Origin of the sequence: Kitasatospora humi, assembly GCF_020907985.1 — a bacterium.
Taxonomy (GTDB): Bacteria; Actinomycetota; Actinomycetes; order Streptomycetales; family Streptomycetaceae; genus Kitasatospora; species Kitasatospora humi.
The window spans coordinates 171,162-266,627 of sequence record NZ_JAJJPA010000006.1 but is presented as its reverse complement, the minus strand read 5'-3'; the positions used below and the strand labels follow the sequence as shown (position 1 = coordinate 266,627).

Below are 95,466 nucleotides of genomic sequence, written 5' to 3'. Positions count from 1 at the left end.
CCGCGGTGGCGGCAGCCGCCGGAGCGACCGCGGCCGGCCGTGTTGAGCGCGGTAGCGGCGGGTGGGGCGCGGCCGGGATCCGGGGGGCCGCTGCCGCGGGCTGCGCGGCGGCGGGTTCGGGCGCCGGAGCCGGAGCTGCGGTGGCTGCTGCCGCCAGCCGGGCCTGGTAGGCCGCCGGTGCGGTGGCTGCTGCCGCCAGCCGGGCCTGGTAGGCCGCCGGTTGGTGCTCCAGCTCGGACTCCCGGTACCGGTCGACGCCGTGGTGCCACACATGGATGCCGCTCATCCAGTTGCGCAAGTCCTGCACGTAGGCCTCCATTTCGGCCCGCTGCTCGCTGGTCAGCCGGAAGTCCTCGTAGAGCTGCGGCAGTTCGTCGGCCGTCAGGTGGTTGAACTGCTCGAGCCGCGACTGCTGCAGGTCGCTGACCACCGCCAGGGCGTGCGGCAGATCGCAGTTGAGGAAGTTCTGCACCACCAGGACGGCGTTGTGGAGGTCGCCCTCGTACTGGATCTCCTTGCGGTGCGAGAAGAGGTCGTTGATCAGCCAGGCGTAGTCGGCGGCCGCGTGCTCCAGGGCCTGGACGGTGCCGGACTCGAAGACCTCGTCCGGCACGGTGCGCTGGTGGGCGAACCGGCTGAGGGCCATGGTGAGGTCGGTGCCGAAGGTGTCCCGGCGCATCTCGATGAAGTCGACCGGATCGGGGATCCGGTTCTCGGCCAGGTTGGCGACCTCCCAGACCCAGCTCCGCAGCATCGCCTCCACGGCCTGCCGGAAGGTGTCGCGGGCCTTCCGGTCCAGCGGACCCGTGGTCTTCGCCCACAGCTCGGCCAGACCGCGCTCGACGGCGGTGGCGGGCTCCGGGCCGGCCGCCGGATCGTCCAGCGGCATGAAGGCGGCCAGCCGCTCCACGCAGGCCCGGGCGCCCGCCACATCCCCGGTGTGGCCGAAGGCGAGCGGGAACCAGTCGTCCGCGTAGGTGCCCCAGACCAGCCACTGGGCGGAGAGCAGCAGCTCCTCCGGCGTGCCGTCCGGGTCGAGGCCGGCCGAGCACAGCGCCAGGTCGTAGTCGCGGATCTTCTTCTCGCTCCACACCCCGGAGTCGGGCACGCCGGGGACCACGTCGAGGTAGCCCATCTCGCGGGCCCAGTCGGTGGAGCGGCGCCGGGCCGACTCCAGGTGGGGGTTGCGGCCGGGGGTGAAGGGCAGTGGGATCTCGGGGCGCTCGTAGGGCGGCAGCACCTGGTAGCGCCGGTGGGTGAACTGCCGCAGCGCGGGCAGGTGGACCACCTTGCCCAGGTCGGCGGCGGCGGTGCCCAGGCCGGTCGGCAGCGCGGAGAAGCCCGGCAGGCCGCTGCGGCCGGCCGGACCCTTGTTCATGTAGCGGCTGGACCGCATGTGCCACTCGTGGCCGCCGGACTGCCAGTCCTGCAGGCCCTTGGCGTAGGCCAGCACCCGGCCCATCTCCGCCATGTCCAGCCGGTGCTCGGCGAAGAGCGGCGGCAGCTCGGTGAAGAAGGTGTTCTCGAACTGGTGCAGCCGGGAGCTGAGCAGCTCGTTGACCGCGTCGGCGGCCTGCTGGGTGCTGTAGTCGAGGAACCGCTCCAGCACCAGCACGCCGTTGCTCAGCTCGCCCTCGGAGCCGATCTCGCGCTCGTAGGAGAAGAGGTCGTTGCGCAGGTGGACGCCGTCGGAGAAGGTGTCGCGCAGCACTCGCAGCGGGCGGCTGTCGGCCACCCGGGCCGGCACCTCGGCCTTGGCCGCGAACTCCACCAGCCCGGCCGACCAGGGCGCGCCGCCGACCTTGCGGCGCATTTCGATGTACTCCACCGGGTTGGCGACCCGGCCCCGGTCGATGTTGGACAGCTCCCAGAGCGACTCGTTGAGCAGGTGCTCGGTGGACTCCCGGAACCGGGCCCGCCAGGCCGGCGACATGTGCGGCACGGTGCGCGCCCACAGGTCGGCCAGGCCGGCCTCCACCGGGTTGGTGGGTTCGGGGCCCCCTTGTCCGGCTTGTCCGGGACGGGTGGCCTCGGAGAGGTCCATCGGCATGAAGAGCGGCAGCCGGTCCAGGTAGGCCTTGCCGCCGGCTCGGTCCAGGGTGCGCTTGAAGGTCTCCAGGAAGTGGTCGTCGAAGAAGAACACCCAGACGTACCAGTCGGTGACCAGGTCGAGCGCCTCGGCGTCGCAGTCGGGGTGGGTGTAGGCGCAGAGCAGGGCGTAGTCGTGGTCCTCCAGGTCCTGGAGCTCCCAGATGCCGCTGCCCTCCAGCATGCCCATCCGGCGGGCCCAGGCCCTGGTGTGTTCCCGGGCGCCCTCCAGGTGCGGGTTGAGCCTGGCCGGGTGCGGCAGGTAGAAGTCGGGAAGCTGGAACGGCTGCGCCACGGGAGATCCCCCCACCGGGAAGTCGGAACGTCGACCCTCCCCATCTTCGGTGGAAGATCGACGTCCGTTAAGCCGCGTGCAGCAGCGCGGACCCGGCGTGCAGGGCTCGGCGCACGAGTTCTTTCGAGTGAATTTCCGTCAGGTCGGTATGACCGGCGAGGAGCCTCGTGCGGGCTACCGCCTGTCCGGTGAGCCCCTGCGGGCTACTGCTTGTACGTGGTCAGGAACCGGCCGATCCGGCTGATCGCGGTCTCCAGGTCGTCGGCCCGCGGCAGCGTGACGAACCGGAAGTGGTCCGGGCGCGGCCAGTTGAAGCCGGTGCCCTGGACGATGTGGATCTTCTCGCGGAGCAGCAGGTCGAGCACGAACTTCTCGTCGTCCTTGATCTTGTGCACCGCCGGGTCCAGCTTGGCGAAGGCGTACAGGGCGCCCTTGGGCTTGACGCAGCTCACCCCGGGCAGCTCGTTGAGCGCCCGCCAGGTGACGTCGCGCTGCTCGGTCAGCCGGCCGTTCGGCAGGGTCAGGTCGTGGATCGACTGGTGCCCGCCGAGCGCCGCCTGCACCGCGTACTGCGCCGGCACGTTGGGGCACAGGCGCATGCCGGCCAGCATGGTCAGCCCCTCCAGGTAGTTGGCGGCGTGCTGCTTGGGCCCGGAGACCATCAGCCAGCCGCTGCGGAAGCCGGCCACCCGGTAGGCCTTGGAGAGGCCGTTGAAGGTCAGCGTCACCACGTCGTCGGCGAGCGCGGCCAGGCAGTGGTGCTCGACGCCGTCGTAGAGGATCTTGTCGTAGATTTCGTCGGCCAGCACCATCAGGCCGTGCCGGCGGGCCAGTTCGAGGATGCCGGTGAGCAGCTCCCTGGGGTAGACCGCGCCGGTCGGGTTGTTGGGGTTGATCACCACGATCGCCTTGGTGCGCTGGGTGATCTTGGCGGCGATGTCGTCCAGGTCCGGGTACCAGTCGGCCTCCTCGTCGCACAGGTAGTGCACCGCCTTGCCGCCGGCCAGCCGGACCACGGCCGTCCAGAGCGGGAAGTCGGGGGCCGGGACCAGCACCTCGTCGCCGTCGTCGACCAGGGCCTGGACGGCCATCTGGATCAGCTCGGAGGCGCCGTTGCCCAGGAAGACGTCATTGACGTCGATGCCGGTCACACCGCGCTGCTGGTAGTACTGCACCACCGCGCGGCGGGCCGGCAGGATCCCGCGGGCGTCGCTGTAGCCGTGCGCCTTGGGGAGGTTGCGGATGATGTCCTGAAGGATCTCCTCGGGCGCCTCGAAGCCGAACGGCGCCGGGTTCCCGGTGTTCAGCCGCAGCACGCTGTGCCCGGCCTCCTCCAGGGCGTTGGCCTGGTCGACCACCGGGCCGCGGATCTCGTAGCACACGCCCGCGAGCTTGCTGGACTGCCGGAACTCCATGTCTGAGCCTCCACACCGCCGAACCTGGATGCTTTGTTCTACCAAGTGGGCACTTGGAAAGTCCAACCTCTTGGCTATGCTGATGGCATGTCACGCCGAAGCTACGACCAGTACTGCGCGATCGCCCGGGCCCTGGACGCGGTGGGGGAGCGCTGGAGCCTCCTGATCGTCCGTGAGCTGCTCGGCGGGCCGCGCCGCTACACCGACCTGCACGCCGACCTGCCCGGAGTGTCCACCGACATCCTGGCCGCCCGGCTCAAGCAGCTGGAGGCCGAGGGCCTGGTGGTCCGGCGCCGACTGGAGCGGCCGGCCAACGCCACGGTCTACGAGCTGACCGGGCGCGGCGCGGCGCTGCGCCCGGTGCTGGCCGCACTGGGCGACTGGGGGCTGGCACTGCTGGGCGAGCAGCGGCCGACCGACGCGGTGCGCGGGCACTGGGTGACGGCGGGCGCGCCGGTGGACCAGGCCGGTCCGGCAGCCGCGGTGCCGGACCGGAGGGTGACGGGAGCGGTCAGCTCGCCAGGCGCAGCGCCGCGCTGATCCAGTCGTGGGCGTCGCCCATGGTCGGGCCCGGGTGCAGGACGCGGACCAGCTGCCAGTAGCGGCTGATCACCGGGTGGGTCGGTTCGAAGGTCGCCAACTCGCGGCGGAAGGCGGCGTCGTCGACCCGTCCGGCGCCGCGGGCGAACGCCGCGACGTAGGCGTCCAGGGCCTCCCCGGGGCCGGGCTCGGCGCCCCGGGCCAGCTCGGCGAGGGCGAGCCGGTAGGCCTCGCTCGTGCCCTGGTAGGTGAGCGTCAGGCTGCGCGTGTCCTTCCCGGCCGGGGGCCGGGCGGCGGCGGCCAACTTCCGGTCACTGCCGAGCGCGTGCAACCGGGCGTAGGCGAGCGCCTGTCGGGGCGTCGGCTCGGCGGGCAGCTCGGGCAGCACGACGTCCACGATCGCGCTCTTCAGCCCGGTCGGCAGCCGCACCGGCAGCACCCGGCGCCAGAACGTCGCCAGGACGTCCAGCCCGGGCGCCGCGCGCAGCGCCTCGCCCAGCGTCAGCAACTCCTCGGGATGGTCCGCCAGTGCGGCCAACGCGGCCTCCCGCCAGCGCAGTTCGGTGAGCTGCCGGGCCAGCTCGGCCCGCTGGTCGGCCAGCGCCCGGTCCAGCGCGAGCTCCCCGGCCGCCACCTCCCCGGCCGTCGGCAGCGACAGCCCCAGCGCCCGCAGGCCGCGAAGCTGCCGCAACCGGGCCAGCGCCGCAGTACCGTAGCGCCGGTGGCCGCCCGCGCTGCGCTGCGCACCGGGCAGCAGCCCCTGGTCCGAGTAGTAGCGCACCGTCTTGACGCTGACCCCCGCCGCTTCGGCCAGCATCCCGATGCTCAGGCTGGTTTCTCCCCCTGGGGGAGTTCCTACGGTCACGCCCATGAGCATATTCGTACTGGTTCCCGGGGCCTGGCTGGACGGCTGGGCCTGGCAGCAGGTGGCGGCCGAACTGACCGCCGCAGGACACCGCGCCGTGCCGGTCACCCTCGGCACCGCGCCGACCGTCGGACTGACCGAGCACATCGCCCGGGTCCGCGAGGTGCTGGCCGAGCAGGACGGGCCGGTGGTGCTGGTCGGCCACAGCTACGGCGGCTTCCCGGTGCTGGGCGCGGCCGACGCCCAGCCGGAGCGGGTGGCCCGCACGGTGCTGATCGACGCGCCGGTGCCGGAGGACGGCGAGTCGCTGGTCGACCTGGTGCCGCCCGTCCACGCGGACACCGTGACGGGCGAGTTGGTGCCCTACCCCGCCCAGGCCTGGCTGGATGCCGGCGACTTGCCCGCCGACATCGCCGAACAGCTGCCACAGCGGGTGCCGTTCTGGCCTGCCCGCAGCATGACCGAGCCGATACGGCTCACGGGTGCCTTCAAGGACCTGCCGATGACCGGCGTCTTCTGCACGCTCAGCGGCGCCGACCTGGCCCTGGTGCGCGGCCTGCACGCCACCGGCGCACCCCGGTTCGCCTGGCTGGCCAACCCCGCCAACCGCTACGTCGAACTCCCCAGCGGCCACTGCCCGATGTTCTCGATGCCCGACCGCCTCGCGGAGGTCCTGGACGCGGCCACCCGCGGCGAGGGCGAACCGCTGCTCGCCGAATAGCCCGCGGCTGACGGGCCGGGCGAGGGGACGGCCCGTCAGCACCGGTCGGATCAGCCCGAGATGACGCAGCCACCGGCCCGGTTGCTCCACAGCGGCTGCATCGCGAAGGTGCCGGTGGGCAGGGTGACGTGCTGGAAGTTGCTCTCGCAGGTGTCACCGATCTCCTGGCCGAGGGCGTTGGTCCAGCCGCCGCCCGGCTGCGGATCGGAGATCGACTCGGCGTACTCGTGGCCCTCGACGATGCTGAACGCGTCCAGCTTGCCGCCGAGCGCGCTGTTGGGGCAGCGGCTGCCGGCCGGGGCGTCCAGCTGGTAGGGCATGTTGGTGTACGAGACGCTTCCGGTGTAGTCGTGCCAGGCGCAGAAACCGGAGTTGGGCCAGCCGTCGGGGGAGGTGCCGTGCGGGCTGAGCACCACGATCTGGGCGTTCTGGTTGCCGGTCACGCCGAAGTGGGCGGCCGCCTTGTTGGCTTCCCTGGCGATGCCGCTCTGCGAGGCGGCGGCCGGCGCGGCGGACGAGCCGTCCGTCCAGCTGCCGCCCAGCACCGGACCGTTGAAGGTCGACCCGGTGCCGGTGTAGTCGGTGTACTGGGAGGTGATGGTGGACCAGTGGTCCTGGCTGGTGCCCAGCCCGTTGAACAGGTTGGTCAGGTACTTCTGCACGCCGTTGGTGTCGCTCTGCCACTGGCTGCCCCAGAAGTCCAGGTAGACCACGGGGTGCTGTTGGACCGGGCCGCCGCCGTACTCCATCGGGTAGCCGGCTTGGACGTCGGGCTGCGGAGCGTAGGCGTGGGCGTGGACGGGGGACGCGCCGGCGCCGGGGGCAGCGGCCAGCAGGGCGGCGGGCAGTGCGGTGACGGCCAGGGCGGCCGTGACGGCTGCCAGGGCACGGCGGACGGAGGACTTCTGGCGAAGAGACATGGGGGCGCTCGCATTCACGGATCAGGAGGAACGTGTGGGGGGTGTGCTGCGGCGACTCGGTCCAGATACTGGTGGCCTGCCGCGCGGTACTCAAGCGCGCCGGCGAGACGTATACACGACAAGGCGGGAAACCGTCCCGAAGGAGTCGCCGTGACCAACGCCACCCCGACCGACCCCACCCCGACCGACCGCTACCGCGCCGCCCGGGACCTGTTGCTGCGTAAGGAGCCGTTCTCCTGGCCCGAGTTCGACGACCGCTTCAACTGGGCCGTCGACTGGTTCGACGCGATCGCCCGGGGCAACGACCGCACCGCGCTGTGGATCGTCGAGGAGGACGGCCGGGAGCAGCGCCGCAGCTTCGACGCGATGGCCCGCCGCTCCGACCAGGTCGCCCACCACCTGGCCGACCTGGGGGTGCGCAAGGGCGACCGGGTGCTGCTGATGCTCGGCAACCAGGTCGAGCTGTGGGAGGCGATGCTGGCGGTGATGAAGCTCGGTGCGGTGATCATGCCGACCACCACCGCACTGGGCCCCGCCGACCTGGCCGACCGGATCGAACGCGGCCGGGCCCGCCACGTGATCGCCAACGCGGCCGACACCGGGAAGTTCACCGGGGGCGGCTGCACCAGGATCGTGGTCGGCGGCCCGGTCGAGGGCTGGGCGCCCTTCGAGGACGCCTACCGGATCGCCGAGCCGGCGCCGCTGACCGCCGTCACCGCGCCGGACGACCCGCTGCTGGTCTACTTCACCAGCGGCACCACCAGCCGCCCCAAGCTGGTGCAGCACACCCAGGTCTCCTACCCCGTGGGCCACTTGACCACCATGGCCTGGGCCGGCCTGCGCCCCGGCGACGTGCACCTCAACATCAGCTCGCCCGGCTGGGCCAAGCACGCCTGGAGCTGCTTCTTCGCGCCGTGGATCGCCGAGGCCACCGTCTTCGTGCACAACTACACCCGGTTCGACCCGTCCCGGCTGCTCGGCGAGCTGCGCCGGGCCGAGGTGACCACCTTCTGCGCGCCGCCCACGGTCTGGCGGATGCTCATCCAGAGCGACCTGGGGATGCGTCCGGGCACGCTGCGCGAGCTGTTCGCGGCCGGGGAGCCGCTCAACCCCGAGGTGATCGCCCAGGTCGAGCGGCGGTGGGGGCTGACCATCCGGGACGGCTTCGGGCAGACCGAGACCACCCTGCTGATCGGCAACACCCCGGGCAGCACGGTCAGGCCCGGCTCGATGGGCCGGCCGCTGCCGGGCGTGCCGGTGGTGCTGGTCGACCCGGTCAGCGGCGAGCCCGCCGACGAGGGCGAGATCTGCCTCGACCTGGCGCGGCACCCGGTCAACCTGATGACCGGCTACCTGGACGACGAGGAGCGCAACGCCGCCGCCATGGCCGGTGGTTACTACCACACCGGCGATGTGGCCGGCCGGGACGCCGACGGCTACATCACCTACATCGGCCGCACCGACGACGTCTTCAAGGCCTCCGATTACAAGATCTCCCCGTTCGAGCTGGAGAGCGTGCTGATCGAGCACCCGGCGGTGGCTGAGGCGGCGGTCGTCCCGGCCCCCGACCCCACCCGTCTGGCGGTACCCAAGGCGTACGTCGCCCTGGCGCCCGGCTGGGAGCCGAACCGGGAGACCGCACTGCTGATCCTGCGGCACGCCCGCGAGAACCTGGCGCCCTACCTGCGGGTGCGCCGACTGGAGTTCTTCGAGCTGCCGAAGACCATCTCCGGCAAGATCCGCCGGGTCGAGCTGCGCACCCGCGAGGAGCAGGGCGGCGAGCGGCCGGCCGAGTGGCGCGACGACCAGTTCCCCGAACTGAAGGGCTGAGCCGAAGCGCGGGGCCCGTCCCGGCGCGCCAGGCGACCAGCATCTTGAAGTCGATCAACCGATGTCTCCGTCCACGCCCGGGGTCTGCAGGTCGGTGGTGATGGGCACCGACTTCAGGAGGATGTGGGTCAAGGGCCGGACGTGCTCCGCGGTACCGAAGTCGTAGCGCACCCGCCCGGGGGCCAGAGCAACCAGGGAGAGCGACACGGTGCCCCAGACGCGTCCGCCCGGTGGCTCCAGGCGGCGTATCAGGGCTGCCGGATCGTCTGGCGGCAGACCGTCGCCGCGTGCGATCGGCAGCCACTGGCCCCACGCGACATCCGGTGGGCCGAACGCCGGTTCGGGGCGGGCGACGGCTTGCAGCCGGGCGCGGAAGTGCGCGGTGCGGGCAGCCATCGTCGCGTGGATGTGGGGCGGGCAGCCGCTGGCGCCCGCCTGGCCGCCCAGGCCGTTGTTGAGCACGATGCTCAGGCCAGTTGGCAGCTCGCTGTCCTGGAGGGTGTTGCCGCTCCAGCTGAGCACCCGCGCTCCACCGGGGCGGGCCAGGATCAGGTGGAACGGGTCGTAGCGCTCCGGCCGGTCGATCCGTTGGCCGCTGGCGGCAACGAGTGGGATCTCGCCCCGGGAACGCCGCCGGTGACGGGGGACGCGCGGGCCGAAGCCATTCAGCAGACAGGCTGTCACCGGCTCCCGGCAGCCGGTGACAGCAAGCCACGTCCCGCCCGCATGCAGGTCCAGACCGCCGGTGATGGCGGGTCGGGACGGCCAGTGGCAGCCGGGCGGCAGCCACTGGCGGTCGGTGTACTCGTCCCGGACGGCGAGCAGGAGGACCGGCACGGCCGATCCCGGGTCGATGCTGACGAACGCCGTGCACACGGGCGGCCCCTTCTACTCGGTGCTCAGGTGGCGGGCGGCCACGAGGATGCCCAACGACGCTCCGGGCAGGGTCAGTCGGCCGTCGTACGCCGCCTGGACAGCTTCTGGCAGGTCCCACCACTCCATGCTCATACCGGTCTCCGAGGCGGTCAGCTGCTGTTCGCCGAGGATCAGGTCGCGCGCCAGGAAGAGATGCAGGCGGGCGGTGTTGCGGGTCATCGGAGGAACTTCTCTCGGGGAATCCAGGTCTGTGCCATCGCGGTGCCCCCGCCTCAGGCCACGGGCGCGAACAGCGCGCGCAAGTGGGCGGCGTCCGAGGTGCCGGGGATCGGCGCGACCTGCGGACCGAGGTCCAGCAGCCACTGCAGCGCCGCCACCGGGTCGGGCGCCAGCCCGGCGTTCAGCGGCCGGTACGGCACGTACGGAATGCCCTGGTCCAGGCAGTACGGCAGCGCTGGGTCGTCCGGCTCCTCGATGTTGAGGCAGTTCTGCACGGCGGCGACCGTCACCAGCTCGCGGGCCTCCTTGATCTGTTCCGGGCTCACCTTGGAGAGGCCGATGGCACCGATCTTGCCCTCGGTCCGCAGGCCCTCAAGCTCCCCGACCTGATCGGCCAGCGGCACCGTGGGGTCCACGCGGTGCAGATAGCACAGGTCGAGCCGGTCGGTGGCGAGGCGGCGCAGGGATGCCTCGACGGCGGCGCGCAGGTACTCGGGGCGCCCGAGCGGGCGCCACACGTTCGGCGCGGGCCTCACCATGCCGACCTTCGTGGCCAGTAGCAGTTGCTCCGGGTACGGCTGCAGCGCGCGGCGGAGCAGGTCTTCGACTGTGTGCGGGCCGTAGGCGTCGGCGGTGTCGATGTGGAGAATGCCGAGTTCGTTGACGGCCGTTCGCAGCAGCTCGACGGCGCCGACCAGGTCGCCCGGGTAGCCCCAAGTGCCGGGCCCGGTCAGGCGCATGGTGCCCAGGCCCAGGCGGGGGACGGTCTTGCCCGCGATGGTGATGTCGTTCACGCGGCACTCCGGGCAGTCCAGGCAGCGGTGATCGTCTCGACGGCCGCTTCGACCGCGGCGGCGTGCCCGTCCGCCGGCACCTGGAGGTGCGGGACGGTGTGGGCGTTGAGCCTCCGGTGCAGCTGCTCGTCCACGCCCTGGCGGAACGCGGTGTCGGTCCAGTCGGGGTCCTTGCCCGGGCGGACGGCCAGCGGCAGCTGCGGGTCCAGCACGGTGGCGAGGAACACCGCCGGGGCCGGAGCGGTGATTAGCTGCGCCAGCCCGGTCACGCGGGACAGCTCTTCGAGGTCCGGGCGCTCGTTGCGGTGCTGGAGGGCGGCCAGGTAGTAGGCCAGGGCGTCGTACGGGGTGCGGTCCACGATCACCACGTCGGCGACGAGTTCGGCCTCCAGGATGGCGGTGGCGGTCGCGCTGATGATCCAGGCGGTGGACTGGGCGGTGTGCCGGGTCATCTTCGGGAAGCCGAGTTCGGCGGCCCGCCTGGCGAAGCCGCCGGTGCGGGCGACCGTGATGCCGGTGGCGCGCAGCTCCATTTCGATGCGCCGGGCGAGGGTGGTCTTGCCGGTCGAGTGTGTTCCGGCGACGTAGAGGCGAAGGGGGGTCACCACAGGGTCTGTTCCTCCGAGTCGGGGGTGGCGAGCAGGGGGGCGCCGGGCATGCCGGGCGGGACGGCGGCGGCGGTCAGCGCGTCCCAGGTGTCGTAGTGCGCGGCGAGGTTGAGCAGGAGCAGGGCGGTGGCGTGGGCGTCGAAGCCCGCGCGGTGGCGCTGGCCGGGAACCGTCGTCAGGTCGATGCCGGTCAGCTCGACCAGCGCGTCCAGGCTGTACCCGGCGGCCTTCGGGTAGGTCGCGCGGGCGAGCCGCAGGGTGTCGATCACCCCGGCCGGTTGCCAGGTGGGCATGTGCCGCAGTAGCACCCCGTAGTCCACGTGGGCGGCGTGCGCCGCGATCCACACGCCCTCCAGCTCGGCGTGCACCTTCGGGCCGACCTGCTCCCAGGCCGGGGCAGAGGCCACGTCCTGGTTGGTGATGCGGTGCACGCGGGTGGCGAACGGCGTGATCGGGTGCGGGGGGCGCAGCAGCACGGAGCGGGCGGACGACGGCACTGGGCTCCCGTGTTCTACGGGGATCGCCGCGACCTCGACCAGGTCGGGTGGCTGGGAGCCGTTGCCCTCCACGTCCACGACGAAGAGACGGGGCCAGGTGCCGAAGTCCATTGGTGCTCCTCAGTGAGGGGCCGGCCAGCCGATATCGGCCCGGCCGTGCCTGCGGTAGCGATGCGGCTTGTCACGGTCGTGGACCTGGTATCCGAAGCCGTGCTGCAGGAAGTAGCGCGGCGGCTCGTTCAAGCCAGAGACGATGATGGCGCGTTCGTTCACCTCAACGCCCCCGGTCGCCCCGAGAGCACGGGCCTGCTCGGTCGCGTCCTGGAGAGGGGGCGCCTGCCAGGCGTTGCGGCACAGGCCCAGCTGCGCCACCGGGCAGATGTCGCACAGCTCCTGGATGCCGTAGTGCCCGTTGTAGTCGGGCACCTTGTGGGCGAAGGCGACCCCGCAGCTGGTCTTGCGGAACAGGGGCCCGTACGGCTCGCCCTGGTCGTCGGGGCGGCGGAAGGCGGCGAGGATGCGCTGCTCGGACTCCTCCGGCATGATCTTGCGCCGGGCGGTGTCCTCGTAGGGCATCGGCAGGCCGTGGTCGGCGTAGTACCTGGCGATCTCGTCGCGGAAGAACAGCCCGGTGAACACGGTCGCGTCGGCGTGCTTCGACAGCTCCAGGGCCCGTTGGATGTGCTCGTCGGAGTCGTTGAGGCCCGGGACGATCGGCCGCCAGTAGAGCACCGTGCAGTAGCGCTCGGCGTGGCGGTGGAGGGTCTGGAGGCTGGCTGCGGCGATGGTGGAGTCCACCGGCTCGATGCCCGGGTGGTCGATGCCGGAGTGGGTGACCAGCATCGTCAACCGAATGTTGCGGAAGGAGTTGAGGACCTGGCAGTCCTCCGGGGTGACCCTCCACCTGGTGATGATTAGGACGTGGTTGGTCAGGCCCTGCTCATCCAGCAGCCGCAGCGTGTTGAAGGTGTGCGGCTTGACGACGGGCAGCATCGGGTCGGTCGCCCGGTTGAAGATCTGGATCGGCGTGCGGTCGCGGCGGAAGTACTGGTGTCCGGTCAGCAGCGCCACGGCGGCCTCGTCGCTCATCAGCGCCCGGGGCGTCTTGAGCTCGAAGTTCCCGAACAGGTGCCGCACGCAGTAGCCGCAGTCCAGCGGGCAGCCGACGATGTGGTTCAGGGACAAGCCCGACTTGCGGTACTCGATCACCTCAGCCAGCTCGGGCTGGAGCTTGCCGATCTGCTCGGGGGTAAGGATCGGCAGCGGGCGCCGGGCCATGGGAACGGCGGTCGTCATCGGTGGTCCTCCTTGATGTCGAGTAACTGGTGCTGGTCGGCGCCGAACCACGTTCCGAAGTCCCGGCGGGCGGCGCGAGCGTGGTCGGACGTGTGGATCAGGTTCTCCACCAGGCGCTGCTGGGCGCGGGCAGCGGTGAGGCTGTCGGTGCCCAGGTCGGCGCGGACGGTGCCGGGGGCGGCCTGGGTTGGGTCGAAGTGGCCGAGGAGGTCGCGCAGCCGTTCCGGGGTGCCCGGCTCGCCGTGGGCGAGCGCCACCTCCACCTGCTGTCCCACGTACGTGCTGCGCAGGCAGGCGGGCACGTCCACCTCGAACAGATCCCGGTCAACGAGCAGGTCCCAGTAGTGGACGTGGATCTGCCAGTCCGCCACGACGACCCGGCGCCGGTGCACGATCTGCGCAGCGGGCTCCAGCCGGGCCAGCACCCGATCGGTCAGGCCCCGGCGAAGGCAGTCGGGCTTGAGGAGGACCACGCTCCACCGTGACCAGTCCACGCCATGCAGCGGATCTGGCCTCACGCGACCTCCCCGGTGGCGACGCGGGTGAGCCAGCGGCGCTCGAACTGCCAGCGCGCCCCGGGTTCCAGCGCTTCGAGGAGGTGCCGATCGACGAGGTCTTCCGGGCAGTTGACGATTTGGCGGTGCGCCTCGAACAGCAGCAGCACGCGCTGCCAGTACACGGGCAGGTCCAGGGCGGCGACATCGGCCGGGGTGTATTGGACCTGGTTGGTGCGCAGCAGCTCCTCGTGCTCCAGCACGGTGCGGATGTGCTTCCAGCTGGTGTTGATGGGCATCACTGGGGCCGCGAACGGCGGCGCGGTCTTCGGGCTGGCCACCGTCTCCTCCAGCACCCGGCCCGCGCGCTCCAGGTCCCGGACGCCGACGTGCAGCGACCCCACGTGGTGGGTATACGAGCCCAGGCGCAGGCCGAGCTGAGCGGCGGCGAACTCCTGGATCAGGGTGAAGGAGTAGACATCGCAGACCATGCCGCGGTTGGCGTCGTTGGCCCGCATGTAGGTGACCATGTGCAGGTAGCCGTCACGGGCCAGCAGTTGGAGGCCGACCAGACACGGCAGGTCGGGGTGGCCGATCTCCTCCAGGTCGCCGGCCTCGAACACCGGCAGGTAGGCCCGCTTGCTGTCCGTCTCGGCGCGCAGCAGCTCCAACGCGCGGTCGAAGGCGGAGGGGGCGCCGTCGGGGCGGGGTGCGAAAATCCTCGCCCCATAGGAGGAGCCCTCGATCGTCGTGCCGTCGCGCGAGTCCGCCCGGCGGCGGGAGGCGTAGTGCCCGATCAGGTCCAGGTTCCGCAGGCCGCCCAGGTACCAGAGTGCCTCCGCGTAGTGGTACACGGGGTTGACCGGCCGGCTCGTCAGGTACAGGGCCCGCTGGCGCGGGTCGGTGAGCCGGAAGCTCGCGCCGATGACCTCGTGACTGTCGTTGCCGCGAGCGGTGTTGACGTGCTCGTAGTTCTCGGTCACGTACCGCAGGACGGCGGCGTAGGCGTGCTGGAACGAGGGGAACGTGGCGGGTGCAATCACGCTGAACTCCACTTTTGCAGTGCGGCTTGGTAGGGATGGAGACGGGCGCGAGCGGTCCGGTGTCGTTACGAGTGCGGAATCGGTGTGCGCCTCGCGGTCGGGTTCGGTACCGCGATCACCGGTGCCGGTAGCGGTGGGGACAGCGGGTGCCAGGGCCCGCACTCGAACCACACCGTCTTCGTGCCCGCGTCCTCATCGGTGTCGACGCCCCAGGTGTCGGACAGAGCCATGACCAGCGAGATTCCTCGGCCGTGGGTCCGCTCCTCGTCGGGGTGCGCGTCAGGATCCTCGTCGGAGTGTCCGGGGACGACCGGCTGTTGGATGCTCTCGTCCGTGACCGCTACCCGGACGACCGCACCGTCCCAGGTCGCGGAGACGATCGCCGGCTTGCCGGTGTGGAGGACGGCGTTGTTGATCACCTCGCTGGCCAGCAGCCGCACGTCTTGCATCCGCTCCTGAGGCAGGGGCAGGCCCCAGCGGGCGATGCCGTCGAGCAGGCGGCGCCGCGTCTCGGCGGCATCCTCCAGGGTTGGGGCCACGTGCAGAACCAGCTGTAGCGACTGGCGTGGTGCCAATGGAGCGCCCGGGTGCAGGGCAGGGCACAGTGACTCATTCATGGGAAACCCCCGGTGAGCGCACAGCTTTTGATCACCAAGAGTGCTACTTCAGCCACTGTCGGTGCGTGCCCTGCTACGGTCCCGCACTCGAGGCGATAATGCAACTGTCGGCGGTCTGCAATTTTGCAATCCGCGGAGCTGACACTTTCTTGTAGGGTGCACCAGACTTGATGAAGAGTCAGTGAGACCTGATAGGGGTGGCCCATGCCAGCGAAGACCAAGAGCGCCACGGGCGTGCCGTTCCTCGCGCAGGTCCTCGGCCGGCGCCTGCGACGTCTCCGGGAGCAACACGGTTTCACCAGGGAGCAGGTGGCCGCCGAACTCGAGCTGTCAGCGTTCTCCGTGCTTCGCCACGAGACCGGCGAGACCAAGGTGAGCGTCGCCAACATCCTCGCGTACGCTTCCCTCTACAAGTTGTCGACCGAACAGGTCGAGCCTCTGAAGCAACTGGCGCGGCAGAGCAAGCAGCGCGGCTGGTGGACTGCGATCGGCGCGAACCTGCACCCGGCGTTCGCCTACCTGGTCGAGGCCGAGCTGATGGCGAAGTCAATCCGAAACTGGGAACCGTCGGTGATCCCCGGCCTGCTCCAGACCGAGGACTACACCAAGGCGCTGTTGGCCCGCGCCAAGTTCCTGTGGAAGGAGGACAATCCGCTGTCTCTGGCCGAGGCAGTGGAGAGCCGTGAGCGGCGCAAGCAACTACTGACGGCCACGAACGCCCCGAAGTTCTGGTTCATCATCGGCGCGAGTGCCTTGCGCATGATGGTCGGCGACGAGTCGGTGATGCGGGGCCAGATCCACCACCTTCTCAAGCTCTGCGAGCTCGCGAACGTCACCATCCAGGTCATGACCGAGGAAACCGGGTACCACGTCGGAACTGACGGGCCGTGCGTGCTGTTCCACCTCTCGGAAGAGCCAGGAGACGCTGTGGTCTACTACGAGAACTCGCTGTCGTTCACGGACGACGCCGGAACCCTCAAGCGTCACGCCCGACAGTTCGAACTCCTGGTGTCCCAGGCACTGGACCCGGCCGCCAGCCGGTCATACTTGCAGGCAATCCTGGCTGCGTAGGGCACCCAGGGACACCTGGAAGGACGATCATGCAATACGGCACGGCCCTCGACCAGGGTGGCTTCGACTGGCGCAAGTCCAGCTTCTCCGGCGGTCAGAACGGCAACTGCATCGAGGTCGGCCGTACCCCGGCCGGCACCATTCCGGTGCGCGACACCAAGCAGCACGGCTGCGGCCCGATCTTGGAGTTCGCCCCTGCGGTGTTCCGGGACTTCGTCAACGCCATCAAGGCGGGGGAGTTCCCGGTCCAGCGGTGACGGCTGAGTAGACGGGTGGGTGGACCCTGGCGAGAGAGCCGCCGGGGTCCACCCACCTCTTGCATACCACCCCGCCGCGACACTTCCCAAAGGCACTGAGGTACTCAGTCCTTCACAGTGATCCGCAGGCCGACCGTCCCCTGAGAGCCGCGCCGCAGCCGGCTGCCCAGCAGGCTCAACCGGCCGAGCAGTCCGTACTTGCGGGCCAGCAGGGGACGGTACGGGGCCGCGTCGACGATCTCGGCGGTGGCCGGCACCGACTCGCCGGTCGGATTGCCCCGCAGGTCGCACGGCCCGACCAGCACCTCGGGCCGGCGCCGGATCCGCTTGACCTTCCAGCTGTCGGCAACCGTCCAGACGCCCAGCGTCCGGCCGTCGCGGACCACCCACACCGGGGTGGCCACCGCCGTGCCGTCCTTCTTGTAGGAGGTGATCAGCAGGTACTTGCCGTTCCCCAGCCGGTCCAGCAGCGCGTCATCCATACGCGGACTGTACAGCTGACAGAATGCGTGCGTACGTGCAGAGACACTCTGGAGAAGGTGACCGGCTTCGTGACCACACCAGCCGAAGTAGCAGTCGGGCGGCGGATCGCCGAGGAGCTCGGGGTCCGGGAGGGGCAGGTGAGGGCGGCCGTCGAGCTGCTGGACGGCGGGGCGACCGTGCCGTTCATCGCCCGCTACCGCAAGGAGGTCACCGGCGAGCTGGACGACGCCCAGCTGCGCACCCTGGAGGAGCGGCTGCGCTACCTGCGGGAGCTGGAGGAGCGCCGGACCGCGGTGCTGGAGTCGATCGAGGCCCAGGGCAAGCTGGACGACGCGCTGCGCGCGCAGATCCTGGCCGCCGACTCCAAGGCCCGCCTGGAGGACATCTACCTGCCCTTCAAGCCCAAGCGGCGCACCAAGGCGCAGGCGGCCCGGGAGGCCGGCCTGGAGCCGCTGGCCGACACCCTGCTGGCCGACCCCACCCAGGACCCGGTGGCGCTGGCCGGGACCTTCACCAACGAGCAGGTCGCCGACGCCGCCGCCGCGCTGGACGGCGCCCGGTCGATCCTGGTCGAGCGGTTCGCCGAGGACGCCGACCTGATCGGCTCGCTGCGCGAGCGGATGTGGACCCGCGGCCGGCTGGTCGCCAGGGTCCGTGAGGGCAAGGAGCAGGAAGGCGCCAAGTTCGCCGACTACTTCGACTTCGCCGAGCCCTACACCAAGCTGCCCTCGCACCGGATCCTGGCGATGCTGCGCGGCGAGAAGGAGGAGGTGCTCGACCTCGACCTGTCGCCCTACGAGGGCGAGGAGGCCGACCTGCCGGACGAGCGCGACTACGAGCAGCGGATCGCCGCCCGGTTCGGGATCGCCGACCACGGCCGCCCGGCCGACAAGTGGCTGGGCGACACGGTCCGTTGGGCCTGGCGCACCCGGATCCTGGTGCGGCTCGGCCTGGACCTGCGCGGCCGGCTGCGCCAGGAGGCCGAGGACGAGGCGGTCAAGGTGTTCGCCGCCAACCTGCGCGACCTGCTGCTGGCCGCGCCCGCCGGCACCCGCGCCACCATGGGCCTGGACCCGGGCTTCCGCACCGGCGTCAAGGTCGCCGTGGTGGACGCCACCGGCAAGGTGGTCGCGCACGACACGGTCTACCCGCACCAGCCGGCCAACAAGTGGGACGCCGCGCTGAACACCCTGGCCAAGCTGGCCGGGGCGCACGGCGTGGAGCTGGTGGCGATCGGCAACGGCACCGCCTCCCGGGAGACCGACAAGCTCGCCGAGGAGCTGATCAAGCGCCACCCGGAGCTGAAGCTGACCAAGGCGATGGTCTCCGAGGCCGGCGCTTCGGTCTACTCCGCCTCGGCCTACGCCTCCCAGGAGCTGCCCGACCTCAACGTGTCGATCCGCGGCGCGGTGTCGATCGCCCGCCGGCTGCAGGACCCGCTGGCCGAGCTGGTGAAGATCGACCCCAAGTCGATCGGCGTCGGCCAGTACCAGCACGACCTCAGCGAGGTGAAGCTGTCCCGCTCGCTGGACGCCGTGGTCGAGGACTGCGTCAACGCGGTCGGGGTGGACGTCAACACCGCCTCCGCGCCGTTGCTCACCCGGGTCTCCGGGGTGACCGCCACGCTGGCCGACAACATCGTGGCGCACCGCGACGCCAACGGCCCGTTCCGCACCCGCAAGGCGCTCAAGGACGTGGCCCGGCTGGGCCCGAAGGCGTTCGAGCAGTGCGCGGGCTTCCTGCGGATCCCGGGCGGTGACGACCCGCTGGACGCCTCCGCGGTGCACCCGGAGGCCTACCCGGTGGTGCGGCGGATCCTGGCCAAGACCGGCGGCACCGTCAAGGAGCTGATCGGCAACGGGGCGGCGCTGCGGGCCCTGAAGCCGGCCGAGTTCGCCGACGAGACCTTCGGCATCCCGACCGTCACCGACATCCTGGGCGAGCTGGACAAGCCGGGCCGCGACCCGCGTCCCGCGTTCCGCACCGCGACCTTCAAGGAGGGCGTGGACACCATCGGCGACCTGGTGGTCGGCATGGTGCTGGAGGGGGTGGTGACCAACGTCGCCGCGTTCGGTGCCTTCGTCGACGTGGGCGTGCACCAGGACGGCCTGGTGCACGTCTCGGCGCTCTCCTCGAAGTTCGTCAAGGACCCGCGCGAGGTGGTCAAGCCCGGTGACGTGGTGACCTGCAAGGTGGTCTCGGTCGACGTGCCGCGCAAGCGGATCGGCCTGTCGCTGCGCCTCGACGACGAGGCGCAGCCGGCCCGCGGCGGCGGCCAGGGCGGCAGCGGACGGGAGCGCGGGCCGCGCCCGCCGCGCCAGGACCGGCGCGGCTCGGGCTCCTCCGCGCCGGCGCCGGTGAACAGCGCCATGGCCGACGCGCTGCGCCGGGCCGGGTTGGGCCGCTAGGCCCGGACGACGAAGGAGCGGGGGCGGGCCGGCGGCGCGCCCCCGCTGCGTCATGCCCGGCGCAGGTCGGCGGCGAGCCTGATCAGTTCGGCCCGCCAGGGTTCGGCGGCCATCAGCCCGGCGGCCTCGGCGACCGGCATGGCCCGGACCTGGACGACCTGCTCGCCGTCGTCCGGGTTGGTCGGCGGGCCGTCCAGCTCCACTTCGGCCCAGCCCCACAGCCAGGCCTTCTCCGGGTGCGGCTGCCACGGCCGGTAGGGGGCGGGCCGGTCGGTCACCGCGCGGTGCGCGCCGATCCAGACCGGCTCGCCGCACAGCCGGGCCCCGGCCTCCTCGCGCAGTTCGCGGACCAGGCAGTCGAGCACCGTCTCATCGGCCTCACGGGTGCCACCGGGCAGGAACCAGTGGCCGCGGCTGTCCTCGCAGAGCACCACCCGGTCGTCGACGAACCCGATCAGGTGAATGTTGGTGATCAGTCCATCGGGCGGCAGGGTGGCGGCGAACCGGGCGTCGATACCGCCCCACTCCCAGCGCTGGGGCGCGAACAGCGCCGGGTACCGGTCCTCGGGCGGGCTGATGAGCTCAGGGCTGTTGGTCACCGCTGGATCCTAGTGGCGGCTCTCCGTGTGGCGTGAGCGACTACGGACCGTATACGCATCGTATGGTTATGGTGACAGGTAGTTGCTGGAACGGTGCGGCGAGGCGGAAGACATGGCAGTGCTCTGCAGGCCGGCGACAGAAGTGCCGGAGCACATCATCACGATGGACGACACCCTGGCGATCGCCCGCGAGCGGCACCGCGACCATCGGGACCTGGACCTGGTGCTGCGGCTGATCAGCAACACCGGCGTGCGCAAGCGGCACATCGTCCAGCCGATCGAGCGGACCCTGGAGCACCCGGGCTTCGAGAGCCGCAACCTGCTGTTCCAGGCCGAGGCGCGCAAACGGGTCCCGCGGGTGGTGCAACGCGCCCTGGACCACGCCGAGCTGACGGTCGATCAGGTCGACCTCATCGTCTACGTCTCCTGCACCGGCTTCAGCATGCCGTCGCTGACCGCCTGGCTGATCAACGAGATGGGTTTCCGCTCGCAGACCAGGCAGCTGCCGATCGCCCAACTCGGCTGCGCGGCCGGCGGCGCGGCGATCAACCGGGCGCACGACTTCTGCACCGCCTACCCGCACTGCAACGCCCTGGTGGTGGCCTGCGAGTTCTGCTCGCTCTGCTACCAGCCGACCGACCTCGGAGTCGGCCAGCTGCTCTCCGACGGCCTGTTCGGGGACGCCGTCTCGGCCGCCGTGGTGCGCGGCGGCGACCAGGGCTGGGGCATGCGGCTGGAGCGCAACGGCTCCTACCTGATCCCCGGGACCGAGGAGTGGATCTCCTACGCGGTGCGCTCCACCGGCTTCCACTTCCAGCTGGACAAGCGGGTGCCCGGCACCATGGAGCCGCTGGCCCCGGCGCTGGAGGCGCTCGCCGAGGAGCACGCCTGGAAGGCCGCCGACCTGGACTTCTACATCATCCACGCGGGCGGCCCGCGGATCCTGGACGACCTCAGCCGGTTCCTTGAGGTGCCCGGCGAGGCCTTCCGGCACAGCCGGGCCACCCTCACCGAGTACGGCAACATCGCCAGCGCCGTGGTCCTGGACGCGCTGGGCCGGCTCTTCGACGAGGACACCGCGATCAGCGGGCACCGCGGCATCGTGGCCGGCTTCGGCCCTGGCATCACGGCCGAGATGTCGCTGGGCACCTGGATCGACCGCCGACGCGAGCGACTGAACTGAAAGGGCTTCGGATGTCGGACAACGAACCGGTCCTCTGGACCGTCGACGAACTGGACGAGTTGGACTTCGACCCGGTGCTGCACGACACTCTCACCCGGGAGGAGCTGGGCCGGATCCGACTGCCGCACGGCACCGGTGACGCCTGGCTGGCCGGCAAGTACGCCGACGTCACCAAGGTCACCTCGGACCCGCGGTTCAGCCGGACCAGGCTGCTGCAGCAGGACGTCACCAGGTTGGCGCCCAACCCGATCCCGCTGCAGGACGCGGTGGGCTTCGCCGACCCGCCCGAGCACACCAAGCTGCGCCGGGCCGCCTCCCGGGCCTTCACCGGCAAGCAGATCGAGGCCCGGCGGGCGCGTTCCGAGGCGCTGGCCGACCGGTTGCTGGACGCGATGGTCCACCACGGTCCGCCGGCCGACCTGATGGAGCACTACTACACCCCGTTCTCGCTGCACGGCATGAGCGAGCTGATGGGCATCCCGGAGGCCGGACGCGAGCAGGTCGCCGACTGGACGGTGCGGATCATCACCGCCTCGCGCAGCCCCGAGGAGAGCGAGCGGGCCAAGAAGGAGATCGGCGCCTACCTCGACGAGTTGGCCGAGCAGCGGCACACCGATCCGCAGGACGACCTGCTCAGCCACCTGGTCCAGGGCGAGCGGGACGGCGAGCTGACCCGCGAGCAACTGGTGGCCTTCGCGGTGCTGATGCAGATCAGCGGCATGAACTCGGTGCGCTTCAACAGCAGCACCATGGCCTACATCCTGCTCACCCGCCCGCACCTGTGGCGGCGGCTGCTCGACGAGCCGGAGCTGCTGCCGCAGGCGGTGGAGGAACTGCTGCGCTGGCTGCCGCACCGCAACGCCACCGGCCAGGCCCGGATCGCCACCGAGGACGTCGAACTGGGCGGAGTGATCGTCAAGGAGGGCGAGGCCGTGCACTCCTCCTACCTGGCGGCCAACCGCGACCCGGCGGTCTTCGAGCGCCCCGACGAGCTGGACTTCGAGCGGCAGCCCAATCCGCACCTGGCCTTCGGCCACGGCCCGCACTACTGCGTCGGCGCGGCCTTCGCCCGGATGGAGACCCAGACCATGCTGCGGGCCCTGCTGAACCGCCTGCCGGACCTGCGACTCGCCGTGCCGGCCGATCAGGTGCCGTGGCGCAAGGGCGAGTTGATCCGCGGACCGCGCGCCCTGCCGGTCACCTGGTGAGCCGCCCGTTGAGCGGCCTGGTCCTGCCGCCCGGTGGCGGACGGACGCTGCTCGGACCGGCCCAGCACGTCACCTTCAAGATCACGGGGGAGCGGAGCAGCGTCGGCTCGCTCTTCGAGGTGGTGGTCCCGGTCGGCTTCGACGTCGGTGCCCACCGGCACACCAAGAGCGAGGAGTTCTTCTACGTGCTGGAGGGCGAGGTGGACATGTTCGCCTTCGAACCCGAGGTGCGCACCGCCGGCGGCTGGCAGGACTGGCGCTCCGCGGACGGCGATAGGGTGCGCCGCGGCACCGCCGGCGCCTTGATCCACGTGCCGCCCGGCTGCCCGCACGGCTTCGCCAACGCCGGCCCCACCCCGGCCCGGATGCTCTTCCAGGCCGCCCCGCCACCCGACCACGAGCGCTACTTCGAGGAGCTGTTCGAGCTGCTCGCCGACGGTGCGCCCCCGGTCGGTGCCGTCGAGGAGCTGCGCCGCCGCTGGGACGTCGAGCAGCTGACCCCGCTGGTACCCGGGCAGCCGCTGCCGGTGGGGGCTCCCCAATCCGCGGACGATGAGGCACGCTGGGACTGACACTTACTCACGAGTAGGAGCAGGCCGTGCCGCACACCCACGAGGTCACCAACCAGGTTCCGCTGCCGTACGGGCACAACACCGCCGAGGATCCGGCCATGCTCGCCGCGCTGCACCGGGCCGGGGCCGACTGGGTGCTGCCCGAGCTGCACGAGCTGGGCCGGCTGGCCGGCACCGAGCAGGCCGCCGAGTGGGGGCGCCTCGCCAACGAGCACGAGCCGGTGCTGCACACCCACGACCGGTTCGGCCACCGCATCGACGAGGTCGAGTTCCACCCGGCCTGGCACGAGCTGATGACCGTCGCCGTCGAGCACGGCCTGCACGCCGCGCCCTGGCAGGACGCCCGCCCGGGGGCGCACACCGCCCGGGCCGCCAAGTTCTACCTGTGGAGCCAGGTGGAGGCCGGGCACGGCTGCCCCATCTCGATGACCTACGCCGCCGTCCCGGCCCTGCGCACCACCCCCGAGCTGGCCGCCTGGCTGGAGCCGCTGCTGGCCGCCCCGCACTACGACTTCGGCCTGCGCGAGCCGCACGGCAAGCGCGGCCTGATCGCCGGCATGTCGATGACCGAGAAGCAGGGCGGCTCGGACGTGCGGACCAACACCACGGTGGCGCTGCCGGCCGGCGACGGCACCTACCACCTCACCGGGCACAAGTGGTTCACCTCGGCGCCGATGTCCGACGTCTTCCTGACCCTGGCCCAGGCGCCGGGCGGGCTCAGCTGCTTCCTGCTGCCCCGGGTGCTGCCGGACGGCACCCGCAACGCCCTGCGGATCCAGCGGCTCAAGGACAAGCTCGGCAACCGCTCCAACGCCTCGTCCGAGCTGGAGTACGAGGAGGCGGTCGGCTGGCTGGTCGGCGAGGAGGGGCGCGGAGTGCGGACCATCATCGAGATGGTCAACATGACCCGGCTGGACTGCACCCTGGGCGCCGCCGCAGGCATGCGGGTGGCCGTCCAGCGGGCCGTGCAGCACGCCAGCCACCGCAAGGCCTTCGGCGCCGAACTGATCCACCAGCCGCTGATGCGCAACGTGCTGGCCGACCTGTCCCTGGAGTCGGAGGCGGCCAGCACCGTCGCGCTGCGCCTGGCCGAGGCCACCGACCGCTCGCTGGCCGGTGACGAGGACGAGGCCGACTTCCGCCGACTGGCGCTGGCCGTCACCAAGTACTGGACCTGCAAGCGCGGTCCGGCGCACGCCGCCGAGGCGCTGGAGTGCCTGGGTGGCAACGGCTACGCGGAGGAGTCCGGCATGCCCCGGATCTACCGGGAGGCGCCGCTGGTCTCGATCTGGGAGGGCTCGGGCAACGTCGCGGCGTTGGACGCGCTGCGCGCGATGGCCCGCAACCCGCGCTCGGTGGAGGCCTTCTTCGCCGAGCTGGAGGCGGTGGCCGGTGCCGACCGCCACCTGGACGCGGCGGTCGCCGGGCTGCGCAAGCAGCTCGGCGACACCAGCGAGATCGAGTACCGCACCCGGCGGGTGGTGGAGCAGCTGGCCGTCACGCTGCAGGCCGCGCTGCTGGTCCGGCACGCCCCGGCGGCGGTGGCCGACGCGTTCTGCGTCTCCCGGCTGGGCGGCGACCACGGCGCCGCCTTCGGCACGCTGCCGACGGGGGTGGACACCGAGACGCTGATCAGCCGGGCCGCGATGGTCCGGGCCTGAGCCGGCCGGCCGGGCCGCGGTGGTCCGGTTGTGAGCCGGCCGGCCGGGCCGCGGTGGTCCGGTTGTGAGCCGGCCGGCCGGGCCGCGGTGGTCCGGTTGTGAGCCGGCCGGCCGGGCCGGGGTGGTCGCGGTGTGATTCCGCGGCGGCGGGCGTCAGCAGGCGGCCCGCTCCTTGATCCAGATCAGCTTCTTGCCGGTCTCGGCCGGGGTGGTGGGAGACTCCTCGTGCACCCGATCGAGCCGGTAGCCCAGCTTGCGCGGCACCGCGGCGCTGGCCGCGTTCGCCTGGTCGCAGTGGATCTCCACCCGCTCGATGTCGGGCAGCGCCAGGGCGGCCCCGGTGAGCGCGGCGGCGCCGTTGGTGGCCAGCGAACGGCCGGTGTACTCGCGGGCCACCCAGTAGCCGATCTCGATCGCGCCCGGCCCGATCCGCCGGTGCAGGCCGAACATGCCCAGCACACTGCCCGGTTGGTCGGCCCGGCCCAGCACGTACATGAAGTCGGTGCCGTCCTCCCAGAGTTGCCAGCCGATCTTGGTCATCTCCCGGGAGCGCTCGAGGGTCGGGGCGTTCGCGGCCCAGGCCATCCACGGGCGCAGGTGGTCGAGGTCGCGGACGATCACCTCGTTGACGGTGTCGGCGTCCGCCAGGGTGCGGCGGCGCAGTACGAATCCGTCGGGCAGGTCGAGCAGCTCGGGCGGCCGGGCGGTGGTGGCCGGCGCGAGACTGACAGGGCCGTCGTCAGTGTGGTTCATGTCAAGCATCATGGCAGCCGGTTCCGGTCGCCGCCCAGCGGATTTCGCCGTGTTACAGCCGCACCAGCACCTCGTCCAGCTCCTTGCGGTGCAGGTGCGGCACTCGGGCGCCGTCGGCCGGGTAGCCGACCGGGATCACATAGGCGGCGCGCTCCTCGGGCGGGCGCTCGCACACCGCGTTGAGGAACCGCATGGGGCTCGGGGTGTGGGTGAGGGTCGCCAGGCCGGCCTGGTGCAGGGTGGCCAGCAGCAGGCCGACCGCGATGCCGACCGACTCCTTGGTGTAGTAGGGGCGCGGTGAGTCGGGGCCCTTGTGCACCTCGAAGACGACGATCACGGCCGGCGCGTCCTCCAGGAACGGCTTGTGCCAGTCGGTGCCGATCGGGGCGAGCGCGGCCAGCCACTCCTCGGAGGCGCGGTGCTCGTAGAACTCGCGCTCCTCGGCCTCCGCCGCCTCGCGGAGCCGCCGCTTGCGCTCCGGATCGGTGACGACCACGAACCGCCACGGCTGGACGTGCGCGCCACTGGGCGCCGTCGCCGCGGTACGGATCGCCCACTCCAGCACGCCCGCCGGCAGCGGGCGCGGGGAGTAGTCGCGAACGGTCCGGCGGCGGGCCATGACGTCGTGGAAGCCCCGGGCGCGCGCCTCGGCCTGGTGCGGCGGCACCACGTGCGGGTGCAGCGGGACGGTGGGGTGGGTGGTCACATGACGGGTATCCACCCACCCGAGGTGGTCTAAACCTCCGTCAGCTGCCCGTCGGCCATCGAGATCCGGCGGTTCACCGCGACCGACTCCAGCATCCGGCGGTCGTGGGTGACCAGCAGCAGGGTGCCGGTGTAGGAGGCGAGCGCCGATTCCAACTGCTCGATGGCCGGCAGGTCGAGGTGGTTGGTCGGCTCGTCCAGCACCAGCAGGTTCACCCCGCGCGCCTGCAGCAGCGCCAGCGCCGCCCGGGTCCGCTCGCCCGGGGAGAGGGTGTCGGCCGGGCGCAGCACGTGCACCGCCTTGAGGCCGAACTTGGCCAGCAGGGTGCGGACATCGGCCTCGTTCAGCTCCGGCACGGCGGCGCCGAACGCGGCCAGCAGGGTCTCCTGGCCGAAGAACAGACCGCGTGCCTGGTCGACCTCGCCGACCACCACGCCCGAACCCAGCGACGCCTGGCCGGAGTCCAGCTCTAGACGCCCCAACAGGGCAGCCAGCAACGTGGACTTGCCCGACCCGTTGGCGCCGGTGATCGCCACCCGGTCCGCCCAGTCGATCTGCAGGTCCACCGGGCCGAAGCTGAAGTCGCCACGGTCCAGGGCCGCTTGGCGCAGCGTCGCGACCACCGAGCCGGAGCGCGGGGCGACGGCGATCTCCATCCGCAGCTCCCACTCCTTGCGCGGCTCCTCGACCACCTCCAGGCGCTCGATCATCCGCTGGGTCTGCTTGGCCTTGGCGGCCTGCTTCTCGGAGGAGGAGACCGCGGCGGCCTTGCGGATCCTGTCGTTGTCCGGGCTCTTCTTCAGCGCGTTGCGGGTGCCCTTGTCCGCCCAGGACTTCTGCATCCGGGCGCGGGCCTCCAGCGACGCCTTGGTGTCCGCGTACTCCTCGTACTCCTCACGGGCGTGCCGGCGGGACCGGGCCCGCTCCTCCAGGTACGACTCGTAGCCGCCGCCGTAGAGGTTGACCTGCTGCTGCGCCAGGTCCAGCTCCAGCACCCGGGTCACCGTGCGGGCCAGGAACTCGCGGTCGTGGCTGATCAGCACGGTGCCGGCGCGCAGGTTCCGGACGAACGCCTCCAGCCGCTCCAGCCCGTCCAGGTCCAGGTCGTTGGTCGGCTCGTCCAGCAGGAAGACGTCGTAGCGGGAGAGCAGCAGCGAGGCCAGCCCCGCGCGGGCCGCCTGGCCACCGGAGAGCGAGGCCATCTCCAGGTCCAGGCTGACGGTGAGGCCGAGCGAGTCGGCCACCTGCTCGGCGCGCTCCGCGAGGTCGGCACCGCCCAGATCGAGCCAGCGGTCCAGGGCGTCCGCGTAGGCGTCGTCGGCACCCGGGGCCTCGGCCACCAGCGCCTCGGTGGCGGCGTCGAGCGCCGCCTGGGCGGCGGCCACTCCGGTGCGCCGCTCCAGGAACGCGCGCACCGACTCGCCGGGGCGGCGCTCGGGCTCCTGCGGCAGGTGGCCCACGGTGGCGGTCGGCGGGCTGAGCGCGATGCTCCCGTGCTCCGGCCGGTCCAGCCCCGCCAGCAGCCGCAGCAGCGTCGACTTGCCGGCGCCGTTCACCCCGACCAGGCCGACCACTTCCCCGGGCGCCACCACCAGGTCGAGGCCGCTGAAGAGGGTCCGCTCACCGTGGCCGGCGGCCAGGTCCTTGGTTACGAGAGTCGCGCTCATGATGGGGCCGATTTTAGCGGGGCACCTGGATCGGCCTTCCGGGGCAGGTCGGCCGGCTGGTCCTCCGCGGCGAAGTACCGCAGCACCATCTCGACCAGGGCGTCGACGTCGGCGTCGACCATCGGCTCGCCGGTCATGCCCATCCGGTGCAGCAGGGTGCCGACGACGACGTCGATGAAGAACAGGACCCGCTGCGAGGGCTCGTCGAGCGCGCTCAGCAGGGCGAGCCGGTAGGGCTCCTGCAAGCGCGCGGCCAGGACCTCCCGCAGGGCCGGGTCGCTGACGGCGTCGCTGAAGACGCCGGCGAAGGCGTCGCCCACCCCGGGCTCGCCGATCTTCGCCGCGATCCAGCGGATGGTCGTGGACATGAGCTCGGCCCGGCCGGCGTCCTTCTCGAGGGGCGCCGGCCCGAACGCGTCGAGCAGGCAGTCCACGATCAGCTCGCCCTTGGAGGGCCAGCGGCGGTAGACCGTCGTCTTCGCGACTCCGGCCCTGGCGGCGATGCGCTCCACGGTGGCACGGGCGTAGCCGAACTCCTGGACGGTGCGCAGGGTGGCGGCGAAGACCTCGGTGGTGACGCCGGTGCGCGGGCGGCCGGGAGGCCGGGGGGAAGAAGGCATTTCCCCAGGGTAGCTCGTTACGCTACCTTAGGTATCGAAACCTCAGGTATCGAAACTACGCGACCGGAGACGACATGAGCCAGGCATTAGCGGAACAGCCGGACTGGGTGGCGATGAGCGCCGGGGAACTGGCCGCCTACCGGGAGAGGGAGAACCGCAGGCGGGCATCGCCGGCGATGCGTGCGTTCACCGGGGAGCCGGACCCGGAGGCGGTGATCGACTGGCAGGAGCTGGCGCTGCCGGGCCGCCGCCTCCCGGTCCGGGTGCACCGGCCGACGTCGGCCGAGCAGCACGGTGACCTGCCCGTGGTGGTGCACGTGCACGGGGGCGGGTTCGTGGGCACGGCGGTGCAGAGTGACTGGGTCAACAGCCACCTCGCCGCCCGGCTGCCCGCCGTGGTCGTCTCGGTGGAACATCGCCTGCTCGCCCCGGACACCCCGCTGGCGGCGGCGGTCGACGACGGCTGGCAGGAGCTCTCCCACGTGGTGCGCCACGCTGAGGAGTTGGGCATCGATCCGGCGCGCGTCGCCGTCTTCGGTGAGAGCTGCGGCGGTCTGATCGCCGCGCTGGCCGCCACCCGGGCCCGCGGGGCCGGCCTGGACTTGAGGGCGCAGGTGCTGGTCAACCCCGTCGTCGACGTGACCGAGGCGATGTTCGACCACCCCTCGATCACCGAGTACGCCCAGAGCCCGACGCTCACCGTGCCCCAACTGCGCCTGATCCAGCGCCTGGCCGTGCTGCCTGGTGCTGACCCGGGTGCTGTTTCACCGCTGCACGCCGACGACTTGAGCGGTCTCGCCCCGGCGCTGGTGGTGCTGCCGGCCCGTGACCCGCTCGCCGACCACGGCCGCCGCTACGCCGAACGCCTGCGCGCGGCCGGGACGTCGGTGCGGCTCACCGAGTACCCGGACGCCGGGCACGCCTTCCTCAGCCTGCCCGGCGTGGTGGGGCAGCCCGCCGAGGCCGCACGGACGGAGGTCACCGAGTTCCTCCGGGGTGCCTTCGACTGAGCCGGGACTCGAGGTGCGTTCCGGCCGTGGTCTACTTCGACGTCGACCACGTGACGATCGACCAGGAGTCGAGGCCATGGCCCACCACTGCTGCGAAACCATGACGTACCACGCCGGCCGGCAGTGCGACCAGCACGACGACCCGTTCGAGTGTCCCGACGCCCTCGTCCACTTCGCCGCCAAGTACCAGGAGTACGGGCTGATCATCCATGACGGCGGTGCGTCGATCATCGGGATCGAGTTCTGCCCATGGTGCGGCCGGCGGCTGCCCGAGTCACAACGGGACCGCTGGTTCGCAGAGTTGGAGCGGCGCGGCATCGACCCCTGGGTGGACGAGGTGCCCGCCGAGTTCGAGGACGGGCGGTGGCTCGCGCTCTGAGCGCCGGGCCCCCGTCACGAACGTCGGCAAGACCACCGGGCCGAGGCGACCAAGGAGCAGCGGACAGGCGACGATCGACGCCACGCTGAAGCCCGGCGGTTCAGTCCGAGCCGAACCGAGGTCGATGTCCGGGCCGAACGGGTCGAAGCCGGTGTGGTCGTCCGCCGTCGTGCCGGGCCCCGGGTCGGGACGCCGGGCGCTGGTCAGGGACGCCTTGTCCTGGTGGGCGGCCTCGGCGAAGTACGGGGCGGCGCCCGACAGCGCCCGGGTCGCGGTCGCCTCCCCCTCCCGCTCGAAGCGCTCGAAGCGCTCGAAGCGGTCGAAGCGGTCGGAGGGGTCGCTGACGCTCAGCCCCGCGCCGTTGTCAGGCTGAACGGTCGACCGCTGGACCGCCTCACCGCAGTCGCCGTCGGGACCGTGCCCCTGGGCAGCGCCCAACGCAGGATGCTCACGACTGCGGCCCGCCGGTGCTCGGGGCGCTGCTCGATCGTCGCCCTCGCGGGTCTCAGTGGGGGAAGCGGCTGCGGATGCCCTCCAGGACCTCGCTGCCGTCGAGCAGGGTGTGCAGCAGTGCGGTGAGCGTGTCGACGTCCTGCGGGGACAAGCGGCCGGCCATCTCGGCGGTGAGGCGGCCGGTGGCCTCGCCGAGTTGGGCGGCCAGAGCGCTGCCGGTGTCGGTGAGTTCGATCAGGACGGCGCGCTTGTCCTGCTGGTGCGGTACGCGGCTGACCAGGTCGCGTTGGACCAGGGAGTCGACCAGGCGGCTCGGGCTGCCCTGTTCGCAGACGAGGAGCCGGCCGAGGGCGGCCAGGGTGATGGGCTGATGGGCCGTCAGGACGTCGAGCACTTCGGCCTGGGAGGGGGTCAGGCCCAGCGGGCGCAGGGCGTCGCCGAGCCTGCGGCTGCCCTCGCGCTGCGCGGCCAGGAGCAGGTAGCGCAGTTCGTCGCGGGCGGCCCGGGTGGGGTGGCTGCGGTCGGCGGTCATGGGCTGTCCCTCGCTTCGCTCGGCGTGGCCTCGGTGTGGAGTCAGCATATCAATGACACGACATTGATGCAGCGACATTGATGACATGACATCGATGTTGTGTCATGATTTCACCCATCGACGGGTTCCACTCCCAGCGGAAGGGCATGACCATGCGAAATGACTTCGTCGTACTCGGCGCGTCCGGTACCACCGGCACCCTGATCGCGGACCACCTGGTGCGGCAGGGCGCGCGGGTGGCACTCGCCGGCCGGGACGCCGCCCGACTCGGCGAGGCCGCGGCGCGGCTCGACAGTGACGCGGTCTCCGTGCTGGCCGTGGACCTCGCGGACCCCGACTCGCTGGCCGCGATGGCGGCGGCGGGGCGGGTGCTGGTCAACACGGTCGGCCCGTTCGCCCGACTGGCGCCGCCGGTGATGGCGGCCTGCCTGGCCGCCGGCACGCCGTACCTGGACCTCGCCAACGAGCGCGCCGCCGTGCGCGCCGTGCTCGACCGGGACGCCGAGGCGCGCCGGCGGGGTGTGGCGCTGGTGACCGGAGCCGGGTTCGGTCCGGCTGCCACCGAGGCGCTGGTCCTGGCGCTGCTCGAACCGGGCATCCGCGCCGCCCGCGTGGTGGTCGCCTCCGCCGCCGGCAGCGCGTACGACACCGAGGGCGTGCGCAGCACCGTCGCCGCGGCCGCTGCCGAGGGCGCCACCACGTACCGCGCCGGCGAGCTGGTGCGCGCCCCGCTCGGCAACGGCGCCACCACGCTCGTCTTCGGCGGTGCGCCGCGCACCGTCATCCCGGTGCCGGTGGGCGATCTGGAGGCGGCGCGGCAGGCCAGCGGCGCGCCCGACATCACCGCGTACGCCGTGCCGCGCGGCGCCGGCGAGCCGGACGGCCGCTCCTACGGCTACGCGGAGATCAACGATGTGGACGGGCGGCGGCACACGGCCGAGCTGCGCACGGGCGAGGGGTTCGCATTCACCGCGGCGCTGGCCGCCGCGACCGCGACCAGGCTGCTCGACGCCCCGGCGCCGGGCGCCTGGACGGCGGCGCGGCTGCTCGGCGCCGAGCAGATCGCCGCCCTGCCCGGCACCGGCATCGAGCTGGGCCGGTGAGCACGATGACCGACTTCACCTCTTCCGCCACCGCCTCCGTCCCGACCGTCCACCGGCTGGGCGACCAACTGGTCAACTTCTACCTCGTCGACGCCGGTCCGGCCCTGGTGCTGGTCGACGCCGGACTGCCCGCGCACTGGGACCGTCTGCTCGACACCCTGCGCCGGATCGACCGGCCGATCACCGACATCGCGGCGGTGCTGATCACGCACGGCCACCCCGACCACGTCGGCCTGGCCGAACGCGTCCGGGTGGCTGCCGGCGCCGAGGTCTGGGTGCACGAGTCGGACGCGCCGATCCTGGCCGAGCCGCGCAGGCTCACCAAGGTCTGGAAGCCGGAGCGGTCCCTGCTCGGCTACGCGGTCCGCCGCCCGAGCGCGCTGCGCCCGCCGCTGCACCTGGCCCGCTCGGGAGCCCTGCGCACCCCGGCGGTACGGCAGCTGCGGACCTTCAGCGACGACCGCCAACTCGATCTGCCCGGGGCTCCGTTGGCCGTTCACACGCCGGGGCACACGCGTGGCAGCACCAGCTACCTCTTCCCGGGCGCCGCCACCGCCTTCACCGGCGACGCACTGGTCACCCTCGACTCGGTGGTCGGACGGGTCGGACCGTGCGTCATCTGCCGTGCCTTCACCCAGGACAGCGGCGCGGCGCTGGCCTCGCTGGAGAAGATCGCCGGGTACGAGGTCGGCACCGTCCTGCCGGGCCATGGGGACCCGTGGACCAGCGGCCTGGCGGCGGCCGCACGGGAGGCGGTGGCGGGCGGCATCCGCTAGGGCCGGCGCGCATTCGGCACGGGTGGCGCGCCGGTGACGACCGGCGGTCGAGCCGGCGCGCGCACCACCCCGGGAAAACCCTTTGCGTGTCCGGCGGACCGGACGTACCGTTGCTGTCGTTGGTTCGCCGGAAGGTATGGAGAAGGCCGTTGCTCTACTGAGGTCCTGAGACACCGCTCTCGCGCTGGGTATTCGCGCGGATCATGGAGCGTGCCTGCGATCTCGGTGTGGAGCCCGTCCCCGTGTGGGATGCCTTCCGTTCCGCTGCCCTCGCCTCGCCCTCCTCGCGGTGTCTCCCGTGTTGCTCGTTCCCACACTCGCGCAACCTCGCAGGAGGCCCCCATGGCATCACCCACCACCGCGATCCTCTGCACCGACCTCAGCTTCGAGTGGCCCGACGGCAAGCCCGTGCTGGAGGACTTCCACCTCGCCGTCGGTCCCGGCCGGACCGGTCTGATCGGCCTCAACGGGGCCGGCAAGTCCACCCTGCTGCGGCTGCTGGCCGGCGAGCTCACCCCGACCGCCGGATCGGTCCGGATCGGTGGCGAACTCGGCTACCTCCCGCAGGACTTGGCGCTGGATACCGGTCTTCGGGTGGACGAGGCGCTCGGCATCCGGGCCCGCCGGGAGGCGCTGCGGGCCATCGAGTCCGGGGACGTCGCCGAGGAGCACTTCGCCGTGCTCGGCGACGACTGGGACGTCGAGGAGCGGGCCGCGGCCACCTTGGACAAGCTCGGCCTGGGCAAGCTCGGGCTGGACCGGACCGTCGGCGAACTCTCCGGCGGCGAGGCGGTGTTGCTCCGCCTGGCCGCCCTGCTGCTGGACCGCCCCGATGTGCTGCTGCTGGACGAACCGACCAACAACCTGGACCGTTCCGCCCGCGCCCGGCTCTATGAGGCGGTGGAGAGCTACTCCGGGGTCATGGTGATCGTCAGCCACGACCGGGAGCTGCTCTCCTACGTGGACCAGATCGCCGACCTGCGGGACGGCGAAGTCACCTTCTACGGCGGCAACTTCGAGGAGTACGAGGCCGCGCTCGCCGTTGAGCAGGAGGCGGCCGAGCGGATGGTCCGGGTCGCCGAGAGCGATGTGCAGCGGCAGAAACGCGAACTCGCCGAGGCCCAAGTGAAGTTGGCCAGGCGGGCGCGGTACGGCAAGAAGATGTACGAGAACAAGCGGGAGCCCAAGATCGTGATGGGCGAACGCAAGCGGCAGGCCCAGGTCTCCGCGGGCAAGCACCGCAACCTGCACGCCGACCGGCTGGCCGACGCGCAGGAGCGGCTGGTCGCCGCGGAGGAGGCGTTCCGCGAGGATGCCGAGATCCGGATCGACCTGCCGCGCACCGAAGTCCCCGAGGGGCGCACGGTGTTGCGGATGGCAGACGTCGCGCTGGCACACGGCGGCACCGTCGACCTGACCCTGCGCGGCCCCGAACGGGTCGGCCTGGTCGGCGGCAACGGCGCCGGCAAGACCACCCTGCTGCGCACCATCGCCGGTGAACTCACACCGCTCGGTGGAGAGATGCTCACCCCGGTGACCATCCGGTACCTGCCGCAGCGGCTCGACCTGCTGGACGACAAGCTCAGCGTGGTGGACAACGTCAAGGCGCTGGCGCCCGGGATCAGCGACAACCTGGTGCGGGCCCGGCTGGCGCGGTTCCTGTTCCGGGGGCGGCGGGCCGACCAGCCGGCCGGCACGCTCTCCGGCGGCGAGCGGTTCCGCGCCACCCTGGCGGCGCTGCTGCTCGCCGACCCGCCGCCGCAGTTGCTGCTGCTCGACGAGCCCAGCAACAACCTCGACCTGGCCAGCATGCGCCAGCTCACCGAGGCGCTGGAGTCGTACCGCGGTGCGTTCCTGGTGGTCAGCCATGACGTGCGGTTCCTGCGGCGGCTCGGGCTGACCCGGTGGCTGCAGTTGGACGCGGAGGGGCTGCGGCAGGTGGATCCGATGTAGGAGAGGTACACCGGAGGCGCCGGTCCGCCCCCGCGGCGGACCGGCGCACCCTGCTCCCTCGCCAGGTGCTACTTCGCGGGGCCGTGCCAGGTCGGGCTGGTGGCGATCGCCTTGACCTGGTCCACGGACAGCGCGGGCTGACTGCGGGTGACCTCGTCGGCGGTGAAGGACGTGCCGTTGAACGATTCGACGACGACCATCAGGTGCTGCGGGGTCAGGACCTCGGCGAAGTTGCGGACCTCGCCCTTGTAGTGGCTGTCGGTGCCGGAGATCAGCTTGTCGCCGTTCGGCAGGACGGCGGCGTTGGTGAACTCGCCGTCGATCGGCGGGTCGAACGGGTTCTGCTTGTAGACGCTCCAGTCCTCCACAGCCACCCGGATCAGGCTCTTGCCGTGGCCGTCGTCGACCAGGAACGAGCCGAAACCGGCATCCTTCGCGACGCCGGGGATCTGCTGCTCGGTGAGGCCGGACGGCAGCAGCGGCGCGGCGGTGCGCAGGATGTCGTCGTACGGCAGCCCCACCCAGTCCTCGGTGGGCGACCCCTTCGTGTCCGGGACGTCATGCGGGGCGCCGAGCGCGGCGCCCACCTGCGGCCAGACCGGATCGAGGGCAAGCGCCTTGAGCTGGTCGGCCGTCAGGAACGGGCCGTTCGCCATCGTGGAGCCCTGCCCCGGGGCGGGGATGTTGCTCGAACTGGCCGTCACCACGGTGCCGTCGGGCCGCTGCAGTTGCACGGCCCACAGCTGCGACCCTGCGGCGCCCTGGTCGGGGTGCGATCCGTCGGCCTTGGGCGGCAGGTCCAACCGCAGGTAGCTGCCGTCGGCCTGGCGGGTGCGGGTGCAGCCTTGCCAGGTCGAATCGCAGGCCAGGTCCTTGGTGTTGAGGTCGGCCTTCTGCCGTGTGACGGTGATCTCCACCGTGCCCTTGCCCTGGCCGTCGGCCGCGGTGTAGGCGGCCAGTGCCATCTGGACGGCGCCGGCGTCGTTCTGCTCGGTACCCTGACTCCGTGGTGCGCTCAGCTGGAGGCCGGCGGGCAGCTTGGACTTGAACAGGGCCAGCATCTGATCGCCGGTCACCGGCTTCGGATCGACGGAGGCCGAGGCGCTGACGGAGGCCGCCGCACTCAGGTCGGTGACCGCGGAGTGCGAAGAGGCCGGGGGCGACTGGACGGCCAAGGTGCCGGCGACGGCCAGCACCGCCACCGAGGCGGTCGCGGTGAGAATGGCGCGGCGGCGCTTGGTGCGACGGCCGCGCTGGGCGGCGCCGGCGGCCATCAGCTGGACCGGCGGCGGCTCGGAGGCGTCGGCCGCCTCCCGCAGGGCATTGCTGAAGTCATCTTCAAAAGGCATTGCTGTGGCCTGCTTTCTGATCAAATCTGTCAGGACGTGGTCGAAATCCGCCTAAGCGGGGCGGATCCGCGCTCAGCGCGGGCTGCCGCCCGCGGCCTGGTCGGCGAGGCTGTCGCCGAGCAGGGCCCGCATCCGGTTGAGCGCCCGGTGGGCGCGTGACCGGACGGCGGTGGGGCTCAACTGCAGTGCGGCTGCCGTCTCCTCGACGCTGCGGTCCTCCCAGTACCGCAGCACCAGGACCGCGCGGTCCGAGGTGGAGAGGTCCTGCAGCGCGCGCAGCAGGGTGAGTCGGAGAGTCGGGTCGGTGTCGGTGACGGCCACCTCGGGGAACTCGAAGGTCACCCGCTCGCTGCTGCTGCGTCGGCGGCGCAGCGAGAGGAAGGCGTTGACCAGCACCGTCTGTGCGTAGCCGGCCGGATTCTCCACCTTGCGCACCCGCCGCCAGCGCACGAACAGCCGGCTGAGTGCCTCCTGTACGAGGTCCTCGGCCAGGTGCCGGTCGCCACCGGTGAGCAGATAGGCCGTCTTGAAGAGGTGCCCGCCGCGGGCTGCGGCGAACTCCAGGAAATCGGGCGGGCCCGAGGCGGCCGGTCCGCTGGTCGGTGAGTGCTTCATGCCTGGCTAACGCGCCGGGTCAACGGGCCTGTTGCAGGCTGTCGCGAGAAAGTTCGATCGCCCCCCGGGGCTGGTACCCCTCCGATACCCTGAGCGCATGCCAGCACTCAACATCGAGTACACCGAGGCGGAACTGGCCGCGATCCGCGAGGCCGCCGCGGCAGACGGCAAGAGCGTCAAGGCGTACGTGCATGACCTGAGCGTGCGTGAGCAGCAGCGTCGAACCTTCGTCAACCACGCGGTGGCGTTCTGGAACGCGCACCTGGAGGAGTTCGACGCCGCCTTCCCCGAGGACACCCCGGCCGCCAAGCGCGCTGCGGCGTGAGCATGCTGCACGTCGACATCCGCTGGTTGCTCGACGTCCAGGAGCAGGCCTCGCCCGAGGACCTGAGCGTGCGGGACTACTCCGCCCTGCAGGCCGCCGTCGCCCGGCACCGGGTGAACACCGCGCAACTCGGCCACGACGCCGACCCGGCCTGGTGCGCGGCCGCCCTGATGCACACCATCGTGCTGCTGCGGCCGCTGCCGGTGCGCAACAACCTCTACGCCTGCATGGCGACGGCGGCCTACATGCACGCCGCGAAGGAGGGCATCGACCCGCCGTACGGTGCGCTGGTGGAGCTGGCCCGCGACGTCGCGGCGGCCGAGGCCGACATCTTCGCGGCGGCCGACCGGATCCGCGCCTGGCGGATCTGACGACGTCCGGGCCCACCCCGACGGGCCACCACCGCAGACCGGGCGCCGGCGGTCGGGGGCCTTAGCGGTGGGGGCGTTGGCGGGTCGGGTCGATGCCGACCCGGTGGTCATTTCGGCAGGACGAAGCCCGAGTCATAGGCGATGATCACCGCCTGGGTCCGGTCGCGGGCGCCCAGTTTGGCGAGGACGCCGGCCACATGGGACTTGACGGTCTCCGGGCTGACCACCAGCTCCGCTGCGATCTCCCCGTTGTTCAGGCCGGTCGCCATCAGCCGCAGCACCTGCCCCTCGCGCTCGGTGAGCCGGCCGATCGGCCCGCCGCGGCCCTTGCCGGTGGGGCCCGGGCCGCCCCCCGGGAGGCTGGAGCCGCCGGACGCGCTGCGGTGGGCGGCGACCAGCTCGCGGATGGCGGTCGGGTAGAGCAGCGAGTCGCTGCGGGCCAGCAACCGCACCGCCTGCACCATCTCCTCCGCGCCGGCGCGCTTCAGCAGGAACCCGGCGGCCCCGGCCCGCAGGGCCTGGTAGACGTAGTCATCGTGCTCGAAGGTGGTGACCACCAGGATCCGCGGCGGCTGCGGCACCGCGGCCAGGATCAGTTCGGTGGCCCGGATCCCGTCCACCTGGGGCATCCGGACGTCCATCAGCACGACGTCCGGTGCCGTCTCACGCACCAGTGGCACCACCTCACTGCCGTCGGCCGCCTCGCCGACCACCGTGAGGTCCGGCTCGGAGTCGATCACCACCCGCAGGCCGAGCCGGACCAGCCGCTCATCGTCGGCGAGCACCACGCGCACGGCCGTGGCGGCCGTGGCGGGCGGGTCGGTGCCGATGCCGGTCATGCCGCCGCCACCTCCACCGGCAGCCAGACCGCGAGCCGCCAGCCGCCCCCGTCGGCCGTGCGGCCGCTCTCGCAGCCGCCGCCGCGCGCGGCGGCGCGTTCGGCCACTCCGCGCAGCCCGCGCCCGCCGCCGGGCCGGCTCGGGCGCCCGGCGCCCACCGGATTGGTCAGTTCCACGGTCAGCCGTCCTCGGTCGATGTCGAGCGTCAGCACGGCCGGCACCGAGCCGGCGTGGCGCAGCACATTGGTCAGCCCCTCCTGCACGATGCGGTAGGCCTCCCGGGAGAGCGCGTCGGGCAGCGCTGCCACTCCCGGCCCAGTCCGGACCGTCACCGGCACCCCGGCCAGCCCCAGCTGACGGGCCAGCAGGTCGAGCGAGGCCAGCGTCGGGCCGGTGGCGTGGCGGGCGCCCTCGCTGCCGGGGGCGCCGGCCGGTGGGTCGGCGCCGTCGTCGGCGTCCTCGCGCAGGATGCCGAGCACGGTGTCCAGCTCACCCACGGCGGTGCGGGCCGCCTCCTCGATGGCGAGCAGCGCCTCCTCGGCGAACGCGGGATCACGGTGCAGCACCCGGCGGGCCGCACCGGCCTGGATGGTCACCGCGGTGAGTGCGTGCCCGACCGAGTCGTGCAGCTCCCGGGCCAGCCGGTTGCGCTGCGCCAGGACCAGCGAACGGCGCTCCGCGGCGGCCAGCCGCTCGGCCGGCGTCGGGCCGAGCAGCACCGGGGCGCAGCGGGCCAGCAGCGCACCGGCGCCCGCGCTGACCAGCAGCAGCCCGAGCAGCACCGCCAGGCCGAGCGGGGGAGTGGGCGGCGGATGCGCGCCGAGGGCCTGGTGGACCAGCCCCAGCCCGGGATGGCCCAGGAATCCCAGCGGTGAGACGCAGAGCAGCAGCACCAGTGGCGGAATCGCCAGCGACAGCCCGCTGACCACCCCGCCGACCAGTAGGTGCAGCACGAACCAGTGCGCGGTGCGCCGCCGGGCCGCCCAGCTGTCGGCCGGGGTGTGGGCGAACTCTCCGGCGCGGCTGGCCGCCAGCGCCCGGGCGGCGGTGGCCAGCAGCACCCGGGCGACCGGCAGCAACGCGACCACCCAGGCCATCGGCAGTGCCACCAGCACCGCCGGCAGCTGGGCCAGGACGGCGCGCCACGGACCGGCCTGGGCGCTCCCGCCGGGCTCGGCGTACACCGTGGAGACCAGCACCGTGCCGAGCATCCAGAACGGCATCAGCAGCGCACCGCCCAGCACCAGGTGCACCCACCGCACCCGGGCCGTGCGGCCCACCAGGAACGCCGTCAAGGTTCGCATGGGACCGACCCTACGGCCGGGGCGGGCGACGGTGCGTCAATCGTTCGGTTGATCTCCGCATCCCCCGTCCGAGGGAGGGGCCCCGGCACGGAGCGACCGGTCCGGGTCAGGCCGGCGGTGTCCAGTCGTACAGCGTCACCGTGGTGATCGCCTGGAAGCCGAGCCGGCGCAGGATCGGGGCGCTGTCGTCGGAGGCCTCCACGTGCAGGTAGCGGTAGCCGTGCCGCTCGGCGATCCGGGCCCGGTGGGCGACCAGCGCACGGTAGATGCCGCGGCCCCGCCAGGCCCGCAGCGTCGAGCCGCCGACCAGGCCGGCGAAGTCGCTGTCCTCGCGCAGCACCGTCCAGGCGCTGCACACCAGGGTGCCGTCGGCGGCCTCGGCCAGCAGGATCGGGGTGCTGTCCGGCCGGTTGGCCATCCGGTCCTTGAGCACCCTGGCGAGGCGGCTCAAGTCCTCGCCCCAGACCTCGGTGTGCTGCTCGGCGATCCGGTCGGCGTCCGACGGGTCGGTGGTCCGGCGGATCGTCACGCCGGCCGGCAGCGGCACCTCACCGGTCAGGGCCGCGGTCTCGCCGACCAGCACCGTGCCGCGGCGCTTGGCGGTGAACCCGGCGGCCAGCAGCCGCTCGCCCAGCTCGGCGGGCCGGTCGTGGCCGTGGACCCGCCAGTGCACCGCCGTGCCGTCGGCGACCTGGCGGCGGATCAACTCGTCCAACTCGGCGCCCGTCACCCCGAGACCGGGCCGGCGGCCGGTGAGGATGTTGCCTGCGCCGCCGCCGCGCACCAGCGGGCCGCCGTCGTGTTCCAGCAGCCTGCCGTGGGCATCGGAACTGCGGCGGAACTGGCGGTCGTACAAGTCCAGGAGCGTGTCGGGTGCCGTCATTCGAAGGAGCCTACGGGCGGCCGCAACCGGTTTTCCGGGCGCGGCGGTCGGTCCGCGACCAGCAGCGCCGCGCCGGCCACCGCGCCGGGCATCAGCAGCACCGTGGCGAACGGGACCAGGAAGGCCAGCACCAGCGGCAGCCCGAAGCCGATCGCCGCCGTCCGCCGACCGCGCAGCCGCTCCCGGGGCGGCACGCCGTGCAGGTCGAAGGCGATGCCGGTGAGCTCCACGGTGAGGAAGTACCCGGCGACGCAGAACCCGAGCGCCGGTGCCAGCAGCTGGCCGAGCACCGGCACGCAGCCGAGCGCGAACAGTCCGACCGAGCAGAGCGCGGTACGGAATCCGATCCGCAGCGCGGCGGCCAGCGCGTCGCCGATCCCGATCTCCGGTGCCCCGGGCGGCGGCGGGAGCACCGCGCGCACCAGCCGCTCGTAGAACGGCTGCCCGATGGCCACGGTGAGGCCGGTGAACGTGACGATCGCGATCAGCGCCCCGACGCCGATGAGCAGCGCGGTGGCCGTGTCGCGCAGCAGCGCCCGTTCCCCGGAACTCCAGTGCGCGGCGAACGGGGTGGCCCAGTCGACGATGTCGCCCGCCCACCAGGCGAGAGCGGTCAGCGCGGCACCGACGAGCACCAGCGCGACCAGCGCCGGGAGCAGCCCGAAGAGCCACCAGCGCGGCCGCCGCGCCACCCACACCTGCCCGCGCCACAGCGCGCCCACACCCGTCAGCAGATCAGACATACTGATCAGCCTATGGCGCGCCGCTGACCGGCCGCGATGCCGGGATCACGGTTGTCGCGGCTCCGGCACGGCGGCCCGTCCGCCAGGCGCCCCCGGGCGCTTCGCACGGGTGTCCCGGGGGCGCTTCGCACGGGGTGTCCCGGGGGCTCGCCCGCAGGGGCCCGGGACGCTCCGGCCGGGCGCCCCGGGGCTCTTGTTACTCGCCGGTCACCGGCATACCATCCGCAGTGTTACAGCTTCACTGTCACGCTCGCGAGGAGGCGATCGCGTGGTCGGTTCCGGGGCGGCCGGCGCGGCCGGGCCGCTGACCGGCGTCCGGGTGGTCGAACTGGCGGGGATCGGGCCCGGGCCGTTCGCCGCGATGCTGCTCGGCGACCTCGGCGCCGACGTGGTGCGGGTCGACCGCCCCAACGGCTCGCCGCTGGCCCAGGATCCGGCGTACGACCTGACCAACCGCAACAAGCGCTCGGTGCTGGTCGACCTCAAGTCCCCCGCCGGGCTGGACCGGGTGCTGGCCCTGGTGGAACGGGCCGACCTGCTGATCGAGGGCTACCGGCCCGGTGTCGCCGAACGGTTGGGTGTCGGCCCCGAGGCCTGCCTGGCCCGCAATCCGGCCCTGGTCTACGGCCGGATGACCGGCTGGGGCCAGGACGGGCCGCTCGCCGCCACCGCCGGCCACGACATCGACTACGTCGCCCTCACCGGCGTGCTCGGCATGATCGGCCCGCCGGGCGGCCCGCCGTCGGTCCCCGCCAACCTGCTCGGCGACTTCGCGGGCGGCTCGCTCTACCTGGTGGTCGGCCTGCTCGCCGCCCTGCACCACGCCCGCGCGACCGGCACCGGCCAGGTGGTGGACGCCGCCATCGTCGACGGCACCGCCCACCTGGCCACCCTGATCTGGGGGTTGCTCGCCCAGGGCAGCTGGCACGACCGCCGCGGCGTCAACCTGCTGGACGGCGGCGCCCCCTGCTACGCGGTCTACCAGGCAAGCGACGGCGGGCACTTCGCGGTGGGCGCGCTGGAGCCGCAGTTCTACGCCGAGTTCGCCCGCCTGCTGGAGCTGCCGGCCGACGCGCCCGGCCAGTACGAGACGGACCGCTGGCCCGAACTGCGCGCGCTGATCGCCACCCGCTTCGCCGCCCGCACCAGCGCCGAGTGGCGCACCGTCTTCGCCGGCTCGGACGCCTGCGTCGCCGAGGTGCTGACGCTGCGTCAGGCTGCCGCCGATCCGCACCTGGTGGCCCGCGGCACCTACCCGACCCGGCACGGCGTCACCCAGCCCGCCCCCGCCCCGCGGTTCTCCGCCACCCCCGGCACACTGCGGCGCCCGCCCGGCCGCCCCGGCGCCGACACCGCCGAAGTCGCCCGCGACTGGGGCGTTCCCGCACTCGACCCCGCTGACCGTCCCGACCCTTCAGAGAGGCCATCGTGAGCACCGAAGCGTACGTCTACGAGGCGATCCGCACCCCGCGCGGACGCGGCAAGGCAGGTGGTGCCCTGCACGGCACCAAGCCGATCGACCTGGTGGTCGGGCTGATCCGCGAGATGCGCCACCGGCTGCCCGACCTCGACCCGGCCGCGATCGACGACATCGTGCTCGGCGTGGTCAGCCCGCACGGCGACCAGGGCTCCGACATCGCCCGGATCGCGGCCATCGCCGCCGGCCTGCCCGACACCGTGGCCGGCGTGCAGGAGAACCGCTTCTGCGCCTCCGGCCTGGAGTCGGTCAACCTGGCCGCGGCCAAGGTCCGTTCGGGCTTCGAGGACCTGGTGCTGGCCGGCGGCGTCGAGTCGATGTCCCGGGTGCCGATGGGCTCCGACGGCGGGGCCTGGATGATGGACCCGATGACCTCGTTCGAGGTCAACTTCGTGCCGCAGGGCATCGGTGCCGACCTGATCGCCACCATCGGCGGCTTCTCCCGCACCGACGTGGACGGTTACGCGGCCGAGTCCCAGGCCCGCGCCGCCAAGGCCCAGGCCGACGGCCTCTTCGACCGCTCGGTGGTGCCGGTGCGCGACCGCAACGGCCTGGTGGTGCTGGAGCGCGACGAGTACCTGCGCCCGGGCACCACGGTCGAGACCCTGGCCGCCCTCAAGCCCGCCTTCGCGACCATCGGCGAAATGGGCGGCTTCGACGCGGTGGCACTGCAGAAGTACCACTGGGTCGAGCAGATCGACCACGTGCACACCGCCGGCAACTCCTCCGGCATCGTCGACGGCGCCTCGCTGGTGGCGATCGGCAACCGGGAGATCGGTGAGCGCTACGGGCTGCGCCCGCGCGCCCGGATCGTCTCGGCGGCGGTCTCCGGCTCCGAGCCCACCATCATGCTCACCGGCCCGGCCCCCGCCACCCGCAAGGCGCTCGCCAAGGCCGGCCTGACCGCCGCCGACATCGACCTGGTCGAGATCAACGAGGCGTTCGCCTCGGTGGTGCTGCGCTTCATGGGCGAACTCGGCTTCTCGCACGAGCAGGTGAACGTCAACGGCGGTGCGATCGCACTGGGCCACCCGCTGGGTGCGACCGGCGCGATGATCCTCGGCACCCTGATCGACGAGCTGGAGCGCCGCGAGCTCCGCTACGGCCTGGCCACCCTCTGCGTGGGCGGCGGCATGGGCATCGCCACCATCGTCGAGCGCATCTGACGTCCCCCTCACTCGACTTACTGGAGCCACCTGTTATGAGCGAGCCGACCGTGATCCGCTGGGAGCAGGACGAGGAGGGGATCGTCACCCTCGTCCTCGACGACCCGGACCAGTCCGTCAACACCATGAACTCCCGCTTCACCGAGCAGTTCCAGGAGGTCGTGGCGCACCTGGCCGCGACCGAGGGCCTGCGCGGCGTGATCCTCACCTCCGCCAAGAAGACCTTCTTCGCCGGTGGCGACCTGCGGATGCTCTCCGCCGTCCGGCCCGACCAGGCCGAGGAGTTCCTCGCCGGGTCGCTGAAGCTGAAGCAGGCCATGCGCACCCTGGAGACGCTGGGCGTTCCGGTGGTCGCCGCGATCAACGGCAGTGCGCTGGGCGGTGGCCTGGAGCTGGCGCTGGCCTGCCACCACCGGATCGCGCTGGACACGCCGAAGAGCAAGATCGGGTTCCCCGAGGTGACCCTGGGCCTGCTGCCGGGCGGCGGCGGTGTGGTGCGCACCGTGCGGCTGCTCGGCCTGGCGGACGCGCTGCTGAAGTGGCTGCTGACCGGCCGCCAGTACCGCCCGGCGGCCGCGGTCGAGGCCGGCCTGATCCACGAACTGGCGGGCAGTCAGGACGAGTTGCTCGCCAAGGCGCGGGCCTGGGTGCTGGCCCACGAGACCGCCCAGCAGCCGTGGGACGTCAAGGGCTACAAGATCCCGGGCGGTACTCCCTCGACGCCCGCGCTGGCCGCCCAACTCCCGGCCTACCCCGCCAACCTGCGCAAGCAGCTGAACGGCGCGCCGTACCCCGCGCCGCGCAACGTGCTGGCCGCCGCGGTGGAGAGCAGCCAGGTCGACGTCGACACCGCGATGGTCATCGAGGCGCGCTACTTCACCGAGTTGGCGACCGGCCAGACCGCCAAGAACATGATCCAGGCGCTGTTCTTCGACATGCAGGCGGTCAACGCCGGTGCCTCCCGGCCGACCGGGGTGCCCGAGCGGCAGGTGTCCAAGGTCGCCGTGCTGGGCGCCGGGATGATGGGCGCGGGCATCGCCTACGCGTGCGCCAAGGCAGGGCTCCAGGTCGTGCTCAAGGACGTGACCGTCGAGGCCGCCGAGCACGGCAAGGCGTACTCCGCCAAGCTGTTGGACAAGGCGGTCGCGCGCGGCCGGAGCACGGCGGAGCAGCGTGACGAGCTGCTCGGCCGGATCACGGCCACCGCGGACGTCGCCGACCTGGCGGGCTGCGACGCGGTGATCGAGGCCGTCTTCGAGAACGTCGAGCTCAAGCACAAGGTCTTCCAGGAGGTGCAAGGCGTCGTCGCGCCGGACGCGCTGCTCTGCTCCAACACCTCCACGCTGCCGATCAGCCTGCTGGCGGAGGGAGTCGAGCGGGACGCCGACTTCATCGGCCTGCACTTCTTCTCGCCGGTCGACAAGATGCCGCTCGTCGAGATCATCCGCGGCACCCGGACCGGCGAGGAGGCGGTGGCCCGCGCCTTCGACCTGGTGCGGACGTTGGGCAAGACCCCGATCGTGGTCAACGACTCGCGCGGGTTCTTCACCTCGCGGGTGATCGGCCAGTTCCTCAACGAGGGCGTCGCCATGGTGGCGGAGGGCGTCGAGCCGGCCTCGATCGAGCAGGCGGCCGCCCAGGCCGGGTACCCCGCGAAGGTGCTGTCCCTGCTGGACGAGTTGACGCTGACGCTGCCCCGCAAGATCCGCGGCGAGGCCCGCCGCGCGGTCGAGGAGGTCGGCGGGGTGTGGGAGCCGCACCCGGCGGAGGTCGTCTTCGACCGGATGGTCGAGGAGTTCGACCGGCCCGGGCGCAGCGGCGGCGCCGGCTTCTACGAGTACGACGAGAACGGCAAGCGGGGCCGCCTCTGGCCGGGCCTGCGCGAGCACTTCACCCGCCCCGACGTCGAGGTCCCGTTCGAGGACCTGAAGGAGCGGATGCTCTTCGCGGAGGCGCTGGACAGCGTGCGCTGCCTGGAGGAGGGCGTGCTGACCTCCGTCGCCGACGCCAACGTCGGCTCCATCCTGGGCATCGGCTACCCGGCCTGGACCGGCGGCGTGCTGCAGTACATCAACGGCTACCGGGGCGGCCCGGCCGGGTTCGCCGCGCGGGCCCGCGAGTTGGCCGCCCAGTACGGCGAGCGGTTCGCCCCGCCGGCGATGCTGGAGCGGATCGCGGCGGAGGGCGGGACGTTCAAGGACTGAGGTCCGCGGGAGCATCGTCCGGGCGGCGGCACGCCATGACGCCGCGGGTGCCCGCCCCGCCTTGGTGGGCACCCGCGGCGCCGTGTGCGGCCCACGTCGTCAGGCGTTGTAGCCGCCGTCCACGGCGAGGGCGGTGCCGGTGACGTAGCGGCCGCCGGGGCCGGCCAGGTAGGCCACCGCGTTGGCGATGTCGTCGGCCTCGCCGTACCGGCCCAGGGCGGTGAGGGAGCGCTGGACCTCGGCGCTGTCGCCGTCCGCCGGGTTCATGTCGGTGTCGATCGGGCCCGGGTCGACGACGGTGGCGGTGATGCCGCGCGGGCCCAGCTCGCGGGCGAGCCCCTTGGTCAGCCCGATGAGCGCGGACTTGGCCGTCGCCTGCAGCACGAAGTTCGGGAACGGCACCCGCCCGTTGAAGCACGAGCCGATGCTGATGATCCGACCGCCGTCGGCCATGTGGTTGGCGGCGGCCTGGGCGGCCAGGAACACCGAGCGGACGTCCACCGCCAGCACCCGGTCCAGCTCCTCGGCGGACACCTCGGCCAGCGGGCCGTAGGTGAGGAATCCGGCGTTGTTCACCAGGACGTCGATGCGGCCCAACTCCCGCACCGTCTGCTCCACGGCGGCCGCCGCGGCGGTCGGCTGCGTCAGGTCGGCCTGGATGGCGACGGCCTTGCCGCCGGCCGCCTCGATCTGCTTGACGACCTGGCGGGCCTCCTCAGCCGCCCGGACGTAGGTCAGTGCCACTGCCGCGCCCTCGTCGGCCAGTCGCTTCGCTATCGCCGCGCCGATCCCGCGGCTGCCACCGGTCACCAGTGCCACCTTGCCGGTCAGGTCACTCATCGCTCTCTCCTCCGTTGACGCGGACGTTGGCGTGAACGGTGCGCTCGCTCACCGCAGCATGGTAGAAGTTGCCACCAGTGTCAGGTTCAAGGACGAGTGGCGGTTTCAACCTCAAGCGTCGGTGCCACAATCGAGTTGAAACGGCATCAGGTGGGAGTGGGGACATGCGGATCGGTGAACTGGCCCGGCGCAGTGGGGTGAGCGAGCGGTCCCTGCGCTACTACGAGACCCAGGGACTGCTGCGGGCCGAGCGCACGCCCGGCGGCCACCGGGACTACGGGGAGTGGGCGGTGGACCGGGTGGTGCGGATCCAGACGCTCTACGCGGCCGGCCTCAACAGCAAGAAGATCGCCCAACTGCTGCCCTGCATGAGGGACGCGGACGGTCGCCCGAATGAGGTCGCGACCCCGGAGCTGGTGGACGAGCTCACCGCCGAGCGCGAGCGCATCAACCGCATGATCACCGAATTGGTGCGCTCCCGAGAGGTGCTGGACGAAGTGATCGACACCGCCTCGCAGATCACCACCACCAGGGCGGCGTAGCACGCCCGGAACCGGCAGCCACCAGGGGGAGGAGAACAGGGATGGCAGTGGGGATAGGCCGGATCGTCGGCGTGGCCGCGGTGTTGGCGTTGGCGGGCGCGGCGCTCGTCGGCTGCGACGGCAAGCAGGTGGTGAGCTGCGGCAAGACGGCCATCACGATCACCGGTGATGTGCAGGACCTGGAGGATTCGGCCACCAACGTCGGCCAGTTGACCGACCAGGCACGTCGTCAACGCACCTCCGACGCGCTCAAGAAGCTGAGCGACGACGCCGGAAAGCTCCACGCCGGGCCGCAGAGCGCCAAGGCCGCCGACGACCTTTCCAAGGCCGTGCAGAACGCCCAGCAGGCCATGGCGGACGGCAAGCACCCCGATCTCGGGCCGGTGGCCGCCGCGGCGGGGGAACTGACCAAGACGTGCGCATAGGCCGGCTGATGTGGCGTCAGGCGTTCTGAATCGAAGGGGTGTTGGTCATGTCGAGCATGCTGAGCGAGGTGCTGAAGGGCAACCACTACCCCGGGCGCGGTGTGCTGTGGTGCCGGACCGGTGACGGCAGCACGCTCGGCGCGTACTTCCTCACCGGACGCAGCCCCGCATCCCAGGCCCGCACCCTGCATCGCACCCCACAGGGTGAACTGATCGTCGCCCCATCGGATGACACCCGCGCACCGGACCACCTGCGCCACTACGTCGCTGCCCGCCAGACCGGAGACTGGCTGGTCTTCGGCAACGGGGAGCAGATCGCCGTGGTCGCCAACCGCCTCACCGTGGGCCAGACTCCCGCCCTGGCCCTGGACGGGCTGGACTACGAGCCGGACCCGCCGATCTTCACCCCGCGCCTGACCGTCGTCGCCGACGGGCGCGGCGGCGGCCCGGTCTGGTTCGGTTCGGCGCGGCGCAGTGGCGGCGACCGCGCGGCCACCAACCGGATGACCCTGCAGATCAGCGACCTCGAGCCGGGCGAGGGCGTGCTGATGACCACCTACCGCTCGGACGGGCAGGAGATCGCCACGGGCGAGCCGTTCACCGAAGTGCGTACGGCCGCGGTGAAGCGTGGTGAGCTGCTGGAGGAGCTGTGGTCCGCCCTGGTGCCGCAACTACGGGTCGCCGCGGCCGTCTTCGCACCCGGCGCCCTGGCACGGGCCGACATCCGGCAGGCGGCCCCGGGGACGCGCTGACGGCCGGACGGCGAGATGCGCCGCACCGATCCGAGCGACGGCGGGGCGGATCCCATGGCGGCCGGCGCCGCGATCAATATGATCAAGGAGCGGACCGGCGACCGCCCGCCGGAGCAGCACGGATCAGTGGCAACGTCGAAGCGGGGGTAACGCAGTGGCCGGAGAGTTCCTCATGGAAGCGGACGAGGAGATGCGGAGCTTCTTCTCGGAGATCGCTGATGAGATGGTCACGCGCTGCGGCATCGACCGCGCCGAGGCCGTGGCCCGCCTCAACGAGTCGTGGGGCCCGCTGACCTTCGAGCCCTACCCGGACCTGGTCTGCCACGAATCCACCGAGTACTGGGCCTATCGCTTGTACTACGACGACGTCCTGTCCTGGGACGAGCAGGCCGATCGCTCCGAGTGGGAGGTCCGCCCGCTCCCGCCGGCGGACTCCCCGGCCTGGACGCTGCTCCGCAGCGCCTGACCCGGCCGCCGTCGAGTCCGATCACCACGAAACCCCGACCAGGGCCCGGGTGCCGCGTGGGCGCTCGTCGAAGAAAATCCGGTACGAGTCCGCCTACCGTGTCGATCTGCGACCGCGCCGTTCGACCTGTGGTGGAGAGGGTCGAGAGGCGACCCACGAGCAAGGAGACCGAGATGGCGAAGTACATGCTGATCATGCGGGGCACGGACGAGTCCGTCGCGAAGATGATGGAGACGCCCTTCGAGGAGATGCTGGAGACGGTGGGCCGCTTCAACGAGGAGCTGATTCGGGCGGGCGTGCTCGTGGCCGCCGAGGGCCTGGACGACCCGTCCCAGGGCGTGGTGGTCGACTTCAGCGGGGAGACCCCGGTTGTCACCGACGGCCCGTACGGTGAGACCAAGGAGCTGTTCGGCGGCTTCTACCTGATCGACGTCGCCTCCAAGGAGGAGGCCGTCGAGTGGGCCACCCGGCTGCCGGTGTTCCCCGGCTCGAAGTGCGAGGTCCGCCGAGTGCCGGGCATCGACGAGTTCCCGCAGGACAACGAGTGGATCATCAAGGAGCGGGCGTGGCGCGAGCGGACGGGCCAGCTCTGACACCCGCGGCGGCCGACGGCCCGCCGGGCGCCACGTCGGCGCTGCGGGCCGTCGAGGCCATCTGGCGGATCGAGTCCGCGCGGATCGTCGGTGCGTTGGCCCGCTACACGGGGGACTTCGCGCTCGCCGAGGACGTCGCGCAGGAGGCGCTGGCGGAGGCACTGGTCTCCTGGGCGCGCGACGGCGCGCCGGCCAACCCGGTGGGCTGGCTGCTGACCACCGCCCGGCGGCGGGCCATCGACGTCTTCCGCCGCAGGTCGGCCCTGGACGAGCGGTACGCCATGATGGCGGGTCAGTTGGCCGAGGGCGAGATCAGCTCGGGCGGGGTGACCGGGCAGGAGCGGTCGGACGACCTGCCGTGGGATCCCGACCGGGTGGACGACGACGTCCTGGCGCTGATGTTCATCGCCTGCCATCCGGTGCTCTCGCCCGAGGCCCGGGTGGCGCTCACGCTCCGCGTGGTCGGCGGCCTGTCCAGCGAGGAGATCGCCCGGGCGTTCCTGGTGTCCGTGCCGACCGTCCAGGCGCGGATCACCAGGGCGAAGAAGACGATCGCCGCCGCGCGGGTGCCGTTCGGGCTACCGCCGCCCGAGGAGCGGCGCGAGCGGCTCGGCGGGGTCCTGAGCGTGCTGTACGTGGTCTTCACGGAGGGCTCGACGGCGTCGACCGGCGACCGCCTGCTGCGCACCGACCTCGCCTACGAGGCCGTGCGGTTGGCCCGGATGCTGGTCGCCCTGTTGCCGGCGGAGCCGGAGGCGTCCGGGCTGCTCGCGCTGTTCGAGCTCACCGCCTCGCGCTTCCCGGCGCGTACCGGGCCGGACGGGGAGGCGGTGCTCCTGGAGGACCAGGACCGCCGCCTGTGGGACCGCTCCGCGATCCGTCGCGGTCTGGCCGCGCTCGGCCGGGCCGCGGCGGTCGGGCGCGGCCTGGGACCGTACGGTCTGCAGGCGGCGATCGCCGCCTGCCACGCGGCGGCGCCCTCGGTCCGGGAGACCGACTGGGAGCGCATCGTGCTCCTCTACGAGGCGCTCGGCCGAGTGGCTCCGTCGCCCGTCGTCGAGCTCAACCGGGCCGTGGCCGTCGCGATGGCGAGCGGACCGCAGGAGGCGCTGTCCATGGTCGACGACCTGGTCGTCTCCGGGCGGCTGTCGGGGTCGCACCTGCTGCCGAGCGTGCGCGGTGAACTGCTGGTCCGCCTCGGCCGCACCGCCGAGGCCCGGGCCGAACTGGAGCTGGCCGCCCGCCTGTGCGGCAATGCGCGCGAGCGCTCCGTGCTGCTGCGCAAGGCGGCGGACCTGGGGTGACGGCACCGCCGCATGCGGCGGTGCGGCCCGGGTGCGGCCCGGGTGCGGCTCGGGCCGCCGCGCGTCCGGCGGCGGCCCGGAGCGCCTGAGGAACCCGTCCATCCGCACCTGGCCGGTCCCAGCGGGCCTGCTGCCGATCCCGTCTCCAACCGGTACCAGGACACCGACCTCGCAGGGGAGTTGACGTGGCCGCGCACGACCGCGAATCCACCGGAGGGCGCACCCAGCCCTCCCGGGAGTTGTTACAGAAGCCTCTGGTTCTCGATCAACGATCGGCTCTAGAGTGCCGGTACCGACAACCTGGGGAGGGCCGCGGATGGCGACGCAGCGGGAGAAGGTCGAGGCTCGACTCGCCGGGAACCTCATGCCTGACGAGCGCGTGCTCCACGCGGTGGCCGCGTTCCGCATCGGCGGGGTCCGCAGCACGATGATCGGTGGTGCGGCGGGCATCGGCGGGCTCGCGGGCGCGGCCGGCATGGCGCTCGTCGCGCGGCGGGGGCGGACCGAGGTCCTCCAGGTCCCGATCCGAACGCCCGGCCGCTTCATCCTCGCACTCACCTCGCAGCGGTTCGTGCTCTTCACTCTCGGCGGCTTCATCCGGCCGGCACCGGGCAAACTGGTGCACTCGTGGACGCTCGACCGGCTCGCCTGGGTGAGCGATCCGGAGCTGGTCCCCGGAGTGGCGCAGGCGCTCAGGGTCCAGGTCGGCGTGGCGGGCGAAGGCATCCTCGGCTTCGAGTTCCCCCGGCTCAACGTGCAAGAGGGACGGTCCATGATCGAGCGGCTCACGCGGGAGCTGGCGGACCTGGACGAACGCGGGCCGGTTGACGCAGTGGACGGGCCGGACGCGGTCTCCTGACCCAGGCGACTGAGGGGGCGCACGCGACCTGGGGCTGCGCACGCGACCCCAGGGTGTGCACGCGACCCGGGGGTGCGCCCCGCCCTCCGGGCAAGCCGCGCCGGGTCGTTGCGCGTCCTACTCGGGTCGCCGACGTGCGAGGTGGACGGTGATGTCCGCGGCGATCTCCACCGTGTCCGGCAGGGCCCGGGTGATCGCGTCGAACGCCTGCCGCCGTGTCGATCGCGGCAGTTGGAGATAGGCCGAGACGGTCGACAGGTAGCCGACGTACTCGGGCGTCGGCATCGTGAAGCGCCGTTCGATGACGGACTGGCGGACGTCATGGAACAGCTCGGACCGTTGCAACTCGGTACCGGGCCACTGCATCTCGCCGTCCGGAGCGGTCCCGTCGAGCGATGGCACGTCATCGTTCTCCAGGAACGGCGCCCGGGCCGCACGCACGGCCTCTTCCACAGCCGGGTCGGCCGGCTGGACGGGGCCGCCGAAGTTGGCGACCACGCCCGCTGGTTCGAGCAACGCGGCCACTCGTGACCACCGGCCCTCCGGGCGCGTCCAGTGCAGGGCCGCCGCCGCATAGACCAAGTCGTAGGTCTCGCCCGGCCGCAGGTCCTCGAACGCGGCCCGCACGGCCGTCACGCCGGCGGGCACGGTCTTCTCCAACTCGGCGAGCATGTCTGCGTCGGGCTCGGTCGCCGTGACCCTGACCCCGTGCTCGGCGAACAGGCGAGTGGCCTTGCCCGTCCCCGCACCGATCTCCAGCGCCGTCCGAACCGGCCTGCCCGCGTACGTCATCACCAAGTCGTGGAGCTCGTCGGGATATCCCGGCCGGAACCTTTCATAGGCTTCCGCCACCGCCCCGAAGCTCAGCGCACGAGTAGACATGCCGTGCATCGTGGCACGACGGGCCAGGGAGCGCTCGGGAATTACCCGGTGGCTTCCTTGGGGCGGGAAGCGCATCAGAGGGCCACCGGGGAATGCTCAGTCGAGACAGAACTCGTTGCCCTCGACGTCCAGCATCGGGATGCACGCGTCGTTGCCGTCATACAGCGTTTGCACGTGTACCGCGCCGAGCGCGACCAGTCGCTTGCACTCGGCTTCGAGCGCGGCCAGGCGCTCCTCGCCCACCAGCCCGGTGCCGACCCGCACATCGAGGTGCACCCGGTTCTTGACGACCTTGCCTTCGGGAACGCGCTGGAAGTACAACCGCGGCCCCACCCCTGTGGGATCACTGCAGGCGAACCAGGAACCCCGATCCTCAGGAGCCCGGGACTGGTCGTACTCCTCCCACGTGGCGAACCCCTTCGGCGGGGGCGCGACGTACCCCAACACCTCGCACCAGAAGCGGGCGACGCGCTCGGGTTCCGCGCAGTCAAAGGTGACTTGGAACTCCCTGATCGATGACATGGGCGCACCATAACAGGGTGCCTCCCATGCCGACCTCCCTTTATCGGCCCGCACGTTGAGCCATAGCGGTCACGGTGTGGCGGGCGCCGGGCGAAGCGGGGCGGCAATGCTCACAATATGCAGCGTATTGATCACGGTATGCAATCATGATGGGTGTTGCGTCCCCCTGCCGAAGGATTGTCCGCCATGGCCATTCAGCTGACCGCCATCCGCACTCAGAACACCCTGCCCGAAGTTCCCGACCTGGGACTCACGTACGTTTCGACCCTGGACCTGTTCCACGCGGACGGATCCCGGGCGGGTTCGGGCGTCGCGAGCAGCGCGATCGTCGACCTGACTCCAAGCGGGCCGGTCGTCCTCTCACAGATCGTGCTCACGCTGGCCGGTGGCGAACTCCAGTACCAGCGTGTGATCGACCGCTTCGGCAGCTACCCGCGCACCGCCGCCGGGGCCATCCTGGGGGGCACCGGCAAATACCGGGGCAGCAGCGGTGATGTCGAGATCACCTGGCCCGACGAAGACAGGATCGAGCTCACCATCAAGCCTGTGAGGTGAATCGGTCTCAGTGCCGACGGCTGCTCCGGTCCTCGACCGCCCTCGGTCGTCTGGGCCTCGACCCTGGCCCACGGGTCAAGGCTCAGCGTCCGACCATGAACGTGACGCATCGTCTTGTACGCCTGGTCCGCCGCCCCGCTGGACTGCCGACGCCGGATGACTTCACCCTGGCGCAAGCCGCGCTACGACGCCACCGTGTTGCGCGGAGCGGCCCCCGGTCCGCAGGCAACTCGCCGAGGTGGCGCCGGACGGCGTCGACGTCGTCCTTGACACCGTGGGCGGGCCGTTCTTGTGGGGGAGGGGTCCCGTCAGGACTTGAGCGCGTGGCCGGCTGCCGCGAGAGCCACCCGGCGGGGGGCGAGCCGGGCGGCGACGGCTGACAGGCGGTTGCCCAATCCGGCGACCACACTCGGTGGGGTGCTCCGGCGCTCGAGTGCGCGTCGTGCCGCGGTGACCACCTCCGCAGGGGTGGCCACCTTGCCCACGGCGGCCTTCTCGGTGCCGACCACGTCGAAGAACTCGGTGCTCACCGGCCCCGGGGAGAGTGCCAGCACCCGGAGTGGGGACCGCCGGACCTCATGGGCGAGCGCCTCCGTCAGACTCAGCACGAACGCCTTCGTCGCACCGTAGACGGCCATCGACGGGGTGGGCTGGTAGGCGGCGGTACTCGCGACGGTCACCAGCGCGCCGCGACCGTCGGCTGCCATGGCCGGCAGGAAGGCACGGGCGAACTCGGTGACCGCTCCGACGTTGAGCTGGATCATGCGGGCGATCTGCGCCGGATCCTGACTCATGAACGGGCCGTAGCTGCCGAATCCCGCATTGTTGATGAGGGTCTGAACGGCGATGCCGCGTGCGTCGAGTTCTGCGCGGAGCTCGGCCGCGGCGCCTGGCCTGGACAGGTCGGCGGCGATCGGGGTGGCCGTGATGCCGTAGCGCTTCCGCAGGTCCGCGGCCAGCGCCTCGAGGCGGTCGAGTCGGCGGGCGACGAGGACGACGTCGGCGCCCCGCTCGGCCCACTGGCGCGCGAACTCCTCGCCCAATCCGGAGCTCGCCCCGGTTATCAGGGCAACGGTCCCCCGGTAGATCATGGTGGGCATGATGGCGGCTCCACTTCCGTTGCGTACTCTGCGGCAGCCGCAATGTTGTCAGTGGCCATCATTGTAGTCAAGTGACAACATTCGACGCGAGGAGGACGCATGCCAGAGGGTTCGTACCACCACGGCAACCTCAGGGCCGCCCTGCTGGAGCGAGCCGAGGCCGTGCTGACCGAATCGGGCCTGACCAGCCTCACGCTGCGCGGCCTGGCACGTGACCTGGGCGTGAGTCACTCGGCTCCCACCCGCCACTTCCGCGACCGCCAAGCCGTCATCGACGCCCTCGTCACCGGCGGGTTCACCGAGCTCAACCAGCGCATGCGGCAGGCGGCAGCCGGACCCGGCACGGTGCAGCAGCGACTGGCCGCACTCGGCCGGGCCTACCTGGGCTTCGCGGTCGAGCGCGGCGCGCTCCTGGAGCTGATGTTCACCACCAAGCACAGCGACGGCTCCAGCCAGGAGCTGCGCGAACTCGGAGAGGGAAGCCTGGTGATCGCAGCCGAACTGATCGCGCAGGGACAGAGCACGGGCGCGGTCCGTCCCGGCTCTCCGGTGCAACTGGCTCAGGTGGCCTTCGCCACCATGCACGGACTGGCCGCGCTCGCCGCAGGCGGCCTGCTCGACGACACCCCCCTCGACGAGGCCGCCGCACTCGCCACGGACGTGCTGCTCGCCGGACTGCGCCCGCCCGCTTGAGACCGGGACGGCCGACGGCCCACTCGCCGGCTTCTGATCGACCGGACCCCCTACTCGTCCCGGTCGGCGATCCAGTTGCCATGGAAGCCGAAGGGCACGCGAGCGGGCAGGTGGATGGTGGCGACCGGCGGGGCGGAGGGGTCTGCGGCGGCGAGGAGGACCAGGTCGCTGCGGTCGGTCGCGGCGTCGTGCACATAGGTCACGAGCCAGCCGGCACCGCCGGGCGTGCCGTCGGCCGGGACGAACGCGGCCTTGGACGGTGTACGTCCGGGACCGAAGTCGTGGCTGGTCGTACGGCCGGTGGCGAGGTCGTAGCACACCAGCGAGGTTCCGCTCGTGATGTGTCCGTGGGCCGAGTCGAGGCCGACCAGGCGGTCATCGGTGCGCGGGAACTCGCCCGGCCTGTCGTCGATCTGCTCCTCGCGCACCGTGCCGGTGGCCGGGTCGATCGTCCACTTCCACAGGACGGCGCTGTGCGTCGACGGCGTGGTCCCGTCGGCGGCACGCCGCGCCATCTCCTCGTAGCGCATGACATGAAGCACGATCGAACCGTCAGGCGCGTCATGGGCGTTGAGGAAGTGGAAGACGTAGCACGGGTCGATGGTGGGCGCCATCGCAGCCGGGCTGGTGTGATCCGCACCCTGGTCACAGCGGTGTCGGCGGCACCTTGAGCCGCTGGTGCCCCAGCCGTGGCTCCGGGGCCGGAAGGCACCGCGACGGTTCATAACACGTTGTTATGACAGAGTGAGGGGCTTGCGGATCAACTGCCCGCTGTCATCCTGTCCTGACACGGAGAACTGTGAACGGGCATCTCTGCGAAGCGGGTTGACCTGCCTCCCAGCCGCAGCTGTGGCCGGTGCCCTGCCCGGCCGCATCGTCCCGTGCCTCAGGATCAGTTGACGCCACCATTCACCGACGGAGTGGAAATGATGCGTGCGAGGACGTTGGTCGCCGTCTGTGCAGGAGCTTTGCTGGCCGCGACGTCGGTGCTCTCCAGCGCCACGGCTGAGGCCGCCGACAAGCCCGGCGACGGGCAGCTCCGCGGCACTGCGGGAGCGGTGCACGACCAAGGCCGGGTGAACCTCTACGCGCCGGCTTCGAACCAGATCGTCGAGCTGAAGACCGGTTTCGTGGTCCCGCCGAAGCCGTCCGAGGTCGGCACCACGTTTCTCTGGCCCGGACTCGAACCCGTGAGTGACGGAGTGAACTTCGAGCCGATCGGTACGGGGGTGCTACAGCCGGTCCTGACCTGGGGGCCAAGCTGCGCGCCTGCGGCGGGTAAGCCTGCTGACAGTGACGCGTACTCCTCGTGGTGGATATCCGGTCAGTACGTCAACACGCTGGGGAGCGATCCCGGGTACGAGGGCTGTTTCTCCGGTCCGGCAATGCTGGTGAAACCCGGCGACAGGCTGGAGGTCGACATGAAACTGGACTCGGCCAGTGGCCAGTGGGTCCAGACCGTCGCCGACGGGGCGAAGCGCGCCTCCTTCAGTTTCGGTCTCCAGGGCCAGGCGCAGAACCGTGTGATGTTCTACATAGAGAACTACGACGGCGCACCGTTCGCCGGGCCGCTCTCCTTCTCCCACACGACGGTCACCTTCGCGAAGGCGGACGGCGGCAGCACGTGCGGTAGTTGGGCTGCGGTGCCCGGCGTGTCCGGCGTGCGGTCAGTCGCCGATGGACGCAAATGCGTCATCAAGACCGCGACCGTGGCACTCTGAGCCAACGCCACGGCCGAGGGCCGCGCATCGCCACTGCATCGAAGCCTCCAGGACCGCTGACAGGACTACGCGCTGTGCGCACGACGCCACCGCTTTCGCCGCCGGGCGCCCGGGGGCGCTCAGCGGCGGGCGGCGTCGTGACAGGTCGTTGACGAGCTCAGCCGAAGCTCAGCGGGTGATCGGGGGCGAGCGCGGCTGAGATCTCCTCCGCGACCGTCTGGGCGGGGTTGACCTCGGTGGTGTGCGGGCCCTCCGTGGTGGAGACCGCGATGGCCAGGTGCTCCTCCGGCAGGTACGCCTGGACGGCGGCGTAGCCGGAGAACGACGGGTTCTGCGCCACCCAGTGGTTCAGTACCAGCACGCCCGTCCCGTAGTGGGTCTCCTCGGTCTGGGGCAGGCAGACGCTTGCGGGGCAGTCCGGGGTGGGCGTGCCGAGCCCCACCGTCCCCGGGTCGAGCAGCTCCCGGTAGCCGTGGTGGGAGAGCAGTTCGCCGGAGCCGATCGCCTCCGCCGAGCGCGCCAGGTCGCAGATCTGGGTGGTGATCACGGCACCGGGCGCGGTGGTCCAGGACGGGTTCCAGAAGGTGGACTCCTCGTAGGTGCCGCGCTCCGAGGTGAAGGCGTGCAGCACCGGGGAGGGGATCTGCGGGGTGTAGCTGTTGCGGGTGCCGTGCAGCCCGAGCGGGCCCATCACGCGCTCCTTCAGCAACTGGTCGAGCGGCGTGTCGGTGATCCGTTCCAGCGCGGCGCCGAGCAACTGGAAGTTGGCGTGCGAGTAGCTCCAGTTGGTGCCGGGCCGGTACAGCAGCGGGTGGCTGGTGGAGATGCCGACCACCTCCTCCGGCGTCCAGTGCTTGAACGGGTGGGCCTCCAGCTCGGCCACGAAGTCGGGGTCGGTGACGTAGTCCCGCAGGCCCGAGGTGGAACTGCCGAGCATCCGCAGGGTGATCCGGTGGGCGTGCGGCACCTCCGGCAGCCAGTGGTCGATCGTGTCGTCCAGGCTGATCCGGTGCTCATCGGCCAGCTGGAGCAGGACGGTGCCCATGTAGGCGATGGCGACCGAGCCGGCCCGGAAGTGCATGTCCGGCTCGGCGGGGACGCTGGTCATGGACTCGCCGAGCGCGGCGGTGACAACTTCCCGGCCGTCCTTGGTGACACGGAGGATCACGGAGTTCAGGTCCTGGTCGTGCTTCACCCTTTCTGCGATGTCGAGTACCTGCCGACCGGGCCCGTGAGCGGGGTGGGGCGAGCTGACGCATCGGTGTGCGTCGCGGAGGTCGGCGACCGTGGCGGCGGTGGCCGCCGAGGTCTGGAGGGCGGGGGCGATCAGCGAGGTGGCGCAGAGCAGAGCAATGCGGGTTCGTGTCATATCGCACTATGGGCGGACCGGAACGTCGGTACGGTGCTCGACACCCCGCCCGGTCGTCCGGACGGCCGGACCGAATCGCCCGGACGACGAGCGCGCCCGCGGTCACGACCGAGGGGGCGCCGGGCCGTCGACCGGCGAGCTCACGGGCGGCCTCGGCGACCTGCCCATGGCATCGTGATCACGTGATCAACGGCATCGTGGTCAACGGAACCGTGGTCAACCCCTGCCAGGCATGGCCCCGGACACCCGGAGCGGACGCTCCGGCAGGGGAGCGGGGCGGGGTCGGTGGTGGAGGTGGTGGGCGGCGTCAGGGGGTGGCGAGGCGGATGCCGGCGATGACGGACTTGCCGCGGGTGGGGCGGGACTTGACGCCCCAGGCGTCGCTGAGCGACTCGACGAGGAGCAGGCCGCGCCCGGTCTCGGTGTCCGGGGCGGGGCGCTTGAGGACGGGCCTGGTGGGGGAGGGGTCGGAGACGGCGAGCCAGTAGTGGCCGTCGGCGATCCAGAAGGAGAGTTCGATCAGTTCGTCCTCGTCGGGGTCGGCGCCGTGGCGGACGGCGTTGGTGACGAGTTCGGTGGCGAGCAGGCGCAGCTCGTAGGCGAGTTGCGCGGGGCAGTGGTCGGGGAGCGCGTCCGAGAGCGCACGCCGGGCGCGCGGGACGGACGCGGGCTCGGCCGGGAAGCGCCAGTGCCGGGGCAGGGCGGGGAGGAGGTGGGCGGCGGGGGAGGGGGTGGAGGTGGCGGAGGTGGCGGTGAGCGTGGTGAGCTGGGTTCCGGGCATGGCTGACTCCAAGTCAGGGCGCGGGGGTGATTGTGCTGTTGATTGCGGCGGCCTGCCGGTGGCCTGCCTCCCTGGGCGCGGGCATACCGGTCCCAGGGAAGGCGGGCATGCTCGCGCGGTGCACTTCCGGGGGTAGCCGTATGTGACTCCTGCAACACTCAAGGTAGAGCATCGGGGAAACATGTTCCACGGGATCTGCTGAGATGGACCAGCGATCCGGAATCGGGGCACACTGGGCGTCATGCGCGGAGAGGGGACACATGCCACCCAGGAGTAACCCGACGGCCCGTCAGCAACGCCTCGGCGTCGAGCTTCGCAAGCTGCGTGAGGCTGCCGGGATGTCCACGGAGCAGGCGGCCGCCGTGCTGGCCACGAATCGGACCGTGATCACGAACACCGAGGCGGGACGTCACGGGATCAGTCCCGAGCGGGTGCGACGGTTGGCGTGCAACTACGACTGCACGGACTCGGCGTTGGTCGAGGCGCTTGTGCGGATGGCCGGCGAGCGCACGGTCGGGTGGTGGGAGGAGTACCGGGGGATCCTGCCGCCAACTTTTCTGGACATCGCGGAACTTGAATGGTTCGCGAAGGGGCTCCGGATGAGCACTATGACTCATATCCCCGGGCCCTTTCAGACAGAGGCGTACGCACGCGCCCTGTTCGCGGCGGCGATTCCAGAGCTTCCATCAGATGAGTTCGATGCTCGGGTGGCGCACCGCGTTCAACGTCGACAGGTGCTCGATCGGGCCGACCCGCCGTCGTATGCGGCCATAATTCATGAGGCGGCACTGCGCATCGAGGTTGGAGGCCGGAAGGCTCTGAGGCAACAGTTGCAGAGCATCCTGGAGATGGCAGAGCGGGATGGTGTCACAGTGCAGGTCATCCCGTTCTCAGCCGGAGCCTTCCCTGGCTCCGGGCAGACCATTCTCTATGCCGCGGCCGATGTGCCGAGCCTGGACGTCGTACAGCTGGATCGCACGATGGTTGCCGAGTTCCTGCACGTGGACGCGCAACTGCGAAAGTTTGCGCTCCAGTTGGATCAGATGCAGCGGGTTGCTTTGTCGACTGAAGAGAGCCGTAGCCTGATCCACAGCATCGCACGCGAGCTATAGGAGACACCAATGGCTGACATCACTTGGGAACCCCCGTTCTGCCAGGACTCTGGCAACTGCTTCCGCCTCGGCACCGATGCCGATGGCAATGCCTACATCGCCGTCAACGGCCAGGAGCAGCACGCCATCTCGGACTCCCTGGCCGCCCTGCGGACCCTGATCCTGGACATCAAGGCGGGCAAGGCGGACCATCTGCTGTAGGCCCCAGCAGCCGGGGCTGTCGTGCTCGTGCAGTCCCGGCTCGTCCCAACGGGAGGCGCACCGAATGCCCGACATCGCTTGGGAAGACCCTTCCTGTGCCGAGGGCAACAACTGCTTCCGCCTCGGCACTGACCCCGATGGCAATGCCTACATCGCCGTCAACGGCCAGGAGCAGCACGCCATCTCGGACTCCCTCGCCGCCCTGCGCACCCTGATCCTGGACATCAAGGCGGGCAAGGCGGACCATCTGCTGTAGGCCCCAGCAGCCGGGGCTGCCGCAACGTGCAGTCCCGGCACGTCCCAACGGGAGGCACACCGAAATGCCCGACATCACTTGGGAAGCCCCTTTCTGTGCCGAGGGCAACTCCTGCTTCCGCCTCGGCACCGATGCCGACGGCAACGCCTACATCGCCGTCAACGGCCAGGAGCAGCATGCCATCTCGGACTCCCTCGCCGCCCTGCGCACCCTGATCCTGGACATCAAGACGGGCAAGGCGGACCATCTGCTGTAGGCCCCAGCAGCCAAGGCTGCCGCGCTCGTGCAGTCCCGGCAAGTCCCGACGGAGGCGCGCCACATGCCGGACATCACTTGGGAAGATTCGTTCTGCGGCGAGGGTAACTCCTGCTTCCGCCTCGGCACCGATGCCGACGGCAACGCCTACATCGCCGTCAACGGCCAGGAGCAGCACGCCATCACCGACTCCCTCGCCGCCCTGCGTACCCTGATCCTGGACATCAAGGCCGGCAAGGCGGACCACCTGCTCTGACGCCACCGCCGCCCGAGCAACCCCGCCAGTGGCCGATGGCACCGACGGGCACCCGCCTCCTCTACGATCGGGGCCATGGCGCTGAACATGGTCGACGTGGAGCGGTTCGAGGCCTTCAGGCCCCGCCTGGAGGCCATCGCCTACCGTCTCCTCGGGTCCGCGAGCGAGGCGGAGGACGCCGCGCAGGAGACCTTCCTGCGCTGGCAGGCCGCTGACGTCCAGCACATCGAGGTCCCCGAGGCGTGGCTGACCAAGGTCGTCACCAACGTGTGCCTCAACCAGCTCACCTCGGCCCGCGCCCGACGCGAGACCTATGTGGGCCAGTGGCTGCCCGAGCCGCTGCTCGCCGGGGACCCGATGCTCGGCCCGACCGACACCGTCGAGCAGCGCGAGTCGGTCTCGTACGCCGTCCTCACGCTCATGGAGCGCCTCTCGCCCAACGAGCGGGCCGTGTACGTGCTCCGGGAGGCGTTCGACTACCCGCACCGGGAGATCGCCGAGATCCTCGACATCACCGAGGCCGCCAGCCAGCAGCTCTTCCACCGCGCCAAGAAGCACGTCGCGGACGGCAAGGTCCGCACCGAGATCGACACGGCCGCCGCCCGGCGGGTGGTCGAGGAGTTCCTGGCGGCTGCCACCAGCGGCCGGACCGAGCCGCTCGTGCGGCTGCTCACGGCGGACGTCGTCGCGATCGGTGACGGCGGCGGGAAGATCCCGGCCCGTGCCAAGGCGGTCGAGGGCGCTCTCGCCGTCGCCAAGTTCATGCGGGGCCTCTTCACGCCCGGCCCGGCCAAGGCCGCCATGCTCGGCGGCTCCGTCGAGGTCCATGTCACGGCAGTCAACCGCGAGCCCGTGGTCGTGGCGGTCGTCGAGGGCCGGGTCGTCGGCGTCATGTTCCTGGAGATCACCGCCGAGGGCATCGCCGCGTTCCGCAACCAGGTCAATCCCGACAAGCTCCACCGCGCGACTCAGCAGTGGGCGGCCTCCGATCACGGGGAGCCCCTGCTCATCGCCTTCTGAGCCTTCTGAGTCTTCTGCGCCGGCTGTGAGCTGCTTCACACCACTCTCCTGTCAGGAATCGGCGGGCTGCCCGGTTCAAGGGGCGAACCCGCGAGAGACACGCGAGAGACAGGAGCAGGGAAATGCAGCACCGCGTCATCGTCCTCGGAGCCGGATACGCCGGAGCGATCGCCGCCGGGCGCCTCGCCAAGCGGCTGTACCGCGCGGACGTGGCCATCACCCTCGTCAACGCCGAGCCCGACTTCGTCGAGCGCGTCCGGATGCACCAGCTGGCGGTCGGCCAGGACCTCAAGGCCCGGCCGTTCAGCGAGGTGTTCGCGGGCACCGGTGTCGAACTCAGGCTCGCGAACGTCACCGGCGTCGATGTCGACCGCAGGACGGTCGCCGTCGTCGACGTGCACGGCACCGGGGAGTTGGAGTACGACACCCTCGTGTACGCCCTCGGCAGCGGCTGGAACAGCCAGGGCGTCCCCGGCACCGCCGAGCACGCCCACGAGATCGCCGGTCGCCCCGGGGCGCTCCGGTTGCGCGAGCGCCTGGCCCGCCTTGACGCCGGACAGCCCGTGGTCGTCGTGGGCGGTGGCCTCACCGGCGTGGAGGCCGCGACCGAGATCGCCGAGGCCCGTCCGGACCTCGACGTCGCCCTCGCCGCCCGTGGCGGCCTCGGCGACTGGCTCGGTCCCAAGGGCCGGCGGCACCTGCGCAAGGTCTTCGACGGGCTCGGCATCACCGTGCACGAGCACACCGCCGTCACCGGCGTCGAAGCGGACCGCGTCACCACCGCCGACGGCGCGGCCCTGCCCGCCGCGGTCACCGTGTGGGCCACCGGCTTCGCGGTCCACCCGATCGCGAGCGCCACCGCTCTCGACGTCACGGACACCGGCCAGATCGTCGTCGACGCGACCATGCGCTCGGTCTCCCACCCGGACGTGTACGCCGTCGGCGACGCGGCCATGGTGACCGGCCCCGCCGACAAGCCGCTGCGGATGTCGTGCGCCTCGGGCATCCCCACCGCCTGGCAGGCCGCCGACGCCATCGCGGCACGCCTGACCGGCGTGAAGCCCCCGAAGGTGCCGATCCGCTACTTCAACCAGTGCATCTCGCTGGGCCGCAAGGAAGGCGTGATCCAGTACGTCACCGCCGACGACCGCGCCGTCCGGGCGGCCCTGACCGGGCGGATGGCCGCCGTCTACAAGGAGCTGGTCTGCAAGGGCGCGGCCTGGAGCATCGCCAACCCGACGCTCGGGATGCCGACCCGCCGCCGCCGCGTCGTGCAGGGGCGGGCCCAGGCGGGCTCGACCGCCGAGGTGATGGCCTGACCCACACCCCGCTCCGCCGTCGGCCGGCGCACGGCGTCGGGCGGATCTTAGGCAACAACGGAGACGACTGGGGCCGGCAACCGCCGGGTGCCGACGTCCCTGCGGCTCCCCGGGAGCCACTGACGCGGCCACCCGGCCTGCGGGCCGGCAGGATCCCTGCCGGCCCGACCGGCCTTCGGGCATGCCCGAGGGCAGCAGCCCCGCCCCCGCGCTGCCCCAACGTCCATCCCCGTCCGCCCCGCCCCGCCCGTAGGCTGCCGATCGTCACCGCGACGAGAGGCAGCCCACTCGCCATGTACGCTCGTGAGCCGCGCAAGCAGGCCGGCGCCCCCGAGCCACGCACCGCCGCCACCACCCCCGCGCCCGCGATCCGCCCGGGCGCGCCGCGCGACCTCCTGGCGCTGCAACGCAGCGCCGGCAACGCCGCCGTGGTGCAGCTGATGAAGGCCACCGGCGCCCCCGCCACCTCCGTTCCCGTGGCCCGGGTGATGGACGAGGAGAAGTTCAAGGAGCAGACCAGCGGCTCCGGGCTGCGGTCGCGCTCGGCGATCACCGCGGTCGACAAGGCACTGCGCGCGTTCCACGCCCTGCGGGACCCGTCGCCCGAGGAACAGATCGCCGCCCTGGGCGGCATCGTGGACGCCTGCCTGGTCTACCTGGCGCGCAAGCCGAACGGGCCTCGCAGCGACGGGGTCGAGCGGCTGCGCCAGGAGGCGAACGTGGAGCGCGGCACCTTGGTGCTGGGTCCGAAGGCCCCGATCCTGTCGGAGGGCGAGCAGCGCTTCCGCGACGTACTCGCGCAGATCGACGCCGGCCTGGAGCTGGTCCGGCAACACGAGTTCGCCGCGGAGGCGTTCAACCTGCGCAATCTGCCCCAGGACGCACAGCGGGAGTCGCAGGGGCTCGACCCGGCGCAGTTCCACCAGATGATGCTCCACTACATCGGCGAACTCGGCGGCCTGCTCGACGACGACGACCTCCCCGACGAGACCCGCACGGTGATCCAGGAGGTGGTCGGAGTGGCCGACAGGGTGACCACCATGCGGTACCCGGCCGGGACGATCGGGACGTCCGTGAATCACCCGGCACCGGACGACCTGGCCGACACGGAGTACACCTTCAACGTCGACACCCAGGCCCGGGGCGGTACGCCGTTCATGCTCGGGCACATCGCCCACGAGCTGACGCACGTGGCCGCCCACCAGGCATTCAACAGCAGCTCGGTCATGGCCCTCGCGCCCATCGACACCCCCGGGGACGAGATCGCACAGCTCGCCCGGGAGCGCGCGCAGACCATGGACGCGCTGCTGGCGCTGCTCCGGGCGGACGACACCTTCCACCCCGACCAGCGCACCCTGCTGGAGGAGAAGCTCAACTACGGCAAGGAGGCGGGCAAGCTCGCCCGCTACGCCGCCACCTTCCGCGCACGCGGCAGGATCAGCGAGGACGAGGAGACCCGGCTGCGGGAGTGGGACGCGGCAGCCGGCGTGAACTCCGGAACGCTCGTCGAGTACGACACCGTCCTCAACCAGATGCTCGTCTACCTGCACCTGTGGCGCATCGACCAGGCCGATGCCTTCTACGTCCGGCTGCGGGCGGCGGCCGCCGAGGCGACCGACCGCCGACTCGCCGCCCTGCAAGCGGCGTAGCGGGCTCCTCAACCCCGGTGGCGGAACCGTCTGAACGCCGCCGCGACCGACAGGCCCTGCTCCCGCCACACGATGCCCGTCACCGCACCCAGCACGATCACCACTCCGATGGCGATCAGCCAGGACATCAGGGAGAAGACCACCCCGATGGGGCCGTACTCCCTGGAGTCCGACGTGATCATGGCGGAGGCGACGAACGAGAACACCACCATCGCGCCCAGGTAGTACAGGCCGGTGGCGCAGGCGGACGGGAACAGGTCCCGCCACGGGATCCGGCCCGCCAGCAGGAGCCACATCGTGAGCCACCAGTAGGCCGTGACCACGACCAGGCCGGCGGCTGCGAGGAGCACCGGCCCGCCGACGTGGCGCACGGCCGGGGAGGCCCAGGCGGACAGTGCACCGGCCGCCACCAGGACGGCCAGCGCCATCAGTTGATGGGGCATGTCGCGCACTCCCCGGCCCGGGAGGTCGAAGATCCGCTGGTAGAGCTCCTGCAGCGCCGCCAGCGCGGCGATGCCGCCCACGACGAAGAAGACCGAGGCCGCCCCGCTGACGGCGTTGCTCGTGGCGGTCGAGGAGGCGAACAGGCCTCCGACGTCGGCGGCGGCCTGCCGGTCGAGACCGAGCCGCCGGGACAGTCCGCTCGCCGCCGACCGGCCGGCCAGCGCGTCCGCCACGAGCATGAACGGGAAGAAGCACAGCAGCAGCGTGGCGGCGAACAGCATGCCCCGGTTGATGAACCCGATGGCCTGCAGTCGTCTCCACAGCACCCCGGCCCACGAGTCGGCGAACCGCTCGCGGCCCGACCCGCTGAACCGGTGCACATGCCGCACGCCCCAGCGCTCTCGCAGCTTCATGTCACCGCGTCACGGCGCTCCGGGCCGACCGGGGTCGACCGGGGCGGGCCGGCCGTCGCCGCCCGGCCCGGGCCCGCCGCCTGCGCCCGGCCCCGGTTCGCCGACAGCCGGACCGGGCCCGCCGCCTGCGCCCGGCCCGGGCTCGCCGCCGGCCGGCGCGGGCCGGCCGTCGACGTGCGGAGCCAGCCGGAGCGTCAGCACGTAGCAGACGACCACCGCGATGATCACCAGCGGCATGACGGTGAGTCCGTTGGAGCCGAGCAGCAGCGTCGCCAGGAGCACCGACGTCATCGGGAGCCGCAGCATCGCGACCGACAGGGCGCCGACGCCCATCGCGAACGCGGCCGTGATGGGCAACCCGGGCAGGTGGGAGAGCGCCATCCCGCCGGCCGCCCCCACGAACATCGCGGGGAAGATCGGGCCGCCCCGGAAGGCGCTCAGCGAGGCGGAGTACGCCAGGCCCTTGCAGGCGACGAGCAGGGTCAGTGCACCGGCCGAGTAGTCGGCGTGGTGCGCCAGCAGCGGACCCAGGGCGTTCTGGCCCGAGAAGAGCACATCGGACGCGCTCTTGCCGGTGCCTTCGGCGTAGGCGATGGCGAACCCGGCGACCGCCAGGCCCATCGCCACGGTCACCGGCATCCGGTGCCGCTCCACCCGTGCCTGCAGCAGGAGGGCCAGCCGGCGGATGCCGGCGCCGAGCAGGGCGGCCGCCACCGCGATGACGAGCGCCCAGCCGAACTCGGCGAAGTCCGGCCGATCCGCGTGCGGCACGCTCGGCAGCGCCAGGGAGTAGGTGCCCAGGCCCGTCCAGTCGTTGAGGCCGATGAAGATCAGCGAGCCGATGCCGGCGGCGAGCAGGCCGGGCGCCAGGGCGACGCCCAGCATCGCACCGCCCAGCCCGGAAGCCTCCATCAGCAGGAAGGCGCCGATCAGCGGCGACCCCAGCAGGGTGCTGACGGCCGCGAAGCTTCCGGCGCCGCCGACGACGGCCAGGGCCTGTGCGGGGGTGTTCGGCTGCACCAACTTGACGATCAGCACGGACAGCCCGCTGCTGAGCGCGATCAGCGGCGCCTCCGGGCCGAGGACCGCGCCGAGGGCCAGGGTGGCCAGCGCTGCGAGGAACACGCCCGGTAGCTCGATCGCCGCGGGCGAGCCGGACGTCTTCAGGCCCTCGGCCGGCCGGTGACCACCGATCCCTGGGAGGTACCGGATGGTCGCGGCGACCAGCAGGCCGGCCACGCCGAGCAGCGGCAGCGGCCACCAGGGTGGCGTGCCGTGGAAGCCCAGCCCCTTGGGCAGATCGGTGTAGGTGAGCGACTGGAGCTTGGACACCAGGGCCAGGAAGCCGTAGGCCCCGGCGGAGATCGGCACCCCGAGGACGGCTGCCAGGACCAGCAGCTTCAGGTAGCCGGCGGTCCGGACCGTGGCGAAGGGGTCGGGAGCCGCCACCCCGGGCGCAGGGGCAGCGCCGTCGGCCGCCAAGCGAATCGCCTCCTCGTCACCGGTCCGAGCGGAGGACGCGACGGTGCCCGCGCCCATGACGTGCCATCACCAAAGCATCCCCGGCCATCGGGCGGGCCGACGGCGACGGCCCAGCGATGCGGGGAAGCATCATGCGAACGGCCCACCCGCGCCGCCGGGGTGACCACCGGGAGCGGAGGCTGCCGGGGCCCGATCGGCAGTTCCGGCGTTCCGTCACCATGCGCCGTACGAGTGACTACCCTGGGTGCATGCCAGCCCCCGCAGCAGCGACCCCCACCCGTCCCAGCCGGCTCCTCGCCCTCGGCACCCTCCCGGTCGCGGCCGCCGTGCTGACCGCGACGGTCGCGCTCTACCTGCTCCTCGTCGTCTTCGGGAACATCACCGACTTCGGGACCAACCAGCAGTTCGTCCACCACGTCCTCGCGATGGACACCACCTTCCGCGACCGGCACCTGATGTGGCGGGCCATCACCTCGCCAGCGCTCCAGGACACCGCCTATGTCGCGATCATCGTCTGGGAGGCGGCCACCGCCCTCGTCCTCACCGTCGCCACGGTCCACTGGATCCCGGCCCTGCGCCGCCGGGGCGGCTATGCGAGGGCACGGCGAGCGGCCACCCTGGGGCTGGTGATGATGCTGCTGCTCTTCGGGGCCGGGTTCATCGCGATCGGCGGCGAGTGGTTCGCGATGTGGCAGTCCAAGGCGTGGAACGGCCTGGACGCGGCGGGCCGCAACATCACCCTGGCGGGGATCGCCCTCCTCGTCGTCCAACTCCCCTCCCGCCACTGGGACGACGCCGGCTGACCCTGCCCGCTCGTGGGGCCGAGCCGAGTGAACCCGCTCGCCCCTGGGTAGGCCTCCGCACGATCCACGACCACGATCCACGCCCACGACCCACGATCTCGACCACGGCCACGACCCACGATCTCGACCACGACCACGACCACGACGGAGGGAGACGGGGTTGTCGCTGCCACTGGCGGGTGTCACGGTGATCGCGGTGGAGCAGGCGGTGGCCGCGCCGCTGGCGACCAGGCACCTGGCCGACCTGGGGGCCGCGGTGGTGAAGGTCGAGCGGCCCGACGGCGGTGACTTCGCCCGTGGCTACGACCGCAGTGTGCACGGGATGGCCAGCCACTTCGTCTGGCTCAACCGCGGCAAGGAATCGCTCACCCTCGACCTCAAGTCCCCGGACGGCCGCGCCGTGCTGGCCGACCTGGTGGCGACCGCCGACGTCTTCGTGCAGAACCTCGCGCCCGGCGCCGCCGCGCGCCTGGGCTTCGGTTCCGGCGAACTGCGCGCCCGGCACCCCCGGTTGACCACCGTCGACCTGTCCGGCTACGGCTCCGGCGGCCCGTACCGGGACAAGCGCGCCTACGACATGCTGATCCAGGCGGAGTCGGGCCTCGCCTCGGTGACCGGGCCGCCGGAGCGGCCGGCCAAGACCGGCGTGCCGAGCTCGGACATCGCCGCCGGGATGTACGCGCTGACGGCGACGCTGGGCGCGCTGGTCGGCCGCGCGTCCACCGGGCAGGGCAGCGCGATCGAGGTCTCGATGTTCGAGGCGACCGCCGAGTGGCTGGGCCACCAACTGCACCACACCCAGGGCACCGGCCGCTCACCGGGCCGCGCGGGCCTCTCGCACCCGGCCATCGCCCCCTACGACGCCTATCCGACCGCCGACGGCCGGGAGGTGCTGATCGGCATCCAGAACGACCGCGAGTGGGCCCGTTTCGCCGCCGGCTTCCTGGAGCGCGCGGACCTCGCCGACGATCCCGAGTGGTCGACCAACGTGGCCCGGGTGCGCCGCCGTCGACTGGTCGACGCCCTGGTGGGCGGGCGGACCGCGACGATGACGGCGGACGAGGTGGTCGAACGCCTCGACCCGCTCGCCATCGCCTCCGCCCGCCTGAACGAGGTCGGCGACCTCCTGCACCATCCGCAGCTTGCCGCCCGCTCCCGCTGGCGCACCGTCGCCACCCCCGTGGGCGACGTGCGCGCTCTGCTCCCGCCGTTCACCTTCGCCGGTGTGGAACTCCCGATGGGCCCGGTGCCGGCCCTGGGCGAGCACACCGACTCGGTGCTGCGCAGGCTGGGGTACTCCAAGGAGCGGGTGGCCGAACTGCGTGCGGTCGGGGCACTCGGGGACTAGCGGCCCCTGCGGGCCACGAACCGCTTCAACATGACTCCTTCCCTTTCCCTCCAGGCGAGTCGGATGGATCCAGGATGTCCGACCGCATTCCGTGCGGTCACGTACTCCACACACATCCACACGCGCCATAGACTCCAGGCGAACCAACAGGCAGCGGCGTGGAGGTGACGGGGGAAGTGCCAGCGCCACAACGCGGCGGCGGGCCGGATCCGGCGAAGGCCGCGGATCTCGCCGAATTCATCAGTCTGCTGGGAGAGTTGCGGATCTGGGCAGGTCAGCCCTCCTACCGGGTGCTGGCCAGGCGGGTCGGGCCGCTGCTGCGCCCGCCGCGCACGGTGTCGTCTTCCACCGTCGTCGACGCCTTCAAAGTCGCCCGCCGGCGGCTGGACTTGGACCTGGTCGTGGGGATCGTCCGGGCGCTGGGGCTGGACGAGGACGAGGTGGACCGCTGGCGGAATGCGTGCATCCGGGTGCACGCCCAGGCCAAGTCCGGCGGCCCGACCGGGGTCCTGCGGCAACTCCCCACCGACCTCGCCACCTTCACGGGCCGCGACAAGGAGCTCGACGCGCTGCTCGCGGCGGTTGCGCGGCCCGGCGGGGCCGGCGGGGCGCCGACCGTGGTGATCTCGGCGATCGAGGGCATGGCCGGGGTCGGCAAGACCCAGCTGGCCCTCCACGCCGCCCACCGGCTGGTGCGGGACGGCCGGTACCAGGACCTGCAGCTGTACGTGAACCTGCGGGGTTTCGACCCGGAGTCGCCGCCCGTCGATCCGGCCGCGGTCCTGGAGACCTTCCTGCGGCACCTGGAGGTGTCGGCCCAGCAGATACCGGACGATCCGGACGAACGCGCGGCCATGTTCCGCGACCGGATCAACGGCAGCAGCGCGCTGATCATCCTGGACAACGCCGCCAACGAGCAGCAGGTGCGGCCCTTGATCCCGTCCTCCTCGTCCTGCCTGGTGCTGATCACCAGCCGGCGCAGCCTGATCGAGCTCGACGACGCGGTCGTGACCCAGCTGGACGTGTTCGCCCCCGGGGAAGCGGTCGCGCTGCTCACCCGGATCGTCGGCGAGGAGCGGGTGGCGGCCGAGCCGGAGGCGGCCGCGGCGATCGTCGAGACCTGCGGCCACCTGCCGTTGGCGGTCGCGCTGGCCGCGGGCCGGCTGCGTTCCCGGCCCTCCTGGAGCCTGGCCCACCTGCTGGGCCGGCTGCGCAAGCACGGCGTGGACGCGGTCAGCACGTCGGAGCGGTCACTCCAGGACGTCTTCGACCTGTCCTACGAGGGGCTGGCCCCCCGGACGCAGCGGCTGTTCCGGCTGCTGGCACTGCATCCGGGGCAGGACTTCACCCCGCCCGCGGCCGCCGCGCTGGCCGGACTGGGCGAGGCCGAGACCGAGTTGCTGCTGGAGCAGTTGCAGGACGAGCACCTGGTCCAGCAGCGCACTCCCGGCCGCTACGCCCTGCACGACCTGCTCCGCGCCTACGCCGCCGGCCGCGCCCGGCAGGACCCGGACGAGGAACGCGCCGCCACGGAACGGGTCCTGGGCTGGTACCTGGCGTCCGTCGACGCCGCCACCCGGCGGATCACCCCGGCGCGTTACGCGCTGCCGCTGCGGCTCGCCCCGATGACGGCCGCCCCTGCCGAGTTCGACGGCAGCGCCGAGGCGATGGCCTGGTGCGACCAGGAGTACGCGAACCTGCTGGCCGCCGCCGAGCGGGCCGCAGGGATGCCCGGGAGCGACCTCGCCTGGCAGTTGGCGACGTCGATGTCCATGTACCTGTTCCTGCGCTGCCATTGGCAGGAGAGCCTGCGGGTCAACGAACTGGGGTTGGAGGCAGCCGCCGCGACGCACCACCTGGCCGTCGAGGCGTGGGTGCGGGGCAATCTGGCGATGTCCCTGGCCGCGCTGGGCGAACCGGAGCTGGCGGCCCCGCAGTTGACCCGAGCCCTGGAGATGCGGCGCGAGCTCGGCGAGGTGGGCGGCGGGACGGAGGGCTTGGGCGACCTGTCCGGCCCCGTCGACGCACATGAGTTGGAGGCCGGCCTCGACGGGTCCCTCCGGGCCCTCGAGGCGGCAGTCCGTGCCGGTGACCGCAAGCGGGAAGGCGCGGCGTTGAACGGAGTCGCCATCTGCCTGTGGGAGTTGAAGCGACCGCTGGAGGCCCTCGACTACCTGCGGCGGAAGTTGGCGCTGCACCGCGAGGCCGGGGACCAGTTCGGGCTGGGGCCGGCGCTGCACAACATCGCTGAATTCCACGAGACCGTCCAGTTGTACGACGAGGCCCTGGAGGTCTTCCGGGAGGCGCTGGAGGTCGCCAGGGCCAGCGGCGACCCGCACGCCGAGGCCGGTGCGCTCTTCGGCATCGCCCGGTGCCTGTCCGCCACCGGGCAGTACGAGGCGGCCCGTCCGGACCTCGAAAGCGCCCTCGCCGCCTTCAAGCGACTGAACGCGCCGGAAGTCCAGCAGGCGCGTGAACTTCTCTCCCGGATAGCCGAATTGGTCGACCATGCGCAGTGAGGAAGTACCGGTGCGGCCTGACGGCACGGCTCAGGCGCCGCCCTTCGACCCGGAGTTGACCGCCGTACTGGCCGCCGTCGGCCGCCGGGAGCCGCTCACCCTGGCCGGCCTGGCGGCCCGGCAGGAGCGGGACGCCGCGGCCCGGCCCCGGCCGGCGATCGGCGAACTCCGGGACGGCGGCCGGTTCGAGGTGGCCGAGCTGCGTGCGCCGGCGGTGAACGGGCGCGAGGTCGGCCTGGTGGCCGCACGGCCCGCCGGGGTCACCGGGCCGCTGCCGCTGCTGTACTACCTGCACGGCGGCGGGATGGTCATGGGCAACGCGTGGTCCGTGCTGCCGCGACTGCTGCGCGATTGGGCGCTCCCCCTGCGACTCGCCGTCGTCTCCGTGGAGTACCCGCTGGCCCCGAAGGCGCAGTACCTCGAGCCGCTGGAGCACTGCTACGCCGGGCTGGTCTGGGCGGCCGGGCACGCGGCCGAACTCGGCCTGGACGCGGACCGCGTCGTCCTCGGCGGCAAGAGCGCCGGTGGGGGACTGGCTGCCGCACTGGCCCTACTGACCCGCGACCGGGGCGGGCCGGCGCCGATCGGCCAGCTGCTGCTGAGCCCCATGCTCGACGACCGCGGCGCCACCTTCTCCAGCCATCAGATGGCCGGCCACGACCCGTGGGACCGGGCCTCCAACGCCGTTGCCTGGCAGGCCCTGCTGGGTGACCGGTACGGCACCGCCGACCTGTCGCCCTACGCGGCCCCGGCGCGCGCCACCGAGCTGGCCGCGCTGCCCCCGGCCTACCTGGAGGTCGGCTCGGCCGAGACCTTCCGCGACGAGGTCGTGGCCTACGCCGACGCGATCTGGCGTGCCGGTGGCGACGCCGAACTGCACGTCTGGCCCGGCGCGTTCCACGGCTTCGACACCCTCGCCCCGCGGGCGGCCCTCAGCCGGGACGCCCGCGAGGCCCGCACCCGGTGGTTGCGGCGGGTCCTCGGGCGGTGAACCGTCACCAGGGCTTCCCGGGAGGCGGCTCGATCACCAGAGCTTGTCGATCTCCCCGGGATGCAACTCGACGCGGCTGTGCGGGAACGAGGCCCGGGCCTGCCGGCCGGCCGGGGAGAAGAAGTCGGCCATGGTGACCTTGTCGAACCCGGGCCGGTCGCTGGGGAAGGGCGCCCGCGCCGTTCCGCCGACCAGTACGGCGCCGGGCAGCAGCTGCCAGCCCGCGCTCTCGTAGAACGCCTGGAGCGGGCGGTCGCAGCTGAACAGCCCGAGGTCGAGGCCCTGGTCGGCCATCAACCGACGTGCTGACGCGACCAGTTGACGACCGTGCCCGCGACCCCGGGCGGACCGCCGGGTCACCACGGTGCTGAGCCCGCCCGCCAGGAGCCGCCGGTCGGCATGGACGATCTCCTTCGCCAGGATGTCCAGGGCGGCGAGCACCACGGATCCGTCCACCAGTAGCACCGAGCACGGCCGCAGCGCGGGGTCGTGGGTCAGCGCACCCGCGACCGGGCCCTCGCCGTCATCGGACGGCCAGGCCTCCTCCTGCAGGTCCAGCACCTGGGCACGCAACTGCCGGGGAGTGGCCTCCTCCGGGAACGACACGATCCGCATGCGCAAAGTCTGCCCGCCGGGGTGCGCGGGGCCCGTGGCCGGGTACCCACCGGCCCGTCTGTCGGTGGCGGCTGCCATGATCGGCGCCCATGGAGATCAACACCCTGCTCCGGCAGCTTGCCGAGGAGCACATCGAGTACTCGTCGGACCAGCCGGACGAGTTCCACTACGCCGGCGACCTGCGGGTCGCCTCGGCGCTGGTGTTCAGCAGCCCGGATCCGTCGGAGTACTCGGCCTGCGGTGACGTGCCGCCGGGCCTGCACCCCGTGCACCTGGGCGTGGTCCGGCGCCGTGACGAGGAGAGCGGCGAAGAAACGGCCTACGTCAGCATGGCGTTCATCCCGCTGGCCGAGCCGGAGGTGATCGCCGGGGCCGAGTTCGTCGACGCCATCGAGGACACGCAGCCGCTCGGCCCCGACTTCGGGTTCGTGTGGGACGCCGGCGCGATGAACGCGTTCCACTCGGACGACACCCGCTCCGACGGCTTCGCGGACGTCGACGCGCTGGTGGCCCACGTCGAGGCCGAGCTCGCCACGGCCGACCCGGCCGGCCGCCCCCGGGCCTGGGTGGACGTCGTGGTGGACCAGGAGACCGGCCTGAACGTCCTGGCCTTCCCGGTCAACGACGAGTTCGCGCTCTGCCTCGAAGCCCGCGACACCGATGGGAAGCTGCTGGGCCTGCTGTGCATCGGCACCATGTGACGGCCCGCCGGTCGGCGGCCTGAGTCCCTGCCCGAACCTGGTGCCCCTCCGGACGCTCCGGAGGGGCACCATGGGTGATGCGGCTCAGTTCAGGTGGAGGGAGGAGGCCGTGTCGTTGAACCAGTCCGGCACGTTGTTGCAGGTTCCGGGGTCGACCATGATCCAGTCGCCCTGCATGCCGCTGTCCGCGTAGAGCGTGGCGCGCACGCCGGTGTGGTTGCACACCGAGCTGGTGATGTCGTTGAAGCCGTAGTCACTCAGCCAGCCGATGTTCCCGTCGGTGAGCAGCACGCGGCCGGGGGACGGCTGGTTGAGGCCGGAGTTCTCATACAGGCAGACGAACCCGTCGGTGCAGGCAACGGAGCCCTGCCCCGTGACGATGCGCACGCGGTGCACGTCGGCCGTGGCCGTCTGGGTGGGCAGGACGGCCAGGCCGGCCAGCACGGCGGTGCCGAGGACGAACGAGATCCGACGCTTCAAGACTTGCTCCCTGTCATAGGTGCGGCTCCCCCGCTGCCCTGCATCCTGATGACATCCACCCGGCGCCCCCCGGAGGCACACGGCACCCGCGCGAACAGTCACCGGTCCGGGGGAGCGCCCCATCCGCCTTCCCGGGGTGGCGGCCGTCGATCGGTCGCAGGCGGAGCAGCGGGCGTCGGCGGGGCTGCTGCCGGGACGGACGCGGTGGTGCGAGGGATCGCCCGCCGCCGCCGAGCGCCGGGGCCGCCGACCGGGGTGGTGAAGTGGGCCGTACACGCCCGTCCGCCCTTCCCGGCGCGCCCCCGCATCAGGTGTCACTCTGGTACTGATCATGGTCAATCTCCGCGCGGAGAGCGGGACTTCGTGGCACCATGAGTGCTCGCCGTGCGGCGTGATCACCTTCGAGGGAAGGGGGAACGGCAGCGTGCCCGACACACCGAGACGCCTGCTGGGCGTCGAGGCCATCGAGGACCTGGTGCGCGACTGCTGGGTGCGCGCCAGGACACCGGCCCAGCAGGGCGACTTCCGGCGGCCGGACCGGGAACTGCCGGTGATCGCGCTGCTCGGCCGGCACGGCAGCGGCAAGACCTCGCTGCTGCGCCACCTGGCGCACCGCGCGTCCACCGCGCCGCAGGCGGGGCACGACTTCGCCGCCGGTGCGCTGCGCCCGCACGAGGTGGTGGCGCGGCTGGCGTTCCGGCTCTCGCTCACCCCCAAGGGGCCGCGCTTCCCGCGGCTGACGCACGGGCTGGTGGCCGTCGACCCGGATCTTCGGCTGGACGTGGCCAGCCCGGACCGGGCGCGCCGCGAGTTGGAGAAGCGGATGCGGGAGGCCCGGGCCCGCGGTGCCGGTCTGGTGGCCGACGCGCTCTCCGAAGGTGTCGGCCTGCTCAACGACTTGGGCGTGATCCCGGTGCCGGGAGCCGGCTTGATGGCCGCGCTGCTGCTGCGCGGACTGGGCCCGAGACTGCTGAACGCCTCGTCGCGGGCCGGCCTGGAATGGTACGGCGGTGACCGCGGCCAGCCCGCGCTGGACGCCCTGGTGGCCCTCAACGAACGCAGCAGGAGCGAACAGCCCGCCGACATGCACCGGGTGGACCGGCTGCTCTGCGAGGCGTTCCTGGCCGATCTGCGGGCCGCCTACCGCCGCCCCGGCGGCGCGGGCCGGGAGCGCAACTGCCTGGTGGTGCTGGACAACATCGACCGCGGTGGCGGCGCCCGGTTCCTGGCGCTGCTGCTGGAGGTGCGGGAGTCGCTGATCCAGCGCGAGGGCGGCGGCTGCGACCCGCTGCTGGCGGTGGCCACCTCCTCCACCGCGCGGGCCGTGCCGGGGCCGTTCGACCCGGGGCCGGCCGGGCTGCGGATAAGTGACGCCCACCGGGCGTCGTACGCCGACTGGCGGTCCGGCGTCCCGCAGTCCCCGGCGGACGCCTCCTGGTGGTGGTACGCCGTCCAGTTGCCCGACCTGACGGCGGGCCAGGTGTCCCGACTGGCAGCCGCGATCGACCCGCAGCTGCCGGAGGCCACCCCGCTGGTCCACCGGCTGACCTACGGCCACCCGTGGAGCGTGCTGCGGATGCAGCGGGCCGCCGCCCGCATGATCGACCAGCCGGACGCCGACGAGCGGCTGCGCGGCATCCTGGACTCCGGGCCGGTCGGTCCGGAGTCCACCGCGACCCGGTCGGCGGCCGGCGGCCGGCTGACCCTGCGCCAGGAGTCGCTGCGCTACCTGCTGCAGGACATGGAGGCGGAGCAACTGGCGGCGCTGGCCACCTGCGCCGCCTCCCGGGACATCGAGTCGGCGGTCAACTCGACGCTGCTGACCGGCTTTCCGGACCGGATCCGGGAGACCCTGCTGGAGGAGACGGCCGGGCGCCTGTGGCTGGTGCCGTCGCTGACCGAGGACGCCGGCACCCGGGGCGGCCGCGGCTGCGGCTACCTGCCGACCGACGGCCGCACCGCCCATCCGCAGCCGCTGCCCGAGGCCCTGGTGCTGCAGCCCTGGCTCTGGCTGCTGCTGCTACGGGAGTTGGCCGACCGCGGCCCGGACGGCCCGTATCCGGACTGGGACGCCGCACACCAGCGCCTCCACGACTGGCACGCCGGCCGCGAGGGCCACCAGCTGAGTGCCCTGTCCCACCAACTCTCGCTCGGGCAGGTGGAGTCGGTCGTCGCGCACCTGGAGGACGGCCTGAGCAGCCTGCCCACCGAGGCCTGGCTCTACGAGTTGTACGCGGTCACCGCGGCACCGATGCGCGATCCGGTGGACGCCTCGGTCTCCGCCTCGCACCGGGCGGACCGACTCGCCCGCCGGCTGGCCCCCGAGGCCTTCCGCCGGCACCGGGCGCTGGCCCTGCTGGTCACCGCGCTGTGGCTGGCCGTCGACCCGCGCAACCGACTGCCCAGCGCCCGGCCCGACCTCAACTTCACCATCAGCGCGTCCTTCCGGGACCTCGCCCTGCACACCCCCGACGCGAACGGTGCCGTGCTGCGTTCCGAGGCCGCCCGCTACGAGAGCCACCCGATCTGAGCCGCAGTCAGCAGTCAGGAGGTCCACCGCGATGACCCCGCTCTCCTCGAACGACCTCACCGAGCCGGAGCCCTGGGACCCGCCGAAGCCCTGGTGGCTGCGGCGCACCGGGATCACGGCGATGGCGGCGGCGCTCGCCCTGGTCGGCACCGGGCTCTACTTCGGGCTGCGCCCGGCGAGCACCAGCTGCGGCGACGGGGTGGCCAGGCGCGGCGCGGACCACGAGTGCGTAGGACTGACCGACGGGAGCCACGACTTCACCTTCTCCCCCGACCTGAAGACGGTCATCGGGAAGATCGCCACGGAGGACCACGCGGTCACGACCGGCAGCACCCCCTGGGTCAGCGTGGTCTACCTGCTGCCGATGGTCCCGAGCGCGGACGGCACCAGCACCGCCGACTCGATCCGGCACGAGATCGAGGGCGCCTACATCGCCCAGTACCTCGCCAACCAGCGGAACACCAACGGCGACGCACCGAAGATCCGGCTGCTGCTGGCGAACCCCGGCTACGACAAGGAGCAGCGGGACTACGCCCTGGCGCAGATCGAGGCGCACCGCGCCCGGGACCGCATCGTCGCGGTGGCGGGGCTGGGCACCAGCACCACGAACACCCGGGACACCATCGACCGGATCACGGGTGACGGCCTGGCCGCCTTCGGATCGGTGATCACCGCGGACGGCCTCACCCCGACGCACGGCCTGGTCCGGGTGGCACCGCCCAACTCCGACGAGGCGGCCGCCGCCGCGGCCTTCCTGCAGTCGTACTTCAAGGACCAGCCGGCCGCGAAGGTGCAGCTGGTCAGGGACGCGGTGCAGGGCGATCTCTACAGCGGCTCGCTCGCCGACCAGTTCACCAAGAGCTACCACGCGCAACTGCTGCCGCACGACATGGTCTTCGACTCCGGTGAGAAGGACGTCTCCACCAACTTCGCCAACCAGATGGCCGGCCTGTGCCAGAACCGTCCGGCCGCGGTGTTCTTCGCGGGCCGCGGCATCGACCTGCCCCAGTTCCTCGGGCCGCTCTCGCAACGCCAGTGCGTCGACCAGCAGTTGATCGTGATCGCGGGTGACGACGCGTCGCAGGTGACGCAGTCGGCGGGCCGCGACGAGGTGGAGAAGGCGCTGCGCCTGGGCAACATCCGGCTGCTGTACACCGGTCTGGCGCACCCGGACGCCTGGAAGCTGGCGCCGCGGGTCTTCTCGCCCGCGGCCATCGAGCCGTTCACCGCCGGGGGCGAGTACACCCGCCAGTTCGCGAACGAGGAACTCTTCGACGGCCAGGCCATCATGGGCCACGACGGGGTGCTGGCGGCCGTGGTGGCGATCCGGGCCGCCGTCTCCGCCAGCACCCCGCCCGACCAGGTCACCGGCTCCAGCGTCATCCAGATGCTGACCGCCCTCTACGGCCCGACCGCGATCGAGGGGGCCAGCGGCCTGATCTCGCTGGACAACGACGGCAATCCGATGAACAAGGCGATACCGATCGTCGAGTTCAAGCCGAACGGTCAGGTCGTCGCGGTCGACGTGTCGTCCAGCACCGGCCGGCCGCCGCAGGCGCAGTAGGCCTCAGCCCTCGCCGCCGCGGGCCGAGCTTTCGGCCAGCGCCTCGGCCAGCGAGCGGTGGAAGGCCGTCACCAGCGCCTGGGCGAGCAGCGGTTCGACCTCGGCGGTGAGTTCGCGCATCCGGTCGAGTTCGGCCGGGTCCGACTCCCGTTCGCGCAGCGGCTTCCAGACCGTCTCGCGGAACAACCGGTGCAGTTCGCGGGCGGTGGCCTGGCTGTGCAGCCGGACCAGGGCCCGGGTGGCCATGATGGTCTCCAGCGGTATCGGCAGGTCCAGCACCCGGGCGCCGAGCGGCAGCAGGCCGGGGTCGACCCGGAACACCTCGGGCCGGTCGGTGCGGTGCAGGGCGCCCATCGCCACCAGCCGGTCGAGGTCGTCGCCGCTCAACCGCCGGCCGACCCGCTGCGAGAGCCGCTCGGCATCGGCCTCCTCGGCCGACTCCGGGGTCCACGCGGCCACCAGGGCGCGGTGGATGGCCAGGTCCAAGGAGCTGATGTCCTTGGGTAGTTGGGCCAGGTAGCGCTCGATCGCGGCGAGCGTGAGGCCCTGCCGCTGCAGTTCCTCGATCAGCTCCAGGCGGTCCAGGTGCGCGGCGCCGTACCAGCCGACCCGGCGCGGTCCGAGCTCCGGCGGCGGGAGCAGCCCGCGACCGCTGTAGAACCGCAGGGTGCGCACCGTGACCCCGGCGCGGGCGGCGAGTTCGTCAACGGTGAGCCGAAGCGGCGCGGTCGGCGGGGTCGCGGGCATCAACGCTCCTGGTGGGACAGTCCTGCTGTGACACTAGCAGTGCCGTCCCACCAGAGGTCCGGGATCAGGCGTGCGCGTAGTACCGCTCGGCGACCTCGGGGTGGGCGCGGCGGTACCCCTTCAACTCGTTCTCGCCGAACTCGGCGAAGAGCGGGTTGGCCGGGTCCTCGGTGGCGCCCGGGGCGGTGTGGGCGTGCGGGAACTCCAGCGGGGCGATGTGGGCGTCCAGGCGCGGGTTGTAGAAGAACGGCACCGAGTAGCGCTCGCGGGCACCGGGCGGGCTGACCACGCGGTGGTTGGTGGCCTTCAGGTAGCCGTCGGTGGCGACCTCCAGCAGCTCGCCGAGGTTGACCACGAAGGCGCCGGGCTTCGGCGGCACGTCCAGGAAGCCGCCGTCCGGCATCTCCACCTGGAGGCCGGGCACCTCGTCGGTGAGCAGCAGGGTCAGGAAGCCGTAGTCCTTGTGGGTGCCGACGCCCTGGCCGTCGCCGTCGGGGGCGCTGCCGGGGTAGCGGACCAGCTTGAGGTGGTGCGCCGGGTGACCGGCGAAGGCGCTGTCGTAGAAGTCCGGGCGGGCGCCGATCGCGGTGAGCAGCTCGCGCAGCAGCCGGGCGGCCACCTGGTCGAGGCGGTCGATCCAGTGCAGGGCGGCGGTGCGCAGCTCGGGCAGCCGCGCCGGCCACTGGTTGGGGCCTTCCAGCCACCAGTAGGCGGGCTCGCCGGGGGCGGGCCGGTGCTCCGGCAGCTCGGTGCCGATGTCCAGCTGGTCGCGCCAGTCGCTGCGACCGCCGGTGCGCTCGGCGCCTATTCGGGTGTAGCCGCGGAAGTGCGGGGAGTTGAGGTTGCTGATGGCCAGCCGGTCGGCCTCGGGGAGGGTGAAGAAGGCGCGCATCGCCTCGGTCAGCCGGGTGGTCTCCTCCTCGGTGACGCCGTGGCCGACCAGGTGGAAGAAGCCCACCTCGGTGGCGGCGTGCAGCAGGTCCGCATGCAGTGCGGCCCGCTGCTCGGGGGTTCCGGAGGCGGCGGCGAGGTCGATGACGGGGAGGGCGTTGCTGTGCTGCTGCGACATGGGGTGGCATCCGCTCGGGGTCGGCCCGGCGGCTCCGGCGGTGGCCGGGCCGGTCGGGGACGCTGCGGAGATGGTGCGGCGCCCCCGGAGCCGGGGTCCTGGACTGGGAATGGTCAGGGTCGGTGCGAGCAGTGACAGGACATGCTCGTGACGCGGAGCAGGTCCACATGACGGCGACTGACGAGGAGGAGCACGTTCACCACACTAGGCAAGGCAGGACATAGGGAAGCTTGTGACCCGTACAAGATACGCTTATACGGGCGCGTTCTCCAGGTCGCTGATGACGAGATCTGACAGCCGCAGCTGGTACCACATCTCGATGGTGGAGCCGTCCTCGAACTTCTCGGTGAGGATCACGGTGGTGTGCCCGGCGCCGCTGCCGCCGTACTCGAGCGTCCAGGTGACCGGCACGTTCCGGGCCCGGATGACCGGGTCGTCGTCGTGGGTGCCGGCCCACTCGTCGAGCCTCCCGTTGAGCCCCGGGGTCAGGTACAGGTGGCGGACCCGCCTCGCGCCCCCGAAGTTGCCGTTGAGGATGTCCCGCCGGTACAGCGCGAAGAAGGTGTCGACCTGCTGCTCGGCCGGGGTCAGGGCATGCTGCCGGGCGGCTGCCGACGGGCGGTCCGGCTGCCCGGCGGCGAGCGCCGGCGCCGGCGCCAGCAGGGTGGACACGGTCAGCGCGAGGGCCGCCGTGGCGGCGGTGCGAAGTGGCTTCATGCGCACCAGTTTGCGAGCGACCGGTCACACTCCGCAGGCGGCGCGCTGCCTCACACCGAAAGTCGGCCGAATCGACTTCCGAGGCAGGGGCCCGGCCTCAGCTGCGGGGGCAAGGCCCAATCGCCGGAGCCAGGCCCAGTCGAAGGGCCCCGGCTCGGTCGCGGGGCCCCGACCGGAGGTCCGGCTCAGTTGTTGCCCGGCTCCGCGGCGATCTTGCTGCGCACCTCGTCCATGTCCAGCGACTTGGCCTGCTGGATCAAGTCCTCCAGCACCGGCGCCGGCAGCGCCCCGGGCTGGGCGAAGACCAGCACGTTCTCACGGATGATCGCCAGGGTCGGGATCGAGGAGATGCCGAAGGCCGCGGCCAGCTCGGTCTGGGCCTCGGTGTCCACCTTGCCGAAGACCAAGTCCGAATGGGTCTCGGCGGCCTGCTCGTACACCGGAGCGAACTGCTTGCACGGTCCGCACCAGGACGCCCAGAAGTCGATCAGCACGAACGAATCCTCGTTCACGACCTGGTCGAAGTTGTCCTTGGTGAGTTCCACGGTAGTCATGGTGTGCCCAACCAGGCCGCTGCCGCCGCTATTCCGCGTCCCGGTGGGTCTCCAGCAGCCGCAGCCAGATCTCGCTGACCGTCGGATACGCCGGCACCGCGTGCCACAGCCGCGCGATCGGCACCTGGCCGACCACGGCGACGGTCGCCGCCTGCAGCAGGTCACCGACGCCCGGGCCCGCGAAGGTGGCCCCGAGCAGCACGCCGCGGTCCCGGTCCACCACCATCCGGGCGCGGCCCCGGTAGTCGTCGGCGGTCAGCGCGGCGCCCGCCACGTTGGCCAGGTCGTAGTCGACCACCTGGACCGGGTGCCCGGCCCGCCGCGCCTCCGCCTCGGTCAGTCCGACCGCCGCCACCTCCGGGTCGGTGAAGACCACCTGCGGCACCGCAGCGTGGTCCGCGGTCGCCGCGTGCGCGCCCCACGGCCCGGTGTCCACCGGCCGGCCCAGCGCCCGCGCGGCGATCGCGGCCCCCGCGATCCGCCCCTGGTACTTGCCCTGGTGGGTCAGCAGCGCCCGGTGGTTGACGTCACCGGCGGCATAGAGCCAGCCGCCCGGCACACCCGCCACCCGGCAGCTGTCGTCCACGTCCAGCCAGTCGCCGTCCCGCAGGCCGACACTGGCCAGGCCCAGGTGATCGGTGCGCGGCGCCCGCCCGGTCGCGAACAGCACCTCCTCGGCGGGCAGCCGCCCACCGTCCGACAGCTCCACCGTCACCTGCGGCCCGTCCCGGCGCACCGCCCGCACCCCGGTGCCGAACCGCACGTCCACCCCGGCGGCCCGCAGCCCGGCCGTCACCAGCTCGCCCGCGAACGGCTCCATCCGGGGCAGCAGCCCCGAGCCGCGCACCAGCAGCGTCACCGCCGACCCCAGCGCCCGCCAGGCGGTGGCCATCTCCACCCCGACCACCCCGCCGCCGACCACCACCAGATGGGCCGGCACCGTGCGCGAGCTGGTCGCCTCCCGGCTGGTCCACGGCCGGGCCTCGGCCACCCCCGGCAGCTCCGGCACCGCCGCCCGGCTACCGGTGCACACCGCCACGGCGTGCCGCGCCGTCAGGGTCAGCTCGCCGCCCTCCAGGGTGCGCACCAGCACCCGGCGCTCGCCGTCCAGCCGCCCCCAGCCGCGGATCAGCTCCGCGCCGATCCCCTCCAGCCAGGCGACCTGGCCCTCGTCCTTCCAGTGCGAGGCGAAGCCGTCCCGGCGGGCCAGCACCGCCGCCGCGTCCAGTGCGCCGCCGGCCGCCTCCCGGGAGCCGGCCACCGCCCGGGCCGCGGTCAGCGCGGCGGGCGGGCGCAGCAGCGCCTTGCTCGGCATGCACGCCCAGTAGGAGCACTCGCCGCCGACCAGCTCACGCTCGATCACCGCGGTGCTCAGCCCCGCCGCCCGGGTGCGGTCCGCCAGGTTCTCGCCGGTCGGTCCGGCGCCCAGCACGATCACGTCGTACTCGGTGGTCATCCGATGCTCCCCACGGGATGGTTGACGTACTGACGCCCCCATCCTCGGGCAGCCGGAGCTTGACGGGTAGTCAGAGAGCCTTGTGTCGCTGCAGCAGTCCGAAGGCCAGCCAGCCCGGCAGCACCGGCAGCAGCACGGTGATCAGGCGGAACAGCACCACCGCGTTGAGGTTCCCCTCACCGGTGGTCTCCGCCAGCAGCGCGGTGGTGGCCAGCTCCACGCCGCCCACGCCGGCCGGCGTGGGCACCGCCGAGCCGAGCGCGTTGCCCAGCAGGAACGCCACCGCGACCGCCGCGAACTTCGGATGGCCCCCGCACGCCCGGACGCAGCAGTACAGCGTCCAGACGTAGGTGAGCGAGATCATCAGCTGGCCGAGCATCCCGACCGCCAGGTGCCCCGGGTGCCGGGCCAGCTGCCGCAGCCGGCCCAGCGAGCCCTCGGTCAGCGGGACCACCTTGCGCAGCGCCCACCGGCGCAGCGCGGGCGACACCAGCAGGGCCAGCGCGAGCAGCACCAGCACCGCCAGGCAAGCCATGATCGTCCAGCCCAGCACGGTGTCGTCGCCGGACGAGGTCGGGTCCGGTCGGAAACCGGTGAGCCAGAGGAAGAAGGCGAGCTGGCCCAGGTGCAGCCCCAGCCCGATCAGCTGGCCCGCGCCGACGCTGGAGGCGGCCGGCCCGGGCGCTATGCCGGCACGCAGCAGCAACCGGGTGTTCAGCGCCATCCCGCCGAAGCCGCCCGGTGCCACCAGCTTCACGAAGGAGCCGGCCAGCTGCGCCAGCCCGGCTCTCGCGAAACCTATCCGCTCCGGCACGAAGCCCAGGAAGCCCATGGTCGCGGCCAGGTAGCTGGCGGCCATGCCCGACACGGCCAGGGCCGTCCACCCCGGGTCGACGCCCTCCACCAGGTGGATCGGGTCGACTGAGGAGTGCGCGCCCTCCAGGTAGAGCATGACGGCGAAGACCAGCACTCCGGCCACGGTGATCATCGTCCGTGGGCGGAGCCAGGCCGGCCTGCGAACCGTCTGCGTCTGCGGTGTCCCCCTTGTCACCGATGCATGGTTTCACGGAGGTAACAGCGTGCGCTTACTTCTCAGGTATGACTTGCGGTTGGCCCCGAGGGGTACCTGGGGTGGATTCCGATGCCCCGGGGGTCGACTCCGACGCCTCACGCCGCCCTTACCCGGAGGCGTGACATACTCCGGTCCGTGACCACCTGCCTGACCACCCGGACGCTGCGCGCGCTGCTCTTCGCCGCGCTGGCCGTTCCGCTGGCCGCGGCCGGGCAGGTAGTGGTCACCGGGCGCCCGCTGCCGCTGGACCTGCTGGCCGGCGCCGCCGTCGTGGTGTTCGGCGCCGCACTGTTCGCGGCCGGTGCCGAGCGGGGCTTCCTGCAGATAGCGGCCCTGCTGCTGCCGGTCGAGCTGCTCCTCAACACCACCTTCAACCTGGGCCAGGACACCTGCGCCCCGCCACCCGGTGCCGCACCACGCGGACCGTCCCACGGCCTCGACCTGATGGTCTGCGGCGGCGGCTCGGTCGGCGGCGGCACCGACGGCTTCCTCGACCTGGCGCCGGCTGTGCTGGAGCTGCTGCTGCTGGCCGTGCACGTCACGGTCACCCTGGTCGCCGCGCTCTGCCTGCGGCTGGCCGACGCCGCGCTGGTGCGACTGCCCGAGCTGATCGGCGCGCTGGCCCGGCTCGCGCCCGGCGCGCTGCGGGCCCTGCTGCTGCTCGCCCCGCTGCCGGCCCGCCCGGCCCCGGGCGCGCCGCTGCCGGAACCGCGGCCGGAGCACGCCCCGACCGAGGACCTCCCGCTCTCCCCGTCCCGTCGCCGCGGCCCGCCGGCGTCGTTCGCGCTCGCCTGCTGACTCCCGCCCCCCGCGGAGCCCTGCCACCTGCGGGGCCCTGCCGCGGCTGCGGTGAGCCGCGGGCGTGCGCTGCCGACATCCCGACATCCGCAGCGAACCAGCGCCGGCGTGCCGCAAGGCCCGGCGCGGACTGGACACCCCCCATGAGCAGCACCGCCAAGAAGAAGCCCACCAACGCCGAGCAGCAGGCCGCCCGCCGGGAGCGGCTGCAGCAGGCCATGCTCGCCGAGCAGCGGGCCCAGCGGACCCGCCGCCGGGTGACCATAGGCATCTCCAGCGCGCTCGCCCTGCTGCTGGTCGGCGGCGTGGCGATCGCCGTCGGCAGCGCCGGCTCCTCGCACTCCGCGTCGTCCCCGGCCGCGAGCAGCGCCCCGCTGGTCACCCCCGCCAACACCAGCGGCGACGGCACCGTGGTGACCTACGGCAAGCCGGACGCCGCGCACACCCTGGCCGTCTACGAGGACTTCCGCTGCCCGATCTGCGAGAAGTTCGAGACCACCAACGGCGCGACCGTGCAGCAGCTGGCCGACAACGGCGACTACAAGATCGACTACCACATGGCCGCCTTCCTGGACGACAACCTGGGCGGCAAGGGCTCGATCACCGCGCTGGCCGCGGCCGGTGCGGCGCTCAACCAGAGCGTGGACGACTTCAAGAAGTTCCACGACGTGCTCTACGCGAACCAGCCGAACGAGCGCACCGACGGCTTCGGCGACGTCAACACCATCCTCGACCTGGCGGGCAAGGTGCCGGGCCTGAAGACGGACGCCTTCACGGCAGCGGTCAAGAACGGCACCTACCTGCCGTGGGCGCAGAAGGTGGCCGCCGCCTTCGACAGCAGCGGCGTCAACGGCACCCCGACCATGAAGTTCGACGGCAAGCAGCTGACCCTGTTCGACTCCAAGGGCACCCCGGTCAGCGCCGACCAGTTCAAGCAGCAGGTCGGCGCGAAGTGACCAGGGCCTACGGCTGGCTGCTGGCGGTGGCCGGGACCCTGGGCCTGGCCGCCTCCGCCGAACTCACCCTGGACAAGCTCCGGCTGCTGGAGAACCCGAACTACGTCCCCGGCTGCAACATCAACCCGATCATCAGCTGCGGATCGGTGATGCGGACCGAGCAGGCCTCGGTGTTCGGGTTCCCCAACCCGCTGCTCGGGCTGGTCGCCTTCGCCGTGGTGCTGGCCACCGCGGCTGGGCTGCTGGCCGGGGCGCGCCACCGGCGCTGGTACTGGCTGGGCCTGCAGGCGGGCACGCTGCTCGGCGTGGTGATGGTGCACTGGCTGATCGGGCAGTCGCTCTACTCGATCGGCGCGCTCTGCCCGTACTGCATGGTGGTGTGGGTGGTGACCATCCTGCTGTTCTGGTACACCACACTGGCCAACCTGCGCACCGGAGTCATTCCGGTGCCGGACCGACTGCGGCCGGTGGTGCGGGAGTTGGACCGCTACCACTGGGTGGTGCCGGTGCTCTGGTACGGGGTGATCGCGCTCCTGGTGCTCAACCGGTTCTGGTACTACTGGCGCACCCTGCTCTGACGGCGGGCCGGCGGTGAACCGTGCGCATCCGGCGGGCCGTGGTCCGAGTGCCGGTGCCCGCGTCAATTCGTCATGGAATTGCGCGGGTTCGGCAACAGGCCCGTCCCGACGGGAGTGCGAACCGCGGCCCAGGGCATCTGGGCCAGTGTGGGAAGGAGCACCGCCATGTCCTTGACGTCGTCACCCAAGCTCATCGCCGTCGCCCTGCTGGCCGGGCTGGCACTGACCGCCTGCTCGTCCTCGGGCTCCTCGGGCTCGACGAACCCGTCGGGCTCCGGCGCCCCGTCGACCGCCGCGTCGGCCGGAGCCGGCGGCTCGTCCGCACCGGGCGGCGGCGCCGCCCAGGCACCGCCGACGGAATCCCGGCCGACCCGGTCCGGCGGCTCGGCGGAGCCCGAACCGTCGAGCCCGGCCACCGGCGGCGGCAGCCCGGTGGCGGCCGGCGGTCAGCAGTGCACCAGTGCGCAGCTGACCGTCGCGCAGACCGGCGAGAACGCCGGCGCGGGCCAGCTGGGCTTCACCATCACGTTCACCAACACCGCCGACCTGCCGTGCACCATGGACGGCTACCCGGGCGTCTCCTACGAGGCCGCGGCAGGGCAGCCCACCGGCGCCCCGGCAGCACGCAGTGGCGCCCCGCACCACACCGTGACGCTGGCCCCGCACGGCACGGCCGGCGCCACCTTCCAGGACGCCAACGGCCTCAGCGGCTACGACCCCGGGACCTGCCGGCTCACCGACGCCACCGGCCTCAAGATCTACCCGCCGGGCGAGCGCACCGCGCTCTTCCTGCCCTGGAAGACCCAGCACTGCACCGGAACGGGGGTGCACCCGGCCACCATCGGCCCGGTCACCCAGGGATGACCCGGGCGAGCCGGGAATGCTCCGGGTGTGGTTGAACGCGACCCGGGGTACGCGCGTACCCCAGGGTGGAGCGGCTGGGCAGCCGCCACGCACGGACGGAGCTTTCTCATGTCCACCATCCGCCGGGTCGGGATGCTGGCGGCCTCCGGGGTCGCCGTCCTCGCCTTCGCCACCGCCTGCGGTTCCAGCGGGCACAGCAGCACCATGCCGTCGCCGAGCGGGCCCAGCAGCACCGCGCCCATGACGCCGGCGCCCAGCCAGTCGGCGACCACCGTCAAGGTGACCGACAACGGCAGCCTGGGCCGGATCCTCACCGACTCCAACGGCTTCACCCTCTACCGCTTCGACACCGACACCAACAACCCGCCCACCTCCAACTGCAGCACCGGCTGCATCGAGACCTGGCCGGCCGCCACCGTCACCGGCCGGCCGACCGCCACCGGGGTGGACGCATCGCAGCTGTCCACCATCACCCGGCCCGACGGCACCAAGCAGCTGACCTTCCACGGCTGGCCGCTCTACCGCTACTCCGGTGACAGCAAGGCCGGTCAGACCAACGGACAGGGCATCGGCGGCACCTGGTGGGCCGTGACGCCGAGCGGCGGCAAGGCGATGGCGGCCTCCAGCAGCCCGACCGCACCGCCCAGCACCGGCGGCGGATACTGACGGGCCGTCAGGAACGCTGAATTGAGGCCGACATGCGCCAGGACGGGCTCATGACCGAAGAGCGCGGGCAGGCCCCCGGGGGCCGCACCGACGAGGAGCTGATGCGGGCCCTCTACCGGGAGCACGCCGGCCCGCTGCTCGGCTTCGTGATCCACCTGGTCGGCGGCGACCGGCAGCGGGCCGAGGACGTGGTGCAGGAGACCCTGGTCCGGGCCTGGCGGCACGCGGACCAGTTGGAGACGGCGACCGGATCGGTGCGGCCCTGGCTGGTCACGGTGGCGCGGCGGATCGTCATCGACAACCACCGGCGCAGCCTGGCCCGGCCGCCCGAGACCGACGCGGCGCCGCTCGAACTGATCCCGGCCGAGGACGAGATCGACCGGGCGCTACGGATGATGGCGATCACCGATGCGCTGGGCGCGCTCACCCCGGCGCACCGCGAGGTGATCGTGGAGACCTACCTGAAGGGCCGCTCGGTCGCCGAGGCGGCGGCCGAACTCGGCATCCCGGAAGGTACCGTGAAGTCGCGGGTGTACTACGCACTGCGGTCCCTGCGGATCGCACTGGAGGAACGAGGGGTGACGTCGTGACCGAGTCCCGGTTCCCCACGGACCCCATCGGCCCGGACGACCCCCACCTGGACGTCGGCGCCTATGTGCTCGGCCTGCTGGACGGCGCCGACCGGGCCGCCTTCGAGGCGCACCTGGCCGACTGCCCGCGCTGCCGGGCGGAGGCGGCGCGCCTGGAAGGACTGCAGCCGCTGCTCGCCGAGTACGCGGCCGGCGGCGCGGAGCCCGTGGAGCCGAGCGCGCGGCTGCTGGACGGGCTGCTCGACGAGGTCGCGTCCCGCCGCCGGCGGCAGAACGTGCGGCGGCGCTGGCTGGTCGCCGTGGCGGCCGCCCTGGTGCTCGGCGGCCCCGCCGTGACCGCGGCGGTGATGGAGACGGCGGTGGTCACCAGCACCGCCGCGCCGTCCGGTCCCTCGCCCACCGCGCCCGCCACCGGGCCCACCGCCACCAGCAGCGCCACCGGCCCCGGCGGGGCCGTCGCCACCGTGGGCGTGGCCCCCAGCGCCTGGGGCAGCACGATCTCCCTGACCCTCTCCGGCGTGACCGGACCGCGCACCTGCGACCTGGTCGCCGTGTCCGAGTACGGCGCCCAGCAGACCGTCACCACCTGGACCGTCCCGGCGAGCGGCTACGGCGGTGCCGCCCCGCAGCTCCACATGACGGGCGGCACCGGCTACGCACCCGGTGACCTGTCCCACTTCGAGGTGCGGGACCTGGTGACCGGGCAGCTCCTGGTCTCCGTCCCCGCACCGGCGAGGTGACGGCTCGTCAGTCAGTGGCATCGCCACGACCACCCGGGGCCCGGCTGGAACCACCGGTTGGAACCACCAGTGTCAGTGGTGACTGCCACGATCGGCGGATGACCACCTTGCGGAGCAACATCGCGGACTACTGGGACGCCGCCGCCCCTTCGTTCGACCAGGAGCCCGACCACGGCCTGCGTGCCGCCGCCACCAGGGCCGCTTGGGCCGCGCGGCTGGCCGACTGGCTGCCCGCCGCCCCCGGCGAAGTGCTGGACGCGGGCTGCGGCACCGGCTCGCTGGCACAGCTCGCCGCCGAGGCCGGTCACCGGGTGACCGGGGTGGACTGCGCGCCCGCCATGGCCGCGCGGGCCCGCGCCAAGTTCGCCGCCGCCGGGCTCGACGGTACCTTCCTGATCGGCGACGCCGCCGAACCGCCCACCGGCGACCGGAAGTTCGACGCGGTGCTGGCCCGCCACCTGCTCTGGACCCTGCCCGACCCGGCCGCCGCACTGCGCGGCTGGACCGAACGGCTGCGCCCCGGCGGCCGGTTGGTGCTGATCGAGGGCCGCTGGCGGCAGCCCGCCGAGCCGGTGCCCTACGTGCCGGGCGCGGCCGCGCTGCCCTGGGGCGGTGGCGTCGGAGCGGAGCGACTGGCCGAGTCGGTGACCGAGCTGGGCCTGCCGGTGCGCGTGGTGGAGCTGTCGGGCGAAGACGCGTTGTGGGGAAGGGCCGTGGATGACGAGCGGTACGCACTAATCGCGGGGTAGCGGGGTGGCAGCGGCTCGGGCTTGCGGGCGTGATCACTGGCGAAGCCCTCTGGATGCGGTGTCCAGAGGGCTTCGCGGGTTCTCGGCCCGGGACTCAGGCGCTGGCGAGGTCCTTGAGCTTGGCGAGGGCGGTGGCCACGTCGCCGGTCTTCACGGCGTCCAGGACTGCCAGGCGCTCCTCCTCGTCGAGGTAGAAGCGCTCGTCATTGCCGAGCAGGACGGACAGGAGGACGGCGGTGCGCTCACGCTTGTCGAACGCGAGCGGGGCGAGGTCTGGGCGTTTGGTGTCGCGGACCATGATGTCGCCGTTGGGGAACTCGATGAGGTCGACGCACTGGGCGCCATTGGCCGAAGCCTTCGGCGTTCCCCAGCCCTGAATGCTGGTCAACTCATCGTTGGCATAGGGGTCATGCCGCTCCATCAGTGACCTCTTTCAGTCGGCCTTTGATTGCTGTGACGGTATCATCCGGGCTCAGCGCCAACTCCTTGATCCTGTTGAGGATGCGCTGGAAGGCCCGCGCGTGCAAGTCGGGCTCGCGCACATAGAGGGCGCCGAAGCCTTCGGAGAAGAAGTGCTGGGGAGAGTCCTCACCCGGGAACGTCAAGCGATCCGGCCCGTGCTTCACTTTGCCCGGCCTGCCGGCGGCTCGCGGGATCATCTGGAGCGTGATGTGCCCCAAGCTGGCAACCGTCAGAAGGTGCTCCAGCTGATCCACCATGATTTCCGGTACCGCTGAGCTGGCAAGTGCTTCCTCTTCGAAGAAGCTGTGCACGTGCAGCGGATCGGGCCCCTGGAGCCGCCGTTGGCGTTCCTCGCGGAAGTCGAGCCAGGACTCGATCTCGTCAGGGCCCGGTACCTGGATCGAGTTCTCGATGATCTCCCGGGCGTAGGCCCGCCGCTGGAACAGAAGCCCGAAGGTGTCCCCAGTGAGCTCCTCCAAGAGACAGGCTTCGGCCTCAAGGGCTACGCGGCGTTGCAGCTCAGGAGGCACGAGTGAACCGTACTTCGACCACCATGCGAGCACTCGGTCGTCGGCGATGAGGCCCAGAAGGCGCTCCCGCAGATCGCCGTCGACCTCGTAGAAGTCCAGCAGTTTGACGAGCGACCTGTGGCCGATCTTCTGCTGGCCCTTCTCGACCCGGCTCAGGTAACCGGGGTCCATCCGGGCCGCCTTGCCGACGTCTCTCGCAGCCCTCGTGCCCCGAATCGCCCTCAGCTCGGCTCCCAGGGTTTCGAGGTTGATCGCTGAGATGGTCTTGCGCGCCGGACCTGGCATCGGGCTCTCCCTTCTGGTGCAGCGTCAGTGTGCTGCCGAGTCGTCGGCAGGTGCAACGTGCCGGGCGTAGGTCAGGACACGATGTCAATCTTTTGAAGCGATTGACTTGAAGTTCGGCGCGCTCGAGTCCACACTCGGGGCATCACGTACAGCAACGGTGTTGTTACGTTGAGTTCCGAAAATGTGTGCGGCTAGGCGTGGCCTCGCCGTGCGACTGGAGGGGTCATGCGCAGTGTCGACCTGCCGCAGTGTGAGACTCGAACGTTCGCGGCCACCGCCGCGAATGTGGCGGCAGCCCGAGCCTTCGCCATAGCGGCCGCCCAGGAGCGGGGCTGGGTTGACACCCTGACGGTGGAACTCCTCGTCAGCGAGTTGACGACCAACGCTGTCAAGGCCGCCACGGAGTTGACCGTCACCGTCGGGGGCTGCTGGCATGACGCGGACGGCAACCGTTACCTGGAACTCCGCGTGGCGGACAACTGCCCTTCCGTGCCGCCGAGTAGAGCGGAGATGCCAGACCCGGCGGGGCTGGTGGAGAGCGGGCGCGGCCTGCCTCTCGTGGGGCTGCTCGCGCATGAGTCCCGCTGGGAGCCGGACGGCGGCGGCAAGGCGTGCGTGGTCACCCTGTGCGAGGGAGTCAGCTCCCCGCCGCCCGTGGCGTAGCCGCCCCCAGGTCCACGAAGTCACGGCACCAGAACCTCGTTTCGTCCACAGCGTGGGCGCAGAGGCGTGCGCCGTCGGTTGGCGCACGGGCAGTAGACGGGGGCGCTGACGATGCAGCCGGCGCCCCCCGCGAGGTCGCTCAGCACCAGGTGCGGGGGAGAGAGCGGCCGGGAGAACCAGCGCGGGAGCGCCGCCCGCCAACGGGCCGGCGCTCCCGCCGTACGGCGCACGGGCAGCTCCTGGGGTCAGCCCCGGAGCGGGACCGGGTTGCCCGGGCCGTCCAGCCACACCGTCTGGTGGTCCGGGGTCACGGTGAGGCCGAACCGTTCGAAGCCGGGACGTCCGTGGCCGTCCCACCAACGCCAGGCCGCTTCCACATCGTCCCAGAGGTTCCGGGGGCCGGACTGGTACACCTCGTAGGCGGTTCGGCCGGGTTCCCAGTCGGCCGTGGCCCACGACGTGATGTCCGTGTCGTGCAGCCACAGCGTGTACGTGCCGTCGCCGTACCGCTCGGTCAGCGGGAATGCCTCGGGCACCTGCACACCGACGGCGAACATGGCCGGCCAGCTGCCAACGTCCTCCGGAGACAGCGCAGTCGACGACTTCACCGCATCTGCGGGCCAGGGGCCGGACAGGTACTCCAGGCTGCTTGGCCGGGCACTCCGCTGCTGGCGGAGCCGCATGAAGGCGGACGACCCGACAAACCGGCCGCTCGCCGTCCCGTTGTCGTCGACCACCAGGCGGACCACCGCTTCCCCGCCGTACTCGGGGGCCCAGGGGGTGACGATGACGGCGCCCGGGCGGGACTGCGCCACCCAGGCGTAGGGCACTCGGCGGACCGAGCAGGTGGCGATCACGCGATCGAACGGCGCGCCGCCGGCGAAACCATCGGATCCGTCGCCGACCACGGACGTGGGAGAGTACCCGGCCCGCGTGAGGCGACGTCGCGCGCCGGCGGCGCTCTGCTCGTCCACCTCCACCGTGACCACGTTCTCCGAGCCGAGGCGGTGGGCCAGCAGGGCGGCGTTCCACCCGGTGCCGCTGCCGACCTCCAGCACTCGGTGGCCGTCGTCGACATCCAGGGCCGCCAGCATGGAAAACACCATGGTCGGCTGGGAGTTGGACGATGTGGGCATGGTGCCTCGGACGTCCCCGGTGTGTTCGCCGTCGTCCCACTGCGTGGTGAGCGGGACGTCCGAGTAGACGGCGTGCCACCACCCGGCCGGGTCGCTGCGGCGGTTGACGGCCTCGCCCTGGCACACTCCGTCCGCGTGGCCGGGCCAGATGGTGTCCGGCACGAACAGGTGGCGCGGGACGGCATGGTAGGCCGCCAGCCAGTCCGAGGTGAGTGACCCGTTCGCGATCAGCGCCTGTATGGCAGCCATATGAGCCGCACTGACGGGCCGTCGGGGGCGCCGGTCGTGCTGTCGCTGCTCGGCAACGCGCTCGCCATCGCTGCCGCTTCTCGCTGTGGGCATGGCCAGCTCCCCTGACGCTTGTGCTTTCCCTGTCGAGAGCTCAAGGTAGGGCTTGAGTGAGTTTCTTCCTAGGTGATTTCCTGTTCGCGCAAGAACTCGTCTCTGATCGCCGCCACCGCATGCCGCATATTGCCATCGGACAGTGCCGAGGTCCAGAAGCCGTCGAACTTCTGGACGTAGAGGCCAACGTCTCGCGGATCCGTGATCGTGATCTCGGCGTGGACTGTCTCCACAGTGACGACGCGATCATCGCGGATGGTGAAGGAATGTCCGGGCGCGTCCTGTTGCGGTACGGCGAGTGGGACTACGCGAATGTCTACGTTCGGCAAACGAGATGCGGAGATGAGTCTGTCCAACTGGCCGGCCAGCATGGCAGCCGGTAGCAAACGCCATCTGAGCACGGACTCGGTGATGATGAACCGCAGAGTCTTGCTCGTGTCATAGATGACTCCCTGCCTTTCAAGCCTTCCGGAAACCGCCTTGAGTAGCTGATCCTCAGTGAGGTTCTTCCTGGCAAATACCGCGCGAGCGTACTCGGGCGTTTGGAGGAGCCCAGGAACCAGGGAGGGCTGAAATAGCCGCAGCAGCGCCATGGTCTCATCAAGGGCCTTGATCTGCTGCTGCTTGCGGTGGTATCCGAGGCGTCGATACATGCGCCACGCGGTGGTCTCGGTGGCCTCTACGCGTGCGGCGGCCATGTACTCGGCCTTGACGGCCTCGGACACGCCGATCGCCGTAAGGATCCGCTCCACATCGATAACAGTGGGGGCGACACGGCCGGTCTCGATCTTGCTTAGCTTGCTGGTGGACATGACGGCGCCGCGGGCGACGGTTTTGGCTTCCTTTCCGGATGCCTGCCGAAGCGCCCGCAGCGCCGTGCCCAGCTCTGACCTTTTCACTCGCCGTATCTTGCCCACCAGGCTGCAAAAGGCTCGGCATGGGCCATGGCGATGTCGCGGTACGACTGAAACTGCGGGAGCTTGTCTGCCCCCAGGAAGTCGCTGCCGCGGTACTTTCCGGCGTCATCGTAGGTCATGGCGGCGATGACGTGAGTCATCAGTGGAACGTCCAGCTCTGGTTGGGCCAGCCGTTGCAGGCCCAGAGCTGGACCTTGGCGCCGTTGTTGCCGATCGTGTTGGTGTCGCCGTCCAGGCACTCGCCCCTGTCGGAGTTCCGCAGCGTGGAGCCGTTCCAGAGCCAGGTCTGGTTGGTCCAGCCGTTGCAGGCCCAGAGCTGGACCTTGGCGCCGTTGTTGGGGATGGTGTTGGTGTCGCCGTCCAGGCACTGCATGGCCTCGCCGTTCTGCAGCGTGTAGGACCCGGAGGGGAGGCCCGCGACCGGC

Annotated in this window: 103 protein-coding genes and 1 pseudogene (1 of these 104 cut by a window edge); 54 read left to right on the top strand and 50 right to left on the bottom strand. The window is 71.9% G+C overall.

All coding sequences use genetic code 11. The features are described from left to right. Together LN042_RS09435 and LN042_RS09430 are read right to left on the bottom strand one after the other, a co-directional pair. Nucleotides 1-2,383, bottom strand: a 2,383-nt coding sequence (locus LN042_RS09435) for a terpene synthase family protein (protein WP_230050371.1), incomplete at its 3' end; no start/stop codon positions are given. Nucleotides 2,384-2,586: 203 nt separating this feature from the next. Next, the gene (locus LN042_RS09430; protein ID WP_230050369.1) at nt 2,587-3,798 is read right to left on the bottom strand and encodes a pyridoxal phosphate-dependent aminotransferase; all 1,212 of its coding nucleotides are present in this window, start codon (nt 3,796-3,798) and stop codon (nt 2,587-2,589) included. Nucleotides 3,799-3,885: 87 nt separating this feature from the next. On the opposite strand from LN042_RS09430, the pseudogene LN042_RS09425 reads away from it, so the two are divergent. Next, nucleotides 3,886-4,236 (top strand): annotated as a pseudogene (locus tag LN042_RS09425) (winged helix-turn-helix transcriptional regulator); the annotation flags it as partial. A 73-nt stretch (nt 4,237-4,309) separates the two neighbouring features. On the opposite strand, the gene LN042_RS09420 reads toward LN042_RS09425, so the two are convergent. Beyond that, nucleotides 4,310-5,209 carry a helix-turn-helix domain-containing protein gene (locus LN042_RS09420; RefSeq protein ID WP_230050367.1) on the bottom strand — a complete coding sequence of 300 codons (900 nt, stop codon included), beginning with the start codon at nt 5,207-5,209 and terminating at the stop codon, nt 4,310-4,312. Here LN042_RS09420 and LN042_RS09415 point away from each other — a divergent pair. Beyond that, nucleotides 5,208-5,924, top strand: a complete 717-nt coding sequence (locus LN042_RS09415) for an alpha/beta fold hydrolase (protein WP_230050365.1) — start codon at nt 5,208-5,210, stop codon at nt 5,922-5,924. The two genes, LN042_RS09420 and LN042_RS09415, sit on opposite strands and share 2 nt — an antisense overlap. Nucleotides 5,925-5,974: 50 nt before the next feature. Here LN042_RS09415 and LN042_RS09410 read toward each other — a convergent pair whose 3' ends face one another. Beyond that, complete coding sequence (locus tag LN042_RS09410) at nt 5,975-6,844, bottom strand: hypothetical protein (RefSeq protein WP_230050363.1); 870 nt, start codon at nt 6,842-6,844, stop codon at nt 5,975-5,977. 150 nt (nt 6,845-6,994) lie between these two features. Here LN042_RS09410 and LN042_RS09405 point away from each other — a divergent pair, with 150 nt between their 5' ends. Next, the gene (locus LN042_RS09405; protein ID WP_230050361.1) at nt 6,995-8,674 is read left to right on the top strand and encodes an AMP-binding protein; all 1,680 of its coding nucleotides are present in this window, start codon (nt 6,995-6,997) and stop codon (nt 8,672-8,674) included. A gap of 54 nt (nt 8,675-8,728) precedes the next feature. Here the strand turns inward: LN042_RS09405 and LN042_RS09400 are convergent, their stop codons facing one another. The 9 genes from LN042_RS09400 to LN042_RS09360 form a co-directional block, all read right to left on the bottom strand. Further along, the gene (locus LN042_RS09400; protein ID WP_230050359.1) at nt 8,729-9,550 is read right to left on the bottom strand and encodes an NRDE family protein; all 822 of its coding nucleotides are present in this window, start codon (nt 9,548-9,550) and stop codon (nt 8,729-8,731) included. Between the two features lie 12 nt (nt 9,551-9,562). Beyond that, a complete protein-coding gene (locus tag LN042_RS09395; protein WP_230050357.1) occupies nt 9,563-9,769 on the bottom strand; it encodes an NUDIX hydrolase in 207 nt (68 codons plus the stop codon). A gap of 53 nt (nt 9,770-9,822) precedes the next feature. After that, on the bottom strand, nt 9,823-10,563 hold the full coding sequence (locus LN042_RS09390) for an aldo/keto reductase (protein WP_230050355.1): 741 nt from the start codon (nt 10,561-10,563) through the stop codon (nt 9,823-9,825). After that, the gene (locus LN042_RS09385; protein WP_230050353.1) at nt 10,560-11,168 is read right to left on the bottom strand and encodes an AAA family ATPase; all 609 of its coding nucleotides are present in this window, start codon (nt 11,166-11,168) and stop codon (nt 10,560-10,562) included. The genes LN042_RS09390 and LN042_RS09385 overlap by 4 nt, the downstream gene beginning before the upstream one ends. Further along, nucleotides 11,165-11,779, bottom strand: coding sequence for a 3'-5' exonuclease (locus tag LN042_RS09380; protein WP_230050351.1), 615 nt, complete (start codon nt 11,777-11,779; stop codon nt 11,165-11,167). Before LN042_RS09380 ends, LN042_RS09385 begins: the two co-directional genes overlap by 4 nt. A gap of 9 nt (nt 11,780-11,788) precedes the next feature. Beyond that, nucleotides 11,789-12,964 (bottom strand): radical SAM protein, encoded by a 1,176-nt coding sequence (locus LN042_RS09375; RefSeq protein WP_230050349.1) that lies wholly within the window; start codon nt 12,962-12,964, stop codon nt 11,789-11,791. Beyond that, complete coding sequence (locus LN042_RS09370; RefSeq protein ID WP_230050347.1) at nt 12,961-13,458, bottom strand: nucleoside-diphosphate kinase; 498 nt, start codon at nt 13,456-13,458, stop codon at nt 12,961-12,963. Before LN042_RS09370 ends, LN042_RS09375 begins: the two co-directional genes overlap by 4 nt. Nucleotides 13,459-13,478: 20 nt before the next feature. Beyond that, the gene (locus tag LN042_RS09365; protein ID WP_230050345.1) at nt 13,479-14,501 is read right to left on the bottom strand and encodes a thymidylate synthase; all 1,023 of its coding nucleotides are present in this window, start codon (nt 14,499-14,501) and stop codon (nt 13,479-13,481) included. Between the two features lie 65 nt (nt 14,502-14,566). Beyond that, a complete protein-coding gene (locus tag LN042_RS09360; RefSeq protein WP_230050343.1) occupies nt 14,567-15,040 on the bottom strand; it encodes an ATP-binding protein in 474 nt (157 codons plus the stop codon). Between the two features lie 282 nt (nt 15,041-15,322). Here LN042_RS09360 and LN042_RS09355 point away from each other — a divergent pair, with 282 nt between their 5' ends. Continuing rightward, nucleotides 15,323-16,189 carry a DUF5753 domain-containing protein gene (locus LN042_RS09355; RefSeq protein WP_230050341.1) on the top strand — a complete coding sequence of 289 codons (867 nt, stop codon included), beginning with the start codon at nt 15,323-15,325 and terminating at the stop codon, nt 16,187-16,189. A gap of 29 nt (nt 16,190-16,218) precedes the next feature. Further along, nucleotides 16,219-16,446 (top strand): DUF397 domain-containing protein, encoded by a 228-nt coding sequence (locus tag LN042_RS09350; protein ID WP_230050339.1) that lies wholly within the window; start codon nt 16,219-16,221, stop codon nt 16,444-16,446. Nucleotides 16,447-16,550: 104 nt separating this feature from the next. Here LN042_RS09350 and LN042_RS09345 read toward each other — a convergent pair whose 3' ends face one another. Next, a complete protein-coding gene (locus tag LN042_RS09345; RefSeq protein WP_230050338.1) occupies nt 16,551-16,928 on the bottom strand; it encodes a PPOX class F420-dependent oxidoreductase in 378 nt (125 codons plus the stop codon). Nucleotides 16,929-16,997: 69 nt separating this feature from the next. On the opposite strand from LN042_RS09345, the gene LN042_RS09340 reads away from it, so the two are divergent. Continuing rightward, a complete protein-coding gene (locus LN042_RS09340) occupies nt 16,998-19,337 on the top strand; it encodes a Tex family protein (protein ID WP_230050336.1) in 2,340 nt (779 codons plus the stop codon). Nucleotides 19,338-19,387: 50 nt separating this feature from the next. Here the strand turns inward: LN042_RS09340 and LN042_RS09335 are convergent, their stop codons facing one another. Next, on the bottom strand, nt 19,388-19,936 hold the full coding sequence (locus LN042_RS09335; RefSeq protein ID WP_230050334.1) for an NUDIX hydrolase: 549 nt from the start codon (nt 19,934-19,936) through the stop codon (nt 19,388-19,390). A 112-nt stretch (nt 19,937-20,048) separates the two neighbouring features. Here LN042_RS09335 and LN042_RS09330 point away from each other — a divergent pair, with 112 nt between their 5' ends. From LN042_RS09330 to LN042_RS09315, 4 genes are read left to right on the top strand one after another with little or no spacing between them, the layout of a single operon-like run. After that, nucleotides 20,049-21,119 (top strand): type III polyketide synthase, encoded by a 1,071-nt coding sequence (locus LN042_RS09330; RefSeq protein ID WP_230050332.1) that lies wholly within the window; start codon nt 20,049-20,051, stop codon nt 21,117-21,119. An 11-nt stretch (nt 21,120-21,130) separates the two neighbouring features. Next, entirely contained in the window at nt 21,131-22,327 is a 1,197-nt protein-coding gene (locus LN042_RS09325) for a cytochrome P450 (protein WP_230050331.1), read from the top strand. Next, nucleotides 22,324-22,899, top strand: coding sequence for a cupin domain-containing protein (locus LN042_RS09320; RefSeq protein ID WP_230050330.1), 576 nt, complete (start codon nt 22,324-22,326; stop codon nt 22,897-22,899). The genes LN042_RS09325 and LN042_RS09320 overlap by 4 nt, the downstream gene beginning before the upstream one ends. Nucleotides 22,900-22,925: 26 nt before the next feature. Continuing rightward, nucleotides 22,926-24,560 (top strand): isovaleryl-CoA dehydrogenase, encoded by a 1,635-nt coding sequence (locus LN042_RS09315; protein WP_230050328.1) that lies wholly within the window; start codon nt 22,926-22,928, stop codon nt 24,558-24,560. Nucleotides 24,561-24,713: 153 nt separating this feature from the next. On the opposite strand, the gene LN042_RS09310 is transcribed toward LN042_RS09315, so the two are convergent. Genes LN042_RS09310 through LN042_RS09295 form a run of 4 tightly spaced genes read right to left on the bottom strand, consistent with a single transcriptional unit; the run spans nt 24,714 to nt 28,306 of the window. Continuing rightward, entirely contained in the window at nt 24,714-25,313 is a 600-nt protein-coding gene (locus LN042_RS09310) for a GNAT family N-acetyltransferase (protein WP_230050326.1), read from the bottom strand. Nucleotides 25,314-25,365: 52 nt separating this feature from the next. Further along, nucleotides 25,366-26,019 (bottom strand): nitroreductase family protein, encoded by a 654-nt coding sequence (locus LN042_RS09305; RefSeq protein ID WP_372495700.1) that lies wholly within the window; start codon nt 26,017-26,019, stop codon nt 25,366-25,368. A 29-nt stretch (nt 26,020-26,048) separates the two neighbouring features. After that, on the bottom strand, nt 26,049-27,686 hold the full coding sequence (locus LN042_RS09300) for an ABC-F family ATP-binding cassette domain-containing protein (protein WP_230050324.1): 1,638 nt from the start codon (nt 27,684-27,686) through the stop codon (nt 26,049-26,051). Further along, complete coding sequence (locus LN042_RS09295) at nt 27,683-28,306, bottom strand: TetR/AcrR family transcriptional regulator (protein WP_230050322.1); 624 nt, start codon at nt 28,304-28,306, stop codon at nt 27,683-27,685. Before LN042_RS09295 ends, LN042_RS09300 begins: the two co-directional genes overlap by 4 nt. Nucleotides 28,307-28,380: 74 nt before the next feature. Here LN042_RS09295 and LN042_RS09290 point away from each other — a divergent pair, with 74 nt between their 5' ends. Both LN042_RS09290 and LN042_RS09285 read left to right on the top strand, forming a co-directional pair. Then, nucleotides 28,381-29,316 carry an alpha/beta hydrolase gene (locus LN042_RS09290; RefSeq protein ID WP_230050320.1) on the top strand — a complete coding sequence of 312 codons (936 nt, stop codon included), beginning with the start codon at nt 28,381-28,383 and terminating at the stop codon, nt 29,314-29,316. A 76-nt stretch (nt 29,317-29,392) separates the two neighbouring features. Beyond that, a complete protein-coding gene (locus LN042_RS09285; RefSeq protein WP_230050318.1) occupies nt 29,393-29,695 on the top strand; it encodes a DUF6980 family protein in 303 nt (100 codons plus the stop codon). On the opposite strand, the gene LN042_RS09280 is transcribed toward LN042_RS09285, so the two are convergent. Further along, nucleotides 29,591-30,133, bottom strand: a complete 543-nt coding sequence (locus LN042_RS09280) for a hypothetical protein (protein WP_230050316.1) — start codon at nt 30,131-30,133, stop codon at nt 29,591-29,593. The two genes, LN042_RS09285 and LN042_RS09280, sit on opposite strands and share 105 nt — an antisense overlap. Before the next feature lie 67 nt (nt 30,134-30,200). Then, entirely contained in the window at nt 30,201-30,680 is a 480-nt protein-coding gene (locus LN042_RS09275; RefSeq protein ID WP_230050314.1) for a MarR family winged helix-turn-helix transcriptional regulator, read from the bottom strand. A 146-nt stretch (nt 30,681-30,826) separates the two neighbouring features. Between LN042_RS09275 and LN042_RS09270 the strand changes: the two genes are divergently transcribed. The 3 genes from LN042_RS09270 (at nt 30,827) to LN042_RS09260 (ending at nt 34,512) form a co-directional block, all read left to right on the top strand. Further along, a complete protein-coding gene (locus LN042_RS09270) occupies nt 30,827-31,783 on the top strand; it encodes a saccharopine dehydrogenase NADP-binding domain-containing protein (RefSeq protein ID WP_230050312.1) in 957 nt (318 codons plus the stop codon). A 5-nt stretch (nt 31,784-31,788) separates the two neighbouring features. Then, nucleotides 31,789-32,559, top strand: a complete 771-nt coding sequence (locus tag LN042_RS09265) for an MBL fold metallo-hydrolase (protein ID WP_230050392.1) — start codon at nt 31,789-31,791, stop codon at nt 32,557-32,559. Nucleotides 32,560-32,901: 342 nt separating this feature from the next. After that, nucleotides 32,902-34,512, top strand: a complete 1,611-nt coding sequence (locus tag LN042_RS09260) for an ABC-F family ATP-binding cassette domain-containing protein (RefSeq protein WP_230050310.1) — start codon at nt 32,902-32,904, stop codon at nt 34,510-34,512. Nucleotides 34,513-34,580: 68 nt separating this feature from the next. Here the strand turns inward: LN042_RS09260 and LN042_RS09255 are convergent, their stop codons facing one another. Together LN042_RS09255 and LN042_RS09250 are read right to left on the bottom strand one after the other, a co-directional pair. Further along, nucleotides 34,581-35,861, bottom strand: a complete 1,281-nt coding sequence (locus tag LN042_RS09255; protein WP_230050308.1) for a hypothetical protein — start codon at nt 35,859-35,861, stop codon at nt 34,581-34,583. Between the two features lie 72 nt (nt 35,862-35,933). Continuing rightward, entirely contained in the window at nt 35,934-36,476 is a 543-nt protein-coding gene (locus LN042_RS09250; RefSeq protein WP_230050306.1) for a SigE family RNA polymerase sigma factor, read from the bottom strand. 97 nt (nt 36,477-36,573) lie between these two features. Here LN042_RS09250 and LN042_RS09245 point away from each other — a divergent pair, with 97 nt between their 5' ends. Both LN042_RS09245 and LN042_RS09240 read left to right on the top strand, forming a co-directional pair. Then, nucleotides 36,574-36,801: a hypothetical protein gene (locus LN042_RS09245; protein ID WP_230050305.1), complete on the top strand. Its 228-nt coding sequence runs from the start codon at nt 36,574-36,576 to the stop codon at nt 36,799-36,801. Between the two features lie 2 nt (nt 36,802-36,803). Then, entirely contained in the window at nt 36,804-37,172 is a 369-nt protein-coding gene (locus tag LN042_RS09240) for a toxin Doc (protein ID WP_230050390.1), read from the top strand. A gap of 107 nt (nt 37,173-37,279) precedes the next feature. Here LN042_RS09240 and LN042_RS09235 read toward each other — a convergent pair whose 3' ends face one another. The 4 genes from LN042_RS09235 to LN042_RS09220 form a co-directional block, all read right to left on the bottom strand. After that, entirely contained in the window at nt 37,280-38,011 is a 732-nt protein-coding gene (locus tag LN042_RS09235) for a response regulator transcription factor (RefSeq protein WP_230050303.1), read from the bottom strand. After that, nucleotides 38,008-39,315 (bottom strand): sensor histidine kinase, encoded by a 1,308-nt coding sequence (locus tag LN042_RS09230; RefSeq protein WP_230050301.1) that lies wholly within the window; start codon nt 39,313-39,315, stop codon nt 38,008-38,010. The genes LN042_RS09235 and LN042_RS09230 overlap by 4 nt, the downstream gene beginning before the upstream one ends. 106 nt (nt 39,316-39,421) lie before the next feature. Beyond that, complete coding sequence (locus LN042_RS09225) at nt 39,422-40,198, bottom strand: GNAT family N-acetyltransferase (RefSeq protein ID WP_230050299.1); 777 nt, start codon at nt 40,196-40,198, stop codon at nt 39,422-39,424. Beyond that, nucleotides 40,195-40,941 (bottom strand): EI24 domain-containing protein, encoded by a 747-nt coding sequence (locus tag LN042_RS09220; protein ID WP_230050297.1) that lies wholly within the window; start codon nt 40,939-40,941, stop codon nt 40,195-40,197. The genes LN042_RS09225 and LN042_RS09220 overlap by 4 nt, the downstream gene beginning before the upstream one ends. Nucleotides 40,942-41,245: 304 nt before the next feature. Here LN042_RS09220 and LN042_RS09215 point away from each other — a divergent pair, with 304 nt between their 5' ends. The 3 genes from LN042_RS09215 to LN042_RS09205 are packed head-to-tail and all read left to right on the top strand — an operon-like array spanning nt 41,246 to nt 45,788. Then, on the top strand, nt 41,246-42,373 hold the full coding sequence (locus tag LN042_RS09215) for a CaiB/BaiF CoA transferase family protein (RefSeq protein WP_249800832.1): 1,128 nt from the start codon (nt 41,246-41,248) through the stop codon (nt 42,371-42,373). After that, the gene (locus LN042_RS09210; protein WP_230050293.1) at nt 42,370-43,584 is read left to right on the top strand and encodes an acetyl-CoA C-acetyltransferase; all 1,215 of its coding nucleotides are present in this window, start codon (nt 42,370-42,372) and stop codon (nt 43,582-43,584) included. The genes LN042_RS09215 and LN042_RS09210 overlap by 4 nt, the downstream gene beginning before the upstream one ends. A gap of 35 nt (nt 43,585-43,619) precedes the next feature. After that, entirely contained in the window at nt 43,620-45,788 is a 2,169-nt protein-coding gene (locus LN042_RS09205; protein WP_230050291.1) for a 3-hydroxyacyl-CoA dehydrogenase NAD-binding domain-containing protein, read from the top strand. Between the two features lie 99 nt (nt 45,789-45,887). Here the strand turns inward: LN042_RS09205 and LN042_RS09200 are convergent, their stop codons facing one another. Continuing rightward, nucleotides 45,888-46,628 carry an SDR family NAD(P)-dependent oxidoreductase gene (locus LN042_RS09200; RefSeq protein WP_230050289.1) on the bottom strand — a complete coding sequence of 247 codons (741 nt, stop codon included), beginning with the start codon at nt 46,626-46,628 and terminating at the stop codon, nt 45,888-45,890. A 164-nt stretch (nt 46,629-46,792) separates the two neighbouring features. Here LN042_RS09200 and LN042_RS09195 point away from each other — a divergent pair, with 164 nt between their 5' ends. The 7 genes from LN042_RS09195 (at nt 46,793) to LN042_RS09165 (ending at nt 51,569) form a co-directional block, all read left to right on the top strand. Beyond that, entirely contained in the window at nt 46,793-47,170 is a 378-nt protein-coding gene (locus LN042_RS09195; protein WP_230050287.1) for a MerR family transcriptional regulator, read from the top strand. Between the two features lie 41 nt (nt 47,171-47,211). Beyond that, the gene (locus tag LN042_RS09190; RefSeq protein ID WP_230050285.1) at nt 47,212-47,595 is read left to right on the top strand and encodes a hypothetical protein; all 384 of its coding nucleotides are present in this window, start codon (nt 47,212-47,214) and stop codon (nt 47,593-47,595) included. A gap of 47 nt (nt 47,596-47,642) precedes the next feature. Then, nucleotides 47,643-48,347 (top strand): IMP cyclohydrolase, encoded by a 705-nt coding sequence (locus LN042_RS09185; RefSeq protein WP_230050283.1) that lies wholly within the window; start codon nt 47,643-47,645, stop codon nt 48,345-48,347. 172 nt (nt 48,348-48,519) lie between these two features. After that, a complete protein-coding gene (locus tag LN042_RS09180) occupies nt 48,520-48,813 on the top strand; it encodes a hypothetical protein (protein WP_230050282.1) in 294 nt (97 codons plus the stop codon). A gap of 173 nt (nt 48,814-48,986) precedes the next feature. Beyond that, on the top strand, nt 48,987-49,406 hold the full coding sequence (locus LN042_RS09175) for a YciI family protein (protein ID WP_230050280.1): 420 nt from the start codon (nt 48,987-48,989) through the stop codon (nt 49,404-49,406). Next, complete coding sequence (locus LN042_RS09170; protein WP_230050278.1) at nt 49,379-50,710, top strand: RNA polymerase sigma factor; 1,332 nt, start codon at nt 49,379-49,381, stop codon at nt 50,708-50,710. Before LN042_RS09175 ends, LN042_RS09170 begins: the two co-directional genes overlap by 28 nt. Nucleotides 50,711-51,026: 316 nt before the next feature. Further along, nucleotides 51,027-51,569: a hypothetical protein gene (locus LN042_RS09165; RefSeq protein ID WP_230050276.1), complete on the top strand. Its 543-nt coding sequence runs from the start codon at nt 51,027-51,029 to the stop codon at nt 51,567-51,569. A gap of 117 nt (nt 51,570-51,686) precedes the next feature. Here LN042_RS09165 and LN042_RS09160 read toward each other — a convergent pair whose 3' ends face one another. Both LN042_RS09160 and LN042_RS09155 read right to left on the bottom strand, forming a co-directional pair. Next, complete coding sequence (locus LN042_RS09160; protein ID WP_230050274.1) at nt 51,687-52,451, bottom strand: class I SAM-dependent methyltransferase; 765 nt, start codon at nt 52,449-52,451, stop codon at nt 51,687-51,689. A gap of 96 nt (nt 52,452-52,547) precedes the next feature. Next, complete coding sequence (locus LN042_RS09155) at nt 52,548-52,973, bottom strand: VOC family protein (RefSeq protein WP_230050273.1); 426 nt, start codon at nt 52,971-52,973, stop codon at nt 52,548-52,550. Nucleotides 52,974-53,159: 186 nt separating this feature from the next. Here LN042_RS09155 and LN042_RS09150 point away from each other — a divergent pair, with 186 nt between their 5' ends. After that, nucleotides 53,160-53,528, top strand: a complete 369-nt coding sequence (locus LN042_RS09150) for a hypothetical protein (protein WP_230050271.1) — start codon at nt 53,160-53,162, stop codon at nt 53,526-53,528. Nucleotides 53,529-53,836: 308 nt separating this feature from the next. On the opposite strand, the gene LN042_RS09145 is transcribed toward LN042_RS09150, so the two are convergent. Further along, a complete protein-coding gene (locus LN042_RS09145) occupies nt 53,837-54,628 on the bottom strand; it encodes an SDR family NAD(P)-dependent oxidoreductase (protein WP_230050269.1) in 792 nt (263 codons plus the stop codon). A 99-nt stretch (nt 54,629-54,727) separates the two neighbouring features. Between LN042_RS09145 and LN042_RS09140 the strand changes: the two genes are divergently transcribed. Further along, nucleotides 54,728-55,321 carry a TetR/AcrR family transcriptional regulator gene (locus LN042_RS09140; RefSeq protein ID WP_230050267.1) on the top strand — a complete coding sequence of 198 codons (594 nt, stop codon included), beginning with the start codon at nt 54,728-54,730 and terminating at the stop codon, nt 55,319-55,321. 50 nt (nt 55,322-55,371) lie between these two features. On the opposite strand, the gene LN042_RS09135 is transcribed toward LN042_RS09140, so the two are convergent. Beyond that, nucleotides 55,372-55,935 (bottom strand): carotenoid oxygenase family protein, encoded by a 564-nt coding sequence (locus tag LN042_RS09135; RefSeq protein ID WP_308191783.1) that lies wholly within the window; start codon nt 55,933-55,935, stop codon nt 55,372-55,374. Nucleotides 55,936-56,202: 267 nt separating this feature from the next. Between LN042_RS09135 and LN042_RS09130 the strand changes: the two genes are divergently transcribed. Then, nucleotides 56,203-57,042, top strand: coding sequence for a cupredoxin domain-containing protein (locus LN042_RS09130; RefSeq protein WP_230050265.1), 840 nt, complete (start codon nt 56,203-56,205; stop codon nt 57,040-57,042). 157 nt (nt 57,043-57,199) lie between these two features. On the opposite strand, the gene LN042_RS09125 is transcribed toward LN042_RS09130, so the two are convergent. Continuing rightward, the gene (locus tag LN042_RS09125; protein WP_230050263.1) at nt 57,200-58,411 is read right to left on the bottom strand and encodes a serine hydrolase domain-containing protein; all 1,212 of its coding nucleotides are present in this window, start codon (nt 58,409-58,411) and stop codon (nt 57,200-57,202) included. Nucleotides 58,412-58,718: 307 nt separating this feature from the next. Beyond that, complete coding sequence (locus tag LN042_RS09120) at nt 58,719-59,192, bottom strand: ATP-binding protein (RefSeq protein ID WP_230050261.1); 474 nt, start codon at nt 59,190-59,192, stop codon at nt 58,719-58,721. 260 nt (nt 59,193-59,452) lie between these two features. Here LN042_RS09120 and LN042_RS09115 point away from each other — a divergent pair, with 260 nt between their 5' ends. From LN042_RS09115 to LN042_RS09080, 8 genes are all read left to right on the top strand, one after another. Further along, nucleotides 59,453-60,304: a helix-turn-helix domain-containing protein gene (locus tag LN042_RS09115; RefSeq protein WP_230050260.1), complete on the top strand. Its 852-nt coding sequence runs from the start codon at nt 59,453-59,455 to the stop codon at nt 60,302-60,304. A 9-nt stretch (nt 60,305-60,313) separates the two neighbouring features. After that, nucleotides 60,314-60,505 carry a hypothetical protein gene (locus tag LN042_RS09110; RefSeq protein WP_230050259.1) on the top strand — a complete coding sequence of 64 codons (192 nt, stop codon included), beginning with the start codon at nt 60,314-60,316 and terminating at the stop codon, nt 60,503-60,505. Between the two features lie 64 nt (nt 60,506-60,569). Further along, nucleotides 60,570-60,761: a hypothetical protein gene (locus LN042_RS09105; RefSeq protein WP_230050257.1), complete on the top strand. Its 192-nt coding sequence runs from the start codon at nt 60,570-60,572 to the stop codon at nt 60,759-60,761. A gap of 64 nt (nt 60,762-60,825) precedes the next feature. Continuing rightward, complete coding sequence (locus tag LN042_RS09100) at nt 60,826-61,017, top strand: hypothetical protein (RefSeq protein ID WP_230050255.1); 192 nt, start codon at nt 60,826-60,828, stop codon at nt 61,015-61,017. A 63-nt stretch (nt 61,018-61,080) separates the two neighbouring features. Then, on the top strand, nt 61,081-61,272 hold the full coding sequence (locus tag LN042_RS09095) for a hypothetical protein (protein WP_230050253.1): 192 nt from the start codon (nt 61,081-61,083) through the stop codon (nt 61,270-61,272). A 75-nt stretch (nt 61,273-61,347) separates the two neighbouring features. After that, nucleotides 61,348-62,292 (top strand): RNA polymerase sigma factor SigJ, encoded by a 945-nt coding sequence (gene sigJ / locus LN042_RS09090; protein WP_230050251.1) that lies wholly within the window; start codon nt 61,348-61,350, stop codon nt 62,290-62,292. A gap of 122 nt (nt 62,293-62,414) precedes the next feature. Next, complete coding sequence (locus tag LN042_RS09085; protein ID WP_230050249.1) at nt 62,415-63,611, top strand: NAD(P)/FAD-dependent oxidoreductase; 1,197 nt, start codon at nt 62,415-62,417, stop codon at nt 63,609-63,611. 293 nt (nt 63,612-63,904) lie between these two features. Beyond that, entirely contained in the window at nt 63,905-65,260 is a 1,356-nt protein-coding gene (locus tag LN042_RS09080) for a hypothetical protein (protein WP_230050247.1), read from the top strand. 8 nt (nt 65,261-65,268) lie between these two features. On the opposite strand, the gene LN042_RS09075 is transcribed toward LN042_RS09080, so the two are convergent. Then, on the bottom strand, nt 65,269-66,117 hold the full coding sequence (locus tag LN042_RS09075; protein ID WP_230050245.1) for a YhjD/YihY/BrkB family envelope integrity protein: 849 nt from the start codon (nt 66,115-66,117) through the stop codon (nt 65,269-65,271). Between the two features lie 9 nt (nt 66,118-66,126). After that, a complete protein-coding gene (locus LN042_RS09070) occupies nt 66,127-67,656 on the bottom strand; it encodes a chloride channel protein (RefSeq protein WP_372495699.1) in 1,530 nt (509 codons plus the stop codon). A gap of 191 nt (nt 67,657-67,847) precedes the next feature. Between LN042_RS09070 and LN042_RS09065 the strand changes: the two genes are divergently transcribed. The 4 genes from LN042_RS09065 (at nt 67,848) to LN042_RS09050 (ending at nt 73,260) form a co-directional block, all read left to right on the top strand. Then, complete coding sequence (locus LN042_RS09065) at nt 67,848-68,402, top strand: DUF2165 domain-containing protein (RefSeq protein WP_230050241.1); 555 nt, start codon at nt 67,848-67,850, stop codon at nt 68,400-68,402. 160 nt (nt 68,403-68,562) lie between these two features. Continuing rightward, the gene (locus LN042_RS09060; RefSeq protein WP_230050239.1) at nt 68,563-69,750 is read left to right on the top strand and encodes a CaiB/BaiF CoA transferase family protein; all 1,188 of its coding nucleotides are present in this window, start codon (nt 68,563-68,565) and stop codon (nt 69,748-69,750) included. 176 nt (nt 69,751-69,926) lie between these two features. Next, nucleotides 69,927-72,269 (top strand): ATP-binding protein, encoded by a 2,343-nt coding sequence (locus LN042_RS09055; RefSeq protein WP_230050237.1) that lies wholly within the window; start codon nt 69,927-69,929, stop codon nt 72,267-72,269. Then, entirely contained in the window at nt 72,259-73,260 is a 1,002-nt protein-coding gene (locus tag LN042_RS09050) for an alpha/beta hydrolase (protein ID WP_372495698.1), read from the top strand. The genes LN042_RS09055 and LN042_RS09050 overlap by 11 nt, the downstream gene beginning before the upstream one ends. Nucleotides 73,261-73,293: 33 nt before the next feature. Here LN042_RS09050 and LN042_RS09045 read toward each other — a convergent pair whose 3' ends face one another. After that, nucleotides 73,294-73,875, bottom strand: a complete 582-nt coding sequence (locus LN042_RS09045; protein ID WP_230050233.1) for a GNAT family N-acetyltransferase — start codon at nt 73,873-73,875, stop codon at nt 73,294-73,296. An 89-nt stretch (nt 73,876-73,964) separates the two neighbouring features. On the opposite strand from LN042_RS09045, the gene LN042_RS09040 reads away from it, so the two are divergent. Next, nucleotides 73,965-74,576, top strand: coding sequence for a hypothetical protein (locus LN042_RS09040; protein WP_230050231.1), 612 nt, complete (start codon nt 73,965-73,967; stop codon nt 74,574-74,576). 84 nt (nt 74,577-74,660) lie between these two features. Here LN042_RS09040 and LN042_RS09035 read toward each other — a convergent pair whose 3' ends face one another. Beyond that, a complete protein-coding gene (locus tag LN042_RS09035) occupies nt 74,661-75,056 on the bottom strand; it encodes a peptidase inhibitor family I36 protein (protein ID WP_230050229.1) in 396 nt (131 codons plus the stop codon). Between the two features lie 424 nt (nt 75,057-75,480). On the opposite strand from LN042_RS09035, the gene LN042_RS09030 reads away from it, so the two are divergent. Both LN042_RS09030 and LN042_RS09025 read left to right on the top strand, forming a co-directional pair. Beyond that, on the top strand, nt 75,481-77,586 hold the full coding sequence (locus LN042_RS09030; protein WP_230050227.1) for a P-loop NTPase family protein: 2,106 nt from the start codon (nt 75,481-75,483) through the stop codon (nt 77,584-77,586). Between the two features lie 31 nt (nt 77,587-77,617). Next, the gene (locus LN042_RS09025) at nt 77,618-79,150 is read left to right on the top strand and encodes an ABC transporter substrate-binding protein (protein ID WP_230050225.1); all 1,533 of its coding nucleotides are present in this window, start codon (nt 77,618-77,620) and stop codon (nt 79,148-79,150) included. Between the two features lie 3 nt (nt 79,151-79,153). On the opposite strand, the gene LN042_RS09020 is transcribed toward LN042_RS09025, so the two are convergent. From LN042_RS09020 to LN042_RS08995, 6 genes are all read right to left on the bottom strand, one after another. Next, nucleotides 79,154-79,897: a MerR family transcriptional regulator gene (locus LN042_RS09020; RefSeq protein ID WP_230050224.1), complete on the bottom strand. Its 744-nt coding sequence runs from the start codon at nt 79,895-79,897 to the stop codon at nt 79,154-79,156. A 64-nt stretch (nt 79,898-79,961) separates the two neighbouring features. Then, entirely contained in the window at nt 79,962-80,966 is a 1,005-nt protein-coding gene (locus tag LN042_RS09015) for an isopenicillin N synthase family dioxygenase (protein WP_230050223.1), read from the bottom strand. Nucleotides 80,967-81,218: 252 nt separating this feature from the next. Beyond that, nucleotides 81,219-81,683, bottom strand: coding sequence for a hypothetical protein (locus tag LN042_RS09010; protein WP_230050221.1), 465 nt, complete (start codon nt 81,681-81,683; stop codon nt 81,219-81,221). A gap of 185 nt (nt 81,684-81,868) precedes the next feature. After that, nucleotides 81,869-82,237, bottom strand: a complete 369-nt coding sequence (gene trxA / locus LN042_RS09005; protein ID WP_230050219.1) for a thioredoxin — start codon at nt 82,235-82,237, stop codon at nt 81,869-81,871. A gap of 28 nt (nt 82,238-82,265) precedes the next feature. Next, a complete protein-coding gene (locus LN042_RS09000) occupies nt 82,266-83,693 on the bottom strand; it encodes a dihydrolipoyl dehydrogenase family protein (protein WP_230050217.1) in 1,428 nt (475 codons plus the stop codon). Nucleotides 83,694-83,763: 70 nt separating this feature from the next. Further along, the gene (locus tag LN042_RS08995; protein WP_230050215.1) at nt 83,764-84,672 is read right to left on the bottom strand and encodes a lysylphosphatidylglycerol synthase transmembrane domain-containing protein; all 909 of its coding nucleotides are present in this window, start codon (nt 84,670-84,672) and stop codon (nt 83,764-83,766) included. Nucleotides 84,673-84,900: 228 nt separating this feature from the next. Here LN042_RS08995 and LN042_RS08990 point away from each other — a divergent pair, with 228 nt between their 5' ends. The 8 genes from LN042_RS08990 (at nt 84,901) to LN042_RS08955 (ending at nt 90,706) form a co-directional block, all read left to right on the top strand. Beyond that, nucleotides 84,901-85,563, top strand: coding sequence for a hypothetical protein (locus tag LN042_RS08990; RefSeq protein WP_230050213.1), 663 nt, complete (start codon nt 84,901-84,903; stop codon nt 85,561-85,563). 143 nt (nt 85,564-85,706) lie between these two features. Next, complete coding sequence (locus LN042_RS08985; RefSeq protein ID WP_230050211.1) at nt 85,707-86,519, top strand: DsbA family protein; 813 nt, start codon at nt 85,707-85,709, stop codon at nt 86,517-86,519. Next, on the top strand, nt 86,516-87,097 hold the full coding sequence (locus LN042_RS08980; protein WP_230050209.1) for a vitamin K epoxide reductase family protein: 582 nt from the start codon (nt 86,516-86,518) through the stop codon (nt 87,095-87,097). Before LN042_RS08985 ends, LN042_RS08980 begins: the two co-directional genes overlap by 4 nt. A gap of 165 nt (nt 87,098-87,262) precedes the next feature. Further along, nucleotides 87,263-87,961 (top strand): DUF4232 domain-containing protein, encoded by a 699-nt coding sequence (locus LN042_RS08975; protein ID WP_230050207.1) that lies wholly within the window; start codon nt 87,263-87,265, stop codon nt 87,959-87,961. 108 nt (nt 87,962-88,069) lie between these two features. Further along, nucleotides 88,070-88,627, top strand: a complete 558-nt coding sequence (locus tag LN042_RS08970) for a hypothetical protein (protein WP_230050205.1) — start codon at nt 88,070-88,072, stop codon at nt 88,625-88,627. Nucleotides 88,628-88,677: 50 nt separating this feature from the next. Beyond that, complete coding sequence (locus LN042_RS08965) at nt 88,678-89,217, top strand: sigma-70 family RNA polymerase sigma factor (RefSeq protein WP_372495697.1); 540 nt, start codon at nt 88,678-88,680, stop codon at nt 89,215-89,217. Continuing rightward, nucleotides 89,214-89,957 (top strand): zf-HC2 domain-containing protein, encoded by a 744-nt coding sequence (locus tag LN042_RS08960; RefSeq protein ID WP_230050201.1) that lies wholly within the window; start codon nt 89,214-89,216, stop codon nt 89,955-89,957. Before LN042_RS08965 ends, LN042_RS08960 begins: the two co-directional genes overlap by 4 nt. 98 nt (nt 89,958-90,055) lie before the next feature. Then, nucleotides 90,056-90,706 (top strand): class I SAM-dependent methyltransferase, encoded by a 651-nt coding sequence (locus tag LN042_RS08955; RefSeq protein ID WP_230050199.1) that lies wholly within the window; start codon nt 90,056-90,058, stop codon nt 90,704-90,706. 94 nt (nt 90,707-90,800) lie between these two features. Here the strand turns inward: LN042_RS08955 and LN042_RS08950 are convergent, their stop codons facing one another. Both LN042_RS08950 and LN042_RS08945 read right to left on the bottom strand, forming a co-directional pair. Then, nucleotides 90,801-91,127, bottom strand: a complete 327-nt coding sequence (locus tag LN042_RS08950; RefSeq protein WP_230050197.1) for a DUF397 domain-containing protein — start codon at nt 91,125-91,127, stop codon at nt 90,801-90,803. Next, the gene (locus LN042_RS08945) at nt 91,114-91,983 is read right to left on the bottom strand and encodes a helix-turn-helix domain-containing protein (RefSeq protein ID WP_230050195.1); all 870 of its coding nucleotides are present in this window, start codon (nt 91,981-91,983) and stop codon (nt 91,114-91,116) included. The genes LN042_RS08950 and LN042_RS08945 overlap by 14 nt, the downstream gene beginning before the upstream one ends. Before the next feature lie 225 nt (nt 91,984-92,208). Here LN042_RS08945 and LN042_RS08940 point away from each other — a divergent pair, with 225 nt between their 5' ends. Then, the gene (locus tag LN042_RS08940; RefSeq protein ID WP_230050193.1) at nt 92,209-92,646 is read left to right on the top strand and encodes an ATP-binding protein; all 438 of its coding nucleotides are present in this window, start codon (nt 92,209-92,211) and stop codon (nt 92,644-92,646) included. Nucleotides 92,647-92,891: 245 nt separating this feature from the next. Here LN042_RS08940 and LN042_RS08935 read toward each other — a convergent pair whose 3' ends face one another. From LN042_RS08935 to LN042_RS08920, 4 genes are all read right to left on the bottom strand, one after another. Continuing rightward, entirely contained in the window at nt 92,892-94,031 is a 1,140-nt protein-coding gene (locus LN042_RS08935; RefSeq protein ID WP_230050191.1) for a methyltransferase domain-containing protein, read from the bottom strand. A 161-nt stretch (nt 94,032-94,192) separates the two neighbouring features. After that, entirely contained in the window at nt 94,193-95,023 is an 831-nt protein-coding gene (locus tag LN042_RS08930) for a helix-turn-helix domain-containing protein (protein WP_230050189.1), read from the bottom strand. Beyond that, nucleotides 95,020-95,181: a hypothetical protein gene (locus tag LN042_RS08925; protein WP_230050187.1), complete on the bottom strand. Its 162-nt coding sequence runs from the start codon at nt 95,179-95,181 to the stop codon at nt 95,020-95,022. Before LN042_RS08925 ends, LN042_RS08930 begins: the two co-directional genes overlap by 4 nt. Continuing rightward, a protein-coding gene (locus LN042_RS08920; RefSeq protein WP_230050185.1) for an RICIN domain-containing protein crosses the window boundary here: on the bottom strand, nt 95,181-95,466 show its final stretch. It continues 383 nt past the right edge of the window; only the last 286 of its 669 coding nucleotides appear in the window; its start codon lies beyond the right edge, outside the window — the gene reads right to left on this strand; its stop codon occupies nt 95,181-95,183. The genes LN042_RS08925 and LN042_RS08920 overlap by 1 nt, the downstream gene beginning before the upstream one ends.

Bases quoted from the DNA above. Each gene is read 5' to 3' on its own strand.
- LN042_RS09330 (WP_230050332.1), top strand. From the start codon at position 20,049: ATGGCAGTGCTCTGCAGGCCGGCGACAGAAGTGCCGGAGCACATCATC.
- LN042_RS09345 (WP_230050338.1), bottom strand. From the start codon at position 16,928: ATGGATGACGCGCTGCTGGACCGGCTGGGGAACGGCAAGTACCTGCTG.
- LN042_RS09265 (WP_230050392.1), top strand. From the start codon at position 31,789: ATGACCGACTTCACCTCTTCCGCCACCGCCTCCGTCCCGACCGTCCAC.
- LN042_RS09165 (WP_230050276.1), top strand. From the start codon at position 51,027: ATGGCGACGCAGCGGGAGAAGGTCGAGGCTCGACTCGCCGGGAACCTC.
- LN042_RS09270 (WP_230050312.1), top strand. From the start codon at position 30,827: ATGACCATGCGAAATGACTTCGTCGTACTCGGCGCGTCCGGTACCACC.
- LN042_RS09355 (WP_230050341.1), top strand. From the start codon at position 15,323: ATGCCAGCGAAGACCAAGAGCGCCACGGGCGTGCCGTTCCTCGCGCAG.
- LN042_RS09000 (WP_230050217.1), bottom strand. From the start codon at position 83,693: ATGACCACCGAGTACGACGTGATCGTGCTGGGCGCCGGACCGACCGGC.
- LN042_RS09110 (WP_230050259.1), top strand. From the start codon at position 60,314: ATGGCTGACATCACTTGGGAACCCCCGTTCTGCCAGGACTCTGGCAAC.
- LN042_RS09150 (WP_230050271.1), top strand. From the start codon at position 53,160: ATGGCCATTCAGCTGACCGCCATCCGCACTCAGAACACCCTGCCCGAA.
- LN042_RS09375 (WP_230050349.1), bottom strand. From the start codon at position 12,964: ATGACGACCGCCGTTCCCATGGCCCGGCGCCCGCTGCCGATCCTTACC.
- LN042_RS09220 (WP_230050297.1), bottom strand. From the start codon at position 40,941: ATGTCTGATCTGCTGACGGGTGTGGGCGCGCTGTGGCGCGGGCAGGTG.
- LN042_RS09240 (WP_230050390.1), top strand. From the start codon at position 36,804: ATGCTGCACGTCGACATCCGCTGGTTGCTCGACGTCCAGGAGCAGGCC.
- LN042_RS09380 (WP_230050351.1), bottom strand. From the start codon at position 11,779: ATGGACTTCGGCACCTGGCCCCGTCTCTTCGTCGTGGACGTGGAGGGC.
- LN042_RS09180 (WP_230050282.1), top strand. From the start codon at position 48,520: ATGGAAGCGGACGAGGAGATGCGGAGCTTCTTCTCGGAGATCGCTGAT.
- LN042_RS09070 (WP_372495699.1), bottom strand. From the start codon at position 67,656: ATGGGCGCGGGCACCGTCGCGTCCTCCGCTCGGACCGGTGACGAGGAG.
- LN042_RS09235 (WP_230050303.1), bottom strand. From the start codon at position 38,011: ATGACCGGCATCGGCACCGACCCGCCCGCCACGGCCGCCACGGCCGTG.
- LN042_RS09105 (WP_230050257.1), top strand. From the start codon at position 60,570: ATGCCCGACATCGCTTGGGAAGACCCTTCCTGTGCCGAGGGCAACAAC.
- LN042_RS09185 (WP_230050283.1), top strand. From the start codon at position 47,643: ATGTCGAGCATGCTGAGCGAGGTGCTGAAGGGCAACCACTACCCCGGG.
- LN042_RS09100 (WP_230050255.1), top strand. From the start codon at position 60,826: ATGCCCGACATCACTTGGGAAGCCCCTTTCTGTGCCGAGGGCAACTCC.
- LN042_RS09115 (WP_230050260.1), top strand. From the start codon at position 59,453: ATGCCACCCAGGAGTAACCCGACGGCCCGTCAGCAACGCCTCGGCGTC.
- LN042_RS09145 (WP_230050269.1), bottom strand. From the start codon at position 54,628: ATGCCCACCATGATCTACCGGGGGACCGTTGCCCTGATAACCGGGGCG.
- LN042_RS09135 (WP_308191783.1), bottom strand. From the start codon at position 55,935: ATGGCGCCCACCATCGACCCGTGCTACGTCTTCCACTTCCTCAACGCC.
- LN042_RS09085 (WP_230050249.1), top strand. From the start codon at position 62,415: ATGCAGCACCGCGTCATCGTCCTCGGAGCCGGATACGCCGGAGCGATC.
- LN042_RS09195 (WP_230050287.1), top strand. From the start codon at position 46,793: ATGCGGATCGGTGAACTGGCCCGGCGCAGTGGGGTGAGCGAGCGGTCC.
- LN042_RS09205 (WP_230050291.1), top strand. From the start codon at position 43,620: ATGAGCGAGCCGACCGTGATCCGCTGGGAGCAGGACGAGGAGGGGATC.
- LN042_RS09065 (WP_230050241.1), top strand. From the start codon at position 67,848: ATGCCAGCCCCCGCAGCAGCGACCCCCACCCGTCCCAGCCGGCTCCTC.
- LN042_RS09410 (WP_230050363.1), bottom strand. From the start codon at position 6,844: ATGTCTCTTCGCCAGAAGTCCTCCGTCCGCCGTGCCCTGGCAGCCGTC.
- LN042_RS09250 (WP_230050306.1), bottom strand. From the start codon at position 36,476: ATGAAGCACTCACCGACCAGCGGACCGGCCGCCTCGGGCCCGCCCGAT.
- LN042_RS09350 (WP_230050339.1), top strand. From the start codon at position 16,219: ATGCAATACGGCACGGCCCTCGACCAGGGTGGCTTCGACTGGCGCAAG.
- LN042_RS08965 (WP_372495697.1), top strand. From the start codon at position 88,678: ATGACCGAAGAGCGCGGGCAGGCCCCCGGGGGCCGCACCGACGAGGAG.
- LN042_RS09325 (WP_230050331.1), top strand. From the start codon at position 21,131: ATGTCGGACAACGAACCGGTCCTCTGGACCGTCGACGAACTGGACGAG.
- LN042_RS09025 (WP_230050225.1), top strand. From the start codon at position 77,618: ATGACCCCGCTCTCCTCGAACGACCTCACCGAGCCGGAGCCCTGGGAC.
- LN042_RS08975 (WP_230050207.1), top strand. From the start codon at position 87,263: ATGTCCTTGACGTCGTCACCCAAGCTCATCGCCGTCGCCCTGCTGGCC.
- LN042_RS09285 (WP_230050318.1), top strand. From the start codon at position 29,393: ATGGCCCACCACTGCTGCGAAACCATGACGTACCACGCCGGCCGGCAG.
- LN042_RS08970 (WP_230050205.1), top strand. From the start codon at position 88,070: ATGTCCACCATCCGCCGGGTCGGGATGCTGGCGGCCTCCGGGGTCGCC.
- LN042_RS09310 (WP_230050326.1), bottom strand. From the start codon at position 25,313: ATGAACCACACTGACGACGGCCCTGTCAGTCTCGCGCCGGCCACCACC.
- LN042_RS09160 (WP_230050274.1), bottom strand. From the start codon at position 52,451: ATGTCTACTCGTGCGCTGAGCTTCGGGGCGGTGGCGGAAGCCTATGAA.
- LN042_RS09290 (WP_230050320.1), top strand. From the start codon at position 28,381: ATGAGCCAGGCATTAGCGGAACAGCCGGACTGGGTGGCGATGAGCGCC.
- LN042_RS08945 (WP_230050195.1), bottom strand. From the start codon at position 91,983: ATGCCAGGTCCGGCGCGCAAGACCATCTCAGCGATCAACCTCGAAACC.
- LN042_RS09050 (WP_372495698.1), top strand. From the start codon at position 72,259: ATGCGCAGTGAGGAAGTACCGGTGCGGCCTGACGGCACGGCTCAGGCG.
- LN042_RS09260 (WP_230050310.1), top strand. From the start codon at position 32,902: ATGGCATCACCCACCACCGCGATCCTCTGCACCGACCTCAGCTTCGAG.
- LN042_RS09255 (WP_230050308.1), bottom strand. From the start codon at position 35,861: ATGCCTTTTGAAGATGACTTCAGCAATGCCCTGCGGGAGGCGGCCGAC.
- LN042_RS09010 (WP_230050221.1), bottom strand. From the start codon at position 81,683: ATGAAGCCACTTCGCACCGCCGCCACGGCGGCCCTCGCGCTGACCGTG.
- LN042_RS09140 (WP_230050267.1), top strand. From the start codon at position 54,728: ATGCCAGAGGGTTCGTACCACCACGGCAACCTCAGGGCCGCCCTGCTG.
- LN042_RS09230 (WP_230050301.1), bottom strand. From the start codon at position 39,315: ATGCGAACCTTGACGGCGTTCCTGGTGGGCCGCACGGCCCGGGTGCGG.
- LN042_RS09430 (WP_230050369.1), bottom strand. From the start codon at position 3,798: ATGGAGTTCCGGCAGTCCAGCAAGCTCGCGGGCGTGTGCTACGAGATC.
- LN042_RS08985 (WP_230050211.1), top strand. From the start codon at position 85,707: ATGAGCAGCACCGCCAAGAAGAAGCCCACCAACGCCGAGCAGCAGGCC.
- LN042_RS09300 (WP_230050324.1), bottom strand. From the start codon at position 27,686: ATGAGCGCGACTCTCGTAACCAAGGACCTGGCCGCCGGCCACGGTGAG.
- LN042_RS09020 (WP_230050224.1), bottom strand. From the start codon at position 79,897: ATGCCCGCGACCCCGCCGACCGCGCCGCTTCGGCTCACCGTTGACGAA.
- LN042_RS08955 (WP_230050199.1), top strand. From the start codon at position 90,056: ATGACCACCTTGCGGAGCAACATCGCGGACTACTGGGACGCCGCCGCC.
- sigJ (WP_230050251.1), top strand. From the start codon at position 61,348: ATGGCGCTGAACATGGTCGACGTGGAGCGGTTCGAGGCCTTCAGGCCC.
- LN042_RS09295 (WP_230050322.1), bottom strand. From the start codon at position 28,306: ATGCCTTCTTCCCCCCGGCCTCCCGGCCGCCCGCGCACCGGCGTCACC.
- LN042_RS09120 (WP_230050261.1), bottom strand. From the start codon at position 59,192: ATGCCCGGAACCCAGCTCACCACGCTCACCGCCACCTCCGCCACCTCC.
- LN042_RS09245 (WP_230050305.1), top strand. From the start codon at position 36,574: ATGCCAGCACTCAACATCGAGTACACCGAGGCGGAACTGGCCGCGATC.
- LN042_RS09225 (WP_230050299.1), bottom strand. From the start codon at position 40,198: ATGACGGCACCCGACACGCTCCTGGACTTGTACGACCGCCAGTTCCGC.
- LN042_RS08925 (WP_230050187.1), bottom strand. From the start codon at position 95,181: ATGACTCACGTCATCGCCGCCATGACCTACGATGACGCCGGAAAGTAC.
- LN042_RS08950 (WP_230050197.1), bottom strand. From the start codon at position 91,127: ATGGAGCGGCATGACCCCTATGCCAACGATGAGTTGACCAGCATTCAG.
- LN042_RS08935 (WP_230050191.1), bottom strand. From the start codon at position 94,031: ATGGCTGCCATACAGGCGCTGATCGCGAACGGGTCACTCACCTCGGAC.
- LN042_RS09095 (WP_230050253.1), top strand. From the start codon at position 61,081: ATGCCGGACATCACTTGGGAAGATTCGTTCTGCGGCGAGGGTAACTCC.
- LN042_RS09415 (WP_230050365.1), top strand. From the start codon at position 5,208: ATGAGCATATTCGTACTGGTTCCCGGGGCCTGGCTGGACGGCTGGGCC.
- LN042_RS09075 (WP_230050245.1), bottom strand. From the start codon at position 66,117: ATGAAGCTGCGAGAGCGCTGGGGCGTGCGGCATGTGCACCGGTTCAGC.
- LN042_RS09175 (WP_230050280.1), top strand. From the start codon at position 48,987: ATGGCGAAGTACATGCTGATCATGCGGGGCACGGACGAGTCCGTCGCG.
- LN042_RS09275 (WP_230050314.1), bottom strand. From the start codon at position 30,680: ATGACCGCCGACCGCAGCCACCCCACCCGGGCCGCCCGCGACGAACTG.
- trxA (WP_230050219.1), bottom strand. From the start codon at position 82,237: ATGACTACCGTGGAACTCACCAAGGACAACTTCGACCAGGTCGTGAAC.
- LN042_RS09015 (WP_230050223.1), bottom strand. From the start codon at position 80,966: ATGTCGCAGCAGCACAGCAACGCCCTCCCCGTCATCGACCTCGCCGCC.
- LN042_RS09190 (WP_230050285.1), top strand. From the start codon at position 47,212: ATGGCAGTGGGGATAGGCCGGATCGTCGGCGTGGCCGCGGTGTTGGCG.
- LN042_RS09045 (WP_230050233.1), bottom strand. From the start codon at position 73,875: ATGCGGATCGTGTCGTTCCCGGAGGAGGCCACTCCCCGGCAGTTGCGT.
- LN042_RS09200 (WP_230050289.1), bottom strand. From the start codon at position 46,628: ATGAGTGACCTGACCGGCAAGGTGGCACTGGTGACCGGTGGCAGCCGC.
- LN042_RS09420 (WP_230050367.1), bottom strand. From the start codon at position 5,209: ATGGGCGTGACCGTAGGAACTCCCCCAGGGGGAGAAACCAGCCTGAGC.
- LN042_RS09155 (WP_230050273.1), bottom strand. From the start codon at position 52,973: ATGTCATCGATCAGGGAGTTCCAAGTCACCTTTGACTGCGCGGAACCC.
- LN042_RS09395 (WP_230050357.1), bottom strand. From the start codon at position 9,769: ATGACCCGCAACACCGCCCGCCTGCATCTCTTCCTGGCGCGCGACCTG.
- LN042_RS08940 (WP_230050193.1), top strand. From the start codon at position 92,209: ATGCGCAGTGTCGACCTGCCGCAGTGTGAGACTCGAACGTTCGCGGCC.
- LN042_RS09125 (WP_230050263.1), bottom strand. From the start codon at position 58,411: ATGACACGAACCCGCATTGCTCTGCTCTGCGCCACCTCGCTGATCGCC.
- LN042_RS09080 (WP_230050247.1), top strand. From the start codon at position 63,905: ATGTACGCTCGTGAGCCGCGCAAGCAGGCCGGCGCCCCCGAGCCACGC.
- LN042_RS09040 (WP_230050231.1), top strand. From the start codon at position 73,965: ATGGAGATCAACACCCTGCTCCGGCAGCTTGCCGAGGAGCACATCGAG.